50 protein-coding genes and 5 pseudogenes are annotated in these 85,961 nt (G+C 44.5%); 26 read left to right on the top strand and 29 right to left on the bottom strand.

Annotated features, from left to right (window positions below; all coding sequences use genetic code 11):
• Positions 1-590: 590 nt before the first annotated feature.
• The 4 genes from CEX98_RS19240 to CEX98_RS19225 form a co-directional block, all read right to left on the bottom strand.
• Complete coding sequence (locus tag CEX98_RS19240) at positions 591-1,037, bottom strand: Hsp20 family protein (protein ID WP_099643620.1); 447 nt, start codon at positions 1,035-1,037, stop codon at positions 591-593.
• 255 nt (positions 1,038-1,292) lie between these two features.
• Positions 1,293-1,511, bottom strand: a complete 219-nt coding sequence (locus tag CEX98_RS19235; RefSeq protein ID WP_099643619.1) for a tautomerase family protein — start codon at positions 1,509-1,511, stop codon at positions 1,293-1,295.
• Positions 1,512-1,814: 303 nt separating this feature from the next.
• On the bottom strand, positions 1,815-2,189 hold the full coding sequence (locus CEX98_RS19230; RefSeq protein WP_099643618.1) for a nuclear transport factor 2 family protein: 375 nt from the start codon (positions 2,187-2,189) through the stop codon (positions 1,815-1,817).
• A 1-nt stretch (position 2,190) separates the two neighbouring features.
• Positions 2,191-2,805: a glutathione S-transferase family protein gene (locus CEX98_RS19225; protein ID WP_099643617.1), complete on the bottom strand. Its 615-nt coding sequence runs from the start codon at positions 2,803-2,805 to the stop codon at positions 2,191-2,193.
• Positions 2,806-2,929: 124 nt separating this feature from the next.
• On the opposite strand from CEX98_RS19225, the gene CEX98_RS19220 reads away from it, so the two are divergent.
• The 3 genes from CEX98_RS19220 (at position 2,930) to CEX98_RS19215 (ending at position 4,351) form a co-directional block, all read left to right on the top strand.
• The gene (locus CEX98_RS19220; RefSeq protein WP_099643616.1) at positions 2,930-3,808 is read left to right on the top strand and encodes a LysR family transcriptional regulator; all 879 of its coding nucleotides are present in this window, start codon (positions 2,930-2,932) and stop codon (positions 3,806-3,808) included.
• A gap of 72 nt (positions 3,809-3,880) precedes the next feature.
• Entirely contained in the window at positions 3,881-4,039 is a 159-nt protein-coding gene (locus tag CEX98_RS22940; RefSeq protein WP_172439808.1) for a hypothetical protein, read from the top strand.
• A gap of 60 nt (positions 4,040-4,099) precedes the next feature.
• Positions 4,100-4,351, top strand: coding sequence for a TIGR03643 family protein (locus CEX98_RS19215; RefSeq protein WP_099643615.1), 252 nt, complete (start codon positions 4,100-4,102; stop codon positions 4,349-4,351).
• A 27-nt stretch (positions 4,352-4,378) separates the two neighbouring features.
• On the opposite strand, the gene CEX98_RS19210 is transcribed toward CEX98_RS19215, so the two are convergent.
• Entirely contained in the window at positions 4,379-4,924 is a 546-nt protein-coding gene (locus CEX98_RS19210; protein WP_099643614.1) for a GNAT family N-acetyltransferase, read from the bottom strand.
• 62 nt (positions 4,925-4,986) lie between these two features.
• A complete protein-coding gene (locus tag CEX98_RS19205; RefSeq protein WP_099643613.1) occupies positions 4,987-7,041 on the bottom strand; it encodes a S9 family peptidase in 2,055 nt (684 codons plus the stop codon).
• Positions 7,042-7,363: 322 nt separating this feature from the next.
• Between CEX98_RS19205 and CEX98_RS19200 the strand changes: the two are divergent.
• Positions 7,364-7,543: pseudogene (locus CEX98_RS19200) on the top strand (IS3 family transposase); the annotation flags it as partial.
• Between the two features lie 143 nt (positions 7,544-7,686).
• Here CEX98_RS19200 and CEX98_RS19195 read toward each other — a convergent pair.
• Both CEX98_RS19195 and CEX98_RS19190 read right to left on the bottom strand, forming a co-directional pair.
• Entirely contained in the window at positions 7,687-8,913 is a 1,227-nt protein-coding gene (locus tag CEX98_RS19195; protein ID WP_099643612.1) for a threonine/serine ThrE exporter family protein, read from the bottom strand.
• Between the two features lie 364 nt (positions 8,914-9,277).
• On the bottom strand, positions 9,278-10,309 hold the full coding sequence (locus CEX98_RS19190) for a LacI family DNA-binding transcriptional regulator (protein WP_099643611.1): 1,032 nt from the start codon (positions 10,307-10,309) through the stop codon (positions 9,278-9,280).
• 137 nt (positions 10,310-10,446) lie between these two features.
• Between CEX98_RS19190 and CEX98_RS19185 the strand changes: the two genes are divergently transcribed.
• Positions 10,447-12,930 carry a S9 family peptidase gene (locus CEX98_RS19185; protein ID WP_099643610.1) on the top strand — a complete coding sequence of 828 codons (2,484 nt, stop codon included), beginning with the start codon at positions 10,447-10,449 and terminating at the stop codon, positions 12,928-12,930.
• Between the two features lie 40 nt (positions 12,931-12,970).
• Here CEX98_RS19185 and CEX98_RS19180 read toward each other — a convergent pair.
• Together CEX98_RS19180 and CEX98_RS19175 are read right to left on the bottom strand one after the other, a co-directional pair.
• Positions 12,971-13,818, bottom strand: a pseudogene (locus tag CEX98_RS19180) (EamA family transporter).
• Between the two features lie 563 nt (positions 13,819-14,381).
• Positions 14,382-15,176, bottom strand: a complete 795-nt coding sequence (locus tag CEX98_RS19175) for a class I SAM-dependent methyltransferase (protein WP_099643609.1) — start codon at positions 15,174-15,176, stop codon at positions 14,382-14,384.
• A gap of 381 nt (positions 15,177-15,557) precedes the next feature.
• Between CEX98_RS19175 and CEX98_RS19170 the strand changes: the two genes are divergently transcribed.
• The gene (locus tag CEX98_RS19170; RefSeq protein WP_099643608.1) at positions 15,558-16,529 is read left to right on the top strand and encodes a transposase; all 972 of its coding nucleotides are present in this window, start codon (positions 15,558-15,560) and stop codon (positions 16,527-16,529) included.
• 407 nt (positions 16,530-16,936) lie between these two features.
• Here the strand turns inward: CEX98_RS19170 and CEX98_RS23625 are convergent, their stop codons facing one another.
• From CEX98_RS23625 to CEX98_RS19155, 4 genes and pseudogenes are all read right to left on the bottom strand, one after another.
• The gene (locus CEX98_RS23625; protein WP_431520166.1) at positions 16,937-17,302 is read right to left on the bottom strand and encodes a CZB domain-containing protein; all 366 of its coding nucleotides are present in this window, start codon (positions 17,300-17,302) and stop codon (positions 16,937-16,939) included.
• Between the two features lie 45 nt (positions 17,303-17,347).
• Positions 17,348-17,659 (bottom strand): annotated as a pseudogene (locus CEX98_RS23620) (methyl-accepting chemotaxis protein); the annotation flags it as partial.
• Between the two features lie 727 nt (positions 17,660-18,386).
• A complete protein-coding gene (locus CEX98_RS19160; protein WP_099643606.1) occupies positions 18,387-19,169 on the bottom strand; it encodes a GGDEF domain-containing protein in 783 nt (260 codons plus the stop codon).
• Between the two features lie 126 nt (positions 19,170-19,295).
• Complete coding sequence (locus CEX98_RS19155; protein ID WP_099643605.1) at positions 19,296-19,721, bottom strand: DUF3429 domain-containing protein; 426 nt, start codon at positions 19,719-19,721, stop codon at positions 19,296-19,298.
• A 228-nt stretch (positions 19,722-19,949) separates the two neighbouring features.
• On the opposite strand from CEX98_RS19155, the gene ahpC reads away from it, so the two are divergent.
• The 13 genes from ahpC to CEX98_RS19090 all read left to right on the top strand — a co-directional run bounded on the left by ahpC (position 19,950) and on the right by CEX98_RS19090 (position 60,421).
• Complete coding sequence (ahpC, locus tag CEX98_RS19150; RefSeq protein ID WP_099643604.1) at positions 19,950-20,519, top strand: alkyl hydroperoxide reductase subunit C; 570 nt, start codon at positions 19,950-19,952, stop codon at positions 20,517-20,519.
• Positions 20,520-20,617: 98 nt separating this feature from the next.
• Complete coding sequence (gene ahpF, locus CEX98_RS19145) at positions 20,618-22,186, top strand: alkyl hydroperoxide reductase subunit F (protein ID WP_099643603.1); 1,569 nt, start codon at positions 20,618-20,620, stop codon at positions 22,184-22,186.
• A gap of 490 nt (positions 22,187-22,676) precedes the next feature.
• Positions 22,677-24,050 carry a diaminobutyrate--2-oxoglutarate transaminase family protein gene (locus CEX98_RS19135; RefSeq protein ID WP_099643601.1) on the top strand — a complete coding sequence of 458 codons (1,374 nt, stop codon included), beginning with the start codon at positions 22,677-22,679 and terminating at the stop codon, positions 24,048-24,050.
• A gap of 5 nt (positions 24,051-24,055) precedes the next feature.
• A complete protein-coding gene (locus CEX98_RS19130; RefSeq protein WP_099643600.1) occupies positions 24,056-25,354 on the top strand; it encodes a hypothetical protein in 1,299 nt (432 codons plus the stop codon).
• Between the two features lie 40 nt (positions 25,355-25,394).
• Complete coding sequence (locus CEX98_RS19125; protein ID WP_172439807.1) at positions 25,395-26,543, top strand: retropepsin-like aspartic protease family protein; 1,149 nt, start codon at positions 25,395-25,397, stop codon at positions 26,541-26,543.
• Between the two features lie 36 nt (positions 26,544-26,579).
• Positions 26,580-47,741, top strand: a complete 21,162-nt coding sequence (locus CEX98_RS19120) for a non-ribosomal peptide synthetase (RefSeq protein ID WP_099643598.1) — start codon at positions 26,580-26,582, stop codon at positions 47,739-47,741.
• A complete protein-coding gene (locus CEX98_RS19115; protein WP_099643597.1) occupies positions 47,735-51,820 on the top strand; it encodes a type I polyketide synthase in 4,086 nt (1,361 codons plus the stop codon). Before CEX98_RS19120 ends, CEX98_RS19115 begins: the two co-directional genes overlap by 7 nt.
• Positions 51,820-53,130, top strand: coding sequence for an MFS transporter (locus CEX98_RS19110; protein WP_099643596.1), 1,311 nt, complete (start codon positions 51,820-51,822; stop codon positions 53,128-53,130). The genes CEX98_RS19115 and CEX98_RS19110 overlap by 1 nt, the downstream gene beginning before the upstream one ends.
• Positions 53,130-54,215 (top strand): hypothetical protein, encoded by a 1,086-nt coding sequence (locus CEX98_RS22935; RefSeq protein WP_172439806.1) that lies wholly within the window; start codon positions 53,130-53,132, stop codon positions 54,213-54,215. The genes CEX98_RS19110 and CEX98_RS22935 overlap by 1 nt, the downstream gene beginning before the upstream one ends.
• Complete coding sequence (locus CEX98_RS19105; protein ID WP_172439805.1) at positions 54,208-55,368, top strand: efflux RND transporter periplasmic adaptor subunit; 1,161 nt, start codon at positions 54,208-54,210, stop codon at positions 55,366-55,368. Before CEX98_RS22935 ends, CEX98_RS19105 begins: the two co-directional genes overlap by 8 nt.
• Positions 55,368-58,454 (top strand): efflux RND transporter permease subunit, encoded by a 3,087-nt coding sequence (locus CEX98_RS19100; RefSeq protein WP_099643594.1) that lies wholly within the window; start codon positions 55,368-55,370, stop codon positions 58,452-58,454. Before CEX98_RS19105 ends, CEX98_RS19100 begins: the two co-directional genes overlap by 1 nt.
• A 12-nt stretch (positions 58,455-58,466) precedes the next feature.
• Positions 58,467-59,336: a cupin-like domain-containing protein gene (locus CEX98_RS19095; protein ID WP_099643593.1), complete on the top strand. Its 870-nt coding sequence runs from the start codon at positions 58,467-58,469 to the stop codon at positions 59,334-59,336.
• Between the two features lie 146 nt (positions 59,337-59,482).
• Positions 59,483-60,421: a CPBP family intramembrane glutamic endopeptidase gene (locus CEX98_RS19090; protein WP_099643592.1), complete on the top strand. Its 939-nt coding sequence runs from the start codon at positions 59,483-59,485 to the stop codon at positions 60,419-60,421.
• 135 nt (positions 60,422-60,556) lie between these two features.
• Here CEX98_RS19090 and CEX98_RS19085 read toward each other — a convergent pair whose 3' ends face one another.
• The 3 genes from CEX98_RS19085 to CEX98_RS19075 all read right to left on the bottom strand — a co-directional run bounded on the left by CEX98_RS19085 (position 60,557) and on the right by CEX98_RS19075 (position 62,274).
• Positions 60,557-60,757 (bottom strand): MbtH family protein, encoded by a 201-nt coding sequence (locus tag CEX98_RS19085; protein ID WP_099643591.1) that lies wholly within the window; start codon positions 60,755-60,757, stop codon positions 60,557-60,559.
• A 234-nt stretch (positions 60,758-60,991) separates the two neighbouring features.
• Complete coding sequence (locus CEX98_RS19080) at positions 60,992-61,366, bottom strand: winged helix-turn-helix domain-containing protein (protein ID WP_088533097.1); 375 nt, start codon at positions 61,364-61,366, stop codon at positions 60,992-60,994.
• Positions 61,367-61,791: 425 nt separating this feature from the next.
• Entirely contained in the window at positions 61,792-62,274 is a 483-nt protein-coding gene (locus CEX98_RS19075) for a DM13 domain-containing protein (RefSeq protein WP_099643590.1), read from the bottom strand.
• A gap of 632 nt (positions 62,275-62,906) precedes the next feature.
• Here CEX98_RS19075 and CEX98_RS19070 point away from each other — a divergent pair.
• The 4 genes and pseudogenes from CEX98_RS19070 to CEX98_RS19055 all read left to right on the top strand — a co-directional run bounded on the left by CEX98_RS19070 (position 62,907) and on the right by CEX98_RS19055 (position 69,264).
• Positions 62,907-64,480 (top strand): annotated as a pseudogene (locus CEX98_RS19070) (lytic polysaccharide monooxygenase).
• 18 nt (positions 64,481-64,498) lie between these two features.
• Positions 64,499-67,144, top strand: a complete 2,646-nt coding sequence (locus CEX98_RS19065; RefSeq protein WP_099643589.1) for a glycosyl hydrolase family 18 protein — start codon at positions 64,499-64,501, stop codon at positions 67,142-67,144.
• Positions 67,145-67,452: 308 nt separating this feature from the next.
• On the top strand, positions 67,453-67,947 hold the full coding sequence (locus CEX98_RS19060) for a hypothetical protein (protein WP_099643588.1): 495 nt from the start codon (positions 67,453-67,455) through the stop codon (positions 67,945-67,947).
• Positions 67,948-67,959: 12 nt separating this feature from the next.
• Positions 67,960-69,264: a hypothetical protein gene (locus CEX98_RS19055; protein WP_099643587.1), complete on the top strand. Its 1,305-nt coding sequence runs from the start codon at positions 67,960-67,962 to the stop codon at positions 69,262-69,264.
• A gap of 41 nt (positions 69,265-69,305) precedes the next feature.
• Here CEX98_RS19055 and CEX98_RS19050 read toward each other — a convergent pair whose 3' ends face one another.
• The 12 genes from CEX98_RS19050 to nudB form a co-directional block, all read right to left on the bottom strand.
• Complete coding sequence (locus CEX98_RS19050) at positions 69,306-69,842, bottom strand: YaeQ family protein (protein WP_099643621.1); 537 nt, start codon at positions 69,840-69,842, stop codon at positions 69,306-69,308.
• Between the two features lie 270 nt (positions 69,843-70,112).
• The gene (locus CEX98_RS19045) at positions 70,113-72,179 is read right to left on the bottom strand and encodes a leucine-rich repeat domain-containing protein (protein WP_099643586.1); all 2,067 of its coding nucleotides are present in this window, start codon (positions 72,177-72,179) and stop codon (positions 70,113-70,115) included.
• A gap of 351 nt (positions 72,180-72,530) precedes the next feature.
• The gene (locus tag CEX98_RS19040; protein WP_099643585.1) at positions 72,531-73,067 is read right to left on the bottom strand and encodes a hypothetical protein; all 537 of its coding nucleotides are present in this window, start codon (positions 73,065-73,067) and stop codon (positions 72,531-72,533) included.
• 252 nt (positions 73,068-73,319) lie between these two features.
• Positions 73,320-74,555 carry an ABC transporter permease gene (locus CEX98_RS19035; RefSeq protein ID WP_099643584.1) on the bottom strand — a complete coding sequence of 412 codons (1,236 nt, stop codon included), beginning with the start codon at positions 74,553-74,555 and terminating at the stop codon, positions 73,320-73,322.
• Positions 74,555-75,745, bottom strand: a complete 1,191-nt coding sequence (locus tag CEX98_RS19030) for an efflux RND transporter periplasmic adaptor subunit (protein ID WP_099643583.1) — start codon at positions 75,743-75,745, stop codon at positions 74,555-74,557. The genes CEX98_RS19035 and CEX98_RS19030 overlap by 1 nt, the downstream gene beginning before the upstream one ends.
• Positions 75,742-76,896 (bottom strand): efflux RND transporter periplasmic adaptor subunit, encoded by a 1,155-nt coding sequence (locus tag CEX98_RS19025; protein WP_099643582.1) that lies wholly within the window; start codon positions 76,894-76,896, stop codon positions 75,742-75,744. The genes CEX98_RS19030 and CEX98_RS19025 overlap by 4 nt, the downstream gene beginning before the upstream one ends.
• Positions 76,886-77,839 (bottom strand): HlyD family secretion protein, encoded by a 954-nt coding sequence (locus CEX98_RS19020; protein ID WP_099643581.1) that lies wholly within the window; start codon positions 77,837-77,839, stop codon positions 76,886-76,888. Before CEX98_RS19020 ends, CEX98_RS19025 begins: the two co-directional genes overlap by 11 nt.
• Positions 77,821-78,507, bottom strand: coding sequence for an ABC transporter ATP-binding protein (locus tag CEX98_RS19015; protein WP_099643580.1), 687 nt, complete (start codon positions 78,505-78,507; stop codon positions 77,821-77,823). The genes CEX98_RS19020 and CEX98_RS19015 overlap by 19 nt, the downstream gene beginning before the upstream one ends.
• A 411-nt stretch (positions 78,508-78,918) precedes the next feature.
• Positions 78,919-79,371, bottom strand: coding sequence for an NfeD family protein (locus CEX98_RS19010; RefSeq protein WP_099643579.1), 453 nt, complete (start codon positions 79,369-79,371; stop codon positions 78,919-78,921).
• 5 nt (positions 79,372-79,376) lie between these two features.
• Positions 79,377-80,327: an SPFH domain-containing protein gene (locus CEX98_RS19005; protein WP_099643578.1), complete on the bottom strand. Its 951-nt coding sequence runs from the start codon at positions 80,325-80,327 to the stop codon at positions 79,377-79,379.
• A gap of 151 nt (positions 80,328-80,478) precedes the next feature.
• On the bottom strand, positions 80,479-81,600 hold the full coding sequence (locus CEX98_RS19000; protein ID WP_099643577.1) for an alanine racemase: 1,122 nt from the start codon (positions 81,598-81,600) through the stop codon (positions 80,479-80,481).
• Between the two features lie 3 nt (positions 81,601-81,603).
• Complete coding sequence (gene nudB, locus CEX98_RS18995; RefSeq protein WP_099643576.1) at positions 81,604-82,047, bottom strand: dihydroneopterin triphosphate diphosphatase; 444 nt, start codon at positions 82,045-82,047, stop codon at positions 81,604-81,606.
• Between the two features lie 509 nt (positions 82,048-82,556).
• Here nudB and CEX98_RS18990 point away from each other — a divergent pair.
• The 3 genes and pseudogenes from CEX98_RS18990 to CEX98_RS23610 all read left to right on the top strand — a co-directional run.
• On the top strand, positions 82,557-84,461 hold the full coding sequence (locus tag CEX98_RS18990; protein ID WP_099643575.1) for a M6 family metalloprotease domain-containing protein: 1,905 nt from the start codon (positions 82,557-82,559) through the stop codon (positions 84,459-84,461).
• Positions 84,462-84,653: 192 nt separating this feature from the next.
• Complete coding sequence (locus tag CEX98_RS23615) at positions 84,654-85,202, top strand: PAS domain S-box protein (RefSeq protein WP_242441763.1); 549 nt, start codon at positions 84,654-84,656, stop codon at positions 85,200-85,202.
• A 12-nt stretch (positions 85,203-85,214) separates the two neighbouring features.
• Positions 85,215-85,952: pseudogene (locus CEX98_RS23610) on the top strand (methyl-accepting chemotaxis protein); the annotation flags it as partial.
• Positions 85,953-85,961 lie beyond the last annotated feature (9 nt).

Here is an 85,961-nt window from a genome sequence, read left to right as displayed (position 1 = left end):
CAAACGCTAAAGCAACAACGAACTTTTTAACTGCTTATACTACGGAGTAGGAGCTGCTTTACGCAGCGATCTTTAATGTAGTTTAGCAGCGCTGGCTCTAGCTGCTTTTATCGCAGTGACAACAGATAGAATCCGTTTACAAACGTTAATACAACAATGAACTTTACAACTGCTTATACTACGGAGTAGGAGCTGCTTTACGCGGCGATCTTTAATGTATGTTCAGCAGCGCTGGCTTTGGCCGCTTTTACCACAGTGTCGACATTCTTTACACTGCTCTTGTGAGCGCTCAAATAGTTCAAAGTATCGACCCTTTAACCTATGAAGTGTTACCGTTAAGATTGTTATACCAAATGTATTAGGTAAATGCGCTGTTTGAAGCGGAGGAATAGCTTTAGTAGCTAGGCGAAAATTATGCTATTTACTTGTTCTAAATGAGAAGTTTTTAACGACGCTAATATACTACTTCATCCTCCAAATTGATTAGAGAATTAACTCAATTGGTATTATTCACAACCACAAAAAAGTCGCCCGGAGGCGACTTGGAAACGTGACATCATGTTAAAACAGGGAGATGTGTACTCAATCGATTACTTATTTTCGATGAGGTTACCTTTGCCAATTTCAATTTTTCTTGGCTTGAGTGCTTCTGGAATTTCGCGTTCAAGGTCAATAATTAATAGGCCATTTTCAAGCCCCGCGCCAGTCACTTTTACGTGATCGCCAAGTTGGAATTTACGCTCAAAGTTACGTTCGGCGATACCTTGATGGATAAACTTGCGTTCGGCTTTGTCTTCTTTATTTTGCTTTTCGCCTTTAACGGTCAATGTGTTATTTTCTGACTCCAGGCTCAGCTCTTGCTCGGTGAATCCGGCAACAGCCATGGTAATTTGATATTTGTCTTCGCCGGTGGCTTCGATGTTGTATGGCGGGAAGCTTGGCTGCTTCTCGTTGCGTGATGCTGCATCCATTAACTGTGCTAAATGGTCAAAACCGATGAATGAACGATAAAGTGGAGATAGGTCTACTGTACGCATAATTTGTATCCTCATAAAGCGATAATTGAACTACTTATTGCTTCAATCTAAGCCAATAAATAGCATATAAAACATTTACTTAGTTTAGTTCTGGACCCTGTCGGCGTCCTCACAATACTATCTATGGACGGAGTAAATATTTTTCAAGAAAATTTTTTAAAAAAGTTTTTACCTGCCTGAATTTTATAAGCTTATTTTTTAATAATCACCTTTGCAGGAAAAGAGCCCCACGTGGTGGCGCCTTTTCCTGTGCTTTTATTTAATGTTCGATTCCAAGCTTTGTTGTCGCAACATAGAGACTTGATCAAAGCCGATCCCCCAGTTATCTGTTTCAACTTCCTCTATAACGACAAAAGTAACCTGTGGGTCTTTATAGAGGACATCCACCATTAGCTGAGTTGCGCCTTTAATTAAGGCCTGCTTCTGCGCCTGTGTAACGCCTTCTTTGGTGACTTGAATATTAATGATAGGCATTAATTGCCTCCTTCAGTTGTTTTATTAAGTAATTGTCTTATTGCATTTCCCAGTGATTTATCACGGACACCCACCGCTTTTTAAAGCGCTTTTTTAAAGGACACCCACCAAAAGCTGAGCCGTGCTCCTTACTAAGACTTGTTTCTGCGACGGTGTTATTTCCTCTTCGGTGATTTATCATGGACACCCACCGCTTTTTTAAAGGGCACCCACCAAAAGCCGAGTAGTGTCCCTTATTGAGAGTTTCTTCAGTGACTGTGTAACTCCCTCTTTGGTGATTAAAGTGCTGGCTGACGGTAATGGTTAGTTATGAATATCATCATACATTTTATTAACAATGCGCCATTGTCCGTTCTCTTTCAGTAAGCCGATAAAGTCGATGTAGTGGTGTTCAAGCAGCGGACAATACAGCTTGACCATGGCTTGGTGGTTCACAACATCCACCGACAAAATTCGGTAATTAAAAGCCGCTCCTTGGCTTTCGGGTGTAGGACGAGATGCAACCAATGCGAGCCACTGTGATTTGGTGCGCCTTACTTTTGGTGCCTTTAGTACCGCATCAGCGTGGAAAATTGTGTCAAGTTTTTCCACATCTCCTTGGTGTAACCCTTCAAAATAGTATTGGATTATCGCTGTTACTTGATCCAAATCCTGCGGCGCTTCAATGTGCTTGCTCATATCAAACGTCTGCACTGTGCGTCTGTTCAGCTGCAACCGAGGCGATAAAGCTAGGCCTTGCCTCAATCCGAGCTAGCATCTTGCGGACTTTGTCTGGAATATTAATTTCTACTGGGAAGTAACTTCCCCAGCGAGCGTAAACCGCGAGCATGATATCTGCGGCAGAAACCTGCTCACCTGCTAAAAATGCTTGATGCGCCAATTTTTTCTCGACGATTATCCATAACTCGTTGATGGCAGCGGCTGCGGCGTCTAAAAATGGCTGGCGTGCTTTATCATCAATAATTGCAGCAGTGGCAAAAAATAGACGGTTATAGGCTGGATGCATGGTTGCGTTAGCAAACATAATGTTTTCTATCGCTTTTTGTTTTTGAGCAATATCAGATTGAGGAAGCAGCGTATTTTCATGCTTTTTGAGAAGATAAAGCAGTATTGCAGCACCCTCTAACAAGGTGTTTTTACCCTCTTTGAGGGCTGGGATTTTACCTGTAGGGTTAATGGCTAAAAAATTATCAACATCCCGTTTGTCAACAAGCTCAAATGGTTGTTTTAACTCTCTTAATACGACTTGTGTTGCTAGTGCACAAGCACCTGGTAGGTAGTATAACGTGTACATAATAGCTTTCCTTATTTGCTTCTTGGCTAAAAGACAAGTTCAGTGTATAAACTTGATGCTGTTTAATATATAGCTACAATGAGAACCGAGAGTTCACGCGGTGGAAACAATAGCCAAGGAAAGTATGAATAAATTACGAGCGATAGAGATGTTTATAAAGTTGGCTGAGGTGCGCAGTTTCACGCGTGTTGCAGAGCAATACAATACATCTAAATCTATGATAAGCAAAGAGATAAGCCGACTAGAAGCAGAGCTCGGTGCACGGCTTATACACCGCACCACCCGCAATTTGCAGCTCACGCATGTGGGGGAGGGTTACTTACAAAGAGCGAAGGATATTCTCAATAAGGTGGAGGATGCAGATAAGTTCATACAAGAGTCGCAGCAAGCCCCCAAAGGCAAGTTAAAGGTGAACGTTCCTATGGTACTTGGGATCACCGATCTGGGAGCAATGTTCGCCGACTTTATGCAAGCGTATCCAGATGTAGATCTGGAGATACATTTAGGAGATGAAGATATTGATTTGGTTGAACAGGGCTTTGATTTAGGCTTTAGGGCTTCAAGTCGGCCATTTGACTCAAGCTACATAGGCAAAGAAATCACCCGATTTACCTATCATGTATGTGCTTCACAACATTACTTAGACACCCACCCGAAAATCCAATCCGCGCAAGATTTAATTCATCACAATTGCTTTGAATATAGCTACTCTAAGCGTAAGAATGTATGGCCGTTAGACGAAGGAGTAAAGATCAAAGGGTCGCTTAAGGTAAACAATGTCCTGTTTATGTTACAGGCAATTAAGCACCATTTGGGAATAGGAGTGCTACCGGAATTTGCCTGTCGAGAAGCTATTGCAAAGGGGGAAGTAATTAGTATTTTACAGCATGTTGAAAAGCCTAATTTAGCATTGTATGCGCTTTATCCTGCACGCCAATTTGTGCCCGCGGCGGTGCTTCAGTGTATAGAGTTTTTACAGGCTTGGTTTAAGTGTGATGAGTAATGCTTGTTACGAATGATTTATTTTCAGGGCGGTTTACATTACCTAACCACTGCTTTAAAGGAGGGATATCCAATGAAATGTGATAAGCGAAGCGCAAATCGAAAGGTAGGCTTAGGGGTTGCGATAGGCGCTGGAATTGGCACTGCCGTTGGTGCTGCATCTGGGCAAATTATGTATACCTTGCCGATAGGCATTGCTATAGGAATAGTTGTCGGCCGTAAGTATTTTTAATCCATTTAGGCACTCGGTGCGTATGTGTGAGTCTGATTAAAACACGACAAGTTAAAGCAAGTGCAATTTAGTGACTCAGAAATTTCCAGGATCATAGAAATGGCGTGGGAGGATAGGACGCCATTTGAAGCTATCGAACGACAATTTGAGCTTAGTGAGCCTGAAGTGATCAAGTTAATGCGTAGTAGCCTAAAACCCAGCAGTTTTAGGCTATGGCGGCAACGAGTAAATGGCCGTAACACGAAGCATATTAAGCTTAGAAGCAAAGCGGTCAATCGCGGGTATTGCCCCACCCAGTACAAACAAAGGTAACGCTTTATCTAGACTCTAGTCTTTGCTTTATTGAAGGTCGCTTGCAAGTAAGCCGTAAAGTGCAGAGTCTGAAACTTCACCAGCGATTTCCCAGCGAGCACGTAAGTGACCTTCTTTAGTAAATCCAAGTTTTGTAAGTACTTTGGCTGAGCCGGTATTAGCGGGATCAATCTCTGCTTCAATACGCCTCAACTTTAGTGTTGAAAAAGCATAGTTAATGAGCGCAGAGCCCGCTTCTTGAATGACACCTTGCCCCCAGTGAGGTTTGGCAATACCAAAACCAATTTCGGCGCGACGTGACTCTTTATCCCAGCTAAAAAGTAAACATTTACCAATTAATGTTTCATCACTTTTCGAAACAATGGCCAATGTGATCGCTTGTTGCGTAGTCAAATCTTCATGTGATTGCTTGATAAACTGCGTTGCATCCTCAAGGCAGTTCCAAGGTGGCGTGTTCCAATAGCGCATGACGTCTGCGTCTGAGAATATGGCAAATAGCGCTTCGGCATCTTGTGAGGTTAAGGGTCTAAGTGTGAATCGCTCGGTGTCGAGTTTGATTGTGGTTAATTGCAATATCTTTTTTCCTTGATAAAAAAGGGCGCAAATTAGCGCCCTCAAACAGTAAGCTCGCTTACTTATTTATTTGCGTCTTTAACGGCTTTTAGCTTAGCTGCGTGGTCAATTTTGTAATCTGGCATGTCTTTTTTGCCTTCGATTAGGTAGTTGTCCATCCAACGCATCAAGCGCAAGCTATAGTCGTACTGAGCGGCTACTTTGCGATTACCGTGGCCTTCGCCTGGGTAGTAAATTAGGCGTACATCTTTACCTTGCACTTTCATGTAGCGATATAGCTCCATAGATTGTGCTGGATGTACACGCGGATCATCTTTACCATGCATGATTAGTAGTGGCGTTTTAGATTGACCTGCCCAATAAATAGGACTGCGCTCTAAGTACCACTGCCACTTATCCCAAGGGTAAGAACGAGCGTGAACTAAGTACATTTCGTTCGAGATATCGGTAGTACCAAACTTAGAAAGTTGGTTTGTTACCCCAACAAACATTACGCTTGCGGCAAAGTGCTCGGTCAGTTTTGTTGCACCCCATGCAGAGGCATAACCACCGTAAGAGCCACCGGTAATACCAACACGTTTAGTGTCTACTAAACCGGTATTTACTAGGTACTCTTTCATATCTACGAGGTCATCAAATTCTTTGCCAGCATAATCGCCTTGGCCAAGTTTTGAGTAATCAACGCCTTTACCCGTCGAACCTCGGTAGTTTGGATAGAATACGGCATAACCGCGTGCAGCGCCCATTTGGCCTGGATCTGAATAACTCGTTAACCAGCCATTTTTATCATGGCTTTCAGGGCCACCGTGTACAGACATGATCAGCGGGTAACGCGTACCTTCTTGATAATCCAGTGGATAAATTAATACACCACCAATTTCAACGCCATCACGGGCTTTAAAATTAATTGCCTCTTGTTTTGCAAAACGTTTGCTATCTAACCATGGGTTAGAGTTTGACAGACGAGTTGCTTTGTTCGAACGGATCATAAACACTTCATTTGGGTGTTTAGCGGTGTTAGCACGCAAGGCAATGGTTTTGTCTGAATCAGAGATAGATAGGTTTGACGCTATAAATTTACCTTCTTTGATCAGCTTTTTGTATTTATTTGAACCGACTTTAATTTGGCCTACAAAGCTCTCAGCGCCTACATTTGCAACAAAAGTGAGTTGGTTTTTGCGATTTGACCATTCAAAATCACCGATGTGGCCCATAAAGTTCGGGATCCACTCTTCTACTTTGCCGCTTTGTGCATTGGCAAGGTATAAACGGCCAGTTGCCGGGTCGTGCTTGTCTTCAGCGCCTAAAATAGCGATGTATTTACCATCGTGAGAAAACTCAGCGGTGCCAAGTTTACCTTCTGTTTTGAATGAAGTGGTAATTTGTTGTGTTTTTGCATCAAGTACATGCCATTGTGACTTCATATACTTGTCATCAATCAGCGCCGTTGGCTGCGTTTTTACCAATAATTTAGAGGCATCATCAGCCCAGTTGATTTCACTAACATAGCCTTCGATATTCAGAGCTGCTGGTGATAGCGGCTTTTCAGATGTTGCAAGGTCAATGATATGAAGCTGTTTATTTTTTAAACCTAGCTCATACACTTCAGCCATAAAGCCAAGTTTTTTAAGCTCTTTTTCTGACTTGTCAGCCGCAGGCATGGCAAGGATTGCAACCTGTTTGCCATCAGGGCTTAGGCTGTATGAAGAGATCCCCGTCCCTTTAAGAGAAAGTACTTTTTGTGCTTCACCGCCGTTTACCGCAATGCGATAAAGGGAACGTTGGTTGTCTTCTTTTTTCTTGGTTAGGAAATAAATAAATTGACCATCGGCCGACCAAGATATGCTAGAAATGCTGACTTTACCTGTGATAAACGGGCGCTCAACTCCTTCGTCGTCAACAACATAGAGCTCACGGTAATTAGAACCATTTTGGTCAACGTAAAGTTCACGAGGCACTGAACGGGTAAAGGCAACAAGTTCGCCATCAGGACTGATGGATGTTGAACTTACAGATTGGATCTTAGGGATGTCTTCAATGGTGATGATATCACTTGCTAAGCTTGCAGCACTGGAAAATCCCATTGCCAAAGCCAAAGCTGACTTGAGTAGTTTCATTATTTATCCTAAATTTTCATTCACTTGTTGTAACTTCAAGATGAAGTTTCTGGCATTTTACTTGCCACTGGAATAAAAACCAATGTTTGCGATTAATCGTTGGTTAAGCCTGATAAAGTGAAGTAGGACCTCTACAAGCCAAAGTTTAGTATGCCTGAATAATCAGCCTGAAATGGTGTAAGGTCACTGAGTGCATAAGAAGCGTGAACTGGTTTAACTGGCCGGACACTTTAATAAAGGACAATGTCCTAATAGTGAGGTGTTAAATGACAAAACGTAAAAATAAATCTTATACAACCGAGTTTAAGCAAGAAGCTGTTGCTTTGGTAGCTTGAAACATGACTGGTTACTAAGAGTGGCCCAACCAACTCGTGAACACATGAAAAATGATGTTGCTGGATATATGAAGTATTACAACCTGGAAAGATTGCACTTAGCTAATAACGATCAGTCACGAATAGAGTATGAAAATTCTTTAAGAAAAGTGTCCGGCTGGAATTGACCAGAACAAATTCGTTTGCAACTATCAGTTTGGCGCATTGACGCCGATTTGGGAGCGTTCATCTCATCACCCACCGTAAATGCTGAATTACCATTCACGCTGCTTTAGAGCTGGAAAGGCTAACTTCCAGCTCTATGAGAACGTTATAAGCTCTTTTTGGGTGGCAACACTACGTTTGAGAAGATAAGGCCGGCGATCAAAGACATAAAGATTAAGAAGGTCTGTTGACCTATGTGGTCTGCGTGCACAAAGCTTTGTCCTTCAATCAGTGAGTTAAGTCCAATATAGGTTTTGGATCCGGGCACCAATACAATCAACCCTTGCATTGCAACAATTGATGCAGGTGCATTCACCGTACGGTTGAAAATATTACTAAAGACACCCACTGCAAAGGCGCCAACAAAAGTACCTAGTGCGTAATCGAAGTATACCGCTGAGCTAATACTTGCTGCGTAAGCAATAAAACCAGAAGCGATTGACCAGCTTGCATGTCGTAATTTGGTTCGGAATATTACAACTAAGCTTATACATAATAGTAATACCGCAAGCCAAGCTGTCCAGCGAGGTAACGGTGATGGCTGAATAAAATCAACCTTGCCAAATAAAGCGAACCCAAGGCTAATACCCAAAAATGCACCAAAATAAAGCTTAAACAGCAACATAATTGAGTCCATGACTCTGGCTGTCCCAGATACCAAGTGCCGGGCCGAGAGCTCTGCAAAGCCAAGTGCTAATGCTAAACCAGGAATAAACACAATTATGGCAGAGAGCACCACCAAGCGTATGTTGATCTGTGGGTCGATATATACAGATACCGCACACGCCGCAACTGCAGATACAATAGCAACCAAAGGCTCTAGCATGTGGGTAACGCGCTTAGAGATGCTTGCCCAAAGTACAAACATAAAGACCAACAGTGATAACAAGGCTGACCACCAGACGTCATTCCAGCTCGTTCCCATTAACATCGCAAAGGCACCTCCAGAGGTTGCAAAAGCGAGCCCAGTAAGGAGCTTATTGTATGGGGGCTTGGCGTGTAAAATGGCTTCAAGGCACTGTTCTGCTTCTTGAATTGATAGCGCACCAGATAGCACTCGAGTTGCTACGTCGTCGGTATCAGCTAATGAGCCTAAGTCATGGTCGCCTGGGTCTACACGCGCCACATGGGTATATTCTTCTTCATGTCCTTCGGTCCAGATCACAAAAGTGACAGAAGTTGGAGACATCACAAATGAAGATTTTAGCCCCAAATGCGTAGCGACTTCCATTAAGTGTGCTTCTAGTCGATATGCAGGAGTACCGTATTTGTGAAGCATTTTGCCTAGCTTCACAATAAAGCGGCGTTTCTCTGTAAAGGTTGCGTTATTCAACGAAAGAGAACCTTAAATATATACTACCAACCTTTTTACAAAACGATTGGTAAACGTGTTAAAAACAGGATGAGTGACGATAAATAGTCAAACTAAGTTAATCATTGCCACTTCACTCTAGTATGGTACATCTATTTGCTTTTACTAGGTTTTATTCACACTAAAATAGGCGACTTTAACGTCAGCAACGGGCTGATTGATGACGTAAAATTAGGTAGCTAAGATTGCTGCGAATTCTATCCAGATTCTCAACAATGTCTATAGTTTTAGCCGCAAATATTTGCATTTTTTTGAAAAAGGTAACCGAACAAAATCCAAGAGCCTTAACTGACTGTTTTGAAATAGTATTAAGTAGGCTTATGTCTCATTGTGATTGTGGGGAAGGTAAAGAAGACTCTCGAACTTTTAAAGAAACGTTCACCAAGGTTCGCACGGGAGGTTGAGATTGACTGAGTACTTCTGCAAGGGTCTGACAAGTACGTTTGCCGATATCATCAGCATCGATTCTGACGCTCGATAATGCAGGTTTCATCAATTGCGAGTCTTGTAAATCATCAAAGCCTACAACTTTAATATCTTTACCCGGCACAAGTTCATGCTCGCGCATTGCCTCGATAACACCATAGGCAATTACATCGTTAAAACACACAACGGCTTTAATGTTTTTATGTTTTTTGATCAGTCGGTTGAAAGCCGTTTGTCCACCTTGCCGGGTAGTCGGTGCAGTGAACCTAGGTTGCTCGCAGTGTATACCGTGCATGCTGAGTGCACTTTGAAAGCCTGAAAGTCGTTCGTGATAATCAGAGATTTCGGGAGTGCCTCCAAGAAAAGCTATATCTTTTATACCTTGCTCGATTAAGTGTGTTGTTGCAAGGTGGGTGCCTTTTTTATTGTCAGGTAAAATGCATGGCGCCTTTGCAAATGCGACCTCTCGCATCATAGTGATCACAGGAAATCCAGAATCACTGAGCTGATCTAACCATTCCCTTGGCGTATTAGGAGCCGGTATCATAATGAAAGCCGCGACATTGTATTCTTTTAGTGTATTCACCACTTGTCGTTGGCGCTCGAAGTCTTCACCGGTATTCACCAACATCGGCACCATACCGAGTGCGTAGACATGTTGCTCAAGACCGACAGCAAGTTGAGCAGAAAACGGATTAGTTAGGTCATTGATAACTAAAGCAACTAAATTAGATTTTTTGCTACGCAGCGCAGCAGCATCACGATTATAGACGTAGCCTAGCTTTTCGATGGCTTTGAGCACTTTGTCTTTGCTTTTATCACTGACTTTATCGCTATGAGTAAGCACGAGCGAGACAGTAGACTTGGAGACCTGTGCTTCTCTAGCAACATCAAAAATAGTGACTTTCGCGAGTTTTTTATCGTTTTGCATGCTAATTTGGAGAAAATGTGGTTGCTTGAGGCGCTAAGTGTACAGTAAGTTTTCTACGCTTAACATCGTAAACCTCTGCACATTTCTCAAAAATCATTATATGATCACAAGTTAAATGCCAAAGACAGGTAAATGCAGTGAAACTATTAAAACAATTCGCTTTTATCATTTTGATGACAGCCGTATCACAAACGGTATTTGCGCAAGCGCAAGGCTACATGATGCCTTCTGCTGAACTGGCTAAGTTGGTAGATGCGCCACTCATTCCAGCGTCAAAGTTGAGCGCAAATGGAAAGTGGTTGGCGCTTCTTAAGCGCAATCGTGTATTAACACTTGAAGAGCTAGGCCAACCAGAAAAAGCACTAGCCGGGATCAAGTTTAATCCAAACACTTTTATGCGCACGACGAGCCGCCAGTATAGCTCAATCGAGTTTAAGCATGTGGATACGGGCGCACTGGTTAAAGTGACAGGGCTGCCTGTGGGAAAAATTAAGGCGCCGAGTTGGAGTGCTGATAGTCGCTATCTTGCTTTTATTCTTGAACAGGACGATAGCGCAACGTTATGGGCATACGATATTGAAAACCGCAGCCTGAAGCAGCTAACACAATCAACATTGAATGGTGTAGTTACCCAAAGGCCTTATCAGTGGCTGCCCGATAGCACTGCAATAGTGGCAAATATTGCCATTAATCACGGCAAACAGCCAGCCGCAAAAAACAAATCTCAACTTACCCCTATTGTGCAAACAACGTCGGGTAAAAAGGCGTCGACACGGACCTATCAAAACCTATTATCTAGTCCCTATGATATTCAGCTTTTTAAGTTCTACGCTGAAGGGCAACTTATAAAACTGAATCTCAACGCAAATGCTCAGAGAGTCGGTAACCCAACTTACCTGAAACACTTTTCTGTTTCACCGGATTCAACCAATTTAGTGGTTGGTATGATGGACGATCCTTTCTCATATCAAGTGCCATATGGTCGCTTTCCTGCCGTGTGGCAAGTATGGGGAATGCGAGGGTATCCGTTATTTGAAGTAACCAGACAGCCGCTTGCAGATGCATTACCAGCCGGTTTTGATAGCGTGAGAGAGGGTCCACGTCAGATCCAATGGCGTGATGATAAAGGTGCGACGCTGATTTGGGCTGAAGCTCAGGATGGTGGTGATATGAGTGTGGAAGTTGAACACCATGACTACCTGTACACTATTAGCGCACCTTTTAAAAAAGAGCCGGAATTATTTGCTAAAGTTGAGCGACGCTTTTCGAGTGTTCAGTGGGCTGATAATAATGTAGCGATTCTGAACGAGTGGCGTTTTGCTGATCGCAGCGTGCGCTCATCTGTGTTTTCACCGCGCGAGCCTGCTCAAAACCGCGTTGTATTTTCCGAACGTAGTTACAACGATGCCTACAAAGACCCTGGAAACTTTGTATACGAAAATAGCGACTTAGGTTCACGTGTGCTCAAACTGGTTGGTGGCAGATACTTATTCTTAACTGGAAATGGCGCCTCTGAAAACGGTAATGTGCCATTCTTAGACCGATTTGATGTAAAAACCAATACATCAACTCGAATTTGGCAATCAAGTGAGCCTTACTATGAAAGGGTTCGCGCTATGTTGGACGACGAAGGAATGCGTTTTATTACCGTGCGGGAATCACGTCAAGAACAACCTAATTTCTTCGTACGCAATTTGCAGTTTGACACATTGGAGCAGTTAACTAAGTTTCCTCATCCTTACCCTGCATTTAAAGGGGTAGTGAAAGAGCAAATAAAATATAAGCGGGATGACGGTGTTGAGTTGACTGGAAACCTCTACCTGCCCACTGATTATGATCCATCAAAAGGCCGTATACCAGTATTGATGTGGGCCTACCCACTTGAATATAAAGACAAAGCGGTGGCCTCTCAGGTTCGAGAGTCTCCATATCAGTTTCCTTATATTGGTTATTGGGGACCTATGCCATATTTAGCTAAAGGGATAGCGGTTTTTGATGACCCAACAATGCCAATCGTAGGAGCGGAGGAAGCAGAGCCAAATGATACTTTTAGGACGCAATTGGTTGCCAGCGCCGAAGCTGCAGTAAATACCTTGGTAGAAAAGGGCATTGCAGACCCTGAGCGAATCGCTATAGCGGGCCACTCTTATGGAGCATTTATGGTGGCAAATTTACTCGCACATAGTGATTTGTTTGCGACCGGGATTGCAAGAAGTGGTGCTTACAATCGCTCGCTTACTCCGTTTGGCTTTCAAGGCGAGCCGCGAAACTTCTGGGAAGCACAAGGCGTTTACGCCAGCATGTCACCATTTTTTCATGCAGAAAAAATCAATGAGCCAATGCTGATGATCCACGGTGAAGAAGATCCTAATTCTGGAACATTCCCAATGCAGTCTAAGCGTATGTTTGCCGCTATGAATGGATTGGGGGGGAATGCAAGGCTAGTTATGTTGCCAGAAGAGGGGCATGGGTATAAAGCAAGAGAAAGTATTTTGCATGTACTTTGGGAGCAAGAGCAGTGGTTAGAGAAGTACTTATTCCCTGAAAAAGAAGAAATAGCTCCTCAGGATACGACTCTTGACGAAGCCATGCCGATAACAACTGAAGCGACAGTCAATTAAAACAAAAGGGGGGGAGCATAGGAAGCTCCCCTTTTATCTTTTACTCTTTACTTGATATTGAGCTGCCGACTGACGCTGTGATCACCATAAAAATAGCCAGCCATTGCCAAATGGTAAGTAGCTCTGCAAGAATAAAAAATCCAGCCAATGCAGCGATTGCAGGTTCTACGCTCATCAATATGCTAAACCCTTGAGCTGGCATCTTTCGAAGTGCCACCATCTCAAGGCTGTAAGGTAGCGCACTCGATAATAAACCTATTGCTATCCCCAAGGGAATAAGAGACCAGTCAAGCAGTACTGAACCTTGAGATAAAACACCAAATGGTACAACCGCGAGGGCTGCGACCGTCATTCCTATCGCGACTGTTACTCCGCCTGACCCTTCATTCCCAGAGCGCTTTCCATAGAGAATATACCCAGCCCAGCAAGCGCCTGCAATCAGTGCTAAGGTGACACCCACCGGATCTAGTCCATTTACATCGCCAAGATCTGGTAATAACAGCAAAATACCTGCGACTGCGAAGGCGACCCACAAATAATCCCGTTTACGCTTTGAAGAAAACAGCGCCACGGCGAGTGGCCCTGTAAACTCTAAAGCGACTCCAATCCCGATTGGGATCCGCTCTATGGCGTAGTAGAAAGTAATATTCATACCACCTAAACAGAGTCCGTAAACTATCAGCGGGCGCCAATTTGATGGGAGTTGCCGCCATGGCTTAAATACTAAGCACAAAATTAAAGCCGAAAAGCCAAGACGGTAGGCGTTGTCCCCTCTGGTCCAACGAATGGGAACAATTGTTTCGCGATGGATGCACCTGATTGAATGGTAACCATGGCGCATAGCAGGCATAAAATCGCAATGACAAAGTCGCGGTTAAATAGTGGCATTGAGACCTCAGTAAGATAAAGCACGGTGTAGGGGTGCTAGTCTAATCGTGTCTAAATAATGGCTCAATCAATTTTGTATATTTTATGCTTTTTTCTTGGTTGTATATAATTAATTGTTGATTTACTTACTTTTAATTTTTAAAAATTCACCATTAATTACCTTTTACTAACCTTAACTCGGCACAAGAAGTTAGTTAACCTGAGGTTTGGATAAGAAACTAGCTAATCCATTGTTTTTTATATCACACTAACTAGTTTTCTTGTCTAGCCAGAGAGTTTAGGGGATAACTAGGCGAATTTACGCACCAATAGCTGGCTATTGGAAGTGAATTCAACGCAGTTAGCGCTAAAACTGGCTGCTAGAAAGGCATTAATTATCCGAAGCTCAGGTTAGTCCATCAACTAAAGTACCTAAGCTCAAAAGCGCAGTACCACGCTAGCCAGAAGTAATTTCTTAATATAAGGCAAGTTTGTGCGTCAATAGCTGGCCTATTGTGAGCAAATTTAACGCAGTAGTAAGGGATAACGCCTGCTAGAGAATAAGTTGTTACCCCGAGTTCAGGTTACTTAGTATTAGTCCGCTGCAAGTAATCTAACCACTCGTATTCATGCTTTTGCATATTTTTATGTTTTTTGGCTTTGTTATGTGCTTTCTTATCGTTATCGCTAATAAAAGGGCCAGCCCTACACATAGTGCAGTGATCGGCATTTAAATAACGAGGTAGGATGAGCTGAGGAATGATGGCGTGTTGTTTATTAATGGACCAGTAATAGCTGATACCGCTTGTATCTTTTACGTGTTTGTCTCGGTCAACATTACGAATTTGATATTCAGGGAATTGTGAAATATCAAAAGTACTCTGTCCAAGGTAATGGTGTGCTGTTCCTATCACTAGGCTTTCTTCGATGTTCCATTCGGTATAGGGTTTAACATCTTTGGAGGTGATGATACCAAGCTGTTCACCATGTGGATCTAACGCGTAACTCGTTGCATTTATTAGGAATTTTCTGAGAAGTCTGCGGTTGAGTGTGTTTACACTGAGCGTTTGTTGTTGAAAGCACTGGTGAGAGCCAAAAGCTGGGAGCAGCGGAAATTGGAAGATTACAGCGTCAAAAGCGTGCAACGGTATTTTTTGCCAACAAGAGAGGTTAGTAACGTCAAATTGGGTGACAATTCGGACACCAAGGTCACTGAGTTTATCAAATGCATTATCTTGATATTTAAGCTTAAGTTCCGCTTCGCTATCATAAACACTGGCAATAAGTGTAGCAGGCTTAAAGTGCTTTGCTAATGAATACGAGAAGCTTAAATCGCCGTCTCCAACGGTAAGAATACGCCAGTTTTTATCGAGTATCATGAATTTTGCTTGGCTGAACAGTTAAATGTTAAGTTTATCAAATTACGTACTTATGGTGTAGGGTTTGCAGCTTCCATTTAGAGGCTAATTAACCTGAAATCAACCAGGCAAAAATCAAATTCTCTCATCTCAGACTACGACACAGTTGTTTTTCGAAAAATGATTAGGTTGGGGCTTTCAATTACCGGATTGATAGTGGATTAATAGTGACACCCACCGTAACTAGCCCTTGATCGTGATAATAGCGGATTGATAGCGGGTTAATGTTGACACCCACTGTAACTAGCCTTCGATTAACATAGCCATCCACCTCAAATTTGTAACTTTTCCAGATGTCACCTATTATTTGATTTCGTACTCAAAGGATTGAGGAGTTAAGCCATGGCAACGGCTAGAAAAAGACAGATCAGCTTAACAGACACCAAATATTATCACTGTACATCTCGTTGCGTAAGACGAGCATTTCTGTGTGGCAAAGATAAACTCACTGGTAAATCATATGAGCATCGTCGAGGCTGGGTTGAAGAGAAGCTACTCATGCTCGCCACCGCATTTTGTATTGGCGTTTGTGGCTACGCAGTAATGAGCAACCATACTCATATTGTCTTGTGTGTAGATGATCAAGAAGCGAAAGATTTATCAGACGAAGACGTTGTTATTCGTTGGCACACAATGTTTAAAGGCGATTGGCTAACTCACAAGTTTATTGAAGGTGAGGCGCTTAGTGAGTCTGATAAGGTGATTCTCAACGAGAAAATTAACAAATATAGAAAAAGACTAGCGGATATCAGCTGGTTTATGCGAGTGCTAAACGAAGATATTGCGCGCCGAGCGAATAAAGAGGACGAATGCACTGGGCGTTTTTGGGAAGGAAGGTTTACATCTCAACCGTTATTAGATGAAGCTGCATTAATCGCATGCTTAGCCTATGTAGATTTAAACCCGATCAGAGCTAATCTAGCCACATCCCCCGAGTCTTCAGACTATACCAGTATTAAAAAACGTATTAGCTATGCTGAACTAGGCGAACAGCCAACAAGCCTACTGTCATTTTCTAATAACCCTGAGCTGAGTGCATCAAAAGTTCTTCCATTTGAACTAGAGCATTACATTGAGTTGGTTGAGCTAACAGGAAGAAGTATTCGCGCCGATAAACGAGGTTTTATCGACGAAGCTGAGCTCATTCTTTCAAGATTAAATATAGAGCCGGCTAACTGGTTAAAGCTAACTACTCAATTTTCTCGCATTTTTCATGGCGCAGTTGGTCGTGAAAAAGCATTGACAGCATACAGTGAAAGGCTACAAAAAAAGCGACGCGCGAACCTTAAAAGCTGTGAGCGTTTGCTCGCTTAGCCAGACCTTCTTATTTACCATTATTATCACCACAAGCCTGCGAGCAAGTGTAGAGCAACTTTGCTTTATGATAAAATTATGTCTAGATAAAGACAGCGTTATTACTGTTTTTGGAGCCCGTTAGTATCTTTATAACGATAATACCGTAGAGTTAGGCTTACTTTTTTGGTTTGTATGTAAAATACAGTGGGTGTCGCTGATTTAGGCTCCGGGTTACTCTGATTTATGAGTGGGTGTCATTGTTTTATTTTTTCTGAATGAACTTTAAGATGGGTGTCTAGTAAAAAGAGCGTCTAGGAAAAAGAGCGGTGTTAAGCACAAAGACACTTCCGTAAAAGCAGTACCTTGAAGCTAGGTGGTCTCCTTTTAATTTGTAGTGGGTGTCAAATTAAAAGGAGTGGGGGCTGCTAGTGGCCCAATTGGTCGAGTAAGTCCATAACTTCAACGCTTGCGCGTTCCATTTGATTGAGCTGTTGCACTGCTCCTTGGGAGTCGCCGAACTTGAATTTCTTCATAGCTTCTACGCCAGCGCGATGGACTTCTTTGTGTGGTGAATCTAGACGTTTGAATGCACTGTGGCCTGCAAACTTTTCGGCGCCTTCGGCACTGCACCATTTACCTAAGCGGCACATAGTGTGGTCGGCAAAATCATCCACACTTTTGTGGCTATTGCCTATGATTACGTTGTAAACATCGCCTTTCCATACGACATGGTCTAATTTCACGGTTTGAATAAAGGTTTGAGTAGTCGAGACTAGAATAGTGTCTTTCATCGAGTCACAACAACTTACTATTCCTTCATATTCATCATTTAAGTGCCCAATACTGTCTGATAAGGTCACGTTTGACGCTTGGATTTCTTCTACAGCACTGACCGTTGTGTGTGTCGTATCGATGATCTTTTTCACTAGATCAGAGACTTCATTGGCAGACTCATTTGTATTCGTGGCAAGCGCTCTAACTTCATCGGCAACAACAGAAAAGCCTCGTCCAGCCTCGCCAGCTCGAGCGGCTTCTATCGCTGCATTTAGCGCAAGCAGGTTGGTTTGATCTGAAATTTTCGAGATAGTGGTGACGAATGTATTGATACTATCTGCCATTTGCGACAAACCGGAAATATTCGTGGTCATTCTATCCATGTTGCTGCCAAGTTGGTCCATCCCGCTTAGTATCTTGCGTAGTGCATTTTCAGATTTGGAGAATGCCGCATTTACCTTTTCAATGGAGTGACTCTCTTGCTCAATACTCATAAAACTTGCCAGCACGGTTTCACGGATCCCTTGCACTTGACTTAACCCAGTCAAGGCGCATTGCAAGAGCTGATTGTCTGTATTGTCATTGAGAGACGCCTGTGCGCTTATAACTTCCTGCTTTAAAGCGTCATTTTCTGCACACAATTGCTCATTTTGTTGCTTTAAACTAAGGATCTCTTTTTGCGCTTCCAATAACGCCTGTTGGGTTTCATTGTTTGTAAATAACCTTGCAAACACTATCTATTCCCCTATAACCAAATATTAACGCAAGCTTAGCAATCATTGCTAAATAGTGCTACAAATTTAGTGAGTTGTGGACTAAGACTTTTAGTTTAAGTTGCTCTAATTCAAGTGGTGGTGGTATTTTGAACGGTTTGTATTGTCGATGCGCGTAATTATACCATTTGCAATAAGTAAATGATCTATTTTGAAGCGGGGAGATGGCGTTATTAGCATAACTCTCGAATCTAGCAATCGCCGAGCTACTCATATCCATAATAAGAAAGGCAGTTACTTCGCTATCTATTTGTTATAAAAGAACTTATAGTAAAGCAAAGACAGTATTTCAAGCTTCAAATTGACTAAAGAATTAAGTCAATTGGAATTATAGGCCTCGCGAGCTAGAGCGAAGCGATTTACCCTTTTTATCTCCATACATTTGTTCGTCTGCCTCATGGATCAATAGGTCGGCTTGTTTGGATGGGTCTACTTTGACAGTGCCGATACTAACATCAATATCGTAGTCCATCAGGCCTTTCAATAAGGCAACTCTGATTTCTTCATGATTAGGACTCGTGGTGTTTAAATAAGCAATAAACTCATCCCCACCGATTCTAAAGCTTTGCTCGACACCAAAGTAATCTCGCATATTTTGGGTAAATTTAATTAGCACCTCATCACCAACATGATGCCCGTATGCATCATTAACTTGCTTGAAGTTGTCAAGATCAAGATAGAGTAACCATTGATTGTCAAACTCATGTGATTGCAGTCTTTCAAAACATGCACGCCGACTTCCTACACCTGTCATGGCGTCGTGGTTTGCTTCATAGCGCATTCTTTTTTCTAATTGTTTTCTTCTTTCTACTTCTTTTTGAAGTTTCATCACGTCCTCTTTTTTATTCTGTATCATCGAATAAAAGCCTGCACTGATGAGTAAAAAGCCAAGATTTTTTAGAGAAGTGTCAAAGTTCAAAATGGCAAAGTGGAAGTCACCGATAAAACTATCAACAATATCGAGTAGCAGGCCGAGGCAGTATATGAGCAAAGCAATACGTAGAAATTTATTCACCACATCTTTTGTGATGATAAAAAATAAGGTGAAAGAAACAGCAAACCAAAATAGCTCTTCAAAGCTTTCATAGTCATGATGACCAATGGAATACATATAGCCGCCTAAGAAGCTGATACTAATCCAAATTAGCGCCAACGGAAATGCTGTTTTTATCAAAACGATGTTGCTCTTTGTTATGTGCCTATCTTTATTTATAGTTAACTGAGTTTAGTAAGCAAGTTACTTAGCTCCGAGCTCGAGTGCTTGGGAGAGCATAAAAAGATGACTAACGAATACCAAAGAAGTTAGTACAGTCCGCATTTTTTGATAGTCTTTATGGTACTCGCTCCAACGAGGTGAGTTGCGCTCAACAAAGTAAACTATCCAGTAGCAAGCTGCCAAATAGCATAAGGTCCACTCTGGCGCAAAAAAGCCAACCAGCGGGTAAGGGATCACCACAATCACCGCAAGTAATGCTCGCTTGTAGGTTTGTTCTCCTGCTCGCCATAAGCTACCAGCCATAAAAGCCAAAATACCTAAACTGTAAAATACAAACGCTTGGAGTACGCTTTCTGAGGCGCCAGTCATTAACGTTAATGCGATACAAGCAAGAAAAGGAAGAAAACCTAAGTAGCCAAGTTGGATATGATTGAAGTAGGGATGCATAGTAACGCTCTGCTATATCTGATTGCTGAGATCATACCGTAATTATTTCATTTTTATACTCTTAAACTTAATTTGTTGATCACTTCAGGTTAGTTATCTGTTTTTTCGATTGTAGTGATTGAAACAATCCATTTTATTTAATCAACGCTTCCCCTTATCTTTGTAGTCAAGCCAAGGCGAACAACAATCGCCACTATTTATTCAAACTAAACAACAGTGAGGAAAGCCATGAGCACTTCATTAATTAACACTAAAATCAAACCATTCAATGCAACAGCATACCACGGCGGCGACTTTGTAGAAGTGTCTGAGCAAGACCTACTAGGTAAGTGGTCAATCGTATTCTTCTACCCTGCGGATTTCACTTTTGTATGTCCAACAGAGCTAGGCGACTTAGCTGACTACTACGCACAGCTTAAAGAAATGGGCGTGGAAGTGTATTCAGTTTCGACTGACACCCACTTTACCCACAAAGCATGGCACGATGCGTCAGACACGATTAAGAAAATCCAGTTCCCTATGATTGGTGACCCAACAGGCCGTATTACTCGTAATTTCGGCGTAATGATTGAAGAAGAAGGTCTAGCGTTGCGTGGTACTTTCGTGATTAACCCTGAAGGTGAAATCAAAGTTATCGAAACACACGACCTAGGCATTGGCCGCAGTGCAAAAGAGTTAGTACGCAAAGTTCAAGCTGCACAGTACATCGCATCTCACGACGGCGAAGTATGTCCTGCTTCTTGGCAGCCTGGTGAAGAAACATTAGCACCTTCACTAGACCTAGTTGGCAAAATCTAACTTGCCGTGGGGAGTGCGCTCTGCACTCCCATCTACAGATGAATATAGTTCATCGTTTTTGCGAATTTTTACTGTAGTTTCTGCAGAGGGTTACCTTTATGTTAGACAACCAAATTAAAACTCAGCTACAAAGCCATTTTAGCTCTCTACAACACCCGATTGAACTCGTCATTACACTTGATGACAGTAAAAAATCGCAAGAGCTAAAAGGGTTGGCTCAAGACCTTGCGTCTTTAAGCGACAAAATTACCCTATCAGAATCAAGCAAAGGGGAGCGTGTCCCGCAAATGCTGGTTCGTGGACTTGAAAAACAAAGCGAAATTACATTTGCTGGCGTGCCAATGGGGCATGAATTTACCAGTCTTGTTCTTGCTCTATTGCACTCGGGTGGACATGCTTCAAAAGCCTCTTTAGATGAGGTAGAGCAAATAAGTAGCATAGATAAAGCCTTGAACTTTGAGGTCTATATCTCTCTAAGCTGTCAAACCTGTCCGCAGGTAGTACAGGCTCTAAATTTAATGGCAGCAATTAACCCAAATATCACAACCACCATGATAGACGGTGCGCTATTCCAAGAAGAAGTGGAATCTCGCAATATTATGGCCGTGCCGACCGTGTATTTAAATGGTGAGCAATTCAGCCAAGGTGCTGTGAGCTTAAGCGATATCTTATTAAAGCTAGATAGTAAAGCGGGCGAAAAGCAAGCCGCGCAACTCAACGAAAAAGACGTTTTTGACGTACTTGTTGTTGGTGGTGGTCCTGCTGGCGCATCAGCCGCAATCTACGCCGCGCGTAAAGGGCTAAACACAGGTGTAGTCGCTGAGCGTTTTGGTGGGCAAGTTGCCGATACTTTAGGTATTGAAAACTTTATCTCAGTGCAAAAAACCGAGGGTCCCAAGCTGGTTGCGCAGTTAGAAGAGCATGTTAATCAGTATGGTGTTGATGTCATGAAAAATCAGCGCGCAGCGGCCATCAATAAAGGCAACACCCTTGATATCACGCTTGAAAATGGTGCGGTGTTAAAAGCTAAATCTGTGGTGCTGGCAACCGGGGCGCGTTGGAGAAGTATGAATGTACCTGGTGAAGCCGAATATAAAGGAAAAGGGGTCGCCTATTGTCCGCACTGTGATGGTCCTTTATTTAAAGGTAAACCCGTTGCGGTGATCGGTGGCGGTAATTCAGGTATTGAAGCCGCGATTGATTTAGCAAACATTGTCGAGCACGTGACGGTATTAGAGTTTGCCGACACACTGAGAGCTGATGAAGTGCTAATTAAAAAAGCAAACAGCCTTGCGAATGTTACCATTATTAAAAACGCACAAACTACCGAGGTAGTTGGAGATGGTAACAAAGTAACAGGGATCAACTACACGGATAGAGTCAGTGGTGAGTCTCACTCTTTGGCACTTGCGGGGATTTTTGTACAGATAGGACTAGTGCCAAACACTGAATGGTTAAAAGCAAGTGATGTGGCGCTTAGCCGCTTTGGCGAAATCGAAATAGACAGTAAAGGTGCAACCAGTCTAGCGGGGGTCTACGCTGCTGGTGATGCAACTACCACACCCTTCAAGCAAATTATTATTGCGATGGGGGGCGGGGCAACCGCAAGCCTAGGTGCATTTGACTATCTGATCAGGCAAGGGCAAGACGACGAACAAGCCGCTTGACCAAAAAGAATCATTGCAACAATACACCCATGCAATGCTCCCAAGCCACGCTCATAGTAGTGTGGCTTTTTTATTTATTCACCACACCCCCACCTAAAGCTGTCGGCATTTGTTTTACACAAAGGGTAGCGAGAGCACAAGAGCAAGTAAGCGCAACACAGCCAAAAGTATATTATCCATTTATTTGCATTAATGTGCCTGTTATTTCTGCTGAAAAGTGGTTTTTCTATGCTTTAACAGTCTTTTTGTAAATAGCAAAAATCAAGCAACTCAATCGAAGTCTCAGTTTAAATTCTTTATAACTATTTAATTAGTATCAACTTAGTGTTTATGGAAAGGTTTGGTTTTGTTTTTGTAATGTTAATTTTAAGGTTTGTTTTATTTTAAATTATTTCACAAGAGTTGCTGTGGTGTGAATGTTTCTATATCTTGACCAGCCTTAATTGTAATGTGAATGAAACTTCAATGTAACAATGAGGGTGATAACGCAATGGATAGAACACAGGAATTAACAAGCAACCACGCTGAACTACAAGATACAACGAGTTGGTACACCTACCAAAGCTACGTAGAGTCAAGTGCAAGAACGTATTCGCGAGTTATCGATAAAGTCATTGTGTCTGGTAAAGGCTCAATTCTTACCGATGCTGAGGGTAAAGAATATGTCGATCTTTTAGCTTGTGCAGGAACATTGGCACTGGGTCATAACAATCCAGAAATTAAACAAGAGCTAATTAAGTACCTTCACACAGATGAAGTGATGCAAGGATTAGATATTTTAACACCCGCAAAATATGCGTTTACCAAGGAATTGCTAGGTTTACTGCCTGAGAAGTTTCGCGATGAAGCGCGTATCCAGTTCTGTGGTCCATCTGGCGCAGATGCCACTGAAGCTGCGATTAAGCTATTCAAAACGGCAACAAAACGTCGCACGGTACTTGCATTTCATGGTGGGTATCACGGTATGACTGCTGGTGCATTGTCACTTACCGGTAATCTCAATGCCAAAGACTCTGTAGCATCACTAATGCCAGATGTGCATTATCTACCTTTCCCTTATGATTATCGCTCACCTTATTTGGTACAAGGCGATGAGTTAATAGAGACTTCTTTACACCATATTGAAACCGTCTTTAGCGACCCCGAAAGCGGTATAACCAAGCCAGCTGCTGTGATCTTAGAGGCAATTCAAGGGGAAGGTGGCTGTATTCCTGCCCCTGCTAAGTGGCTCAAAGGATTGCGTCAATTGTGTGATGAATACGATATTCCGCTTATTTTCGACGAAATTCAGTGTGGTTTTGCTCGCTCTGGTGATTTATTCGCTTTTCAAAGTGCTGACATTATGCCGGACGCGATTTTACTATCAAAAGCACTTGGTGGCGGCATGCCAATGTCAGTCGTTGTGTATCGCGAAAAATATGATCACTGGAAACCTGGGGCGCACACAGGCACCTTTCGAGGAAACCAGTTGGCGATGATCGCAGGCCGTAAAGGTATGGAAATTATCCGCCGTGATAAGTTGGCCGAAGCTGCTCGAGAAAAAGGGGCATGGCTTAAAGCCGAGCTGGAAAAACTGCAACAAAAGTACGCCTTTATTGGAGATGTTAGAGGGCGGGGCTTGATGTTGGGGGTTGAAATTATTCATCCAAACACGGCCAGATCACCAAAGCATCCTGATTTGGGCGATGGCTCATTAGCTGCAGCAATCAAAAAGCAATGCTTTGCCAATGGCTTGATTTTAGAAACTGGTGGCCGCTTTGGTGCTGTATTGCGTTTATTACCTGCCTTAACTATCTCCATGGATGAGCTCGAGCGTGCGGTTGAACTGCTTGATCTTAGCATGAGTCAACTAGCGCAGGGGTAAGTAAGATGAATTGTCCCGTTGTCATGAAGTTTGGCGGTGCATCTTTGGGATGTGCTGAATCGATATTACGTGTCGCAAGGCTTATCCAGCAACAGCAGAAGCACACTCGAGTCGTCGTGATAGTGTCAGGCTGTGGCAACGTGACAAATGATCTTGAAACCATTCTTGCTGACTCACACAAACCGAGCCAAAAACGCGCACTGGAACAAGTAAAGTTGTTCCACAGTGAGTTACTTCGGCAATGCGCCCTAACTTTACAGGCAGAGCCTGAGCTCACCGCCACCCAACATGTGATTTATGATCTATGTGACCACGCACTTGAGCTGCTTGATTACCCAGAGGTGGCTCATGATGACTTACTCACACTCGGCGAGCGGCTGAGCGCACAGATCATGATCGGTATTTTACGTGTATTAGGGCTCAGTTGTGGCTATTTGGATGCCGCAGAGTTTATTCATTTATGCGGTGAAAAATCCGAACATCAGCCAGCCATTGAGAAGATCAATCGTTTGTGTCAACAGGTTGCGAGACAAGCCAAGCACGTTAATGTCAGTGAAGGATTTATTGCTCGCGCGGAAGATGGACAAATCGCCACATTAGGTCGCAATGGCTCAGATACAACTGCTGCAATCTGGGCTGTTGCGTTAAATGCAAGCCGCCTTGAAATTTGGAAAGAAGTAGAAGGATTATGCAATGCCGATCCAAATATTATTCCACAAGCCAGTTTAATCACCGATATTGCATTTGACGACCTGTGTGTTTTATCACAGTTCGGTGCGTCTGTGATCCACTATCCCGCGTTGCAGTTATTGCGACAACAGCGGTTAATCCTCTCGCTAAAGTGTCCAAAAAATCCAAACACGCCCAAAGCCACTCATATTCATTTTGGTGGTGAGCGTCCCCCTGTGAGTGCATTAGCGTTATTGAGTGGCGTGCAAGTCTTGCCCCATGGCGAACGCCTAGGACTATTTTGTGTTGATAAAGGTGCCGCTGAACTGCGTTTTGTTATGGACTTATTCCTACAAGACAAAACATTACATGCTCTTCAAGAGATACAGAAAAGTCAAAACCTGTTGCTGCTTACATTATTCAGCAACCAGTTTGCTATTGATACTCAGGCGTTAAAAAGTCAGCTATCCGAGCTCGGGATATCGGTATTGGCAGTGTGTTCCGATAGTGCCAACGAATGCGTGAATCTCGTTATTGTCGCGGAAGAGAAAACGCAAGCAATGCGGATTGCACATGCCCAGTTACGCCAGCAAATTACACAAAGTCAATGTATAGAAGTGAACGATGCAGTATAGAACCTTGTTTTTTATTTTGATTTTATTCCTAGGTATATCAATGAGCCAAGCACAAGTTGACCCAGCGATAAAGGCTTGGGCACCGAAACTAGAAGCCATCACCGAGAAGCAGCAAAGCACTTTAAACGACATTTATCGTCATATGTTAGCTGGCAACTTTACGTTGGCTGAAACTGAGTTGGCAAAACTATATAAGGAAGTCCCGCAAGTATTACCGCAGTGGCTTGCGTTGCTGACTGAGCAACAGCAATACGAAAAGATCCGCAAATTAGTTGACGAGGGAATTGTTTCCCCTACGCATAGTAGTGCTGTGATAGCCAACACGCTCGCTTCTGGCCCTTTACCACAACTTTACTTCGAACAACCACAAGCCTCCATCCCGTTGCAAGGCCACTGGTTAGTGCCTCTGCCAAGAGTAAAGCTGAGGCTTAACGGACATGAGTTCTACTTTGTGCTTGATACCGGCGCTTCTCAAAGTCTAGTGACAGATAAAGTAGTGAAGCAATTACAACTTGATATTGCCTCACAGCAGCAAGTCGAAATCGATACCGCAACTGCAAATACAGTCAAGGCTGACTTAGTGCGCTTGCCAGCGTTTCAGCTCGGTCCGGTTAAAGCCCAAGATCAGCTTGCGCTCGTTGTTGATCACACCGAACTCGAACAACGGTTTTTAGGGATTAATTGGTATCAACTTGATGGCATTATCGGCTGGCCAATCATAAAAGCATTGGATTTAACGCTTGATTTTGAAGAACAAATCGCTGAAATCAAAAAGCCTACGCTGCAGCAAGAGAAAAGCGGAAATCTCGTCTGGCTGTTTGACGACCCTATGGTGATCACCAAGGCAAACAGTACAAATCAACTCTGGTTTTTAGATACCGGCGCAATGGAGAGTCAAATCACCAGTGATTACTTAAGTGCCGAACAATACCAATCCATTACTTGGAAAGAGCGAAAGTTTAATGGGTTAGGGGGCAAAGGGGCGGTGGAGAAAACCGCTAAATTTGGCCCTATCAGTATCCATTTTCCATCGATCACACAGCATTTTAAAAAACTGACGGTACGTGCCGACCATCAAGATTGCAGCCATAGTCGTTGCGATGGTCGACTGGGGGTCGACACCGCAGACAGCCTTCGCATGCATATTAATTTTCACGCCGCCAGTTTTGACATTCGCCATAAACACTGAGCTTCCCTAGGAACGTTTTACTAACGGAATACAAAAATGAACAATAATTCTAAGACTTCAATGCAATTATCGACAGCAGCGCGCTGGTTCGAAAGTCAAGCGAAACGTGGGTTTCGCTCAGCGATACCGGCCTCAGAAAATATACAGCATTCGGCAAATCAGGAGCATACGCATTATGTAGCCGATGTTTCAAGCTTACTAAGTGCAACTGAAGCATCCGCCAGCAGTACTTTGCTCACCGCGTTTATCGCTTATTTAGCAAGACTTACCCTGCATTCTGAGCAAGTGCTTGCAGTAGAGACTGCGCCTCTATCGCAGCAAATAGCGTTGTTCAATATTGACCTTACGTCAGACTTTTCTCAGGCAATTAGAGAATGTGAGACCACTTTAGCCTCTGCTGCGCCCGTATCAAATGAAGCGCTTAGCCAGCTGGCGCTGCAACATGAACTAGAAAGTCATGCCGGTTGCGCTGCATTTACACAACTTGGATTTGCCAGTTGCAGCCAAAGCGCTGAAGTCAACTTGTCACAAATGGCGATATTATTATGTTTGCGCCATACCGAATCTGGATATAGCTGTGAGATGTCATTTGCAACAGCACTTTACAGTGAAGCGATTGCTCATAGTCTATTTAGCGGCTTTTTAGGTTTTTTAGAGGCTGCAACCTCAACGCCGCAAGCGCCATTAAACACCTTAGCCCTAGTTGGAGAGCAAGCAGAAACATTGCTAGAGCTTGGACAGCCAAACTACCAGGCAAAAGCTGAGATCAGCGACTTAGTTAGTGTCTTTCGGGCAAGAGTCGCGGCTCATCCGCAGCAAATAGCAGTACGAGAGGAAGCGCTTCACCTTACCTATGAGCAGTTGGACAAGCGCAGTGAACAATTGGCGCACATCTTACAGGGGCTTGGTGTTTCTAGTGGAGATACCGTAGCGGTGGCGCTACCACGTTCAGCCGCACTGGTTGAGACGTGCTTGGCAATCGTTAAACTGGGCGCCGCCTACGTACCGATTGCGTTAAATACTCCCATAGAGCGCCTGACTTTATTGCATGAACAGTGTCAATTTGCCGCGCTTGTATGCGGGGAAAGCTTTACCCTGCGAGTGCCCGACGTTGCGGTGATAAACCTTGATAAAACAGCGTTAAGTGAAGCGGCTATTGAACCTGTGATAAGTGAGTTGGACCCGAGTACTCGAGCTTGTATTTTGTATACTTCGGGCTCTACGGGGAAGCCAAAAGGTGTGATATTAAAGCACGGAGGCCTCAATCGTATCGCACTCAACTTAGACCATGTTGATACCGACCAAAGCAGTGTGGTTGCCTTTTGTAATAATACCGCATTTGACGCCTGTAGCTTTGAGATGTGGCTGGCGCTATTAAATGGGGCATCGTTGGCCGTTATTTCACAAGAGCAGGTTCAAGATCCAAGGCGTTTTGGTAATGCACTTACTCAGCATGGTGTCACGCATAGCTTTTTAACCGTAGCGCTGGTGAATTTGTATGTGCAAGTTGATCCGAGCATCTTATGTGGTCTCGAGGCTTTGTGGTTCGGTGGTGAAGTGATCCCTGTCGAAACCTGTCGTCGCCTATTACAACATTCATTTTCAGGGAAACTAATTGCCTGCTACGGACCCACAGAAAACTCGGTGTTTTCTACCACGCATCTGCTTGATGAGTTAGCGCTGGAGCAAAACTCGGTTGCATTGGGACGCGCCTGTGCCTATTCCAATCATTATGTACTGGATCCTCAGGGGCAGCTACTTCCACTTGGTGTCACCGGCGAACTTTACTTAGCGGGTGATGGATTAGCGGAAGGGTATCTAGCCGCACCAACATTAACAGAACAAGCATTCGTGAGTGATCCATTTAACTTAGGTACTATGTATCGCTCTGGTGACTTGGTGTGGATGGATGAACATGCCGTACTGCACTTTGTTGGACGTGCTGACAACCAAGTAAAAATCCGGGGACATCGTATTGAACCAGAGGAAGTACAGGTGCAACTCGGTCAACACCCTGATATTGCCCAAAGTCATGTTCGTGTTATGACGCGCAATGGCCAAAAGTACCTAGCCGCATTTATATGTTTTACCAATACAACGACATTGTCGGCGGAGCGCCGAGCCGAGCTGTTATCTTGGCTTGCTGAGCGTCTTCCACCATACATGTTACCTTCTAGTATTACTCAAGTTTCTGGCTTTACTTTAAATGCCAACGGCAAGATTGATAAAGCAGCTTTGCCTGAGCCGAGCGCAGCTGATCGTGGCGAGCAATCTGAATACATCGCCCCACAAGGTGAGTTAGAAGCTGCGATGGCGACGTTATGGCAAACCGTGCTCGAGGTGAAGGCAGGCAGAACCGACAACTTTTATCACTTGGGTGGTGATTCCATCGCGGCAATGAAGCTTGTTCATCATGCTTATTTACACGGCTTTGAATTAGACCCAGCTTGTATTAGCAGACACCCAAGATTACATGAAATGGCCGTACATCTGCAGCCATTGCGTGACGTCGAGCTTCAAGCCGCTTGTGCTACCGATAAAAAGCTCGCATCAGCGGCGCAGCAGCGGATGTACTTTATGCAGCAATTAGACCCTCATAGTGTTGCCTATAACCTAGGAGTAACATTAACGAGCCAGACACCCATTGATGCAAAACGGTTAGCTGTCGCGGTAAACGAGTTAATTCATCAACATGAAGTGCTGACACAAGGCTTTGCTTATGATGGTAAATTATGGCGCGAAACACGTCGTTTTGATGGCGTAACAGAGCATGCCTGTACTAGCGAACAAGACGTAAATACACAGCTGCACTTACTTAATCAGCAGGTGTATGACTTAAACACAGATTGTCTCTTTAGGGTTGCTTTGTTAACTCATAATAATAGTGCCACGTTATATATTGGTGCACACCACAGCATCGTGGATGGCTGGTCACTAGATATTATTTTACGGACACTACATAGCCTTTATCATGGTGTTGAACACAACGAAGAAGCCCGCGCTTTTGACGACTATTGCCAACTAGAGCAGCAATGGTTAACCAGTGAGCAGGCCGAGTTGAGTACCGACTTTTGGTCTCAATACTTAGCTGAGCATAACCCTAGCAGTGCATTGCCGTTTGATTTTGCGAAAAAAGCGGATCATAAAGCGCGTGCAGCTGTGCATAAACAAGTGATCAGTAACGATATTAATCTGCGGGTATCTGAGCTGGCTAAGCGCTGGCAGCTAACGCCATTTAACGTTTTCCTCAGTGCTTTTTATGCGCAACTAGGCTATCAAAATGGTGAAAGGCAGCTTACTTTAGGTACTGCTGTTGCAGGTCGTGAGTGGGGCGGGTTTGCTGATACTGTGGGCATGTTCGTCAACACGCTAGCACTAAACTTCAGTGTTGATCTTAGCAATAGTTTTCAAGCAATCTGCAAACAAGTTGGCACCGAAAATCAGCAAGCATTTGCACAGCAACAGCTACCCTATGAGCGAGTGCAGCATAGCATTAGCGGCAGTGAAAGCCTGTTTAACGTGATGTTTGATATGCAAAACGCAATCACTTGGGGCGGCAACAGTGAAGCGAACTGGTCTAGCGCGCGAATGCGTGTTGATGACCCCCAGTTTGATTTGACGGTCACTTTAGAGTCTCAGCATGACGGTCTTAACATTATTTGTGAGTATGATGCGGGCCTCTATCAAGAAGCCACGATTGTGCGCTTTATTTCCGCTTATCGTGAGCTAATCGGCAAAGCATGCGAACATCCAGAGCAACCCCTATACGAGCTAATGGCGCTTACTAGCCAAGAGCAGCAGCTTGTAGATAACTATGCATCGGTTCGAGCTAATTCGTATCCCCATCAGCACTATCTCGACGCCTTTGACGCCAGTGTAGCTGAGTTTGCTGATGCTATCGCGGTTCAAGACAGTCATACAACACTGACTTACGCTCAGCTCGACCAACAGGCTTGCGCATTAGCTAGGGCTTTAGTTGAGGCTGGAGTGAAGCTAGAGCAACCCGTTGCGGTCCATCTAGCGCGCGGTCATAAAGTGCTGGTGGCAATGTTAGCCATTGCTAAAGCCGGTGGCAGTTATTTACCATTTGATATGCGCTTACCTGCGCAGCGGATCCGCAGTCTCATCGAAGATCAGAGCATAGAGTTTGTGATCAGCGACAGTGAAGGTCCGTTTACTGGCGTCACTGTTGTGGGTTCGGACGCAGTTGGCTGTGACACGATAGAGTTAACACAGATCCCACGCTTTGCCGCTCAATTGGCGTACACGCTATTTACTTCTGGCACCACGGGCAAACCAAAAGGGGCAATGACAACCCATCAAGGTATGGTGAACCACAATTATGCATTGCTTGACGAACTGTCATTCTCAACCTCTGACTGTTTTGTGCAAACGGCTGCATTATCTTTTGACATTAGCGTGTGGCAGCATTTAGCACCATTAATGTGCGGTGCTCGGGTGGCTATTTTAAGCGACCAAGAAGTGCTCGACCCTTTGTTATTCTTGCAAGCGCTAGCACATTATAACGCGAGTGTGTTGCAGGTGGTGCCTGCGCAGTTGCAACAACTTATAGATCAAGCAGCGCAATTGGCACATGACCCGCTTGCTGCCTTACGCATTTTGATCCCAACCGGAGAAGCGCTGCCTCCAAGTCTTGCGAGAACTTGGTTTGATAATTATTCCATTCCAATGTTTAACGCATACGGCCCCGCAGAATGTAGTGATGATGTGACGTTGCATCATTTATCTGTAGCGCCGCCTGCTCATCAAAGCGTTTTACCTATAGGGAAGCCCATTACTGAGTGTGGTGTATATCTTTTAGATGAAGCACTGCAGCCGGTACCTGTTGGCGCTATTGGTGAAATTTGTATTGCCGGAGAAGTGGTACTTGGACGCGGTTATTTGAATGCTCCAGCACTGACCGCCAATGCTTTTGTGGCAAACCCGTTTGGCGCGCCTGGCAGCAGAATGTATAAAACCGGTGATTTAGGCCGCTTTAATTTTGCAGGCGAATTGGAGTTTGTTGGTCGTCGCGACTTCCAGATTAAGATCCGTGGTATGCGGATTGAAATTGGTGAGATTGAGTCTGTGATGGAAATGGCACCCAACACAGCTCGTTGTATCGTATGTGCTGAACAAGGGCTCTTATTAGCATATCTGGAAAGTGAATTAAGCGTCGATACACTGCGCCTACATGCACAGGAGCAACTGCCAGAGCATATGGTGCCGAGCTACTTTGTGGTGATGGATAATCTGCCTGTGACTGCCAACGGCAAAGTAGACAGAAAAGCACTCCCAACATTGGCACAAGTTAGAACAATGGAAGTGGGTGAGTCACCTTGCGGGGAAGTTGAGCAGTATTTGGCAAAGCAATACGCGCAACTGCTTGATTTAGAAGTAAGCCAAGTGTACCGCGATGCGCATTTCTTCCGCTTGGGTGGACACTCACTGCTGGCGATGAAGCTAATTTCTGCCTTACGTAAGCACTATTCACTCAACGAAAAAGCAACCGTTAAGGCGATTTTTGATTATCCTAACTTAAGCGAACTGGCCACGTTTGTTGCCCAATCGACTATTGCACCGGGAGAGGTACTGGCCCAAGTAACGCTTGCCGATAACCAGCATTTTGCATTAACACAAACGCAGCAGCAAATGTTGTGGTTTGAGAAACTGCAGCCGGGCACCGCGCTTTATAATATGCCTAATGCTTGGCAAATTCATGGCGAGCTAGAGAGTGCCAAACTAGAGGCTGCGGTGACGTTTTTACAGCGCAAACACCCGATGTTGCGCGCACGTATTGATGAGGCCCATAACCTACAGTTTATCTCCGAACACATTCAACCACTGACTGTGACTCAAGTGCCCAAAACCACCTCTATGTCGCAAGCAGTTAAGGTGATAGCCAAGCAGCCATTTGATCTGTCAGCTGGCTTGTTCGAGCCCATTTTACTTTGCTGGCCAAGTGGTGAGCAGGTATTAGTATTTAACATGCATCATTTGATCTCGGATGCTTGGTCAAGCCAAGTGATGTTGGCGGATTTGATGGCGTTTTACAGCAATCAATCAGTGCAAGACACAAGTACCTATCATTACGCTGATTTAGTGAATTGGCAGCAGCAAGCGAGTTATCAGCAAGAGGTTAAAGAAGCGGTATCTTGGTGGTGCGACTACTTACATGATGCACCGCATGTGTCGGCGTTACCCACGGCGCAAAAGCGTCCACCGCAACGTACGTTCCAAGGCCAAACGTGGAGTTTTAGTCTGTCTTCTGAGGCATCTAGCGCGGTTGCTGAGTTGGCGCAGGATGCTGAAGTTAGCTTATTTACCTTATTGCTAAGCTGTTATACGGCTTATATGTCGCTGTTGACGGGGGCTGAACAATTAATAACTGGGGTGCCTGTTGCAGGCCGTGACCGCACTGAATTTGATGAGGTAGTTGGCTTGTTTGTGAATACGCTGCCATTCAAAGCCCAGTGCCAGCCTGAGCTCAGTTTTACAGCATACTTGGCAAAAACACAGCAACAATGGTTAGAGATACTTGCGCATCAACAAGCCCCACTGGAAGCTATTATTGATGGTTTGGGTGTTGAGCGAAGCGCGGGTATTAACCCACTTGTGCAGCTGATGTTCAACTTTGAACAAGGTGGCGCATCGCAAACTTTTGGTGGATTGACTTGCACTGAAATAGTCACAGATCACGATACCGCCAAATTCGATTGTCTGTTATCGATGTCTTATGATGGTCAGCTGTGTCGGGGGAGCTTTGAGCTTCCTAGCGATCTTTACCATGACGCTCAAGCACAGGCACTTGTTAAGGGCTTTGCTTATTTTGTTGAGCAAGTGGTTCAAGATGCAGACAAACCATTAGCGGCGATACCCCTTATTGATACGGCGCAGCAACAGCAAGTGCTTGAGCTTGGTCAGTCTTTGGTATCTCCTCAGCATACTTCAAGCGATCTTATCAGCAGTTTTATGTCCAGCGCCGCCGCGTATCCACAGCGAATTGCCGTGCGTGAAGGAGATAAAACTCTAAGTTATCAAGCGCTTGATCGAGTGACTAACCAATTAGCTCATTACTTGATTGAAAGTGGGGTTCAGGCGGGAGGTCATGTTGCTATTGTTATGCCTCGTTCAATGGATTGGATCCTTGCAGCAGTAGCCATAATCAAAACAGGTGCGGCTTATGTGCCTATTGATCCGCGCTGGCCGCAAGAGCGCATTCACTTTGTTTTACAACAGGCCAATATCAATATTGCATTTGCTGAGCAGTCGTTGTCTGAGCAAGTCTCGTCACTTTCTTTGCCCACTTTGCTTCCTCAGTTAAGTGACTATGCAATCACAGCGCCAATTAAGAGCGTAACTGCCGACAGTGTTGCCAATATTATTTATACCTCAGGGTCAACGGGTCAACCTAAAGGGGTTTTGACGCCACACCGTGGGATCACCAGGCTGGTACTGAACCCAGCAGAAGGTGGGTTAGATTCACACTGTGTGGTCAGTTTTATGAATAACCCAGCGTTTGATGGCGCGACATTTGAAATTTGGTCGGCGCTGCTAAGCGGCGGTTGCTTGGCTGTGGTGACAGAGCAGCAAGTGCTTGCGCCAACTGAATTTGCCAAAGTGGTTGAACAAACGGGAATTAACTATGGCTTTATGACCGTTGCGTTATTCAATCAATATGTGAAAACCGATCCGCGTATGCTACACAGCTATCGACGTCTTTGGATTGGCGGTGAAGCGGTGTCTTCTCCGAGCTGTAAGGCACTGCTTGAAAGTGGTTTTAATGGCAAATTGTGTAATGGTTATGGCCCTACGGAAAATACGATTTTCTCAGTAACCTGTGAGATCACCTTAGCGATGGTGCAAGGGACAGATGTGCCACTTGGGCATGCTTGTGCTTGGGGTAGTCACCTTATACTAAACGCCGCAGGACAATTAGTGCCATTGGGCACGCCGGGTGAGCTATGTTTAGCCGGTGAAGGATTGGCGCACGGTTATCTTGCTCGTCCTGAACTAACGGCTCAAGCATTTATTCAAAACCCTTATGGTGAAGGGAACTTGTATCGCTCAGGAGATCAGGTGTATATGGCAGCTGATGGCACTATACATTTCCTTGGGCGCATCGATAATCAGGTTAAGATCCGTGGTCATCGAATAGAACCTGAAGAGCTAAAAAATCAGTTAGATCAGCACCCTGACATTGAAAATAGCGTTGTCGTTGTGAAACAACGCGGTGAGCTGGCGTATTTGGCTGCGTATATCAAAGTAGCACCTCAAGCGCAGATAAACCGTGGATCAGTGCTAACTTGGCTGAAATCCCGTGTCGCCCATTATTTGCTTCCATCTACTGTTACTCTAGTTGAGCAATTTACGCTTACGCACAATGGCAAAGTTGACGCGCGGGCCTTACCTGAGCCAACTGAAGCTGATTGGGGCAAAGTGATAGATGACATGCCACTGACCCAACAGCAGCAAAAACTAGCCACCATTTGGCATAAACTATTAAAGGTGACACCCACCGCAAAAGACAACTTCTTTGCGCTTGGTGGTAACTCTATTTTGCTGATGCAATTGGTCAGTGAAGTGAAAATGGCATTAGCAACAGACCTAAGCATTGCTGAGTTGTTTATGGCGCAAACGCTCGAAGAGCAAGCCGAGTTACTTACGCAAGCTGAACGGTCTCAAGTCGCTGCAATATCCACACCTGAATCATTCTCACAAGCAAGTCCTGCACAAACTCGTATGTATTTTATGCAGCAGTTGGAGCCCACAAGTACGGCTTACAACATCAATCTTGTGGCTGAATGTGCAGCGCTTGACGCGAAGCAACTACAGCAAGCCTTGATAGTGCTGAGCGATATGCATCCGGTGCTATGTCAACGGTTTGAAGAGCAAGCGGGTGTGATCCAACGCATTGCAGGAAACCCATGCCAGCTTGAAGTGGTTGAGCTTGATAGTGATGATCAACATGAGGTCGAGCGATATGCAGCGCAATGTGTTAACAAAGCCTTTGATTTGGCCTGCGACTGTCCTTTACGTGTTACGTTAATCAACAGCCAATCTCGACACTTTATAGCGTTGAGTGCACACCACATTGCCTTGGATGGATGGTCACTAAACAAGTTATTCAACGATTTAGCTGTAGCGTATGAAGGTGGTGAACTTGCTGTAGCAGAACCATTTGCATTGGATTATAACGACTATTGCTATCAACAAACGAACTGGATGCAAAGCGCCGAAGCACAAGCGCAACGCGCCTTTTGGCAAGCATATTTAGAGCAAGCCAATGAAGGGGTTAGCTTACCGGTTGACCACCAAAAGCGTCCGGAGAGTAACCCTGTCGCTGCTTATTATGATATTAATCTGGAAGCGAGTGTCGTGGCTCAAATTGAGCAACTGGCTAGTCGATATGCTGTTACACCATTTAACCTGTATTTGTGTGCCTTTAGTTTGGCGCTCAGCCATGCAAGCGGTGAGCGAGATTTGGTGATTGGCACCGTATCAGCTGGTCGCACGCAAAGTGGCTTTGAGCAAACATTAGGGATGTTCGTCAATACGCTTTCTTATCGGCAACGTTACTCACCACAAATGCGCTTTGTTGACCTTATCAAGCAATCGGGTCATGAATTTGGTGCCATGATGGCAAACCAAATGTTGCCTTATGATGAGGTAATGAGTGCGCTCTCTCGTGGCGGACAGTCACCGCTATTTAATGTGATGTTCGATCTGCAAAATAGTTTCTCAAGTGATTCTCTTCAGTTAGCTGGACAGCCACTGACATTACTCGATTTGCCTGCGGATCAGCCACAATTTGACATGACTGTGGTGCTTGAGTCGTTACCGCAAGGTACACGTTTGCGCTTTGAATATGACGCTACCTTATACGAACCCGAAACCATCGCCCGATTTGCACACAAGTACCTAACGCTATTGCAGCAAGCGAGTGCTAAGCCAGAACAGGTGATTGCAGAATTTGAGCTACTTGATCAAGGCGACAACAGCATTTGGCACGACTTTGCAACGTTGCCCGCGACTCAACATCGTAATGCACATTACTTGGATGTCTTCGATGAAGTCGTCGCACAATATGGCGATAAAATTGCTGTTGATGATGGCCAGCGTAGCCTGACCTACCGAGAGCTAAACAACGAAGCCAATCGACTGGCTGGTGTGTTATTACAACAAGGTGCTGTGGCGGATCATCCGATTGCAGTTCACCTCACTCGTAGTTGCCATGTGATGATTGCGATGTTGGCAATATTTAAAGCTGGTGGATGTTATCTACCGCTGGATACGCGTTTACCAACCGAGCGAATTCGCATGTTGTTAGACGAGCATCATATAAAACAAGTGATCACAGATAGAGCTGGCCCATTTGATGACGTTTGTGTGGTACACCCAAATGACCGAGCGACGCAACACGTTGATCTTAGTGCTGTAGTGCGACATCCAGAGCAGCTTGCCTATGTGTTATTCACCTCAGGTACAACGGGCAAACCTAAAGGGGCGATGACCACCCATCAGGGCATGGTAAACCATAATTGGGCGGCGCTAGATACCCTTAAATTTAGCGCTGTCGATACCTTTGCACAGACCGCAGCATTGTCGTTTGATATCAGTGTTTGGCAGTACCTAGGCGCATTGATGAAAGGGGGCTGCGTGGCAATTTTCAGTGATGAAACTGTGCTTGATCCATTGCTGTTTTTACAGGCCCTAACACGTCATCAAGTATCGGTATTACAAACAGTGCCAGTTCAGCTTCAGCAACTGATGGACGAAGTTGCTGCAGGCGCCTATGACAGCTTAGGTGATTTGCGCCATCTTATTCCTACCGGTGAAGCACTGCCGCCAGAAATGGCAAGAAGGTGGTTTAAGCGTTATCCCCATATTCCAATGATGAATGCCTATGGCCCTGCGGAATGTAGTGATGATGTGACGTTGCATGTGATGAAAGAAACACCGGCAGCGTTCTACGCGCAACTTCCTATTGGCAAGCCCGTGTATCAGTCGGCCATCTATTTACTCGATGCCGATCTGCTACCTGTTCCGCAAGGCGCGGTAGGGGAGATCTGTGTTGCAGGTGAGGTGGTATTAGGTCGAGGCTATTTAAATGCACCATCATTAACCGCCAATGCATTTGTTGCCAATCCATTTGGAGAACCGGGCAGCCGACTCTATAAAACAGGAGATTTAGGACGCTATAACCATCTTGGCGAGCTTGAGTTCCTGGGGCGCCGCGACTTCCAGATTAAGATCCGAGGAATGCGGATTGAGATGGGCGAAATTGAATCTGTGATGGAACAAGCTCCAGAGACAAAACGTTGTGTCGTCAGTGTCGAAAACGGGGTACTCATTGCTTATTTAGAAAGCCGCGCTGAATTGGCTGAATTAAAACGTCATGCTGCCGCTTGGTTACCGGACTTTATGGTGCCAACCCATTATATCTTGATGGCTCAGATCCCTGTTACTGCCAACGGTAAAGTGGATCGCAAATCTCTCCCCAATTTAGCGGAGGCGGGAATTGACGAGCGTGGTGAAGCGCCGCAACCAGGACTGGAGTCTGAACTTGCGGCGCATATGGCGACCTTACTAAAAATTGATGTCGATCGGATCGGTAGGCAGTCTGACTTCTTCCAATTAGGAGGACACTCACTACTTGCAATGCGCCTGATCTCAACATTACGCCGTGCATTGGAGGTAGGTAATGCGCTTACCGTTAAAGACCTATTTGAACAGCCCAGTCCACAGGCATTGGCACAATATATCACTCAATTACAGCCCGAGGCGCGTACGCAGATCAGTCATCATGAACTCATGCCACTGCAGCATTTCCCACTCAGTGCGATACAACAGCAAATGGTGTGGTTTGAGACCTTACAGCCGGGCACGCCACTGTACAATATGCCAACGTTGTGGCGCGTGCATGGACACTTGGATGAGGCACAGCTCAACCTCGCGATGGAGCAGTTGCAGCAGCAACATCCGATGTTAAGAGCAAGGGTGCAACTGGCACAGCAACAACAGTATATCAGCGATGATATTCAAGCACTTGAACTTAAAACATTTGATACCGATGCGGCACTCATGGCTTGGTGTCGCGAGCGAGCGGAACAAAGCTTTGACTTTGCTGCTAGTTTGTTTGCACCTTACTTGTTGCGTTCAAAGCAAGGTGAGCAAGTGCTGATGCTGATGATGCACCATGTGATCACGGATGCATGGTCCAGCCAGTTACTACTTGATGACTTACGGGGGCTGTTAAGCGGTGAAGCCGTGCAAAACCCAAACGCAATCACCTTCAGTGATGTTGTCCACTGGCAAATGAGTGATAGTTATCAGCAACAGCTTGCCGAGCAGCTCAATTGGTGGCAAGAAACGCTGGGTGATGCGACAACGGTGCTAAGCTTGCCAACCCCACATCGCCGTCCACAACAGCGCTCGTTTGTTGGCTATAGTATTGCATTTACTTTGGATGATGCTACTAGCCTTGGGTTAAGTAAGCTCGCCCAGCAGCAAGATGCATCATTATTTATGGTCTTGTTAGCTGCATATAATGCCTATTTATCGCGTTTAACTGGGCAACAAGATCTGATAGTTGGAGTGCCTGTTTCTGGTCGTGAACATTCAGAACTTGAACGGGTAGTTGGGTTATTTGTTAACACGTTACCTCTGCGTAGTCAGTGTCAGCATCAAGCTGCGTTCACAGACTATCTTGCCCAGATCAAATCGCAGTGGTTAGGAGTGCTTGCACATCAAGATGTGCCATTTGAACATTTAGTAGACGCGCTTGAGCAAGAGCGGATCGCTGGTGTTAACCCCTTAGTACAGACTTTGTTTACGCTTGACCAACAAGGAGGGGGAGCTGAGCTAGAGACGGTGCAATTTTCCGAGCTTGAAATGAGTCATGACACCGCTAAATTCGATCTCTTACTCGCGATGGCTGAACGTGAAGGACAGGTGTTTGGTGAATTTGAATTTGCACTGGATGTCTTCCCTAAAGCGCTAGGCGACCAATTAGTTAATGGCTTTATCCATTTTGTTGGAGAGCTTGTTTTAGCGCAATCGGCACCCATTGCATCACTTTCTTTGGTGTCCGCAGCGCAAGCTGAGCAATTAATGGCGCTGGGGCAAGCCGATTTTGAGGCGCAGGCTGAACCTAGTGATCTCGTCTCTGGTTTTGCGCATGTGGTTGCCGAGCACGGCGAGCGCATAGCGGTAAAACAACAAGATAGCGCACTGAGTTACCGACAATTAGACGAGCAGGCTAACCAGCTGGCCCACTATCTTATTGAGCAAGGTGTACAACAAAATACGCTGGTTGCAATCGCGATGTCTCGCTCGGTAGACTGGATTATCAATGCCTTGGCTATCATCAAAGCTGGCGCAGGTTATGTGCCGTTAGACCCAGCTTGGCCGCAAGAGCGAATAGATTTTGTGGCCGAGCAAGCAGCAATGCAGTTGGTATTTGTTGATAAGCACAGTAAAGCAACGCTCAGTAGTAACCAGTTAACCTCAATTGATAGTAGGGACTTAGCGCTCACTCATTATTCTACCCTTGCGCCGTTTAAGAGTGTCTCACCAGAGACCGTTGCCCATGTTATTTATACCTCAGGCTCTACCGGAAAGCCGAAAGGCGTGATCACTCCTCATCGTGGGATCAGCCGCTTGGTGCTTAACCCAGAGCAAGGTGAGTTAACCCAAAATAATGTGGTTAGCTTTATGAATAACCCTGCTTTTGATGGCGCAAGCTTCGAAATTTGGTCTGCGCTCCTAAGTGGCGCATGTTTAGCCGTGATCTCCCATTCGCAAGTATTGTCGCCCGCTGACTTTGGGCAGGCTTTAGCGGATTATGGCGTTGACTATGGCTTTATGACGGTGGCATTGTTTAATCAATATGTGCAAACCGACCCGACAATATTACATCACTATCGGGTACTTTGGACTGGCGGTGAAGTGATCCCAATCCGCTATTGCCGTGACTTACTAGCTAGTGGCTATCAGGGGCAATTGTGTAGTGCCTATGGACCGACAGAGAATACGATTTTCTCAACCACATTTGCGCTGACACCAAGTGTTCTTGCTGGTCAAGATGTGCCACTTGGCCGTGCCTGTGCTTGGAGTTATCACTTAGTAATGGATGACCACGGTAGCCTGTTACCATTGGGTGTACCTGGTGAGCTTTATCTCGGTGGGGCTGGTGTCGCCCACGGCTACTTAAACCGTCCAGACTTAACTGAGCAGGCGTTTGTTTTCACCCCATACAGTGAAGAAAAACTCTATCGTTCTGGAGATAGAGTGAGTCAAGATAGCGATGGTGTACTGCACTTTATTGGTCGTACTGATAATCAGGTGAAAATTCGTGGTCACCGCATCGAACCTGAAGAACTGCAAGTTCGGGTGAACCAACATGACGCCGTAGAGCTTAGCTATGTTCAAGTTCGTCAAGACGAAGAGCAGGTTTATTTAGCCGCTTATGTGCAGCTAAAACCAGGTCATGCGTTAACTCGCCAATCTCTTCAGCAGTGGCTCACAGATAAAGTGGCGCACTATTTGTTGCCGTCGACGATTACCTTTGTTGAGCGCTTTAAGTTGAATGCAAACGGCAAGATAGACAGCAAAGTATTGCCAACGCCAAGTGCAGAAGATTGGGGACAATTAGCAAGTAGCGGTGCCTTGAAAGGTCAAGCTGCACAGCTTGCTGATATCTGGCAAGAGCTTTTAGGTAAACAGCCCTCGCTACAAGATAGTTTCTTTACCTTAGGTGGTAACTCGTTACTTGCTATGCAGCTTGTAAACCGAGTAAAAGATGAATTTGATATCGAACTGCCCATTGCTGAAGTGTTCCTAAAACAGCGGTTAGGGGATCAGCTAGCGCTGCTACAACAAGCTCAAAACGATGGCGCGGCAGGGCAACAAGAACGCATCCAAGCCGCTGCTATTGACGCGATACACCCCTTATCGTTTGCTCAAGAAAGACTGTGGTTCTTACACGATATGGAACCAGAAAGCTTAGCGTACCACCTCCCTCTTGCTTACCGAATGCGCGGTAAGGTAAGGCTAGACGCATTAAGTAAAGCCATTGAATTGGTTGCTAATCGTCATGTGGTGCTAAAAAGCCGTGTTGTTTTAGATAATGAGCAAGCCTACCAGCAAGCCGATCCCAGCGCCAAAGTGCCTTTTAATCTGCACTACTGCGCTGAGGATGAGCTTGAAGCTATGATGGCTAAGGTATCCGCGATGCCATTTGATTTACGCCAAGGACCAGTATTTCGTGCTGATGTCTTTATGCTAGATAGCGAGGATGTAGCACTACTTATCAATGTACATCACGCCATGGCGGATGGCTGGTCTTTGGCCATTATTGCTGATGAATTACGACAGGCCTATCGTGCTTATTGTGACCAGCAAACACCAGAGTTGCCGGTACTAAGCTGTCAGTATGGTGATTTTGCTCAGTGGCAAAGATCACATTTTGATGATCATGCGTTTACCGCACAACTGGATTACTGGCGTGATACATTGGCCGATGCTCCCGATCTGCAATTATATACCGACAGACCTCGCACGCAGACCCGCAGTGAAGCTGGAGCGACGTATAGCTGCTTATTGCCGCAATCGCTGGTGACAACATTGAATAGCTATGAACGCCAAGGTTATTCCGGCTTTATGGTGATGATGGCGACCTTTGCCACTGTGTTAAGACGTTATTCCGGCCAAGACGACATTGTTATTGGTACTCCAGTGGCGGGCCGAGCGACGACGCAACTTGAGCAATTAGTGGGTTTCTTCGTCAATATGCTGCCACTGCGGTTGCAATTCGATGCGCAGCAGAGCTTCGAGCAACTGCTGGTTCTTGTACAACGTCAATTGGCAGCGGCGATGGCGAATCAACAAGTTCCATTTGAGCGCATTGTGCAAGAGGTCGTAAAGGTTAGAGATACTAGCCGCACGCCTGTATTCCAAGCGGTACTGTCCTATCAAGACTTAGCCTATGACGGCTTGGAGCTTGATGGTCTTGAGGTAAGCGCCATCGACCCACAATTGGACGTAGCTAAGTACGACTTGCTGCTCAATGTTACGCCTCAATCTGAGGGGACATGGCTGACAATGGAATATAGCAGTGCCTTATTCGATGAAAGCACAATTGCTGACATGATGTCTAACTTTACCGCGATATTAACGCGCATGTTGGCGCAGCCAACGGCACAGCTTGATAGCTTACCACTACTTAGTGATGAGGTGGCGAGTAAGGTGTGTGAGCTTTACCAGCGACCACGTCAGGACTTTATGTGCGATGAAACGACCCATGCCCGATTCGAACGGATCGCTGCGCAATATCCGCAACACATTGCGATTGTGTGTGAAGGACAATCAATCCGCTATCAAATGCTCAATCAACAAGCTAACCGTATTGCTTGGCAGTTAATTGAACGAGGCGTTACAGCGGGGAGTTTAGTGGGTGTCTGTGTAGATCGCTCAATCAATATGTTGATTGCTATCTTAGGTGTAATGAAGGCCGGTGGTGCTTATGTGCCGCTAGACCCAACACATCCGCAGCAGCGTATTGATTATATTGTTAATGATGCTGACCTTACGTTGGTTATTGGTGATGTCCAGTACAGCGGGCAATTTAGCACGGTCGAGTATCTCGATACGGCGATGACCATGATGTCTAGCCACAACAGCGACAACCCGCCGGTGCGTTGTCAACCTGAGGATTTAACCTATGTAATTTATACCTCAGGTTCTACCGGGACGCCTAAGGGCGTGCTACTAGAGCACCGCAATGTGGTGCGTCTGTTTGATGCAACCGCTACACGGATCCCAATTACTGAAAACGATGTGTGGAGTCTGTTCTCATCATGCACTTTTGATTTCTCGGTATGGGAGATCTGGGGGGCATTATTACATGGTGGCAAATTGGTGGTGGTGCCTTATGAAACAACACGCAACAGCGAAGCGTTCCATCAACTATTGTGTGAGCAAGGCGTCACTCAGTTAAGCCAAACTCCATCGGCATTTTTACAAGTGGTTCGAGAAAACCTACAAAGTAGTCAGCAACTGCCAGTGCGCCGCGTGGTACTTGGGGGGGAGGAAATCGATTTTACGGCGCTTCGAGGCTGGTTTGAGCGTTATCAAGATGACATTGAAATTATCAATATGTATGGGATCACCGAGATCACAGTACATGCAACCCATCGTCGCATTCAAGCTAGTGATGTGCTTGAGCAGACAGCCACTGCCAGCTTAATTGGTGATGGTATAGCCGATCTTGATATTTTGATTTTAGATGAACATCAACACTTAGTGCCTGTGGGCGTAGCAGGAGAGATCTATGTTGCAGGTGCTGGTCTGGCTCGTGGGTATCTCAACCTCCCAGAGCAAACCGCAGATCGCTTTATCACTGTCAATGGAGATCGCCTCTACCGCTCGGGTGATTTGGCACGGGTAACGGTTGATGGCGACTTGGAATACCTCGGCCGTTGCGATAACCAAGTAAAAATTCGTGGTTTTAGAATTGAGCTTGGTGAAATCGAGGCCTTGCTAAGTGACATGTCAAGCGTCGATGAAGCGCTGGTCATGGCGCACAAAGAGCCTCAGGGAGATACCGCTTTGGTGGCGTATATCATGGACAGTCAAGGTCGCGCGAGTGAACAGCAACTTCGAGCCGCGTTACAACAGCGTCTTCCTGAATATATGGTGCCTGCTTATTTTGTGATGATGGAAGCTTTCCCTCTGACTGCCAACGGCAAGGTCGACCGCCGTGCATTGCCTGAACCTAAGGCTGCATTGCAAGCTCGAGAGGGCGAATTGCCACAAACCAACTCTGAGCAGTTTGTCGCCCAAGTATTTGCTGAATTACTCGACTTAGAAGTGGTTTACCGAGACGACAACTTCTTTGAAATTGGTGGACACTCACTGTTAGCAACTCGTGTCATATCGCGCTTACAAAAGCAGTTCAATTACAAAATTGCCATGCGTGACTTTTTCCAAATGGCAACCGTTCGCGAACTGGCTGCTTTGGTTGGCCCTGACGAACCGCTTACGCAAGAAAAAACCGAGTTGGCAGAGTTACCTCAGGTGGAACGTCAAGCCGCGACTTTGATGCAGCAAAGCTTTTGGATTGCACAGAGCTTGCTAGGTGATAAGAGTGCTTACAACATGCCGCTGGCGTTATTGATTGAGGGAACCTATGACCTTGCTCGTATCGAGCACGCGGTTACTGCGCTTTGGCAGGGTCACAAAGCCTTACGTGTGTATCTAAAACAAGACACCCAAGGTCTTTGGCAGCATGCTCGTGAAGCGACCGCGCCTGTGCCCTTTGAAGTCATCAATTTAGGGCCAGATGAATCACTAATCGAACATGCGCAACAACTTGGTGCAGAACCCTTCAGCTTTGATGGAGATACGTTATTTAAAGTGGTATTGCTGACCAAAGGTGCGCAGGCGTGCTTACAATTTGTGGTCTCGCATTTAATCGCCGATGGTTGGTCACTGACCATTTTAGCTGAAGAGTTTATGGCTTTATACCAAGCCAAAAACACAACCATGATCAGTGGCTCAGACTACTGGCAGTATCAGGCATTGCCGCAAACGCAGCTTGAAGAAGGCTTAGACTGGTGGCGAGGTCATTTGGCTGCTGCACCGCAAAGTCACCAATTGCCGCTACAAATGGAGCGAGAGTTGAGCCGTCAACAAGGCGCAAGACGAGAGGTGGTATTAACTCAGGATGTCACTGACGATTTGACCCAACTGGCACAATCTCAAGGCATGTCTAGCTTTATGTTACTGCTTGCAGCTTGGCAGTTGGTACAGCATAAATTCACCGGAGAAACGGACTTAGTGACAGGTTTCCCTGTGTCAGGACGAGATGACGTGGCGTTTGAACGCACGGTTGGTTTGTTTGTGAATACGTTACCACTGCGCGGTCAGTTGGATCCTCAGCAGACGCTCCAGCAATTCTTGTCACAGGTGCGTGACAGTGCATTTGATGCGCTAGATCATCAAACCATACCACTGAGCCAAATTGTTGAAGCTGTTGCACCCGACCGCTTAGCTGGGATGAATCCACTGTTTCAGATCACTTTCTCGTTGCACAACTTGCCTTCGGATTCGGTCACATTAGACGGGTTAACTATCACTCCAGTTGAAAGTGAACCTGAGAGTGTAAAACTCGACTTATGCTGGTTTGTTCAGCATAGCGACGACGGCATGGTGATCCAACTTGAGTATGATGTTGATTTGTTTGAAGCCGGACTGATTGATAGCTTAATTGGTAGTTATGAATATGCATTAACGCAACTGTCGAGTTGGTTAGCAATGCCTATCAATGAGCTAAGTGTAGTTTCTCCTAAGCAACAGCAAAAACTTAGTCATTGGAGTCAAGTTGATGGTCAGTGGCCGCAAACCGCTACCTTACACGGAGAGTTTGAACGCCGCGCAGAAGCTTATCCCGATGCCGTTGCTGTTGAGGTGTTAAATGGCACCTCGCTGACATATCGCATGCTCGACGAAAAAGCCAATGGCTTAGCACGTGTTCTATTAGCTAGAGGCGTGCAAGTAGGTTCGAGGGTGGCGCTGTGCTTGCCGCGTAATGAACTCAGTGTGATTGCTGCCCTTGCTGTGTTGAAAGCGGGTGCTGCTTACATTGGGTTAGACCCTGAGTTACCAGCCGAACGTAGAGATTATATTTTATCAGACAGTGATGCTGACTTGTTGCTGTGTACCCAAGAAACTGCTCAGGCAGTGCAAGGGGAATGCTTATTTTTGGATGACTTTGAGCATATTATCGCGTCTGTAGAGCGGACAAATCCTCAAATCAAGGTTCGTTGCGACCAACTGGCTTATGTGATCTATACCTCGGGTACTACTGGGCGTCCTAAAGGCACATTGTTACAGCATAGTGCAGTCATGGGCTTTGCCCGTAATTCAGATAATTTACTGGATATTCAAGTTGGTACTCGGGTGTTGCAATTTGCTTCCATCGCCTTCGACTCTGCCGTATTAGAGTTTTGGGCGGCGTTAATGAATGGTGCAACTTTACTGTTAGCTGACAAAATGGCTGTTATGCCGGGCATTGCTTTGGCCCAAACCCTTGAAACCATGCAGGTAAATTTTGCCATCCTATTCCCATCGGTATTAGCCAATACTCCTGTTCATGCGTATCCAGCACTGCACACCATTTTAACTGCAGGTGAAGCGCCTTCCTATGCACTGTTGCAATCTTGGAGTGCACCAACGCGCCGCATTATTAATGCCTACGGCCCGAGTGAAACGGGGGTAGGTGTGTCATTGGGGGATTTTGATATTAGTCGCAATCGCAAACCGCACATGGGGGTCCCACGCCCAGGCAGTAAGTTGTTTGTATTGGATGACCAATTACAACCAGTGCCACCTGGGGCTGTTGGTACGCTATACATCGGCGGTCCATGTGTGGGGTTAGGTTATTGGCGCAAGCCAGACGTGACAGCCGCGCGGTTTACCACGCATCCAAGCCATGGCCGTTTGTATAACTCTGGCGACCTCGTGCGCTATGACGGCGACGGTAACTTGGTGTTTATTGGCCGTGCCGATAATCAGATAAAGCTGCGTGGTCACCGTGTTGAGCTTGAAGAAGTTGAAGCGGTACTGTGCAACTTAGCCGAAGTAAGCCAAGCCGCGGTGGTGCCGCAATACGAAGGCGAAACTGTCACAGCGCTCGCTGCATATATTGTAACCACAGCTCCAGCCGCACAAGTAAAAGCGCAATTGCAATCACTAGTACCGAGTTACATGGTGCCTCAGTTGTGGTGTGAACTTGCAGCTTTACCCACCGACGTCAACGGTAAGATCAAGCGCTCAGCCTTACCCGCTGCTGAGGTAGTGAGTTCTGGCCCAAGGCAACAGGCGAGTGGTCAGGTACAACAAACCTTAATGACACTCTGGCAGGAGATTTTGGGTCATAGCGACTTTGGAGTAACCGACAATTTCTTTGATGTTGGAGGTCAATCGATTCTCGCCACGCGATTACAAGCGGCGATAAATCAAGCATTCGAAAAAGAAGTTGAACTATTGGCCTTATTCAAACACACCACAATTTCGGCACAAGCCAGCTGGTTAAGTGATGAGACAGTTGCAGCTAAGCCCAAGCTAGGTAGTCAAGCTGGTAATAAACGACGCCAAGCGCGTCAACGTCAACGTAGAGGGAAAGAAACATGCTAAGCGAACCAACAACAATAACTGAGCTGGCAGAAGAATTGGAAGACAGTATTGCCATCATAGGTATGGCTGGACGTTTTCCTAAAGCTGAAAATATCGATGCCTTTTGGCAAACCTTATGTGCAGGTCAAAGTGGCATGACAGTGCATCAACTGAGCGCAGAAGAGCAAGCGCAATTGCCAAAGGATTGGGTGCCAGTAACACTGAATTTAGAGGGCGCCGCTGACTTTGATGCTAATTTATATAATTTGTCGGCTCGTGAAGCGGCCATGATTGACCCGCAACAACGTTGCTTTTTGGAAGTGTGCCAAACCGCTATGGAACACGCCGGATATGCACCGAGCCAAGTCGACGGCAAGGTTGGCGTATTTGCGGGAGTCAGTCCAAGCCAATACTTTATTGAAAATGTGATCCATCATGTCGACAGTCACAACGCCATGAGCTTGTTTTCTGGTAGCTTGCCAGACCAACTAGCAACTCGCGTAGCGTGGCATTTAAACCTCCGGGGGCCAGCAATGACGCTGGCAACGGCCTGCTCAACTTCGCTTACCGCTTTGTCTGTGGCGGTGCAACACCTTGAAAGCTTCCATTGTGATATGGCGCTGGTGGGGGGCAGTTCGCTTCAGTTAGGAGATGAAAAGGGCTACCAATACATAGAAGGCGCTATCTTTTCGCAAGATGGAATTTGCCGGCCATTTGATGAAAAAGCGTCAGGTACTTTGACCGGCAGTGGCGTTGCTGCGGTGGTGCTCAAACGCACCAAAGAGGCCCTTGAAGATGGTGACAACATAATTGCGGTGATCCGTTCCACAGCCCTAAATAATGATGGCAATGAGAAGGTCGGTTATACCGCGCCCAGCGAAAATGCACAGGCAGAATTGGTAATTGAAGCCATGACTGCCGCTGACTTACCTGTTGAGCAAGTTAAATTTGTAGAAGCACATGGAACAGCCACCAAGTTGGGGGATCCAATTGAGCTCAATGCGTTGAGTCGCGCCTATGAAGAGCTTGGTGCGACGGCGCAGCAAACCTATGTGGGGTCGCTAAAAACGAATTATGGCCACTTGGATGCGGCTGCGGGGATCGCGGGAGTCATCAAAGCGGCACTGGTATTGGATAAAGGCGTTATTCCACCGATGCCACATTTTGAACAGCCCAATCCTGCCTTTGCAATGCAGACCAGTCCACTGAGAGTAAACCAGCAAGCGGTTGCGTTAAATCAGCAAGAAACGCTATTGGCGGGAGTTAGCTCGTTTGGTATTGGTGGCACCAATGCCCACGTGGTGCTGCAGAATATGCCTGCTAAAACGCAAGCAACAGCGCAGCTTAATCCGTGGAGTTTTGTACCACTGAGCGCAAAATCAACGAAATCGTTGAGCGATTATAACCAAGCCGTTTTGGCGGAAGCTGAGCGCCGAGGCAATCTGTCTCGAGATTGCGTAAAAACCATGGTACATGGTCGCGAGCGTTATCCGCTGAGGCGTGCAGTGTTATTGCATCAAGGCGAAGTGTACGGACAGGTTGGTGAGCATCAAGCGCAACACCAAGCCAAAGTGGCGTTTATCTTCCCAGGGCAAGGAACCCAATTTGTACAAATGGGGATGGCGTTATATCGCAGTGAGCCTGAATATCGTCGTCACTTAGACCAAGTCGCAGCCTATGCGTTAAATCGCGGTGTAGACATTATTCAGCTATTACACAGTGATGACGCTCAGCTGGCCATCACCAAAAACACTCAGCCAGTATTGTTTGCTGTGGAATACAGTTTAGCTAAGCTGCTGGCTTATTATGGTATTCAGGCTGATGCTTATCTTGGGCATAGTCTAGGAGAGTGGGTCGCGGCTTGTCTTAGTGGGTTATTGTCGCTAGAAGATGCCCTTGGTGCCGTTATTGAACGGGCGAGATTAATGGATAGCATGCCCACAGGAGCGATGCTAAGTGTCTCGAAAAGTTGGCAAAGTATAGCGGATTTGATGCCAAGTGGTGTTGAGTTAGCCGTTGAAAACAGTCACGACACCTGTGTTATAGCGGGCAGTTTTGAGGCAATTCAGGAAGCCGAGTTAATCCTATCTGAAGAAGGACTTTCGCCAAAACGCCTAAAGACTTCTCATGCTTATCATAGTCAACAAATGGCTCCCATGTTAAGTGAATTTGAGCGTTATTTGACGACACTTAAGTTTACTCAACCTAGTACGCCTTGGATTTCAAATAGAAGCGGCGAGTGGGTCGATTTCGCAACAGCTGCAACGCCCCAGTATTGGAGTGAGCATGTAAGGCATACTGTGAAGTTCGCTGATGGTTTAGCCTTGCTTAAATCACAGCAGTATATTTGCGTAGAAGTAGGTCCTGGGCAGCTGTTCACACAGTTATTGAAGCGACAAGATTATCATTATGGTGCGGCAACCATTGGCAATGCAAAACAGCTTGGTCATGAACAGCAGTCGTTGCTGCGAGCGGTAGCTCAACTATGGACGTGCGGAGTTGAACCTAATTGGGACGTCATGTTGGGAGAAGGCGCTTATCAACGTCAAGTAATGCCAACCTATCCGTTTGAACGTAAAACCTATTGGTGGGGAGAAAAACGCTTAAGCCATACGGAAGTTGCTGCTTCTGTCACGCCAGAGCCTGAACCTCAAGCCCATGGACTCAGCCCTGAAGCACAGATCCTAAGTGTCTTTTCATCCTACTTTGACCGTGATGACCTTACCGTGGAGGACGACTACTTTAGTCTAGGTGGTGACTCTCTACTGTTAGTGAGTGTGTTGAAAGACATCAACAGTAAACTCGGTACCAGCTTAACACTCGATCAGTTCTTGCAAGCTCCTACGGCCAGTCAATTGAGTCAATTTGTTACAACGCAATCTGAGCAAAAGAATGAAACTGAACTCGCGCTCACTCTGAGTGAAACACTGCAACCTAATAATACCGATGTTCAGGTTGACGCTGCTTTTATCACTGGGTGTACTGGGTTTTGGGGGATCCACCTGCTGCAGCAATTGCTAGATTCGAGTAATAGCACTTTATATTGCTTAGTTCGAGCGGAAGACGAAAGTGCCGCAAGGCAAAGGTTGTATCAAACTGCTAGGCATTATGGATTGCCGCTACAGATCGCCAGCTCGCGGATCAAGGTCATCATCGGTGATATCTGTGAACCTTTATTTGGTCTGCCGTTAGAGGCGTTCGAGGCATTAAGCCAACAGGTAAGCAAAATATACCATCTGGCAGCTTCTGTTAACCATTTCTATGGTGTTGAGTCATTGCGCGCTGCAAATATTGATAGCGTAACAACTTGCTTGCAATTGGCCGCTCAAGGGCCGAAAAAGCGGCTTATTTTCGCCTCTTCCATTTCAGTCTACTCCAACACGGCTTATGTGGGCGAAACCCAAGTTACCGAGCAACCTGAACTGTTAACTGGCGAATTTAGTTCTGGATATGGGCACAGTAAGTGGGCGGCAGAGCAGTTGATCTGGCAGGCTAAAGCACGTGGATTTGATACGCTTGTCTTGCGAGCAGGTAACATTACCGGTCCTCAAGAAAGCGGGCAATGCAATGAAAAAGATGCGATTTGGGCATTGGTCAAAGGTTGTATTCAAGTGTCAGCTTATCCTCGTTCAGCGGCAGGATTGTATGTTGATATGTTACCGGTTGACCAAGCTTGCGCTATCACTCATGCATTGGCTGAACATGCACCTGCAGGCTCGGTATATCACTTAGTACCACATAATTTATTGACCTTCCACGACCTAGCCGAGCAAGCCAGAGCATTAGGTTATCCACTGCAAATTCTCGATGACACACTTTGGGCGAAACGGGTAACCCAGATGCTGACAGAAGCGCAGCAGCGTCCGCTATATCGTATGTTGCAGGCGCAAGAGGAAGAAGCAGAGGTCAATAAGCAGCTTCGTTTTAATAACGACTTGCTCTGTGAAACGTTACAAAAGCAGCATCACAGCCTACCAGAAATTAGCGCAGGTACGGTAAACCGTTACATCCAAAGACTGATGGAACGTGGATTTTTACCCTGTGTAACTGAACTTAACAATCAAGAAAAAAGTGCAGCAGTACTGACTGAGGAAGAATAATGGACGAGCAAAAAAGCACCACAAAAAAGCAAGGATTAGGTAGAGACTTTTGGATTTACCGATTGGGACAAAGCCTCTCATTGGTTGGTGATGCCGTGGGCATGCTGGCGTTAGGTTGGTGGATCCTAGAAAAAACCGGATCAGCTGCCGTGATGGGCACTATGTTGGCCATTCCTATGGCGATAGGGGTTGTCCTAACCCCACTATTTGGTCCCATCGGAGACCGTTACAGCCGTAAGCATGTGATTGCCTTGAGTGACATAATTCGCGCGATCGTGTTTGTCGCTTTGGCGGCCTGTGTGATGTTTGATCACTTTGATAAAGCACTGCTAGTTGCCTTGTTCACTGTGAACACCACCGCTGGGGCGCTCTTTAGCAGCTCGTCTCGCAGTATTGTTGCTCAGCTAGTCGATAAAGCGTTACTCAAAGAGGCCATCAATAAAACAGAGGGTATCAACGCGATGGCGGGGATCGTTGGTGGCCTGCTCGGCGGCGCATTAGTATCTGTGTTTGGTGTGATGGTGGCGTTTTGGGTCAATACGGCGACTTTCTTGGTGGCGATGATTTGCTCACTGCTGATCCGCGCTAACACAAAAGCCAGCGAGAGCAGTGGTGTGATGGGAGTGAAAACTTGGTGGAATGCAGTATTAGAGGGATTCAGAGTGGTGTTTCAAGTACGTATACTGCTTGGTTTGTCATTGATTGTCATGTTTATCAATTTCACCGTTGCGCCATTGGAAGTACTGGTTCCTTACCTAGTGAAAGAAGTGGAGCAATTGCCAGCTTGGTACGTGGGCTTGCTTGAGTCAGGACTGGCAGTCGGCAGTATTTTAGGTGTGGTGTTGTTCGGTTTTATTGCCCAAAAAGTGTCGTTAGACCGCATTATGCTATTTGCATTTTTACTCCTAGGTGTGTGTATCGGCTCCATGGCATTTAACATTCACATTTACCAAGTACTTGTTTCATTGACGCTAATTGGTTTGGCGACTGTATGGGCAAACGTGGTTCTGTCTTCGCAAGTGATGGCTTCCGTGCCAGATATTCTGCGCTCAAGAATCGGCGCAACACTTGGATTTATGGGTAAAGGGATTGAGCCTGTCAGCATGTCTGCGGTCGGGATAAGTGTGGATCAAGTGGGCTTTTCAACCACATTATTGGCGTTAGGAGCTGTTGCATTAGTGGTTGCACCTTGCCTGTATTTATTGCCGCATTTTAAAACCTTTATGCGCTTGGAAGCCGAACAAGCGAGTGACTTTTTAAAAACTAGCTATCCCGCATTGGATAAAGCCGTTAAAGCAGGAGGTATCTAATGTTATCAGCACGTCGTCAAACTCAGCTTAATCACCTCATTGCTGCTCAGTTTGCAAGCCATGAAGGAATGCAGTACCAAGAGCTTGGAAACGGGGACATTCACGTTGCTTATGAAGTGACATGGCCACAACAGCCCGCAATGGTGGTTAAGTTTAGAAAGCGGTTTCCATATGGCGAAGTAGAGAGCCATTCAGCGTCGTTGATTGCCGGAGAATATAAAGGCACGCAATTGTTTTATCAAGCGCTTGCAGGTAGTGAGTTGGCAGTTCCTCAGTGCTATCAAAGTGGCCAGTTAGACGGTCAATTTTGGGTTATAGAGTCAAAATTAGAACAGGCTGTGGCCTTTGCCGATTTTACTTCTGAGCAAGCTCATCAGGCAGGTTGTACGTTGGCGCGAGCTTTACTCAGCGCTTATAAAAAGCCAGCGCCTTGTGACGGTATGGGCAAGTTACTTTTGACCACTGAAGGCGGTTTACAGGGCCAAAATGAAACCGCACAGCAGCTTCAGTATCAATTTGAAAAACAACGCTTTATCAATCTTATTAAAGAAATAAGCGTAGAAGCAGAAGCGGCGGCATTAATTGAAGCGCTAACGCTGAGTTATGAGCTGCAAGCGTTACATGAATGGCCACTGACGTTGGTAAATGAAGATATTCATCCAGAAAATTTGGTGTTACAGCACAATGGACAACTTGCGGTAATGGACCCGCAAGTGTCTATCGATTCAGGACTGCGGTTTTTAGCGCACTTTTGGCTTAACTGTGCATACTTTTGGCCGCTCCTTCTAGGCGACAACATGACACAGCAGGATGAGCAAGCTTGGGTCGCGAACTTAGCGCCATTAGGGGAAGGGTTTTTGCAAACCTGCATCACCCAGCATGTACCAAAAGCTGCGTTTTATGCTGAGGCGTTCTTACGTCAGTTATATCTTTTATGGCGTCACCAAGAGTATGTCTGTGGTCGTTCGGAGCAAGGTTCCGACACCGTACTTGGTTCAGTTCACGAGGCTCGCGCGCGGATCCCTGCGTTACTTAATCAATTACAAGCGCTGTCGGTATTACTGCTGGAGGCGCACCATGAATAAGCTGAAAACGGTTGCCTTGTCAGGTGCAATTTTGGTTTTTGGTGTGGTCGCTTTCGTTGGACTAAGCGCCCAAGATGAGCCGGATGTCGTTGAACCACAGCAACAGCTGCCCGTCGTAAGTGCCATCACAGTGCAAGAAGTGGAAGCACCGATCACCCTAACGACTCGAGGTCGAGTTGAACCTTTGTATCACACTCAGCTGGCGGCGGAGGTGAGTGGTCGGATCGAAGAAGTGGCTGCCGAGTTTAACGACGGCGACTTGGTCAGCAATCAAGGCGCGTTGCTCAGTATTGAACAGCACAGTTATCATGCCGCACTGTTAAAAGCAAAAGCTGAACTGAGCCGCACTCAAGCTGAGTACACTTTGATCGAAGCGCAAGCCAAGGTCGCAGAGCAAGAGTGGCGAGGTGTCACAGGTCAAACACCTTCCGATCTAGCGCTTTATAAGCCGCAACTAGCCAGAGAGCTGGCAAACATTGAAGCTGCTAAGGCAGACTTGCTGATTGCCCAAAGAGACTTAAACAAAACGGTGATTAGAGCACCATTTAATGCCGTTGTTGCCACGCGCTCGGTGGGGCTGGGTCAATATGTCGAACAAGGAGACGTGTTAGGGCAGTTAATGAGCACAGATATCGCACAGATCCGACTACCGCTAAGCGTTGCTCAGCTAAAGCGTGCACCATCGCTCATTGGAAAGCGAGTTGAACTTACTTCATCGCTGAGTAAAAAACGCTATGGCGAAATTGTACGTATTGAAAACACCACGGGCGAACATGCGGTAAATCACGTGGTGGTACGTGTTATGGATCCGTTAGCCTTACATTCAGACCTAGATGCGCTGCGATTTGGTGATTATGTAATAGCAAAGATAGAGCTTGAGCAGAGCGTCCGTCACACAGCGATCCCAGCTCGATTTTTACGTCAAGGCAGTGCGTGGGTTGTAGATGGCGAAGGCCGTTTACATCAAAGGCAATTAACCGTTAAAAACTTCTATGAAGATCAGGCATTAATTTCGGCTGGGTTGGAAGCGGGTGATCGCTTGATAGTGACTCCATTGCAAAACCCAGTTGTTGGGATGCAAGTTGAAGTCAGACAAACCTCATCAGGTGATCAGTGGGTGCAGACGGCTACACCGAACAAGGAGATGCAGTGATGCTTCGCAACGTGATTGCTTGGTTTATTAAAAACCCTATCGCCGTCAATTTACTGATGTTGTTTTTATTGATTGGCGGCGCGTTATCGTTTTTGTCTATTAATAAGCAGTTATTGCCACTTGAGCCCAATCAGCAAATTGAGATCATCGTTGAGTATCCAGGAGCATCGGCAGCTGAAGTAAAAATTGGGGTGACCGAAAAAATAGAGAATGCACTGCAAGGGTTACCTGAGGTACGCCGAATGGTGGGGCTCAGCAACAAAGAGTTGGCCCGAGTTCGTTTGACCTTGAGTGACGATAGTGATGCGCAACAATTGTTAGCCCGTGTGAAGCGTGAAATTGACGCGTTATCAACACTCCCCAGCGGCATTGAACGTCCTGTGATTGAATATATACCGCCGCGCCATACTGTTATGTTTTTAGCCTTGTACGGCAGTGCAGATCAAAAAAATCTCAAAATGGCGGCAGCCAAGCTACAACGGGAACTCTTGCTGTTACCTGAGGTGCAATATGTTGATCATGACAGTGGTCGCGATTTTGAGGTCAGTATTGAAGTAGACCCTGATGCACTAAGGCGTTACGGCCTAACCATGACGCAATTGAGCGAACGGATCAATGCTTATTCAATAAATCAAACGGGTGGTTTTATCCGCAATGAACAGGGTGAAATCACAGTGCGAATGGAGAATCAGGCATACCGCTCAGGTGAATTTGCGACGATCCCAGTACTTACTTTACCCAGCGGTGCCACGGTGCTGCTTGGAGAAGTTGCCACTGTAAACGACACCTTGGCGGATGGGGCTTTTTTTGCAAGCTTTGATGGTAAACCGGCTCGTATTTTCCAAATCAGTGCCGCCCCAGAGCAAGATATCGCGGTCGTATCAGAGGCGGTTAAACGCTATCTAGCTACGCATTCAGCGTCATTAGAAGCTGGCTTAACGGCGACCGCTTGGCTCGACTTTAATTACTATGTTGAAGGTCGCTTGGACATGATGATGGAAAACCTGCTTGCCGGTGCCTTGTTAGTTTTTGTGGTCTTGAGTTTATTTTTACGTCCTCGTATTGCCATGTGGGTAATGGCTGGGATCCCCATTAGCTATCTTGGCACTATGATGCTGCTGCCCATGGAAAGTGTATCGGTAACGCTTAATTTAATGAGCATGTTTGGCTTTATTTTGGTGTTGGGGATCGTAGTAGACGACGCCATCGTGGTGTCTGAAAGTGTCTATCACGAATGTGAGAGCGCAGGCTATCAACACGCCAGCGTAATAAAAGGAGTTGAAAAAGTGTCGGTCGCGACGGTATTTGGCGTACTCACCACCGTTACTGCATTTTTACCGCTGCTGTTTGTAGAAGGAGAATCAAGAGAGTTGTTTCGCAGTATTGGGTTCGTTGTGGTGTTCGCTATGTTGTTTTCAATCATCGAATCTAAATTGATCTTACCGGCTCACCTTGCTGCGATAGGTCCAAAAAAGCGGGTGACTCCTGTGATCGATAAATTACGCCACACCATTGCGGTTGGTATGCAATCGTTTATTCGTGGCGTATACGAACCGGTTTTGCGAGCTTTGCTACCAAAACGTTGGCCTGTGGTCAGTGCGTTTTTGGCGTTATTTATGGTTGCAATGGGTATGCTCTCAGGTGGTCATGTAAAGTGGATTGGAGATGCCCGAGTTCCTCATGATTTCCCTTCAATTCAACTTCGGATGGAAAGTACAGCCTCCGAAGCCATGACGGTAGAGGCGATACGAGCTTTTGAACAAACCGTGTTAGATGTTGATAAGTCGCTGGCTTCACAATATGGCCAAGGTATGGTGGCCCACACTGCGGTGATCCTTGATGGTCCGCAAAATGCGGAGTTATACGTTAAGTTGGTAGATGATGAGGCGAGAAAATTAGACACTTTTGCATTGGCAAAGCTTTGGAGGCAAGCGCTTCCCAATATGCCAGGGTTAAAAGAGTACCGGATCCAAGAAACACTAGATGGCGACCCTGAATCGCGAGATATTCAGATCAATGTAGTGGGGGAAGCCCCTTTGCAAGTCGATGCTGCCGCTAAGCAACTAGAGCATAAGCTAAACGCCTTGTCTGCGGTTTATGATGTGACAAACAGTCAAAGCAACATGGATATAGAGGTTCGGTTAGCATTAAATGAAATGGGACAGAACCTAGGTCTCACACCAGAGATGTTGATGTCTCAGGTTACCACTGCAATTTATGGTATTGAGGTACAGCGAGTACTAAGAGATAGCTTTGAAGTTAAGGTGATGCTCAAGTATCCGCAAGACTATCGTGCTCAACTACACCAGCTCGATAACATATACATTCACCTAGATGATGGGACTGAATTGTTGTTTACGGACGTAGCCAACTATCAGTTGATCCAGGCGCCCACTGAAATTCGCTCCGATAACGGCAGGCAAAATGTTGTCTTAATGGCCTCAGTGGACCCGCTGCTAGCGGATCCAGATGATATCTCTGATTTGTTAGAGCAGAGCATTCTCGCTGAGCTATCAGCTGAGTTTCCGGGACTGACATTTAACCTAAACGGTGAGCTCAAAGAGCAACAAGGCAGAATGTCTCGTCAAGCGGTGCTATTCCTATTATCGCTTTTTGGTATTTACGCATTATTGGCCATTCCACTGCGCTCCTATAAAAAACCCCTATTGATTTTGAGTGTCCTGCCATTTTGCTTCGTTGGTGCCGTATTTGGGCATTGGATAATGGGACTAGGTATGAGCGTGATGTCGCTATTTGGCGTGATTGCAGCACTTGGTGTTGCGGTCAATGACGCCTTGATTTTGTTGGTGGCCCATTCAAAACCGGGTAGTCGCATTGTGCAAGTGGCTAGTCAGCGTTTTATGGCCATTACCTTAACGTCGTTGACGACATTTATCGGCCTATTGCCGTTAATGTTTGAGACAGATTTACAAGCACACATGGTGATCCCAATGGCGGTGTCTTTAGCATTTGGGGTGATAGCCAGTTCTTTTGCAACATTATTTATGTTGCCTGTACTACTAAAAAGCGCGGCAGTAAAACACAATAAATCGACTATCGCTGCTGCAAATTTTGACTTGGGTTAATAAGGAAAATTCATGGATAAGTATAAAGTTGACATTGTAGATTCGCTGACAGCTTCTGAGTTTAAGCGCAATTATTTAAAACCAGGCCGCCCTGTACTGATTAAGGGAGCCATCAAACATTGGCAAGCAACCCAAGGGTGGGGAACCCGCTATTTCAAGCAGCATTTTCCAGATCAGCAAGTACCAGTAAAGCGGTTTGAAAAAGGCAATATTATTAAAGAGGCAATGCCGCTTGGAGATTATTGCGACCAATTAGATGCTTATGAGCGAGGTGAAGGGGAATTCCCAGCTTATTGTCACGATATTCCAATATTTCATGCCTTACCGGAATTGAAACAGGAAATAAATGATTTTCCTAGTAATTTTATGCCAATTGCTTATAGTAATTGGTGGAAATATTGCCAGTTTTTTCTTGGCCCCTCGCAAAGTGTCACACCGCTACATTTTGACTGCTTACTGACGCACAATTTGTTCTTCCAAATAAAGGGGACTAAACGCTTTACGCTACTGCCATATGAAGATAGTCGTCATTGTGGCAGATATGGCTGGCGTTGGTTCAAACTTGACCCCGAGCAACCTGATCTACAGCAATATGCTCAGTACGATAAGGACAAAGCGGTAGTCGTCGACGTGGAAGCCGGTGATATTTTGTTTATGCCAAGCGGTACTTTGCATCATGTTCGCTCTATGGATACCTGCGTGTCTTTTAATATTGATTTTCATAATCAACATAGCGCGTGGCGTGGTGTTAAAGCGCTATACGAGGGCATACCAGTGACCAACTTTTATTACAACTTTTTATGTTTATTAAGGTTGATGAAGCTGTTACCTGAGCGGGTGTTTTTCCGATTGTACAAAGGCTACCTCAATTATGTCTCTTAGGTAGTCAAGAGGTACTGCCAATCTACCTAAAAGTAGCATTGGTAGCAGCGTCACTTACGTGGTTTTATACCAATTCGCTTAATTAATCGGATTGATATTATCACCAATTAAGTGACGCAAATGGTTAATTTTAAAGGAGTAAGAGTATGAAGTTTTCAACCATTGGTGGGGTCATCGCGTTATGGCTATTTTCTTATACAGCAAATGCTGAAGTCTCTGACGACAACCCCTATGATTTTGATTTTAAGCCGAGCATATTAAGTGATAGTCCTAATTTAGGGGCGCTATCAGGGTTTGTGCTTCCGGGAGTGATCCAAGGCTTGGATGGGCAGTATGAAAAGACCGCTTGGTATGCCACGTCGACTTTGGTCGGTTTTGCGGGATATGGCCACTACTCTGATCAAGATGATTACATTGATGATGATGATCGAGATAACGATGTATTAGAAATTGAGTATTTAAATGCCACCACGCTAAAAACTGATTTTGCCGCAAATGTGGCATTAAATAGCATGTTTATGTCATCTTACGATGCGTACCAAAGTAGAGCCAAATACCGTCAATTTGACCATGGCGTCACTATGTCAACCACGCCAGTATCACAGCTATGGAAAGCCCCATTCAAGTGGGAAAATCTATCCAAACCAAGTACCTATATTCCACTGTTATTGGTTGCGGCTTATGTTTCTTCACGCGATAACGTCTATGCCATAGAAAGAGACGATAGTGTTAGTTTGTTTGAGGCACACAGTGCAAATCTCGCTGGAAACATGTTTACCGCAGTGGGTGAAGAAGCGTTTTTCCGTGGTTATCTCAACACCGAACTAAACCATCAACTAGGACAACGCTCAGGCCTAGTTGTGTCATCCCTTTTATTTGGCGCTTTGCACAGCGGCAGTGGTAACCAAGCAAGTTTTGGTGCTGCGACGGCGATCGGTGGATATTTGGGCTGGCTACATCAACGTAATAACTATGACCTAGAACAATCCGTTGCTGTTCATTATTGGATAAATGTTATTGCTGGAATAGCTGAGCTAGAACATGGTGGCAGTGTGCCATTGTTGCAAGTAAATATGCAATTCTAGGAGCGAAATAATAAAAAGCAAAAAGCAAAATGTTGATATTCTGCTTTTTGCTTTAGTAGTTAACCTGCCAACATGGGGTTATATGGTTAAGTTGGTTATTATTAATGGTAACTTATACTTTTGAGTGGTTTGCTATTAACTATTTGCCATTGCCTGTCGTAGGCTTTCTGGACGCATGTCTTTCCAATGCTCGTTAATATATGCGTTACACTCTTCTAGGCTGCCTTGAATATCAATTTGGCTCCACCCCTGCGGTATCGCTTTGGTTGCGGACCAGACTGAATATTGCTTTTCAGCATTAATGAGTACCGTATACGTTTCTATTGTGTTTAGCATCGTGTCTCCTTATCTATTGCTTGTTATATCAATTTGCTTAATTAAGTGTTCTATTTTTAAGCAAGAAAACCTTATTAATAACACCACTACCACATCCTGCTCACGCTAAGGGACTAGCGACCATATCGGCAAGGCAAAAATCTTGCTACTTAGTTGTTCTAAATAAGCAATTTTTAACGCAGTTAGGGTCAGGTTTACTCCTTAAAATTGAGCAAGTATTAAGAAAAATTGGTATTAATGGGCAGTTAGTTCTAAATAATGATTTTTAATCATGCAGTGTCCAACAAATTTATACCCACGTTTTGGGATTGTTTTTATAAATTTAGGATTACGCATGTCATCAGCTAACGCTTTTCGTGCTAAACACACACAGCGGTTTACGACTTTCATCGATTTAAATTTACTTCCCCAAACTTTGACCAACAACTCTTCGACTGATACTGCGCGCTCTGAATGTTCTATTAAATAAAGCAAAGCTTTGGATGCTAAAGGCTCAAGTTTAACTACTTCTTGGTTTTCAGAGAGAATATAATCCTCACCATGATAAAAAATGAATCCTTTATTTAACTCCATCGCGTTGTCAGACGAATTTGCGGCTACCGTATTCATCTATTAACTCCTTCTTTGAAAACGACTTCCAGCATCTACTTTATTGATGGGTAACAGATCTAGGATCATACCTTTTTTATAGTTTGTATCGCTTTATTATGTAAACAAATTGTATTGCTTATTTTATCTGAAAAGTGAGCTAACAATGGCCGACCAAGAACACGAACCGCTCGATAAAGTAGGCTGTCATAATACTGTTGTATTAAAATTAATACAACATATATGCGACGAAATGAAATAATTTATCAAGTTTATTTTTACATTTAAGTAGCATCGGTTAACTTTTTAATGTGGTGATTTTAGCCGTATGGGTAATGTAATCGGTGCGATATGAACTGTTATGGGTGGGCTTTATTACGATTTAGTGCAGTTCAGTTGCCACAAAAATTGCTAGATATAAGTATAAAAAAGAGTAGGTTACTGCTTTAGTTAGGGGAATTTAACGGTGCAGCCGAAATAAACTGTTCAAAATGTTCACACCAAATAATAGCGCTGTGGAACTTTGTTAAGTCTGTTTGCAGATACCTTGGGAGTACGAACTGTGAAAACTGATTTATTCTTGCAACTTCTACCATCGTGTGCTTTTGCGCTTTAAAGTCTGCTTCAGATTCAATAAAAGTCTTGGCAAGGTAAAGGCGATAATCTGGACCGGGGGCTATTTCACCCACAAACGCAATATGCTTGTCTGAGAAATATATTTCACCGTTGGCATAGTGCAGCGCATCAGAGTCTTTAAGTGCTTTTACAAATTGGCCTCTATGAGTTGCGGCTTTACTAACTGCCTGAATTTCTGCGTGGCTGGCAGCTGGAGGTTGCGTCAATATCGGTAAGGTATACACACCGGCAACAAAACCTGTGATAAACACCACAATGAGCAATAGTAGAGTAAAAAGTGTTCGCAAAGTCATCTCCAAACGAATAGTAAACCCCAAGTATAGTCAAACAGCGATGTTTAGCTACAGGCTGAAGTTAATTAAAAAGTCGTAATTTTTTTATTTGTTATTAGATAAAAGTATTTTTACTGAATGTAATTTAGTGCTTTATGTAGATCAAACTTTACAATGGCTTAGTCTTTCTGGTTGTTAATTATTAGAGAATAAAGTATTTCAATTATTTAGTTTATTGTAATAGTTATAGTAATCAAATAATTAGCGCCATCATTGCAACTAGAGATATTTTTTAATTAGTTATAAAGTATTGAATATAATTAATAATCTCATCTATTGTTATTGTTTTTCATTTGGGTAAAACTACCCGAATTCAGAGTTTTGTTCACAATTGAATTAACCTGGATACTTTTTTATTACACAAAGATGAAGGCGAGTGTGCCATGGACGTGCAACAGTCTATCGGTTGCTAAAATGACAGCGTTGTTTTTTGCTTGCGTGCTGTGAAGCTAGCATTGCGAGGTGATGTTTATAGCATTGAAGTTCGCAGGACAGGGTTAACTTTCTAGTGGGAAGTATCGGTAGGCAACATTCGCTCATTCTAATCTTAATCGAAGTGGCTGCGGCCATTTCTCTAATATGAGTAGAAGAAAATGAAAAACTCTATGTTACCAGTCAGTATTGCCATCGCACTTGGCATGGCTGCATCGAATGCATTTGCTCATGGTTATATGGATAGCCCAAAGGCTAGACAAGCCATTTGTGAAGCTCAAGGGGGTTTTTGGTGGCCCAAAGATGGCAGCAACATCCCAAATAAAGCGTGCCGAGCCGCGTATTTGAACTCCGGTCATGTTCAGTTTGTACAACAACATGAATTTGCTGCGAATGTGCCTGATTATTTTAATCAGCAAGCGGTACAAGCTGCTATCCCTGATGGTCAACTTTGTGGGGGTGGCGATAGAAACAAGGCGGGGATGAATATTGCCTCGAGCGATTGGCAAAAAACACTAGTAACACCGGACTCTCAAAACCAAATTAAAGTGAGGTTCCGAGCAACCACACCACACAACCCGAGTTTTTGGCAGTTTTATCTCACCAAGCCCGAAGCCGACTTCGAGTCAAAGCCGTTGGCATGGAGCGATTTGGAGCTGATCCAAGAGCATGGCAATCTTGACTTCTTTGTTGCGCCTGATGGTAAACGTTATTACGAAATGCAGATAGCAATACCAAGCAAATTTAGCGGAGACGCTATCTTGTATACCCGTTGGCAGCGTGATGACGTTGTTGGCGAAGGCTTTTATAACTGTAGTGATATCACCATAGTAAGAGATACTACACCCACCGAGCCGGTAAATTGGACTGCTGCTGGTTTTTTTGTCAAACCAGGTCAACAAGCAAATCCAGGGGATACAGTTTGGCTTCGCGTCTTTGATGCTAATGGTCAAGAACTCGTACAGAAAAGTTATTGATAACCAAAGGCAATGTTACTAGCTGGGTTAAAGAGTTTGCCAATACATTGAATAGCAACTATGCCAATACATTACGGATTGGTGTAGTGCAAAGTGACGGTAATATTGTATTTGACGCGGTGCAGTTAGCTAGCAATCAACTATTTGTCAGTGATACACAACACACCTTTAACCTTTCCGTTTTAGCTAAACCACAAAACCGAGCGCCAGTGGTGCATACTCCTGCTGATCTCACGCTAAAGGAAAACTCAAGCACATCACTTCATGTTCATGCTTTTGATGATGACAAAGATCCGCTCACTTTCAGATGGCAACTCCCTTCGCCACTGAGCTATAGCGGCAGCGGCGCAACTATTACGCTGACTGCGCCTGAGGTTCAGCAAAACACGGACTATCAAGGACAAGTAACGGTTTCAGATGGAAGGTTTGAAAAAACCGTTAGCTTTACTATCACAGTTACTAACCAAACAACACCACCTAGCGGTGATACGTGGCGTGCCGACCGAGTATATACAGCAGGCGATACGGCAGTGTATCAAGGCAAAAGCTATCGAGCTAAATGGTGGGTAAAAGGTCAGCAACCGGATCAAAGCGACGCTTGGGAGTTGGTTGATAAGTCTGATGCAAGTAACGAATGGAATGCCAATAAAGCGTATACCGGCGGAGATAGAGTGAGTTATCAAGGCGTTGAATATCAAGCTCGTTGGTGGACTAAAGGTCAGCAGCCAAGCAAGCATTCAGTGTGGAAACAATTATAATAAAGCGAGGAAGAATCCATGTTTAAATTACTCTCATCATCTTTAGCTGTTGCTGCGGCAATTGCATCAAGTACCGTGCAAGCTGCACCTTCAACACCGAGCATCACTTGGAAGCCACAGAGCTATTCATTTGTTGATGTAAATATCTATGGCCGGGGCTCATACAAACAGTTAGTTCAAGCTAAAGATGCCGTTGATATAGAGATTGAATGGAACGCATGGTCTGGCAAAGGTGGCGATCACTACAAGGTTTTTTTTGATGATAGTTTGGTTAACGAAGGGGCGCTTGCCGCTGGCACTAAATCGGGAGTGATCCGTTTTCCTTATCATCGCTCAGGTCGTCATCAGTTAACTATCCAACTCTGTGATGCCACAGGTTGTGCTACGTCTGCGGCAAAGCCCATTGTAATCGCGGATACTGACGGTGGTCATTTAGCACCACTACAACTCAACGTAAATCCAAACAATAAGCAGTTTAATACCGATCCAGATAAAGTTGTTGGCGCTTATTTTGTTGAGTGGGGCATTTATGGTCGTCAATTCGATGTTACTCAAATTCCAGCTGATAACCTCACTCACCTGTTGTATGGCTTTATTCCAATTTGTGGGCCGAATGAATCACTGGGCGAAATCGAGAATGGCAATAGTCTGCGTGCTCTTCAGTTAGCGTGCGGTGATTCTAATGATTATGAAGTGGTGATCCACGATCCATGGGCGGCGGTACAAAAAGCGCTGCCTGGAGTGGATAGCAAAGATCCTATTAGAGGAACCTATGCACAATTAATGGCACTGAAACAGCGAAATCCAGAGTTGAAAATTTTACCGTCTGTGGGTGGTTGGACGTTATCGGACCCTTTCTTTGATTTTGATAACAAAGCTAATCGCGACACTTTTGTAAATTCAATGCGTGAATTTCTTACCACGTGGAAGTTTTACGACGGTATTGATATCGATTGGGAGTTCCCTGGTGGAGACGGTGCAAGTCCAAACCGCGGTTCAGCCAACGATGGTGAAGTTTATGTCATCTTGATGAAAGAGCTCCGCGCCATGTTAGATGAGCTTGAGGCGCAAACAGGCCGAGAGTATGAGCTGACCTCAGCGATCGGCACTGGCTGGGATAAAATCGAAGATGTTGATTATCAACGTGCTGCTGAGCACATGGATTATATTTTTGCCATGACGTACGACTTTCATGGTGGCTGGAATAATGTAACAGGCCATCAAACCGGTATTTATTGTGGTTCGCATTTAAGTAATGAAACATGCATCGGCACAGGTATTGATGAAAACGGTGAGCCACGTAAAGGTCCAGCTTATACGATGGACAATGCTATCCAGCTTTTATTAGCTCAAGGTGTCCCCAGTAAAAAGCTAGTAGTTGGCGCGGCAATGTATGGTCGTGGCTGGGAAGGTGTTTATCCACAAAATGCGGCCATTGCTGGCAACCCGATGACAGCACCTGCTAGTGGCAAGCTGACAGGCACAACGGCACAAGGAGTGTGGGAAGCGGGTGTTATCGATTATAAAGGCTTGAAAAAGTATATGATTGGCGATAGCGAGCAAGGCGTTAATGGATTTGAAGTCGGTTATGATGAGCAAGCACAGGCCGCGTACGTTTGGAATAAGAGCAAAGGGACACTGGTTACGTATGATAGTCCGCGCTCGGTTCGTGCCAAAGGTCAGTATATTCTTCAGCACAACCTTGGTGGCATATTTGCTTGGGAAATTGATGCCGATAATGGCGATATTCTTAACGCCATGCATGAAGGGTTAGCTGGAAATATGCCTCCCCCACCTGTGAATAAAGCGCCGCTAGTGACACTCGCAAGCGAAGTAAGCATTGACGCGGGCGAGTCTTTACAAGTGGTTGCAACAGCAACCGATCCTGAAGGTAAAGCGCTTTCTTATACATGGTCAGGAGATGCGGCCTTATCGTTAACGACACAACACAATCGCGTCATTATTGCTACACCTAACGTGACGCAAGATGCGGTGTTCACTGTAACGCTTGCAGTAACTGACGGCAAGCATACGGTTAATCGTCCGTTAAAAGTGAATGTTAAAGCAGCGGTTGTCGAGAATAAAGCCCCAGAAGTTGCAGATATCGCTGATGTGACACTAGACGAGGGTCAACAGATAACCCTAAATGTAATTGCCAGTGACCCTGAGGGTAGAGCACTCACATATGCTTGGTATGTTCCCGGCCACACTGTGACTGGTACAGGAGCTAGCATCACACTCACGGCATCTCAAGTTAACAAGACACAACAAAGTACAGGTAAAGTGATTGTCAGCGATGGTGTAAATGATGTAACACGTACCTTTAGCGTTACAGTCAATAGCACAACTTCGACTGATCCTGTTGAGCCACCTACTGAGCCGGGTAAAACTACATGGGATGCAAATGCAGTCTATGTTGGCGGTAATGTGGTTTGGTATCAGGGTGTGAAATACAAAGCGCGTTGGTGGACACGAGGAGCGTTGCCAAGTAAAGGGGGTGTATGGCAAGAAATTATTCCAGACGACGGTACAGTCCGAGCATGGCGTAGTGACTTAGTATATACCGGTGGTGATAAAGTCACTTTCTCTGGAGAGACTTACCAAGCACGTTGGTGGACTCGTGGCCAGCAACCAGACAGTAACTCAGTATGGCGCAAACTGTGATTTAAAGCGCCTCCAACAAGTCACTGGTAGGGATCATTGCCAGTGACTTTATTCTCCATTACAAGAGTCTCGATGTCGATTTTAACTCTATTTTCAATTGCTATTTCTTAAATGGTTTTTGCAGGCTTTATTTAGAGCTTGTTGCCCCTTCTATATTCCTTCTTTTTTGTTGTGATTTTTTGTTTATTAAATCTTTTATATTGATGTTTTTATTTGAATGTTGAAGTTATTTTATTTTTTGTTTTTTATTTGAACTTTTTGTTTTTGGTGTTATTGTTTTGGTGGTTTTTTAATTAAAAGGAGATTTTATGAAGTCTTTATCTGTAGGTGCATTATTATTTGCTATAAGTACTAGCGCTTTTGCTGGCAATCCAACGAGTGTTGGTGATGTTGTTGCTCGAGATCTATCGATTTCAGGCCTAGGTTGGGCTGGCCATGTTGGGATCTGGGATGGTTCAAAAGTACTTGAAGTGTTGAATGATAGCACTGTCATTCACAAAAATACGCTGAGTAGCTTTAAACGGGCTTCCTCATATTGGGGCGCAAAGTATGGCCGTGGCACGAGGCATGGAGAGATAGTTGAAGCTGGTTGGGCACAACGCAGCTTTGATCCTGAATATACAATTACCGCACAATATACAGAAGGCAAGTGGGTATATAAAAATGGTAGCCTGGTGAAAGTGAAGGCAAGGTTTCGTTGTGATACTTTCGTAAACTATTCATACAAAAAGATCACTGGCGACAATCTAGTGACCATTTTTACTCCAAGAAATCTTTATAATAGCTTTCCAAGTACTAGATAATTGGAGGTGGATATGAAATTAGTTGCAAAATATTTAATATTATCTTTAATAGCTGTTTTTGTTGTTGTCATTTATTTTGTATCCACAACAGAAAAGAAAGTTGAAAAGCCTATAAACCACAGTGAGGCTGTTCCTTTTATTAGTCAGTCTGAGCTCGTTACTACGCTTCCAGATTTTTATGATATGGATGTTAAATTAAAAAAAGATATAGATAATACAATATCACTGCAAGCAGATGCACTTTCGTTAAAATTAAAAAGTGTTTTTGGCACAAAAGCCATGCTTGATTTTGAAGCTGAGCTAATAGAACTATTAAAAGATCCGAATATATCAAGAAAAGATAAAATAAGTTTATTGTGGAATATGGTGCTGCAGTTGGGGGTGGAGTCAAAGCAAGGTTTATATGTGCTTGAGTATCTGAGTTCCTTGGCGCCTATTGAACTGTCTAATGAGTTAATTTCACTATTTGAAACGGCATCGGAGCCCTCGAAATTTGGCTTACTAAATGTACTTGAAACTATCTTACTGGTGAGTGGAGATGAGGCAAAAGTTTCTGCTACGCATTTATCAGCAGTAAAACAGCAATTACTTGATGCAATCAGTGGTCAGCTGGTTAATGTAGAAGACCCTGCTTTGGGGTTTTCAATACTTGAGGCTATCGTTGGTCATCTTCCTTTTGAAAAAGCTAAGCTATTAATAGATGACCAGTTTATAATGGCTGAAAATAAGTCTAATAACGTATCAAATGATGCTGTTAGAGCAACAAAAGCAGGAATATATAATCGCCTAGCGTTAGCCAACCCACAATCGAGAGCTGAATTTCTACCACAATATATTCAAGCGCTTAATCATGAACCGTCACAAACGGTAGAGCGTGAGTCGCTAAGACAAGATCTCTTCAATATTATTAGAATTGATAAATTCATGAATGAAGCGCCGTATGAGTTTAAGCAAACGGTGAATGCGTTTTTGGCACGAGATCTTCCAACTATTGACATTGACAACACAGAGTTTGATTACGATGCGGTAAAACTTTACTCAGATTTGTCAATCGCGATGGCCAAATTGAGTGCATCAGCCCAACAGTCAAGCGAAAGCCTATATACACAGCAGATCAATGCAGCTAAAAGCCCAGTTGAGCAGGCGATTTTGATAAGTCGCTCACCTTATCGGCTGAATGAATTATTAACTGATGAATTTGCCCGAGCAAGAATGAGCCGTGACTTACGAGCAGAAGCAAAAAGGATAGGTGAAGATTCATCTTATGCCGATTTGCTAAATGATGCCGCATTGAAACTGTCAGGAGAGCGTTTGTAGCCACCTTTGGTTGGCTACAATAGCCATCACTTTAGCAAATATTACATTAACTGCTGTGGTTTGATTTCAACATTGGTGCTGTCGGAACTAACCCAGACTTCGCCATCTTGAATCGTGATAGTCAGTTTTATATTACGATCTGCGAGCTGAGCTAAAGCCTGTGTTGCGCTATAGTCTAAGCTGAATATGTTTAGGTTTTTAAAGTCATATAATTTAGGTTGCTGCTTTTGCCACCAAATTGCCTGATTATTTTCGCCATAAGTATAGAGGATCACTTGCTTTGACTTATTACATGCTTTTTTGAGGCGTTTCTCATCAGGTAGCCCCAGCTCAATCCACAGCTCAATTTCTTCGCTATAGTTCTTAACCCAAAGCTCAGGCTCATCGTCAGCGCATAAGCCTTTGGTAAATTCTAAACCCTCACAGGCGTTGAGTGCATATGCAAGAAGGCGGATCATTAATCGTTGTTCGTTTTCAGAAGGGTGCTGAGCCAGTGTTAAATTGATATCTTGATATACATGCCTGTCCATGTCACTGAGTGACAGCTGTGCTTTAATAATGGTGGATTTTAGCGCCATAGTCATTGTCTTGAATAATTTTGCGCTATTATAACGGCTTTTTTATTATGTATTGAGAAGAATTTTCTGAATGTTGTGGATGAAATAATAAAATGCAAGGCAAACATAGCCGCTAACAGCGACTATGTTTGTTTTATTTGAAACCTTAGGTCTTAATCATAAAAACTTGAAATATAGAAGTACGGAGCTTCGCGTACCATAGACCTACTTAGCCCGTTTTTAAGAAAACTGCTTAAACGCCTCGTTTATCATTCAGCTCATATCAGCAGGTTATTCAATACATTCAGGGTTATAGATCCAGACTACAACATCATCAAGAGATTTGAGTAGCTCCTGATCCTGACAAAAAATAGCACTGTCATGGATCTGTAACTTCTCTAGGCTTTGTAAATCAGCTAGCATATCAGCCCTAAAAGGACTAACAAACCCTAATAACCTAAGCTTTCTCAAGTTGCTTAGTGATAAAATTGGGTAAATATCACTTGCTTTTGCATCGTATAAGGTTAATTGCTCTAAATTCTCAAATTGAGAGACTTGGTTAATATTTTCTATTCCCGGAAACCCTGAAATATATAAACTTCTGAGGGTAGGGTTTGAACCTAAAGCATCAAGCGAAGTAACTCTCCCTTCACTTGGATTATCTTGTTCCCTAAGAAAAGCCACTGAATCGATTGCAGAAAAGCTAGAAAGATCAACCAAGCCTGAATATTCATAGGCATAGACCTCTAGTGACTTTAAGTTTGGCAATTTAACACCATCTGAAGCGATAAAAGTATGAACCCTGAAGTCAAAAGTTTCTAAAAGTTGCATTTTACTCAAAATGCTATAGTTGAACTCCATGTTCATGTCATAAATATCGAGTTCTCTAAGGTTTTTAAGGTCAGATAATGGAGTTAAATCTATTGTACTGTCCAAGTTCGTGAGCATTAGTGAGGTTAGTTTGGGAGTATAACTTAACCAGCTAAGGTCAGTGGTGTAACTTAGAGAGTTTAAGGCTAAAACGTTTAACTCAGGCATTGACTGTAGGAAACTTAGAGAGGGAATATCCAGATCTGATAAGTGTAGAGATTGAAGGTTAGTAAAGTTTGATAGTTCGCTGCTGTTGCCAATTGTCAAACCTCTAAGTGATAGAGACTTCAACATCATTTTGTTGCCAATGTCATTGAGATCAAGCGAGTTTGTTTCAGTTAACCTTAATGTGGTTAAATCCTTTAGCTTTGACAAAAACTGGAAGTCGGGAATCTTCGTGTTTCTAAGAATCAGAGTTTCTAATTCCGTTTTTGTTTCGATAATTTTACTGTCAGATATTTTGACATTTTCCAGCACTAATTCTTTAAGATGAGGTATTGAACTCAGAAAGGAGAGTGTTGAGTCTAATTCACGCATAGACTCTAAAGATAAGCTTTGAAGCTCACTAAATTGCATCATAGCGGCGTTGGGGTCGTCTATGTATACTTCTCTGAGTTTTAAATGTTTTAGATGACTACTCCCAGTTTTTGAGAGGCTAATTGTTTCTGGACCTTCTATGCTAGGAGAATTAAGTAGTTCCAATGTATGCAGCTGCTTGAATTCTGATAGATCAAGTTTCTGAAGTGGTAATGATTTTATCCTGTGGAATTGATGTTCTTCATTAATTGACAGAAACTTAAGACTTGACAACGTATTAATTTGTTTTATGCGTTCTTCACTTTGGCTGTAACTTTTAGGTTCATCAAATGCCGAATCTAGCTTCAGCGAGGTCAAGTTAGGAAGTTGAGTGAGCTCAGCTACATCAATTAGATAAGCATTGGTAATTGAAATACTCGTTAAGTTGGTTATGTCGGATAAGCCAGCCAAGGTTTCTATTGGGTAGTTAGCACAATCTAATATTGATATACCACTATCTTTTTGTGTGTCTGATATACATTTTGCTAATGCATTATCGGATATGCTTAGACTTGAAATAGGTGCATATGCAGCCAAGGTTACAGTAAATTCCTGAGAGCTCGAATTGCCTGCGTTATCTGTTGCAGTCAGCTTAAATGTTAACGTGGTTGTTTCATCAATATCTGGTGCACGGAAGGTTAGTGTATCCTCATCAGTATTTTTCAACTCAACCTTGGTTCCCGCTGTTTGTTCCCAAAGTAGCGTTTCAACCGTGCCATTTTCATCTAATACATTAGCCGAAACAGTGACTGTGTCACGTTCCATTGCGTATACTGGCGTGGGCTCAGTAATGACCGGCGCTTTATTAGTGTTTATATCTGGCTTATCATTTTTGTCACCTCCACCACATGCTGCAAGCGTTGAGGTAAGAAAAATGGTAACGATTCCCTTGTATAGAGCGCTTTTAATCATCTTGATATCTTATTTTGATTCACTGAATAATTTTGATAGTCGGTAATTTTATCTGAATTGAATGATTGTTTCTATTTTTATACTTAAAATAAATGAAGAAGCTCCGTAGCCTCACTCTTGTGCTGATTGTTGTTCGTCTATTTATGTGATTGCGCTAAATAATATTCATTTATGGTAGGTTAACCAGCTTTGATTTAGTCGTAGTAACTAAGCCTTTATAGCCTTCAACTCCGTTTCAAAGATATGCAAATGCCCATCTTTGAAACGGAGTTATTTAGCTACATAAAGCGGTGTTAATATGTACTAATAAGAAAGTACCTAGGTAGGGTGAACTAGGTACCTTTTGTTCGTTTATTGTACGGTTACGTTAATGTAATTGGTTACGAATGGAGCGATTTCGATGGTGCCTGTTGCATACACTTCTTTGCTCACGTCTTTACCTTCGAGCTTAATATAGTACTGCCCTGCGGGAATGACGATATCAGTGTAATAATGTGTGCCAAAGCGGATTGGATCGCCTTTAACCAACCAGCCTTCTGGTGAAACTTCGTATAAACTGCCTTCACACTTTATTTTACCGATCCTAGGGTGGCTACATTCGTTAAATTTCAGCCTGGTTTTACCACTTGGGTTTTTTGCCGTTTTTACAAATGCCAATGAGCCATAATCTCGAGATGTTTTGGTTGCTTGGTGAGTCCAGACTTTTTCTTTTTTGACTGAGTAGTCATTGCTAGAGCCGCTTGAGCTTGCAGACACTACGGTCCCTGAGCTGCCAAAAATACCATTGATAGCACCGTCAACACCGTCATTTACAACACGATTGATATCGTTACTTTTACAAGCAGTTAGAGAGGCCAGAGAGAGCGCGATAAGCGTTATTTTTTTCATTATTTGTCCTTGAAGTTCCATTCGCAGCAGCATTTTTACTCTGTGTTAGGTGCTTTTTCTTATAAATGACTTAGCAGAAATAACAACAAACAGCAGATAGTAAGAGCAACCATTGCTCAATTAATGCTTCCTGTTTTTTGATAAAAATCGCACAAAAGTTTACCTTGTGGCGAAAAAAAGTCCAATAAAAAGCATACCATTTAATGGTTTTAGACATTGGATAGTATGCGAATATGGTTCTTATACCGGAGGTTAGTCGCTTTGTAACGCCTCTATGGGATCAAGCTTGGAAGCTTTAATAGCAGGGTATACACCAAAGGTTAAGCCCACTAAGGCACAGATACTGAAAGAGAGAATAATAGCGCTGAGCGACCAAGACACCGCCCAATTTGAATAAAACGCAATTATCTCTGAAAGCAAAATACCAAACACTACCCCTAGCAGCCCACCCAATATCGAGATGGTAAAACTCTCTGTAATAAACTGAACTTGAATATTTTTCCGAGTGGCGCCTATTGCGCGCAACAAACCTATTTCTTTGGTCCGCTCTAGTACCGTTGCAAGCATAATATTCATAATACCAATACCGCCAACAAGGAGTGATATACCTGCAACGCAAGACATGACCATATTGAAAATGGCCTGAGTTTGCTTTTGCTGAGCAAGTAAGGCTGCAGGGATCGTGAGTCGGTAATCATCAATATCACTATGGCGATTGGCCAGAATATTGGTAATTGCTTTTGACGCCAAGATGGGACTTTGAGATTTATCGATAGCTAGCTTTATTTCTGTTACTTCAGGCTCGAGTAAACCTCGATTAAAGCGGTGTACGGCTGTGGTCAAAGGAACAAAAATACGGCTTTGCTCGCCACCTAATGCCACGCCTTGAAACTCCTTTTTGTTTAGGTGGGGTGATTGCAGTATGCCAACAACTTCGAACCAGAGGTGATTGATTTTGACCTGCTGACCTACCGCACTACCAAGTGGGAACAGGGTTTTGGCAGTATTGGCACCGAGCAGGGCGACTTGACGGTACGCTTTACTGTCTGCCTCGTTGAGTAAGCGGCCCGCTGCAAGTTCGTAATGTGCCAGCGAAAAGTAGTTGGCAGTCACGCCTGCGGCTTCTCCTTCAAAACTGGCAAACTCACTGAATATTTGATAGGTGTCTACCAGTCTCTCGGCTGAAAAATCGTTTACAAAGGGCAGGGCATCAACGATCACTTGACCATCTACTAAGTTCAGCCCTTGGGAATGCTTGCGTTGTTCTATGAGGTCGTTTTCTTCAATGTTCTTGGCACTGACAATAACATTATTGATGCCCATTGAGTCGATCATCTTGAGCGCCTCACGCTCAGCACCTTCGCCAATATTGAGCATGGCAATAACGGCACCTACACCAAAAATCATTCCAAGCAATGTCAGTAAGGTTCGTAGTTTATGCTGTTTGAGTTGCACAATGGCATCGCTAAATAACGCTAAATGTTTCATTACAGCTCCTTGTTTGCCACAAATGTAATTTGTTGCTTAGGTTTTAAGCCCGCTAAGATTTCAGTGTGGCTTAAATTACTTTGGCCTATCTCTACCGGAACTTGTTTAAATTCGTTCCCTATTTTTACTGTGACAAAGTAAGCGTTGTTATCATTGAGTACACTGTGTTTAGGTACTAGTAATGCAGGCCTATTCTCTTGCACAACGATGGTCGCAGTGACTTTGTTACCGGGTTTAAAATAGTCAGGGGTTTCATCAAGACTGGCGATAACCTCATAATATTTTTGCGGATCGCCGCGACGAATGGATTGAGGATAAGGGGCGACGCTCGTCACCTTCCCCTGAAAAGTAGCCTCGCTGTTGGAAAGCAGCGTAAATTCAACCCTTTGATTGGCTGCCAGCCCTAACGCTTCTTTCTCGTGAACAAAGAGTTTAGCCTGCAAAGAGGAGATATCTGGTAGTCCGGCAATTTTTTGGCCAGGCCATAGGGTTTGTCCAGGTTTTGGTTTATCTCCACGCCAATCGCTGCTGAGCGTCAGCAGGCCATCATGGGGGGCGATGACCTCAAGACCTTCAAGGTTGGCATTGTACATGGCTATTTTGCTTTCATATTGCTGAGACTGAAGCTTTAATAGTTCCATTTCACCCAGTGCCGTAGATGCAAACTGCTCACTTTGCCAACCGTAATAATCGTCCTTCGCGTTGAGATATTCGACATTTTGCATTTGGTCTAATATATCCAACTTTGAACGGATCCGTTCATCATCAATTGAAAAGGTTTCAGCGAACTGCTTTTCCTCGCTTACCATGATTCTGTCTTGAGTTAAATGTGACTTGCGCGTGGTTAAATCGCTATCTGTAACCCTAATATCTTGCGCTACTTTGTTTTTATCAAATTCACTAAAACGCTTTCTTCTTTCCATATGACTGCCATCAAAGCGGGCAATTACATCGCCTTTTTTGACTTGCGTATATTCGGGCAGCAGCCAAGCTAAAATCTGTGGACCTCTGGCAGAGGTTGGAGCGGATATCACCGTTTCACTTGAGGCTTCTAATGCGCCATGGGCCTGCACTTTAATAGAGAATGGCTGGGTCTTAACTGTGTATACCAGAGCCGAAGGCGCTTCAACTTGCTCTTGACAACCAATCAGTAAGGAAGCAATACACAGGGGGAGGAGTTTTTTTATCATAGCTTAACCTCAGCACCGTTGCTTAAACCGGATGAAATGACGGCAAGCGTAGCGGTTGTGTGCGACACTTCAACTTCTTGCTCACCCTCTGTGGTGGTCACCAAGTATCGGTTATCGCGCTGTCTAATTGCGCTCAGCGGAACCGTCAGGGCATTATCAACTTTGGCGGTAGTAATTTCGACACGTGCTGTTAGCCCTGGGCGGAGTCTTTCGGTATCCACCTCATCCAATTGAATAATTGCATCTACAATGCGGCTTCTATCTTGATACGACTTTTCACGGAAGGCTTTACCTATCTCAACCAATGTACCTGTAACCACAAGGCTATTGGCACTGTCGATAGTTACTTTAGCTTGTTGACCTATGGCTATTCGGCCAAAATCAGATTCATTAATTTGCGCTTTAACCTGCATTTGCTCAAGGACAGAAAGCTCGATAACCGGCTCCCCAAATTGTACTGATTCGTCGGTGCTGGGCTTTTCTCCCTCACGATTCGCTCTGTATGCAACGATGCCATCCATCGGGGCTTTGACTTTTAAACGGGCAATATCTCGCTGTAGCTCTTTTACTTCAGCATCCATGCGAGCCACTTTACTCTTGGCTAACTGAATACTTAACTCTTTGTTATTTTTATGGAATGCCAGTTTGCTTTTAGCGAGTTGTAAGTCATTTTGAGCGATAGTGAAATCAATTTGTGCTTTTTTACGGTCGTTATCCGAGCGTGAGTTGTCTATGATTTCTGCTCGTCTTTTGGCCTTGTCAAAGTTCATTTGTGCTTCTGCAAGCGCTAGCTTTAGCTCTTCTTCTTGTTTAATCACCTCAGCTTGCTTGTTTTCGAGCTCTTTTTCAGCCTGAGCTAACTTGGCGCGATAGTCCATCAAGCGTTCCCTTACGGTTTGATCGTCAAACGAAACCAATACTTGGCCTTTCTTCGCTTGGGTGTTTTCTGGTACTAGTTGCTTTATTTTGTATTGCCACATTCGTTTGATGGACGGGGGGGCGATCAGAGTTCGACTTTTCGACTCTAACTCTCCGTTGGCTGCAACCGAAATAGTGACTGACTGTGGGGACACCAAATGTGTGTGGTCGGCATTTTCGCCACATCCAGATAGCAGAGCACAGGCGAAAATGACTTTTAACTTATTTTTCATCATGCACTCCTTTGAGTGTGACGCTACCACTCATTCCTGGTAATAATGGTAAGTTACTCTGTGCAAAGGTGAATTTAGCGCGATAATACATGCCTTGCCCCCAGTCTTGACGTTTTTCAGGTTGGGTTGCAAGCTCCGCCAACTGACTCGAAATAGGGTGGGAGTGAAAAGCATCAAATTTTAGCTCGGCAGTTTGTCCTGCTGTGATACCTTTGGCATCCACCTCATGGATCCAAGCTTCCAAATAGAGTCCGTTGGAGGAGGGGATTTCTGCTACTTTCCAGCCCGGTTGTACCGTCGCGCCAGCAAAGAGCTTAAAACCCTTCCAAGGGTGATCGGCATACAGTATGGGACCAGAGTTTATCGCTTTTAGGCTCATTTCATCTAACAGGGCTTGGTTATGCGATAAACTGGCTTCGAGTCGATTTATTTCGATTTGTTGTTTTTGTGCATTGGCTTTGGCTTCTGTCTCAGCTTGATTTAAGCTAGTTTGCGCTTTGTGTTTCTCGATAATGGCTTTTTCTAGTGTGAGCTGATATTGCTCGTAGTCATAAGTACTGATGTTAGCTTTTGGTACACTTGCATCAATCTGCGCTCGCTCTACCAGAAGCATTGCTCGTTTAAGCTGAAATTGTGCTTCTAGCACTCGTTGTGCACCGTCTTGTACTAAGCGTTTATATTCGTCTTTAGCTGCATCCAGCGCGACTTTATCTTGATCAATGGAGGTTGCAATAGAGCCTGAGTCATACACTACCACCACATCCTCAGCTTGGGCGACTTCACCTTCTGGAAGCATCCATTGGATTTGAGCTCGCCATGCATCTGTCATGGGGGCATGGAATACTTGTGTTTCGCCAGCCTTGACCACCCCAGAGATTAACTTGGGGTGCGCTAGGCATGACAGTGATATAAATAAAAAGGTACTTAAGATACCAATGCGCATACGCTATCCTCCACCTTTTCGCCGTCTTTCATATGAACAATACGTTGAGCATAGTGTGCAATGTCATCTTCGTGCGTAACCATCACTATGGTATGACCTTGTTGATGTAGCTGACACAGTAGCTCCATGATTTCGTGTGAAGTTTTACTATCTAAGTTACCGGTTGGTTCGTCGGCAAAAATGACTTTTGGCTCATTGATAAGGGCCCGCGCGATGGCAACCCGTTGGCGTTGTCCGCCAGACATTTCAAAAGGTTTGTGATGTGCTCTTGTATCTAGGCCGACTTTTTTAAGCATGGCTTCACCGCGGGCTTTTGCTTCTGCTGGGGGAGCATTACTGTATCTTAGCGGCAAGATAACATTTTCAAGCGCCGTGAGCCGAGTAAGTAAATGGAATGTCTGAAAAATAAACCCTATTTTTTGATTGCGAATTTGTGATAACGCTTCATCCTCAACCACTTGGATCTCCTGCTCGGCAAGATAGTACGAGCCGGACGTTGGTGAGTCTAAACATCCTAAAATATTCATTAGCGTCGACTTCCCTGAGCCTGATGAACCCATAACGGCCACAAACTCTCCTTCTTTTATTTCGAGCGAAACAGACTTTAAGGCATGAACCTGTGTTTCCCCGCTGCCGTATACTCGGCTTAAATTTTCGACCTTAATCATGAAAGGTTATTTTCCTCGACTATTTTTATACCAAGGCGCTCTAATACCAATCCGTATTTATACCGGCTCAATTTGAGGGAGTAAATTTGACGCTAACGGCGTTAAAAATTTCTTATTTAGAGCAACTAAATAGCAAGTTTGTTGCCTAGTTACCGACAACATTTCCTTGCCTCAAATAGACCACTTAATTAAGCGAATTGGTATAAATTGAAGCGTTATTCGCATGCAGTGACTGGTAAAATTTGTACCTTTTCTTGATAGTACCTATTGTTTTTTAAAGAGTAAATAGAACAGAGATGGGCTAAGAGAATAATGTAAATCATTGTAATAACAGCATAAGACGCAATGTCGAAAAAGCAAAAAGGTGCTTAGTGCCGGTTAGCGCTGAGCACCAGAGTAGGTTGCACGGGGTTAAATCGCTTCAACCCAAAATGCACCAACCTCTTTTTTAACCACTTTGACTTCAGTGCCTGCGGGTAACGGAGTTTTGCTTTTTAGTTGCCACGCAATACCTGAGTAGTTATGGAAAATGCGGCTATCTGCATTTAAGTCTTTTTCTAGCGTAAAGGTAAGCTCTGCAAAGTCACTGTTGACCTCTTTTTTATCGGTCACCTCTTGCATACGTTTTAGTGGCTTCCATAAAAACACAGCAAGCAATGTTGTGACTAAGGCGTTAAACCAAAGTGCAGTAAGCCAAGTTTGGTCTAGCATACCTGCATACATTAAGCCGCCGCTGATCACCAACGACAGGCCTAAAAAAAACAGCACAAAGGTAGCAAAGCCCAGTACGGCAACCTCAACAATTAAGCAAGCAATTCCCAGTACTACAAGAGTTTGTGCTAAATGCTCCAGTAAAAAGGCCATCGGCGTTACCCTTGCTTTTTGTTCAATGTGTTAATAATAGACATGCCTTGGGCAACAAGCGAACTGGCGTCTGTGCCACTGTCTGGCAGTAGAACCACAGAAGACTCTTTGGCAATAGCTTCTTTTGCTGCAATCGCTTTGGTTGCCAAGTCAAGTTGAATGGCTTTTTGACCTTCATCTGTATTCGCTGCTTCACCGACTTTTCTTAGTGCTTCAGCTTGCGCATCAGCAACAGCAATAATAGCTTTGGCTTCACCTTCGGCTCTGAGGATTTGTTCTGCCTTTTCGGCTTCAGCAGCAAGTACTTGCGCTTGCTTTTTACCCTCTGCGACGTTTATTGCAGCTTGGCGATCCCCTTCAGACTCTAAGATTTGTGCACGCTTTACACGCTCCGCCTTCATTTGGGCTTCCATGGCCTCCATAACGGAGTTTGGCGGCACAATGTCTTTAATTTCATAACGCAGTACTTGAATGCCCCACGGATCAGAGGCCGAGTTAATTGCCGCAACGATATTTGTGTTGAGCAGATCTCGCTCTTCAAACGTTTTATCTAACTCCATTTTACCAAGCTCGCTCCGCATCGTAGTTTGTGCAAGCTGCGTGACCGCAAAGATATAATCATCAACGCCATATGTGGCTTTGTACGGATCGAGTACTCTAAAATAAAGTACACCGTCAACAATCAACGAAATATTATCTTTAGTAATGGCGGATTGAGAAGGGACATCAACTGCTTGTTCTTTTAAGCTTCTGTCAGCGGCAACTCTATCAATAAATGGGACAATAAAGTTAAGACCGGCTTCTTTGGTAGACTGGTACTTACCAAATCGCTCGATAATCCACGCTCTGTTTTGCGGCACAAATTTGATGCTACCTTTGAGTACCACAATAACGAAAATGAGTAAAAACGCTTGAATGGTAAAAAGGTATTCAAAAATAAGTGTGACTGGATCCATGTTAGTACTCCCACGACATAATAACGGTTCGCATTAAAGCAAGTTCCTAATATAGATGAACTCTTAGTGAATTACTATTGCTAAATTCAACCCACTAATACCGCGCTTTCAGCCACATTATCAAGTTAGCTATCTAGTAGTTGATAGGCGTTTACCAACCACTAAACCTTGGCCAAAATTCAATGTCATCATGACTAAGTACATGATAGCCACTGTGTTGTGCTGCGGTTGCGCATGCGTGATTCGGCAAAATACGCAGCAAGTCACCGTGCTTTAGATCTGGTAAAGCAAAGCCTGGCTCGCACTCAATAATTCCATGCTCTTGGTTTGTTTTAGTTACAGATAAGCCCGGAATTAGTGTGCCATGCTGATCGCAGACAAGCCCATATCCACAGTCTAAGGTCTGATTGTGTGTGCCTCTATCGCGGGAAAGCGCCATCCATCCAGCATCGATAAATAGTTTATTTTCGCTTCGTTTGACTCCAGTGACACGGGTCAGCACTGTCAAGGCAATATCCTCGATATCGCATACACCAATGCCTGCCATCACGAGGTCGAAAAATGGATAAACACCGGCTCTGACTTCCGTAATCCCTGCTAAATTTTGGGTCGAAAGTGCCGTTGGGGTTGAACCGATACTCAGTACTTGTGTGCTGAGTCCTGCTTCTTCTAGTAATGACGCTGCGGTTATTACTGCTAAGCGTTCTTTTTCTGCAAATTGGATGAGTTGGGCCTGGGTATTACAGGTATAAGCTCCCCCTGCGTGTGTCAGTAACCCTTTATACAGTCCTTGATTATCTAAGATGGTGGCTATAGTGACAATTTCTTTGTTTTTGGGAGTAAGGCCCGCTCTATGGCCATCACAATCTAATTCTATCAAACAGTCTATTTGGCAGTCATACTCAGTGCAAAACCGTGAAACAAACATGGCTTGTTCCATGCTGTCTAGTAGGATGGTGAGTTCAACGCCCTGATTTATCAGTGCCAATACGCGCTGTAATTTATCTTCGGTGATACCAACGGCATAGGTAATATTGGTATACCCTTCGGCTGCGAAAGTCTCGGCTTCTTTCAATGTTGAAACCGTACATCCAGCTTGCTTGTTAGCTAATAAATAACTTGCAGCAGTAAGAGACTTAACTGTTTTTAAATGGGGTCTAAGCGGGATGTTAAAGTGAGCTAAGTGCTGCTCCATTCGCGATACGTTGTGTAAAAAGGTGATCTTATCAAGGAGCAAACAGGGCGTTTGCAGTGTTTGTAGTCCGTTATACATAATTCAAGCTACTCCTATTAATTCAATTTCCTTTCGATTACTTGGTGACCAAACCTGCTCGCAAGCCCTTGGCTTGTCCAGCCAAACAAAGCTGATGTGTTCGTCTTTGGCAAGTAATACGGGAATATCTGATGGTACTTGGATGCTAAAAACATACTCTGTATTTATAGTTACGTCAGGCTCATAACGATGCAGCCATTGTGGTCGAATAGGGTATTGATTTGTTTTGTTATGAGTATGAATGGTGAGCCCTAAAGCTTTTGCATCGATACCCGTTTCTTCCTTTAATTCTCGGTAAGCGGTTTCAAGTGGTGATTCCCCCACATCTATTCCTCCAGTCACCGACTGCCAAAAGGAAGGGTCGTCCGCTCTTTGTAATAACAAAAATTCATTGTGCTCGTTATATATGACCACCAAGACTGAAATGGGTTGACGTAATGTCGACATGCTTCACTTCAAATCAAAAACTGATGGGACGAGTGTATCTAGATGAATAACCGTGGGCAACCAAAAAAATAATGACAAGTTTGCAGTTAGCAAAAAAAAGCAGGCCATACTGGCCTGCATAAAAAACTCCAATAGCAACAAGCTGTGCCAAGGAAATCCCAATAATGCCAACGTCCTAGTCGGCAAGCTCTACTTCTCGGGAGTTCAATTGTGACTTTAGGTACGCCTGAATACGCAGGTAAAAGACGCAGCCCCAAAGGAACGAGACCAATGCTAATGTAATGTTTAGTAGTTGTAAACTAAAAATTGAAAAAAATAGTTTAAACGAACTTTTTTTGCTCAATATTCAACGTTACTTCTTTGGAGCATAGTACCTTGATACCTTTGTAACCATTTGTTATTTATGTCTTTGGTTGCTTTTGTACCCAATGTAGCCAAGTAGATGTTGCAATTTTGTACTCGTTCTGTATGTTAATGAATTGTACAACATGTAATCTAGGAAATTAAAAATGAAATTTACTTCAGCCTTGGTGGCAACCACATTATTAGCGACTAGCGTCGCTGTTAATGCAGCCATTCCATATAAAAACGAGCAGTATCAATTTACTCAGCCAAATGGAGAAGTGATCACCATAACACTCAACGGTAACACATATTTTGCAGAGCAACGTACCCAGCGCGGTGAGCTTGTTATGTATGACAAAGCCCTAAAAGGAATGACATACGCGCGAATATCAGCTGATGGAGAGCAATTAATTTCCTCGGCTAAACTGGTTTCTAACCAAATTCAGCCTGAGGCAAGTATACGGGCTGTGGAGCCTCAGCAGCAAAGGCTATCAGTTGATGCGATTGCTAGAAAAGTAAAAGCGGCGCAACAAGCAATGTTAGGGGACGGTACTGAATTAGATTTAATGCATTCGCATCAATTTAGTCGAAGTGACAGTGTTTCGGTGCTTAATGAAGAAATTAGTGGGCAGGTCAAAGGGTTGACCATTATTATCGATTTCCCTGATGAACGTGGCACGATCACCAAAGCGCAAGTGGAACGCTTTTTAAATGATACGAATTATTCAGAGTTTGGGAATGCTCAGTCAGTTAGGGGTTATTTTTCCTCAGTTTCAGGTGGTAAGTTAGATTATACTAACACCGTGACCACGTATTATACCGCCAAGAAAAACAAAGCCTATTACGCTGATAGTTCATTGAGTTCTACGGTGCGTTCACAGGAGCTAATAAAAGAGGCGTTAAACTGGCTTGAATTTCAGCAAGGTTTTGATTTTAGCTCACTAACTACCAATAGCAGTGGCCAAATACGCGGCTTGAATATCTTTTACGCTGGGAGCTCTGACAGCGCTTGGTCAAAAGGTCTATGGCCACATATGGCGCGCTTAAGTCCTCGCTTTTGCGCCGATGGTGTGTGTACCGATCGCTACCAAATCACTGACATGGGAAACAGTTTAGCCATTGGCACTTTTGTGCATGAGTCTGGTCACCTAATCACAAATTGGCCAGACTTATATGACTACGATGGTAGCTCAGAGGGTTCTGTTGCCAGCTTTGGGGTAATGGGATTTGGTGCCATAGGGGCGTCGAACCGTTTTAAACCGACTCCTCCTGTTGCACATTTTAGGGCAATAGCAGGGTGGGACACTGTTACTGAACTCAACCCCGCAGTGAATGCTAATGCGCCAACAGGTAGGCTGAGTCATGTTTCAGGCTCAAATACTTCCTATAAATGGACGAACCCAAACAATACCGACGAAGCATTTTATATTGAAGCTATCCATCAATCGGGACAAAACTCAGAGCAACTCGATTCCGGCCTAGCGATTTGGCATGTAGATCCTGCAGGTAATAACTCAAACGAGTGGTATCCGTACATTCAGATGGAACATGGAGACGCTAATCGCGACCCTGAAAATGGTCGAAACCGAGGCGACGGCAGTGACTTGTTTGATGTTGCAGGAGAGTTTAGTGCGACATTACCTAATGCGCTTGCTAATAAAGGAACCAATGCGCTGTGGTGGAACGGCAGCGATTCGGGACTTGCCATTATCGATGTTTCTGATCCGGCAGCAGAAATTCAATTTACGGTAGACACAACTACGCCACCACCGCCACTCCCAAATGTGTACACGGGTTACCTGTCAGATAAGCAGCAAGCAATTCAACCAGATGGTAATTGGTTCCAATATGACGGAGGGACTATCGCACTGAGCTTGGAAGGACCTACAAATGCGGATTTTGATTTAAAACTTGAAGCGTGGCAGGGGGGCGCTTGGCAACAAGTTGCAATCTCAGAAACGCCAACATCTCAAGAAACAATCAATTACTCAGCTGGTTCAGGTTATTACCGTATCTTGGTTTACTCATACAGCGGGGCTGGTGATTATCGCTTAACTATTCAAAAATAACTAGATAATACACTCGGTACAAAACTGCGCCACTTGGAAAGTACCTTACATTGCGAAGGTAGCAACTCAAGTGGCGCTCTCTCTTTGCAGTAAAAATGCACAAATCTATGATTTCTCATCTATAATTCATACTTTGTTATCAAAAATGTGGTAATAATGCGGTATATAATACTCGTTGCTATGGAATAGGTTATGAACTTTTTTCGCAGGCCAAATCAAGAAATTGACAATTTAACCGCAGAGCTAAATCGGACAAGAGCGTTACTCTTGGCCATTGACGAGGCCGTGGCAAAGATAGAGTTCACACCCGATGGCCATGTTATTGCTGTTAATAAGCACTTTTTAGCTGTGGTAGGTTACACCGAGTCTGAAGTGATTGGTAAGCATCACCGTATGTTTTGCCATGGAGATTATATTAAATCGCAGGAATATAAGGGCTTTTGGCAAAGTCTTCAGCGTGGCAAAGCACAGTTCGGTAATTTTGAACGCATTGCTAAAAATGGTGATGTAGTGTGGCTAGACGCGACGTATTTTCCTGTAGAAGAAAATGGTATCGTCACCCGTATTGTAAAGATAGCCAATGATATCACCGAAGAAAAGCAGACCATAAAAGCCCAAGAAGCGGTTGCACAAGCGCTCGATAAATCAATGGCAACGATAACCTTCACACCCGATGGGGTTATTTTAGATGCAAATAAGAACTTTACCGATACCATGGGCTATAAACTCAGCGAGATCTAAGGTCAGCATCATCGTATTTTTTGCGATGATAATTTTTATCAAGCACACCCCCACTTTTGGCAAGAGTTGGCGAAAGGGCAGCATAAAAGTGGCCGATTTCATCGCTTAGGTAAACAAGGTCAAGATATTTGGATTGAAGCGACCTACAATCCAATCGTAGATGAACATGGCAAAGTCACCAAAGTGATAAAATTTGCTACTAACATTACTGCGAGGGTACAAAAAGCCCAACGTGTTGCACAAGCTGCAGAAGTTGCGCAGGTGACTTCTGAGCAAACTGAGCAGATCGCCGCGCGAGCAGGTCTTTTATTGCAAGAATCGGTCAGTACTTCTGGCCTTATTTCAAATCAGGTTCAAAGTGCTATGTCGGCCATAGCTCAGCTTAATGAGCAGTCAAAAGGGATATCTGCAATAGTTTCGACCATTAGTGCAATTGCCGAGCAAACCAATTTATTAGCCCTTAATGCCGCGATAGAAGCTGCAAGAGCAGGTGAGCAAGGGAGAGGCTTTGCTGTTGTTGCGGATGAAGTACGTAACCTCGCTGCCCGCACGTCACAGTCTACCAACGAAATCAATGAAGTGGTAAAGCAAAACGAAGTGCTAACCAAAGAAGCTACGGACTTGATGCATACCGTATCTGAAAGCACAGAGCGAGGAGTGGCGCAAATTGACGAGGTCAATCAAGTCATGACAGAAATAAAGCAAGGTGCGGAAAATCTCACAAACACAGTCAAAGGCTTGTCTGAGTAATCAAAAGAT

This window comes from Pseudoalteromonas piscicida (assembly GCF_002744175.1).
GTDB lineage: Bacteria > Pseudomonadota > Gammaproteobacteria > Enterobacterales > Alteromonadaceae > Pseudoalteromonas > Pseudoalteromonas piscicida_B.
The sequence above is the reverse complement of the archived record's forward strand: the minus strand, read 5'-3'. Positions and strand labels throughout refer to the sequence as shown.

Coding starts and splice junctions, on each gene's coding strand:
- CEX98_RS23625 (WP_431520166.1), bottom strand. CDS start 17,302: ATGAAAGACACTATTCTAGTCTCGACTACTCAAACCTTTATTCAAACC.
- CEX98_RS19005 (WP_099643578.1), bottom strand. CDS start 80,327: ATGGATCCAGTCACACTTATTTTTGAATACCTTTTTACCATTCAAGCG.
- CEX98_RS19015 (WP_099643580.1), bottom strand. CDS start 78,507: ATGATTAAGGTCGAAAATTTAAGCCGAGTATACGGCAGCGGGGAAACA.
- CEX98_RS19110 (WP_099643596.1), top strand. CDS start 51,820: ATGGACGAGCAAAAAAGCACCACAAAAAAGCAAGGATTAGGTAGAGAC.
- CEX98_RS23615 (WP_242441763.1), top strand. CDS start 84,654: ATGAACTTTTTTCGCAGGCCAAATCAAGAAATTGACAATTTAACCGCA.
- CEX98_RS19115 (WP_099643597.1), top strand. CDS start 47,735: ATGCTAAGCGAACCAACAACAATAACTGAGCTGGCAGAAGAATTGGAA.
- CEX98_RS19080 (WP_088533097.1), bottom strand. CDS start 61,366: ATGAATACGGTAGCCGCAAATTCGTCTGACAACGCGATGGAGTTAAAT.
- CEX98_RS19060 (WP_099643588.1), top strand. CDS start 67,453: ATGAAGTCTTTATCTGTAGGTGCATTATTATTTGCTATAAGTACTAGC.
- CEX98_RS19190 (WP_099643611.1), bottom strand. CDS start 10,309: ATGCAAAACGATAAAAAACTCGCGAAAGTCACTATTTTTGATGTTGCT.
- CEX98_RS22940 (WP_172439808.1), top strand. CDS start 3,881: ATGAAATGTGATAAGCGAAGCGCAAATCGAAAGGTAGGCTTAGGGGTT.
- CEX98_RS19120 (WP_099643598.1), top strand. CDS start 26,580: ATGAACAATAATTCTAAGACTTCAATGCAATTATCGACAGCAGCGCGC.
- CEX98_RS19065 (WP_099643589.1), top strand. CDS start 64,499: ATGTTTAAATTACTCTCATCATCTTTAGCTGTTGCTGCGGCAATTGCA.
- CEX98_RS19035 (WP_099643584.1), bottom strand. CDS start 74,555: ATGAAACATTTAGCGTTATTTAGCGATGCCATTGTGCAACTCAAACAG.
- CEX98_RS19040 (WP_099643585.1), bottom strand. CDS start 73,067: ATGAAAAAAATAACGCTTATCGCGCTCTCTCTGGCCTCTCTAACTGCT.
- CEX98_RS19095 (WP_099643593.1), top strand. CDS start 58,467: ATGGATAAGTATAAAGTTGACATTGTAGATTCGCTGACAGCTTCTGAG.
- CEX98_RS19225 (WP_099643617.1), bottom strand. CDS start 2,805: ATGTACACGTTATACTACCTACCAGGTGCTTGTGCACTAGCAACACAA.
- CEX98_RS19175 (WP_099643609.1), bottom strand. CDS start 15,176: ATGATACTCGATAAAAACTGGCGTATTCTTACCGTTGGAGACGGCGAT.
- CEX98_RS19090 (WP_099643592.1), top strand. CDS start 59,483: ATGAAGTTTTCAACCATTGGTGGGGTCATCGCGTTATGGCTATTTTCT.
- CEX98_RS19025 (WP_099643582.1), bottom strand. CDS start 76,896: ATGAAAAATAAGTTAAAAGTCATTTTCGCCTGTGCTCTGCTATCTGGA.
- CEX98_RS19155 (WP_099643605.1), bottom strand. CDS start 19,721: ATGCATCCCTACTTCAATCATATCCAACTTGGCTACTTAGGTTTTCTT.
- CEX98_RS19205 (WP_099643613.1), bottom strand. CDS start 7,041: ATGAAACTACTCAAGTCAGCTTTGGCTTTGGCAATGGGATTTTCCAGT.
- CEX98_RS18990 (WP_099643575.1), top strand. CDS start 82,557: ATGAAATTTACTTCAGCCTTGGTGGCAACCACATTATTAGCGACTAGC.
- CEX98_RS19030 (WP_099643583.1), bottom strand. CDS start 75,745: ATGATAAAAAAACTCCTCCCCCTGTGTATTGCTTCCTTACTGATTGGT.
- CEX98_RS19085 (WP_099643591.1), bottom strand. CDS start 60,757: ATGCTAAACACAATAGAAACGTATACGGTACTCATTAATGCTGAAAAG.
- CEX98_RS19130 (WP_099643600.1), top strand. CDS start 24,056: ATGAATTGTCCCGTTGTCATGAAGTTTGGCGGTGCATCTTTGGGATGT.
- CEX98_RS19125 (WP_172439807.1), top strand. CDS start 25,395: ATGAGCCAAGCACAAGTTGACCCAGCGATAAAGGCTTGGGCACCGAAA.
- CEX98_RS19055 (WP_099643587.1), top strand. CDS start 67,960: ATGAAATTAGTTGCAAAATATTTAATATTATCTTTAATAGCTGTTTTT.
- ahpF (WP_099643603.1), top strand. CDS start 20,618: ATGTTAGACAACCAAATTAAAACTCAGCTACAAAGCCATTTTAGCTCT.
- CEX98_RS22935 (WP_172439806.1), top strand. CDS start 53,130: ATGTTATCAGCACGTCGTCAAACTCAGCTTAATCACCTCATTGCTGCT.
- ahpC (WP_099643604.1), top strand. CDS start 19,950: ATGAGCACTTCATTAATTAACACTAAAATCAAACCATTCAATGCAACA.
- nudB (WP_099643576.1), bottom strand. CDS start 82,047: ATGTCGACATTACGTCAACCCATTTCAGTCTTGGTGGTCATATATAAC.
- CEX98_RS19170 (WP_099643608.1), top strand. CDS start 15,558: ATGGCAACGGCTAGAAAAAGACAGATCAGCTTAACAGACACCAAATAT.
- CEX98_RS19020 (WP_099643581.1), bottom strand. CDS start 77,839: ATGCGCATTGGTATCTTAAGTACCTTTTTATTTATATCACTGTCATGC.
- CEX98_RS19075 (WP_099643590.1), bottom strand. CDS start 62,274: ATGACTTTGCGAACACTTTTTACTCTACTATTGCTCATTGTGGTGTTT.
- CEX98_RS19220 (WP_099643616.1), top strand. CDS start 2,930: ATGAATAAATTACGAGCGATAGAGATGTTTATAAAGTTGGCTGAGGTG.
- CEX98_RS19230 (WP_099643618.1), bottom strand. CDS start 2,189: ATGAGCAAGCACATTGAAGCGCCGCAGGATTTGGATCAAGTAACAGCG.
- CEX98_RS19000 (WP_099643577.1), bottom strand. CDS start 81,600: ATGTATAACGGACTACAAACACTGCAAACGCCCTGTTTGCTCCTTGAT.
- CEX98_RS19045 (WP_099643586.1), bottom strand. CDS start 72,179: ATGATTAAAAGCGCTCTATACAAGGGAATCGTTACCATTTTTCTTACC.
- CEX98_RS19235 (WP_099643619.1), bottom strand. CDS start 1,511: ATGCCTATCATTAATATTCAAGTCACCAAAGAAGGCGTTACACAGGCG.
- CEX98_RS19105 (WP_172439805.1), top strand. CDS start 54,208: ATGAATAAGCTGAAAACGGTTGCCTTGTCAGGTGCAATTTTGGTTTTT.
- CEX98_RS19160 (WP_099643606.1), bottom strand. CDS start 19,169: ATGTATTCCATTGGTCATCATGACTATGAAAGCTTTGAAGAGCTATTT.
- CEX98_RS19100 (WP_099643594.1), top strand. CDS start 55,368: ATGCTTCGCAACGTGATTGCTTGGTTTATTAAAAACCCTATCGCCGTC.
- CEX98_RS19010 (WP_099643579.1), bottom strand. CDS start 79,371: ATGGCCTTTTTACTGGAGCATTTAGCACAAACTCTTGTAGTACTGGGA.
- CEX98_RS19240 (WP_099643620.1), bottom strand. CDS start 1,037: ATGCGTACAGTAGACCTATCTCCACTTTATCGTTCATTCATCGGTTTT.
- CEX98_RS19135 (WP_099643601.1), top strand. CDS start 22,677: ATGGATAGAACACAGGAATTAACAAGCAACCACGCTGAACTACAAGAT.
- CEX98_RS19050 (WP_099643621.1), bottom strand. CDS start 69,842: ATGGCGCTAAAATCCACCATTATTAAAGCACAGCTGTCACTCAGTGAC.